This window comes from Ralstonia sp. NFACC01 (assembly GCF_900115545.1).
Lineage (GTDB): Bacteria > Pseudomonadota > Gammaproteobacteria > Burkholderiales > Burkholderiaceae > Ralstonia > Ralstonia mojiangensis.
In genome coordinates, this window is sequence record NZ_FOWV01000006.1 from 1 (window position 1) to 111,189 (window position 111,189).

General features: G+C 64.3%; 100 protein-coding genes, 1 tRNA gene and 1 pseudogene. 51 read left to right on the forward strand and 51 right to left on the reverse strand.

Annotated features, from left to right (window positions below; translation table 11 throughout):
• Together BM136_RS16065 and fghA are read left to right on the forward strand one after the other, a co-directional pair.
• Positions 1-1,020: S-(hydroxymethyl)glutathione dehydrogenase/class III alcohol dehydrogenase (locus BM136_RS16065; RefSeq protein WP_092973039.1), on the forward strand; the 1,020-nt coding region annotated here is incomplete at its 5' end.
• A 22-nt stretch (positions 1,021-1,042) separates the two neighbouring features.
• A complete protein-coding gene (gene fghA / locus BM136_RS16070) occupies positions 1,043-1,906 on the forward strand; it encodes an S-formylglutathione hydrolase (protein ID WP_092973041.1) in 864 nt (287 codons plus the stop codon).
• 23 nt (positions 1,907-1,929) lie between these two features.
• On the opposite strand, the gene BM136_RS16075 is transcribed toward fghA, so the two are convergent.
• On the reverse strand, positions 1,930-2,415 hold the full coding sequence (locus BM136_RS16075; RefSeq protein WP_092973043.1) for a hypothetical protein: 486 nt from the start codon (positions 2,413-2,415) through the stop codon (positions 1,930-1,932).
• 251 nt (positions 2,416-2,666) lie between these two features.
• Here BM136_RS16075 and BM136_RS16080 point away from each other — a divergent pair, with 251 nt between their 5' ends.
• Genes BM136_RS16080 through BM136_RS16095 form a run of 4 tightly spaced genes read left to right on the forward strand, consistent with a single transcriptional unit; the run spans position 2,667 to position 6,470 of the window.
• Positions 2,667-3,431 (forward strand): paraquat-inducible protein A, encoded by a 765-nt coding sequence (locus BM136_RS16080; RefSeq protein ID WP_254775687.1) that lies wholly within the window; start codon positions 2,667-2,669, stop codon positions 3,429-3,431.
• Complete coding sequence (locus tag BM136_RS16085) at positions 3,428-4,165, forward strand: paraquat-inducible protein A (RefSeq protein ID WP_092973045.1); 738 nt, start codon at positions 3,428-3,430, stop codon at positions 4,163-4,165. Before BM136_RS16080 ends, BM136_RS16085 begins: the two co-directional genes overlap by 4 nt.
• Complete coding sequence (locus tag BM136_RS16090) at positions 4,162-5,805, forward strand: PqiB family protein (RefSeq protein WP_092973047.1); 1,644 nt, start codon at positions 4,162-4,164, stop codon at positions 5,803-5,805. The genes BM136_RS16085 and BM136_RS16090 overlap by 4 nt, the downstream gene beginning before the upstream one ends.
• Positions 5,802-6,470, forward strand: coding sequence for a PqiC family protein (locus tag BM136_RS16095; protein WP_092973049.1), 669 nt, complete (start codon positions 5,802-5,804; stop codon positions 6,468-6,470). Before BM136_RS16090 ends, BM136_RS16095 begins: the two co-directional genes overlap by 4 nt.
• Positions 6,471-6,479: 9 nt before the next feature.
• On the opposite strand, the gene BM136_RS16100 is transcribed toward BM136_RS16095, so the two are convergent.
• Together BM136_RS16100 and BM136_RS16115 are read right to left on the reverse strand one after the other, a co-directional pair.
• A complete protein-coding gene (locus BM136_RS16100; protein ID WP_092973051.1) occupies positions 6,480-7,943 on the reverse strand; it encodes an aminotransferase-like domain-containing protein in 1,464 nt (487 codons plus the stop codon).
• A 760-nt stretch (positions 7,944-8,703) separates the two neighbouring features.
• The gene (locus tag BM136_RS16115) at positions 8,704-9,009 is read right to left on the reverse strand and encodes a hypothetical protein (protein ID WP_092973057.1); all 306 of its coding nucleotides are present in this window, start codon (positions 9,007-9,009) and stop codon (positions 8,704-8,706) included.
• 171 nt (positions 9,010-9,180) lie between these two features.
• Here BM136_RS16115 and BM136_RS16120 point away from each other — a divergent pair, with 171 nt between their 5' ends.
• Together BM136_RS16120 and BM136_RS16125 are read left to right on the forward strand one after the other, a co-directional pair.
• Complete coding sequence (locus BM136_RS16120; protein ID WP_092973059.1) at positions 9,181-9,768, forward strand: hypothetical protein; 588 nt, start codon at positions 9,181-9,183, stop codon at positions 9,766-9,768.
• A gap of 132 nt (positions 9,769-9,900) precedes the next feature.
• Positions 9,901-10,533 (forward strand): hypothetical protein, encoded by a 633-nt coding sequence (locus BM136_RS16125; RefSeq protein WP_092973062.1) that lies wholly within the window; start codon positions 9,901-9,903, stop codon positions 10,531-10,533.
• A gap of 54 nt (positions 10,534-10,587) precedes the next feature.
• Here the strand turns inward: BM136_RS16125 and BM136_RS16130 are convergent, their stop codons facing one another.
• The 3 genes from BM136_RS16130 to BM136_RS16140 all read right to left on the reverse strand — a co-directional run bounded on the left by BM136_RS16130 (position 10,588) and on the right by BM136_RS16140 (position 14,385).
• Positions 10,588-12,792 carry a TonB-dependent receptor gene (locus BM136_RS16130; protein WP_092973064.1) on the reverse strand — a complete coding sequence of 735 codons (2,205 nt, stop codon included), beginning with the start codon at positions 12,790-12,792 and terminating at the stop codon, positions 10,588-10,590.
• A gap of 85 nt (positions 12,793-12,877) precedes the next feature.
• On the reverse strand, positions 12,878-13,294 hold the full coding sequence (locus BM136_RS16135; protein WP_092973066.1) for a hypothetical protein: 417 nt from the start codon (positions 13,292-13,294) through the stop codon (positions 12,878-12,880).
• A 104-nt stretch (positions 13,295-13,398) separates the two neighbouring features.
• Positions 13,399-14,385, reverse strand: coding sequence for a DUF6685 family protein (locus BM136_RS16140; RefSeq protein WP_092973068.1), 987 nt, complete (start codon positions 14,383-14,385; stop codon positions 13,399-13,401).
• A 229-nt stretch (positions 14,386-14,614) separates the two neighbouring features.
• Between BM136_RS16140 and BM136_RS25400 the strand changes: the two genes are divergently transcribed.
• Positions 14,615-14,776: a hypothetical protein gene (locus BM136_RS25400; protein ID WP_175537153.1), complete on the forward strand. Its 162-nt coding sequence runs from the start codon at positions 14,615-14,617 to the stop codon at positions 14,774-14,776.
• A gap of 17 nt (positions 14,777-14,793) precedes the next feature.
• Here BM136_RS25400 and BM136_RS16145 read toward each other — a convergent pair whose 3' ends face one another.
• Complete coding sequence (locus BM136_RS16145; protein ID WP_092973070.1) at positions 14,794-16,008, reverse strand: cyclic di-GMP phosphodiesterase; 1,215 nt, start codon at positions 16,006-16,008, stop codon at positions 14,794-14,796.
• A gap of 343 nt (positions 16,009-16,351) precedes the next feature.
• On the opposite strand from BM136_RS16145, the gene BM136_RS16150 reads away from it, so the two are divergent.
• On the forward strand, positions 16,352-16,693 hold the full coding sequence (locus tag BM136_RS16150; protein WP_027678096.1) for a hypothetical protein: 342 nt from the start codon (positions 16,352-16,354) through the stop codon (positions 16,691-16,693).
• 73 nt (positions 16,694-16,766) lie between these two features.
• Here BM136_RS16150 and BM136_RS16155 read toward each other — a convergent pair whose 3' ends face one another.
• The 3 genes from BM136_RS16155 to BM136_RS16165 form a co-directional block, all read right to left on the reverse strand.
• Entirely contained in the window at positions 16,767-17,282 is a 516-nt protein-coding gene (locus tag BM136_RS16155) for a MarR family winged helix-turn-helix transcriptional regulator (protein WP_092973072.1), read from the reverse strand.
• A 73-nt stretch (positions 17,283-17,355) separates the two neighbouring features.
• The gene (locus tag BM136_RS16160) at positions 17,356-18,489 is read right to left on the reverse strand and encodes an ABC transporter substrate-binding protein (protein WP_092973074.1); all 1,134 of its coding nucleotides are present in this window, start codon (positions 18,487-18,489) and stop codon (positions 17,356-17,358) included.
• A gap of 8 nt (positions 18,490-18,497) precedes the next feature.
• Positions 18,498-19,796: a flavin-dependent oxidoreductase gene (locus tag BM136_RS16165; protein ID WP_092973076.1), complete on the reverse strand. Its 1,299-nt coding sequence runs from the start codon at positions 19,794-19,796 to the stop codon at positions 18,498-18,500.
• Positions 19,797-19,972: 176 nt separating this feature from the next.
• On the opposite strand from BM136_RS16165, the gene BM136_RS16170 reads away from it, so the two are divergent.
• The 4 genes from BM136_RS16170 (at position 19,973) to BM136_RS16185 (ending at position 24,296) form a co-directional block, all read left to right on the forward strand.
• Entirely contained in the window at positions 19,973-20,695 is a 723-nt protein-coding gene (locus tag BM136_RS16170) for a GntR family transcriptional regulator (protein ID WP_024976522.1), read from the forward strand.
• Between the two features lie 45 nt (positions 20,696-20,740).
• The gene (locus BM136_RS16175; RefSeq protein ID WP_092973078.1) at positions 20,741-21,418 is read left to right on the forward strand and encodes a DUF2848 domain-containing protein; all 678 of its coding nucleotides are present in this window, start codon (positions 20,741-20,743) and stop codon (positions 21,416-21,418) included.
• Between the two features lie 27 nt (positions 21,419-21,445).
• On the forward strand, positions 21,446-22,807 hold the full coding sequence (locus tag BM136_RS16180; RefSeq protein ID WP_092973080.1) for an amidase: 1,362 nt from the start codon (positions 21,446-21,448) through the stop codon (positions 22,805-22,807).
• Positions 22,808-22,973: 166 nt separating this feature from the next.
• On the forward strand, positions 22,974-24,296 hold the full coding sequence (locus BM136_RS16185) for an MFS transporter (RefSeq protein WP_092973082.1): 1,323 nt from the start codon (positions 22,974-22,976) through the stop codon (positions 24,294-24,296).
• Between the two features lie 561 nt (positions 24,297-24,857).
• Here BM136_RS16185 and BM136_RS16195 read toward each other — a convergent pair.
• Both BM136_RS16195 and BM136_RS16200 read right to left on the reverse strand, forming a co-directional pair.
• The gene (locus BM136_RS16195; RefSeq protein WP_092973084.1) at positions 24,858-26,270 is read right to left on the reverse strand and encodes a methyl-accepting chemotaxis protein; all 1,413 of its coding nucleotides are present in this window, start codon (positions 26,268-26,270) and stop codon (positions 24,858-24,860) included.
• Between the two features lie 149 nt (positions 26,271-26,419).
• Positions 26,420-29,143, reverse strand: a complete 2,724-nt coding sequence (locus tag BM136_RS16200; RefSeq protein WP_092973086.1) for a sensor domain-containing protein — start codon at positions 29,141-29,143, stop codon at positions 26,420-26,422.
• A gap of 170 nt (positions 29,144-29,313) precedes the next feature.
• Between BM136_RS16200 and BM136_RS16205 the strand changes: the two genes are divergently transcribed.
• Both BM136_RS16205 and BM136_RS16210 read left to right on the forward strand, forming a co-directional pair.
• The gene (locus BM136_RS16205) at positions 29,314-30,489 is read left to right on the forward strand and encodes an alpha-D-ribose 1-methylphosphonate 5-triphosphate diphosphatase (RefSeq protein ID WP_092973088.1); all 1,176 of its coding nucleotides are present in this window, start codon (positions 29,314-29,316) and stop codon (positions 30,487-30,489) included.
• A gap of 8 nt (positions 30,490-30,497) precedes the next feature.
• On the forward strand, positions 30,498-31,274 hold the full coding sequence (locus BM136_RS16210) for a DUF1045 domain-containing protein (RefSeq protein ID WP_092973091.1): 777 nt from the start codon (positions 30,498-30,500) through the stop codon (positions 31,272-31,274).
• Here BM136_RS16210 and BM136_RS16215 read toward each other — a convergent pair.
• From BM136_RS16215 to BM136_RS16225, 3 genes are all read right to left on the reverse strand, one after another.
• The gene (locus BM136_RS16215; RefSeq protein ID WP_092973093.1) at positions 31,264-32,079 is read right to left on the reverse strand and encodes a hypothetical protein; all 816 of its coding nucleotides are present in this window, start codon (positions 32,077-32,079) and stop codon (positions 31,264-31,266) included. The genes BM136_RS16210 and BM136_RS16215 overlap by 11 nt on opposite strands.
• Before the next feature lie 19 nt (positions 32,080-32,098).
• Positions 32,099-32,488: a hypothetical protein gene (locus BM136_RS16220; protein WP_004636096.1), complete on the reverse strand. Its 390-nt coding sequence runs from the start codon at positions 32,486-32,488 to the stop codon at positions 32,099-32,101.
• A gap of 212 nt (positions 32,489-32,700) precedes the next feature.
• Positions 32,701-33,885: an MFS transporter gene (locus tag BM136_RS16225; protein ID WP_092973095.1), complete on the reverse strand. Its 1,185-nt coding sequence runs from the start codon at positions 33,883-33,885 to the stop codon at positions 32,701-32,703.
• Positions 33,886-34,041: 156 nt separating this feature from the next.
• Here BM136_RS16225 and BM136_RS16230 point away from each other — a divergent pair, with 156 nt between their 5' ends.
• The 5 genes from BM136_RS16230 to BM136_RS16250 all read left to right on the forward strand — a co-directional run bounded on the left by BM136_RS16230 (position 34,042) and on the right by BM136_RS16250 (position 41,030).
• On the forward strand, positions 34,042-34,956 hold the full coding sequence (locus BM136_RS16230; RefSeq protein ID WP_092973097.1) for a non-homologous end joining protein Ku: 915 nt from the start codon (positions 34,042-34,044) through the stop codon (positions 34,954-34,956).
• Between the two features lie 18 nt (positions 34,957-34,974).
• Complete coding sequence (gene ligD / locus BM136_RS16235; RefSeq protein WP_092973099.1) at positions 34,975-37,578, forward strand: DNA ligase D; 2,604 nt, start codon at positions 34,975-34,977, stop codon at positions 37,576-37,578.
• A 138-nt stretch (positions 37,579-37,716) separates the two neighbouring features.
• Positions 37,717-39,255, forward strand: a complete 1,539-nt coding sequence (gene dacB, locus BM136_RS16240) for a D-alanyl-D-alanine carboxypeptidase/D-alanyl-D-alanine endopeptidase (protein WP_092973101.1) — start codon at positions 37,717-37,719, stop codon at positions 39,253-39,255.
• On the forward strand, positions 39,252-39,779 hold the full coding sequence (mobB, locus tag BM136_RS16245) for a molybdopterin-guanine dinucleotide biosynthesis protein B (RefSeq protein ID WP_092973103.1): 528 nt from the start codon (positions 39,252-39,254) through the stop codon (positions 39,777-39,779). The genes dacB and mobB overlap by 4 nt, the downstream gene beginning before the upstream one ends.
• Positions 39,780-39,857: 78 nt before the next feature.
• The gene (locus BM136_RS16250) at positions 39,858-41,030 is read left to right on the forward strand and encodes a tetratricopeptide repeat protein (protein WP_092973105.1); all 1,173 of its coding nucleotides are present in this window, start codon (positions 39,858-39,860) and stop codon (positions 41,028-41,030) included.
• A 62-nt stretch (positions 41,031-41,092) separates the two neighbouring features.
• Here BM136_RS16250 and BM136_RS16255 read toward each other — a convergent pair whose 3' ends face one another.
• The 11 genes from BM136_RS16255 to BM136_RS16305 all read right to left on the reverse strand — a co-directional run bounded on the left by BM136_RS16255 (position 41,093) and on the right by BM136_RS16305 (position 52,120).
• Positions 41,093-42,139 carry an SGNH/GDSL hydrolase family protein gene (locus BM136_RS16255; protein ID WP_092973107.1) on the reverse strand — a complete coding sequence of 349 codons (1,047 nt, stop codon included), beginning with the start codon at positions 42,137-42,139 and terminating at the stop codon, positions 41,093-41,095.
• Between the two features lie 145 nt (positions 42,140-42,284).
• Positions 42,285-43,298 carry an L-threonylcarbamoyladenylate synthase gene (locus tag BM136_RS16260; protein WP_092973109.1) on the reverse strand — a complete coding sequence of 338 codons (1,014 nt, stop codon included), beginning with the start codon at positions 43,296-43,298 and terminating at the stop codon, positions 42,285-42,287.
• Positions 43,299-43,311: 13 nt separating this feature from the next.
• Positions 43,312-44,547 carry a 5-(carboxyamino)imidazole ribonucleotide synthase gene (locus tag BM136_RS16265; RefSeq protein WP_092973111.1) on the reverse strand — a complete coding sequence of 412 codons (1,236 nt, stop codon included), beginning with the start codon at positions 44,545-44,547 and terminating at the stop codon, positions 43,312-43,314.
• 19 nt (positions 44,548-44,566) lie between these two features.
• Positions 44,567-45,076 carry a 5-(carboxyamino)imidazole ribonucleotide mutase gene (purE, locus tag BM136_RS16270; RefSeq protein ID WP_092973737.1) on the reverse strand — a complete coding sequence of 170 codons (510 nt, stop codon included), beginning with the start codon at positions 45,074-45,076 and terminating at the stop codon, positions 44,567-44,569.
• Between the two features lie 15 nt (positions 45,077-45,091).
• Positions 45,092-46,015, reverse strand: coding sequence for a phosphoribosylaminoimidazolesuccinocarboxamide synthase (locus BM136_RS16275; RefSeq protein WP_004636116.1), 924 nt, complete (start codon positions 46,013-46,015; stop codon positions 45,092-45,094).
• 137 nt (positions 46,016-46,152) lie between these two features.
• Positions 46,153-47,217, reverse strand: a complete 1,065-nt coding sequence (fba, locus tag BM136_RS16280; RefSeq protein ID WP_092973113.1) for a class II fructose-bisphosphate aldolase — start codon at positions 47,215-47,217, stop codon at positions 46,153-46,155.
• 87 nt (positions 47,218-47,304) lie between these two features.
• Positions 47,305-48,744, reverse strand: a complete 1,440-nt coding sequence (gene pyk / locus BM136_RS16285; protein WP_092973115.1) for a pyruvate kinase — start codon at positions 48,742-48,744, stop codon at positions 47,305-47,307.
• Between the two features lie 49 nt (positions 48,745-48,793).
• Positions 48,794-49,987, reverse strand: a complete 1,194-nt coding sequence (locus BM136_RS16290; RefSeq protein WP_092973117.1) for a phosphoglycerate kinase — start codon at positions 49,985-49,987, stop codon at positions 48,794-48,796.
• A gap of 119 nt (positions 49,988-50,106) precedes the next feature.
• Positions 50,107-51,003 carry an EamA family transporter RarD gene (gene rarD, locus BM136_RS16295; RefSeq protein WP_092973740.1) on the reverse strand — a complete coding sequence of 299 codons (897 nt, stop codon included), beginning with the start codon at positions 51,001-51,003 and terminating at the stop codon, positions 50,107-50,109.
• 2 nt (positions 51,004-51,005) lie between these two features.
• Positions 51,006-51,329 (reverse strand): AzlD domain-containing protein, encoded by a 324-nt coding sequence (locus BM136_RS16300; RefSeq protein WP_092973119.1) that lies wholly within the window; start codon positions 51,327-51,329, stop codon positions 51,006-51,008.
• A complete protein-coding gene (locus BM136_RS16305; protein WP_092973121.1) occupies positions 51,326-52,120 on the reverse strand; it encodes an AzlC family ABC transporter permease in 795 nt (264 codons plus the stop codon). Before BM136_RS16305 ends, BM136_RS16300 begins: the two co-directional genes overlap by 4 nt.
• A gap of 327 nt (positions 52,121-52,447) precedes the next feature.
• Here BM136_RS16305 and BM136_RS16310 point away from each other — a divergent pair, with 327 nt between their 5' ends.
• From BM136_RS16310 to BM136_RS16330, 5 genes are read left to right on the forward strand one after another with little or no spacing between them, the layout of a single operon-like run.
• A complete protein-coding gene (locus tag BM136_RS16310) occupies positions 52,448-52,645 on the forward strand; it encodes a zinc-finger domain-containing protein (protein WP_004636130.1) in 198 nt (65 codons plus the stop codon).
• A gap of 49 nt (positions 52,646-52,694) precedes the next feature.
• Positions 52,695-53,720, forward strand: coding sequence for a lipopolysaccharide heptosyltransferase II (gene waaF, locus BM136_RS16315; protein ID WP_027678124.1), 1,026 nt, complete (start codon positions 52,695-52,697; stop codon positions 53,718-53,720).
• 25 nt (positions 53,721-53,745) lie between these two features.
• On the forward strand, positions 53,746-54,186 hold the full coding sequence (locus BM136_RS16320; protein WP_024976550.1) for a YybH family protein: 441 nt from the start codon (positions 53,746-53,748) through the stop codon (positions 54,184-54,186).
• A 34-nt stretch (positions 54,187-54,220) separates the two neighbouring features.
• The gene (locus BM136_RS16325; protein WP_092973123.1) at positions 54,221-55,297 is read left to right on the forward strand and encodes a YheT family hydrolase; all 1,077 of its coding nucleotides are present in this window, start codon (positions 54,221-54,223) and stop codon (positions 55,295-55,297) included.
• The gene (locus BM136_RS16330) at positions 55,290-55,871 is read left to right on the forward strand and encodes a DUF2946 family protein (protein WP_092973125.1); all 582 of its coding nucleotides are present in this window, start codon (positions 55,290-55,292) and stop codon (positions 55,869-55,871) included. Before BM136_RS16325 ends, BM136_RS16330 begins: the two co-directional genes overlap by 8 nt.
• Positions 55,872-55,891: 20 nt before the next feature.
• Here the strand turns inward: BM136_RS16330 and BM136_RS16335 are convergent, their stop codons facing one another.
• Positions 55,892-57,595 carry a beta-barrel assembly-enhancing protease gene (locus tag BM136_RS16335; protein WP_092973128.1) on the reverse strand — a complete coding sequence of 568 codons (1,704 nt, stop codon included), beginning with the start codon at positions 57,593-57,595 and terminating at the stop codon, positions 55,892-55,894.
• Between the two features lie 105 nt (positions 57,596-57,700).
• Here BM136_RS16335 and moaC point away from each other — a divergent pair, with 105 nt between their 5' ends.
• Complete coding sequence (moaC, locus tag BM136_RS16340; RefSeq protein ID WP_092973130.1) at positions 57,701-58,177, forward strand: cyclic pyranopterin monophosphate synthase MoaC; 477 nt, start codon at positions 57,701-57,703, stop codon at positions 58,175-58,177.
• A 62-nt stretch (positions 58,178-58,239) separates the two neighbouring features.
• Here moaC and BM136_RS16345 read toward each other — a convergent pair whose 3' ends face one another.
• From BM136_RS16345 to recA, 10 genes are all read right to left on the reverse strand, one after another.
• Positions 58,240-58,791 (reverse strand): pilin, encoded by a 552-nt coding sequence (locus BM136_RS16345; protein ID WP_302848167.1) that lies wholly within the window; start codon positions 58,789-58,791, stop codon positions 58,240-58,242.
• A gap of 137 nt (positions 58,792-58,928) precedes the next feature.
• Positions 58,929-60,653 carry a PglL family O-oligosaccharyltransferase gene (locus tag BM136_RS16350; RefSeq protein ID WP_254775688.1) on the reverse strand — a complete coding sequence of 575 codons (1,725 nt, stop codon included), beginning with the start codon at positions 60,651-60,653 and terminating at the stop codon, positions 58,929-58,931.
• 264 nt (positions 60,654-60,917) lie between these two features.
• Complete coding sequence (locus tag BM136_RS16355; RefSeq protein ID WP_092973136.1) at positions 60,918-61,409, reverse strand: pilin; 492 nt, start codon at positions 61,407-61,409, stop codon at positions 60,918-60,920.
• A gap of 425 nt (positions 61,410-61,834) precedes the next feature.
• On the reverse strand, positions 61,835-62,347 hold the full coding sequence (locus BM136_RS16360; protein WP_092973138.1) for a pilin: 513 nt from the start codon (positions 62,345-62,347) through the stop codon (positions 61,835-61,837).
• Between the two features lie 185 nt (positions 62,348-62,532).
• On the reverse strand, positions 62,533-63,228 hold the full coding sequence (locus BM136_RS16365; protein ID WP_092973743.1) for a TerC family protein: 696 nt from the start codon (positions 63,226-63,228) through the stop codon (positions 62,533-62,535).
• Between the two features lie 160 nt (positions 63,229-63,388).
• On the reverse strand, positions 63,389-64,270 hold the full coding sequence (sucD, locus tag BM136_RS16370; RefSeq protein WP_009239052.1) for a succinate--CoA ligase subunit alpha: 882 nt from the start codon (positions 64,268-64,270) through the stop codon (positions 63,389-63,391).
• A gap of 94 nt (positions 64,271-64,364) precedes the next feature.
• Complete coding sequence (gene sucC / locus BM136_RS16375; RefSeq protein ID WP_092973140.1) at positions 64,365-65,531, reverse strand: ADP-forming succinate--CoA ligase subunit beta; 1,167 nt, start codon at positions 65,529-65,531, stop codon at positions 64,365-64,367.
• Between the two features lie 66 nt (positions 65,532-65,597).
• Positions 65,598-66,224, reverse strand: a complete 627-nt coding sequence (locus tag BM136_RS16380) for a DUF2889 domain-containing protein (RefSeq protein ID WP_092973746.1) — start codon at positions 66,222-66,224, stop codon at positions 65,598-65,600.
• Between the two features lie 286 nt (positions 66,225-66,510).
• Positions 66,511-66,990 (reverse strand): recombination regulator RecX, encoded by a 480-nt coding sequence (gene recX, locus BM136_RS16385; RefSeq protein ID WP_092973142.1) that lies wholly within the window; start codon positions 66,988-66,990, stop codon positions 66,511-66,513.
• 96 nt (positions 66,991-67,086) lie between these two features.
• The gene (gene recA, locus BM136_RS16390) at positions 67,087-68,145 is read right to left on the reverse strand and encodes a recombinase RecA (protein WP_092973144.1); all 1,059 of its coding nucleotides are present in this window, start codon (positions 68,143-68,145) and stop codon (positions 67,087-67,089) included.
• A 266-nt stretch (positions 68,146-68,411) separates the two neighbouring features.
• Here recA and BM136_RS16395 point away from each other — a divergent pair, with 266 nt between their 5' ends.
• Genes BM136_RS16395 through BM136_RS16405 form a run of 3 tightly spaced genes read left to right on the forward strand, consistent with a single transcriptional unit; the run spans position 68,412 to position 70,991 of the window.
• Positions 68,412-69,122 (forward strand): response regulator, encoded by a 711-nt coding sequence (locus BM136_RS16395; protein ID WP_024976564.1) that lies wholly within the window; start codon positions 68,412-68,414, stop codon positions 69,120-69,122.
• Positions 69,115-70,683 carry a sensor histidine kinase gene (locus BM136_RS16400; protein WP_092973146.1) on the forward strand — a complete coding sequence of 523 codons (1,569 nt, stop codon included), beginning with the start codon at positions 69,115-69,117 and terminating at the stop codon, positions 70,681-70,683. Before BM136_RS16395 ends, BM136_RS16400 begins: the two co-directional genes overlap by 8 nt.
• Positions 70,680-70,991 carry a DUF4212 domain-containing protein gene (locus BM136_RS16405; RefSeq protein ID WP_092973148.1) on the forward strand — a complete coding sequence of 104 codons (312 nt, stop codon included), beginning with the start codon at positions 70,680-70,682 and terminating at the stop codon, positions 70,989-70,991. The genes BM136_RS16400 and BM136_RS16405 overlap by 4 nt, the downstream gene beginning before the upstream one ends.
• Positions 70,992-71,001: 10 nt before the next feature.
• Here the strand turns inward: BM136_RS16405 and BM136_RS16410 are convergent, their stop codons facing one another.
• The 4 genes from BM136_RS16410 to BM136_RS16425 form a co-directional block, all read right to left on the reverse strand.
• Positions 71,002-71,652 carry a 3'-5' exonuclease gene (locus BM136_RS16410; RefSeq protein WP_092973150.1) on the reverse strand — a complete coding sequence of 217 codons (651 nt, stop codon included), beginning with the start codon at positions 71,650-71,652 and terminating at the stop codon, positions 71,002-71,004.
• A 16-nt stretch (positions 71,653-71,668) separates the two neighbouring features.
• Positions 71,669-73,495, reverse strand: coding sequence for a DUF294 nucleotidyltransferase-like domain-containing protein (locus tag BM136_RS16415; RefSeq protein ID WP_092973152.1), 1,827 nt, complete (start codon positions 73,493-73,495; stop codon positions 71,669-71,671).
• Positions 73,496-73,560: 65 nt separating this feature from the next.
• Positions 73,561-75,291, reverse strand: a complete 1,731-nt coding sequence (locus BM136_RS16420; protein ID WP_092973154.1) for a cation acetate symporter — start codon at positions 75,289-75,291, stop codon at positions 73,561-73,563.
• Positions 75,288-75,596 (reverse strand): DUF485 domain-containing protein, encoded by a 309-nt coding sequence (locus BM136_RS16425; RefSeq protein ID WP_092973156.1) that lies wholly within the window; start codon positions 75,594-75,596, stop codon positions 75,288-75,290. Before BM136_RS16425 ends, BM136_RS16420 begins: the two co-directional genes overlap by 4 nt.
• Positions 75,597-76,121: 525 nt before the next feature.
• On the opposite strand from BM136_RS16425, the gene BM136_RS16430 reads away from it, so the two are divergent.
• Positions 76,122-77,825, forward strand: a complete 1,704-nt coding sequence (locus BM136_RS16430; RefSeq protein ID WP_092973158.1) for an MFS transporter — start codon at positions 76,122-76,124, stop codon at positions 77,823-77,825.
• A 48-nt stretch (positions 77,826-77,873) separates the two neighbouring features.
• Positions 77,874-77,950, forward strand: a tRNA-Met gene (locus tag BM136_RS16435).
• Between the two features lie 75 nt (positions 77,951-78,025).
• On the opposite strand, the gene BM136_RS16440 is transcribed toward BM136_RS16435, so the two are convergent.
• Positions 78,026-78,982: an alpha/beta fold hydrolase gene (locus tag BM136_RS16440; RefSeq protein ID WP_092973160.1), complete on the reverse strand. Its 957-nt coding sequence runs from the start codon at positions 78,980-78,982 to the stop codon at positions 78,026-78,028.
• Positions 78,983-79,005: 23 nt separating this feature from the next.
• The gene (locus BM136_RS16445) at positions 79,006-80,544 is read right to left on the reverse strand and encodes a flavin-containing monooxygenase (RefSeq protein ID WP_175537166.1); all 1,539 of its coding nucleotides are present in this window, start codon (positions 80,542-80,544) and stop codon (positions 79,006-79,008) included.
• Between the two features lie 121 nt (positions 80,545-80,665).
• Between BM136_RS16445 and BM136_RS16450 the strand changes: the two genes are divergently transcribed.
• Positions 80,666-81,334: a TetR/AcrR family transcriptional regulator gene (locus BM136_RS16450; RefSeq protein WP_092973164.1), complete on the forward strand. Its 669-nt coding sequence runs from the start codon at positions 80,666-80,668 to the stop codon at positions 81,332-81,334.
• On the opposite strand, the gene BM136_RS16455 is transcribed toward BM136_RS16450, so the two are convergent.
• The 3 genes from BM136_RS16455 to BM136_RS16465 form a co-directional block, all read right to left on the reverse strand.
• Positions 81,331-82,317, reverse strand: coding sequence for a M14 family metallopeptidase (locus BM136_RS16455; protein WP_092973166.1), 987 nt, complete (start codon positions 82,315-82,317; stop codon positions 81,331-81,333). The genes BM136_RS16450 and BM136_RS16455 overlap by 4 nt on opposite strands.
• A gap of 38 nt (positions 82,318-82,355) precedes the next feature.
• Positions 82,356-83,684, reverse strand: a complete 1,329-nt coding sequence (locus tag BM136_RS16460) for an MFS transporter (RefSeq protein ID WP_092973168.1) — start codon at positions 83,682-83,684, stop codon at positions 82,356-82,358.
• A gap of 139 nt (positions 83,685-83,823) precedes the next feature.
• The gene (locus BM136_RS16465) at positions 83,824-84,747 is read right to left on the reverse strand and encodes a LysR family transcriptional regulator (RefSeq protein WP_092973170.1); all 924 of its coding nucleotides are present in this window, start codon (positions 84,745-84,747) and stop codon (positions 83,824-83,826) included.
• Positions 84,748-84,867: 120 nt separating this feature from the next.
• On the opposite strand from BM136_RS16465, the gene BM136_RS16470 reads away from it, so the two are divergent.
• Together BM136_RS16470 and BM136_RS16475 are read left to right on the forward strand one after the other, a co-directional pair.
• The gene (locus BM136_RS16470; protein ID WP_092973172.1) at positions 84,868-86,076 is read left to right on the forward strand and encodes an FAD-dependent oxidoreductase; all 1,209 of its coding nucleotides are present in this window, start codon (positions 84,868-84,870) and stop codon (positions 86,074-86,076) included.
• Between the two features lie 19 nt (positions 86,077-86,095).
• Complete coding sequence (locus BM136_RS16475; protein ID WP_092973173.1) at positions 86,096-86,671, forward strand: hypothetical protein; 576 nt, start codon at positions 86,096-86,098, stop codon at positions 86,669-86,671.
• Here BM136_RS16475 and BM136_RS16480 read toward each other — a convergent pair.
• The 3 genes from BM136_RS16480 to BM136_RS16490 form a co-directional block, all read right to left on the reverse strand.
• Entirely contained in the window at positions 86,655-86,987 is a 333-nt protein-coding gene (locus BM136_RS16480; protein ID WP_092973175.1) for a cupin domain-containing protein, read from the reverse strand. The two genes, BM136_RS16475 and BM136_RS16480, sit on opposite strands and share 17 nt — an antisense overlap.
• A 75-nt stretch (positions 86,988-87,062) precedes the next feature.
• Positions 87,063-87,803 (reverse strand): response regulator transcription factor, encoded by a 741-nt coding sequence (locus BM136_RS16485; RefSeq protein ID WP_092973749.1) that lies wholly within the window; start codon positions 87,801-87,803, stop codon positions 87,063-87,065.
• Between the two features lie 460 nt (positions 87,804-88,263).
• A complete protein-coding gene (locus BM136_RS16490; protein ID WP_092973177.1) occupies positions 88,264-89,181 on the reverse strand; it encodes a LysR family transcriptional regulator in 918 nt (305 codons plus the stop codon).
• Positions 89,182-89,332: 151 nt separating this feature from the next.
• On the opposite strand from BM136_RS16490, the gene BM136_RS16495 reads away from it, so the two are divergent.
• Positions 89,333-90,229 (forward strand): pirin family protein, encoded by an 897-nt coding sequence (locus BM136_RS16495; RefSeq protein WP_092973179.1) that lies wholly within the window; start codon positions 89,333-89,335, stop codon positions 90,227-90,229.
• 39 nt (positions 90,230-90,268) lie between these two features.
• On the opposite strand, the gene BM136_RS16500 is transcribed toward BM136_RS16495, so the two are convergent.
• Positions 90,269-91,303, reverse strand: coding sequence for a serine/threonine protein kinase (locus BM136_RS16500; protein ID WP_092973181.1), 1,035 nt, complete (start codon positions 91,301-91,303; stop codon positions 90,269-90,271).
• A gap of 5 nt (positions 91,304-91,308) precedes the next feature.
• Complete coding sequence (locus BM136_RS16505) at positions 91,309-92,979, reverse strand: DEAD/DEAH box helicase (protein WP_092973752.1); 1,671 nt, start codon at positions 92,977-92,979, stop codon at positions 91,309-91,311.
• Positions 92,980-93,233: 254 nt separating this feature from the next.
• Between BM136_RS16505 and BM136_RS25405 the strand changes: the two are divergent.
• The 15 genes and pseudogenes from BM136_RS25405 to BM136_RS16575 all read left to right on the forward strand — a co-directional run.
• Positions 93,234-93,425: pseudogene (locus BM136_RS25405) on the forward strand (histone deacetylase family protein); the annotation flags it as partial.
• A 258-nt stretch (positions 93,426-93,683) separates the two neighbouring features.
• Positions 93,684-94,748: a TetR/AcrR family transcriptional regulator gene (locus tag BM136_RS16510; protein WP_092973183.1), complete on the forward strand. Its 1,065-nt coding sequence runs from the start codon at positions 93,684-93,686 to the stop codon at positions 94,746-94,748.
• A gap of 117 nt (positions 94,749-94,865) precedes the next feature.
• Positions 94,866-97,376 (forward strand): acyl-CoA dehydrogenase, encoded by a 2,511-nt coding sequence (locus BM136_RS16515; RefSeq protein ID WP_092973185.1) that lies wholly within the window; start codon positions 94,866-94,868, stop codon positions 97,374-97,376.
• Positions 97,377-97,408: 32 nt separating this feature from the next.
• The gene (locus BM136_RS16520; RefSeq protein WP_092973187.1) at positions 97,409-98,821 is read left to right on the forward strand and encodes a 3-oxoacyl-ACP reductase; all 1,413 of its coding nucleotides are present in this window, start codon (positions 97,409-97,411) and stop codon (positions 98,819-98,821) included.
• A 34-nt stretch (positions 98,822-98,855) separates the two neighbouring features.
• A complete protein-coding gene (locus BM136_RS16525; RefSeq protein WP_254775690.1) occupies positions 98,856-99,749 on the forward strand; it encodes a MaoC/PaaZ C-terminal domain-containing protein in 894 nt (297 codons plus the stop codon).
• Between the two features lie 4 nt (positions 99,750-99,753).
• Positions 99,754-101,073, forward strand: coding sequence for an acetyl-CoA C-acetyltransferase (locus BM136_RS16530; protein WP_092973191.1), 1,320 nt, complete (start codon positions 99,754-99,756; stop codon positions 101,071-101,073).
• Between the two features lie 89 nt (positions 101,074-101,162).
• Positions 101,163-102,902 carry an AMP-binding protein gene (locus BM136_RS16535; RefSeq protein WP_092973193.1) on the forward strand — a complete coding sequence of 580 codons (1,740 nt, stop codon included), beginning with the start codon at positions 101,163-101,165 and terminating at the stop codon, positions 102,900-102,902.
• Positions 102,903-102,922: 20 nt separating this feature from the next.
• Positions 102,923-103,840, forward strand: coding sequence for a DUF1571 domain-containing protein (locus BM136_RS16540; protein ID WP_092973195.1), 918 nt, complete (start codon positions 102,923-102,925; stop codon positions 103,838-103,840).
• 211 nt (positions 103,841-104,051) lie between these two features.
• Positions 104,052-104,978, forward strand: coding sequence for an OmpW/AlkL family protein (locus tag BM136_RS16545; protein ID WP_092973197.1), 927 nt, complete (start codon positions 104,052-104,054; stop codon positions 104,976-104,978).
• Between the two features lie 140 nt (positions 104,979-105,118).
• Positions 105,119-106,117, forward strand: coding sequence for an NAD(P)/FAD-dependent oxidoreductase (locus BM136_RS16550; protein WP_092973199.1), 999 nt, complete (start codon positions 105,119-105,121; stop codon positions 106,115-106,117).
• Positions 106,118-106,207: 90 nt separating this feature from the next.
• Positions 106,208-106,621 carry a hypothetical protein gene (locus BM136_RS16555; protein ID WP_092973201.1) on the forward strand — a complete coding sequence of 138 codons (414 nt, stop codon included), beginning with the start codon at positions 106,208-106,210 and terminating at the stop codon, positions 106,619-106,621.
• A 51-nt stretch (positions 106,622-106,672) separates the two neighbouring features.
• A complete protein-coding gene (miaB, locus tag BM136_RS16560; protein ID WP_045203723.1) occupies positions 106,673-108,043 on the forward strand; it encodes a tRNA (N6-isopentenyl adenosine(37)-C2)-methylthiotransferase MiaB in 1,371 nt (456 codons plus the stop codon).
• A 21-nt stretch (positions 108,044-108,064) separates the two neighbouring features.
• Positions 108,065-109,057 (forward strand): PhoH family protein, encoded by a 993-nt coding sequence (locus BM136_RS16565; RefSeq protein WP_092973202.1) that lies wholly within the window; start codon positions 108,065-108,067, stop codon positions 109,055-109,057.
• A 12-nt stretch (positions 109,058-109,069) separates the two neighbouring features.
• Positions 109,070-109,882: an rRNA maturation RNase YbeY gene (ybeY, locus tag BM136_RS16570; protein ID WP_092973204.1), complete on the forward strand. Its 813-nt coding sequence runs from the start codon at positions 109,070-109,072 to the stop codon at positions 109,880-109,882.
• A gap of 372 nt (positions 109,883-110,254) precedes the next feature.
• Positions 110,255-111,189: hypothetical protein (locus BM136_RS16575; RefSeq protein WP_254775691.1), on the forward strand; the 935-nt coding region annotated here is incomplete at its 3' end.

Consider the following 111,189-nt stretch of genomic DNA (forward strand, 5'->3'; position numbering starts at 1 on the left):
GTGCTCGTCGAGATCAAGGCGACCGGCATCTGCCATACCGATTACTACACGCTCTCGGGCGCCGACCCGGAAGGCATCTTCCCGGCGATCCTCGGCCATGAAGGCGCGGGCGTCGTGCTGGAGGTGGGCGCAGGTGTCACATCGTTGAAGGCCGGCGACCACGTGATTCCGCTTTACACACCGGAATGCCGCCAGTGCAAGTTCTGCCTGTCGCGCAAGACGAACCTGTGTCAAGCCATTCGCGCCACGCAGGGCAAGGGCCTGATGCCGGATGGCACGTCGCGTTTCTCGCTCGACGGCAAGCCGCTGTTCCACTACATGGGCACGTCCACGTTTGCCAATCACATCGTGGTGCCGGAGATTGCACTGGCAAAGATCCGCCCCGATGCGCCGTTCGACAAGGTCTGCTACATCGGCTGCGGCGTTACCACGGGCGTGGGCGCGGTGGTCTACACGGCCAAAGTGGAAGCCGGCGCCAACGTGGTCGTGTTCGGCCTGGGCGGCATCGGGCTGAACGTGATCCAGGGCGCGAAGATGGTGGGTGCAGACAAGATCATCGGCGTGGATCTGAACCCCGCACGTGAAGCCATGGCACGCAAATTCGGCATGACGCACTTCATCAACCCGAATGATGTGGACAACGTGGTCGACCACATCATCCAGCTCACCGACGGCGGCGCGGATTACTCGTTCGAATGCATCGGCAACACGAAGGTCATGCGTCAGGCGCTGGAGTGCTGCCACAAGGGCTGGGGCCAATCGATCATCATCGGCGTGGCCGAGGCGGGCGCGGAGATCAGCACGCGCCCGTTCCAGCTCGTGACGGGTCGTGAGTGGAAGGGTTCCGCCTTCGGTGGCGCACGTGGCCGCACGGACGTGCCGAAGATCGTCGACTGGTACATGGAAGGCAAGCTCAACATCGACGACCTCATCACGCACACGCTGCCGCTGGAGCGCATCAACGAGGGCTTCGAGCTGATGAAGCGCGGTGAGTCGATCCGTTCGGTCGTGCTGTATTGAATCTCGAGGATGGAGCCACGCAATGACGATCCCGGTACCGGCACTTGAACTGCTTTCCGAGCATGCCTGCTTTGGTGGCGTGCAGCGTTTCTATCGGCATGCCTCGACGGCGATCGGGCTGCCGATGCGCTTCTCGGTCTACCTGCCGCCGCAGGCGTTGGAAGGCACGCGCTGCCCCGCGCTGTTCTATCTGGCGGGTCTGACGTGCACGGAAGAGACGTTTGCCATCAAGGCCGGTGCGCAACGTGTGGCAGCACGCGAAGGCCTCATCCTCATCGCGCCCGACACCAGCCCTCGCGACGCGAACATCCCCGGTGAAACCGACAGCTGGGATTTCGGCATCGCCGCCGGCTTCTACCTGGACGCCACGCAGGCGCCGTGGCGCGAGCACTACCGCATGGAAAGCTACATTGCCGACGAGCTGCACCACATCGCCCGCGTGGCTTTTCCGGTGGCGCCGGGGCGCATCGGCATCTTCGGGCATTCGATGGGCGGCCACGGCGCGTTGACGCTGGCCTTGCGTCATCGGGAACGCTTTGCTTCGGTCTCCGCGTTTGCGCCCATCGCGCATCCGTCGGTGTGCCCGTGGGGCATCAAGGCGTTCACCGGGTATCTCGGGGACGATCGCACCGCCTGGGTAGCGCACGACGCCACGGAGTTGATGCGGCAGGCGTCTTGCCCGTTCCCGGGCGGCATCCTGGTCGATCAGGGCGAGGCCGACAAATTTCTGGCAGAGCAGCTGTACCCGGATGACTTTGCCGCCGCGTGCGCTGCAGCCGGGCAGCCGGTACAACTGCGCCGCCACCCGGGCTACGACCACGGCTACTACTTCATCGAGACCTTCATCGAAGACCACCTGCTGCATCACGCAGCACAACTGCGTTAGCAGCAGGTAAATGCGGGGCCAGGCTAGCGGCTGCCGCCACCGGCACTGCCGCCCGCCGCCCCACCGGCGCCTCCGGTACCGGCACCAGCGCCCCCCGAACCCGCAGCACCACCGCCACTACCGCCGCCCGGCGCCCCCATCGACCCGCCCGTGCCTGGTGCGCCTACACCCACTCCACCCGAGCCGCCGCCGGTTGCACTGCCGGTTGAATCGTTGGCACTGCCGCCATAGCCACCGCTCGAACCCGAGCGCATATTGCCGGCCCGCCCTTGCTTGCCGGTGGCGTTGCGGTTGCGGGTGGCATCCCGACCGCCGTTGGCCGAACTGCCGTTGACAGCGGTACCCCCCGTGCCCGTTGCAGTTGTGCCGGTGTCGGTACCACCCGCCGGAGACATGCTGCTGCCAGCCGTGCTGTTGGATTGGGCTGCCCCCGTTTGGGCATACGCCGCTGCGGTACCGCCCGCCAACGCCAACGCGATGACTAGAGAAGATGCACGGAGATACGTCATGAAATGCTCCTTTGAGATTGGGAATGTGCCCTTCCACGTCAGCAAGGCCCGTTCCGCCGTCACGCCATGCAATATCGAGTGTGCCGATTGGCGGGATATTTGCTTGTGACCGTGCGTCAAAATGAGGAAGCCCGCACTCAGCTATACATTCAACGGTGTATGTATAATCGCCTGCCCCACTGTCGGTGCGCCGCCGCATGCGTCTGCAACGCTGCCGGCCCACCTTCAGCCCGACGATGGAGCTGTAAACCGTGAAACTCCCCTTCCCGCTGCCCCCGTCATGGCGTGCAGCGGGCGACACCCCCGACGCCAAGGCCGCCCCGGTCGCGCAGCCCCTTCCTGGCGATCCAGATGCCTGGATCGCATGCGAGCACTGCGACACCCTGCATCGCCACGAAGTCATTGCATTGGATGAAGAAGCGCATTGCACGCGCTGCGGCGTCAAGCTGTACCGCAACCAGAGCGAGCGGCTCTCGGTACTGCTGCCGCTGGTGCTTACGGGCCTCATCGTCTACATCGTCGCCAACATCTTCCCGATTGCCGAGATGAACGGCGGCGGCAACCGGCACGCCACCACGCTGTGGGGCGCCATCGTGGCGCTGTACGACTACGACATGCTCTTCGCTGCCGTACTGGTGGCACTCACCACGGTCTTCTTCCCGCTGATGTACATGTCAGTGCTGGCGCCGCTGCTCATTGCGCGATTGCGTGGGCGGCAGCATCCGGCCGCGGCGCTGGTGCTGCGCACCGCAGCGCTGATCCGCCCGTGGGCGATGGTCGAGATCTTCATGCTGGGCGTAGTGGTGGCGCTCATCAAAGTGGCGCGCATGGTGTCGCTTGAAGCCGATGCGGGCTTGTGGGCGTTTGCCGCGCTCACCGTGTTCCTGACTGTGGCGTTGTCGATCGACCTGCGACCGTTCTGGCGCGAGATTGGGTTGACGCTGCCACCGGGTTCGGAAGTCGACGCCCCCACCGGCATGGACGCCGCCGCCCGCCCCGGCGAGGACCGCCCATGAACAGCGTCACCACCCCTGCACCGGCCCAGCCGGCTCAAGAGGCTCGCCCGCTGCGGGCCGCCGCACAAGGCCTGGTGACATGCGAGCGCTGCGGCCTGCTGGCGCGCATGCCCCACGCGTCGGCCGCCACCCAAGCGGTGCTCACGCACGAAGACGCACCTGACGAGACCATCGCAGCGCCGGTCTGCCCGCGCTGCATGTCGCCCATGCACGTGCGCAAGCCCGACAGCCTGGCGCGCTGCTGGGCACTCCTGCTTGCGGCTGCCGCCATGTACCTGCCCGCCAACCTGCTGCCCGTGATGATTACCGACACCCTGCTCGGCACGCAGCAGGACACCATCATGAGCGGGATCGTCTATCTCTGGACGTCAGGCTCGTGGCACCTGGCCATCATCGTGTTCATCGCAAGCTTTCTGGTGCCGTTGGCCAAGCTCGGCATCCTGGCGGTGCTGTGCCTCTCGGTGCAGCAACGCTGGCGCTGGAATCCGCGACTGCGCACGCGCCTGTATGCGCTGGTCGAGATCATCGGCCGGTGGTCGATGCTCGATGTGTTTGTGGTGACGCTGCTCGCAGGGCTTGTGCATCTGTCGACGCTGGCCATCATCAAACCCGGCCCTGGTGTCGGCCCTTTTGCCGCCGTGGTGGTGCTGACCATGTTCGCCGCCCGCTGTTTTGATCCCCGCCTGATCTGGGACGTCATCGACGAGCCCGATCCCGAAGAGACCGATGTATGACCGACCCCGTCGATAACGAAAACATTCCCGCGCCGCGCCGCACGAAGCGCAAGCGCTGGCTGCCCTCACTGATCTGGCTGGTGCCGATCGTAGCGCTGATGGTGGGCGCCACGCTCATGGCGCGCGTGATCCTGGCGCGCGGCGCGCAAGTGACCGTTACATTCAGCTCGGCCGAGGGCATCGAAGCAGGCAAGACGCGCGTGAAGTTCAAGAGTGTCGATATTGGCGTGGTCAAGGCAGTGGGCCTCACCGACGACCGGTCGGGTGCCGTGGTACTGATCGAACTCACCCATGACGGCAAGGCGTTCGCCGCGTCGGATACGCGCTTCTGGGTGGTGCGCCCGCGCGTTGCAGCCGGCAGCATCTCGGGGCTCGGCACGCTGCTCTCCGGGGCGTACATCGGCGTGGATGGCGGCCGCTCGCAGGAGAAGAAATCCAGCTTCAAAGGCCTCGACACACCGCCGGCGATCTCCGCTGATGCACCCGGCAAGCAGTTCACCCTGCACGCGCCCGACCTGGGCTCGCTCGATATCGGTGCGCCGGTGTATTTCCGCCGCGTGCGCGTGGGCCAGGTCACCGCGTATGACATCGACACCGACGGCAAGGGCGTGACGTTGCACATCTTCGTCAACGCGCCGTTCGACAAGTTTGTGGCACGCGGCACGCGGTTCTGGAATGCCAGCGGCATCGACCTGAAGCTCGACGCCAGCGGGTTGAAGGTCGATACGCAATCGCTGCTGACCGTGGCGCTTGGCGGCATCGCGTTCCAGACGCCCGAAGAAGCCGATCACCAGCCGGCCGCCTCCGACGCCGAGTTCCAGCTCGTGCGCAACGAAACCGCGGCGCTGAAGGACCCGGAACACCTCTCGCAGACCGTGGTGATGTACTTCCACCGCTCGCTGCGGGGCCTCAACGTGGGCGCACCGGTGGAGTTCAAGGGCATCAACGTGGGCGAGATCAAGTCGATCGGCATCCACTACAGCAAGAAGCGCCACGAGTTCGTGCTGCCCGTGACGGCCACGCTGTACCCCACGCGCTTCGGCATGGACATCCGCGACGACAACCCGCAGCACGCCGCCGAAGACGTCCGCACGCAGTTCGACGTGCTGGTGAAGAATGGCATGCGCGCACAGTTGAAGAGCGCGAGCCTGCTGACGGGCCAGCAGTTCGTGAATCTCGACTTCATCGACGCGGCCGAACGCGACAAGACCCCGCCGCGCTTCGGCATGCGCGATCGTGACGGCGCGTATGTGTTCCCGACCGCAGACAATCCCACCGACGACATCGAGGCGCAGATCGCCGGCATCGTCAAGAAGCTCAACAAGGTACCGTTCGAGCAGATCGGACAGGATGTCCACCGCACGCTGACGACGCTCGACGCCACGCTCAAGCAGACCGAGCAACTGGCCAAGACGGTCAACAGCGACCTCGCCCCGCAGATGAAGGAAACGCTGGCCGAGGCGCGCCGCACGCTCGATTCTGCGCGCCAGGTCTTCTCCGACGATGCCCCGCTGCAACGCAACGCGCGCGACACGCTGGAACAAGTGGCCAAGGCCGCCGCGTCCGTGCGCGTGCTGACCGATTATCTGGACCGCCACCCGGAAGCGCTGATCCGCGGCAAGGCAAAGGACGCGCAATGATGCCGATGCAAACGACGATGCTGTCTTCTTCTCTTCGCCTGGCCGGCGCCGCTGCCGTGGCGCTGCTGGTTGGCGCGTGCGCTTCGCCCGAGCCGACGTTGCATACGCTGTCAGTGCGCCCCGAAACAACGGATACCGGCCGTTTCCAGCGCGCCTTCCGCCTCTCGGGTGTGCGGGTACCCGATCGCCTGGACAAGCCGCAGATCGTGCTGCGTACGTCCGACAGCGAAGTGGTGGCGCTTGAGCAGCAACGCTGGGCCGCGCCGTTCGGTTCGGAACTGCGCGATGCGCTGTCTGCGAACCTGGCGACGACGCTGTCTGCGGTTGACGTGGGAAGTGCCGCCGCGCCGGCAGGCGTGCCGCTCTTCCGCATCGGCGCCGAAATGCGCAGCTATGACGCGCGGCCCGGCCAGGGCGTGACGGCACTGGTGACGTGGCGCGTATCGCGCGATGCGGCCACCCAAGGCGCGAGCCCCGTCGCGCTCACCTGCCAGACGACGCTGGCCATGCCCGTGAATGCGCAACCTGCCGGTACGGATGCGAACGCAGGCGTCAATGCGGTGGTGTCCTCCACGCAACGCCTCGTGCAGCAGTGGTCGCAACAGATTGCGCAGAGCGTGCAGGGTCTTGAATCGCCTTCCGCTGTGCCGGCGTGGTGCCGGTAGGTCGATCGATCAGCGCTCGGCCAGTTCCTGCGTGAGCCGGCCGAGCGTGGCAAGCGCCGCTTCAAGGTTGGCCGAAGGCGGCAGCCCGAAGCAGATGCGGAAGTAATGATCGAAGCGGTTCAGGTTCGAGAACATTGTCCCCGGTGCAATCCGGATGCCCTGCGCCAGCGCCGCATCGAACAGTTCCACCGACGACACGTTGGCGGGCAGTTCCACCCACATCGCCAGCCCGCCCGAGGGCACCGACAACCGCGTGCCGGCGGGAAAGCATCCCGCAATCGATTCGGCCATGCGTTCGCGCTGCTCGCGCAACGTCTGGCGCAGCGTGCGCAGGTGCCGGTCATACGCCCCCGACGCGATAAAGCGCCCCGCCAGCACCTGCGACCACGAATCGTTAGGCCGCGACTGCGCAAACTTCAGCATCTGCACGCGGCCCTGCCAGCGGCCGGCCGCCATCCAGCCCAGGCGCAGGCCGGGTGCCAGCACCTTGCTCAATGACGCGCAATAGATGACGTTGCCTGTGCGGTCCCACGCCTTGAGGGCCTTGAGCGGCGTGGGACTGTCGCCCAGTGCGCTGTAGGTATCGTCTTCAATGAGGGCGATGCGATTAGCGTCGCAAAAAGCCGCCATCCGGCGCTTGGCCGAGTCCGGCATGATGCTGCCGAGCGGATTCTGCAGGTTGGGCACCACCACCACGGCGCGGATATTTCCATAGGCCTGCACCGCCATCTCCAGCGCTTCGAGCGACATGCCGGTGCGAGGGCTGGTAGGAATTTCCACCGCGCGCATGCCCAGGCTTTCCAGCACCTGCAGCAGCCCGTAGTAGGTGGGCGATTCCACTGCCACCGTATCGCCTGGCTGCGCCACCGCGCGCAGGGCCAGGTTCACCGCCTCGATACAGCCGTGGGTGACGATCACGTCGTCTGGGGCAACCCGCACGCCCATATCGAGCGCACGGCGCGCCACGGCCGTCTGCAATTCGGGATGGCCGTTTGGAATGACCGACTGCGTCAGCAGCAGCGGATACCGCCGCAGCACCTGCGAGGCAATCCGGTTGAGCGCCGCCGCCGGGTACAGCGCGGCCGCCCCGCTTGCCCCCGACAGATCGACGTGCACCGCGGCCTGCTGCCCACGCGCCACGATGGCCGACACGCGCGCATGCACGCCCACGTAGGCGGCAGGATCGGGCGTGGAGACTTCGGGCTCCTTGACCGGTGCGAGCAAGGCGCGGCGCGGCTGGCGCACGAAGTAGCCCGAGCGTTCGCGCGCCTCGAGCCAGCCTTCCGTCTCCAGATGCCGGCACACCTGCAGCGCAGTCGAGAGACTCACCGCGTGCGTGCGCATCAGCATGCGCACCGACGGCATGCGCTCACCCGGTGCCAGCACTCCGCTGCGGATCGCGCCAAGGTAATGATCGGCAAGCGTCCGGTATAGCGGCTGCGCGGGCGGGGAAGTCAACTCGGTGACGGACATGGCGGCGAGGGGGCGGCGACAGGCGGCAAGGAGGGTCCAGCACATCATGCCGGCAAGACCGCCACCGCAACAGATACAGACAACGTCAAACTGTACCGCAACAGATTGTCACAAGGCACGGCTGTTGCCCCGCACTTTGCCGGTTCTGTCTCTATTGAGAGTAGGGTCGTGTGCCTACGCTGGAGCCATGTTCAGGAGATCGACATGACTGCAACGACACCCGCATCCGAACCAGAAAGGCTGACGCTTCGCCCCGGACAAGCCGGCCTGCACTGGCTCCCCGCTGGAGCCACACTAGTAGCACTGGAGGGCAGCTTGCACCTGACACCTCCATCGCGCTCAATTGCAACAGCGCGGCACACCCTTGGCACCGGCCACGCGCATGTTGTGGAAACGTCCGGGTGGTGGCACCTGCATGCCGACAGGCACAACGGCGCGCATGTGCACATCGTGGCTGTGGCCGCTGGCACACGACGCCCGGCACGGCCGGCGATATGGCGTTGGCTTGCGAACGTCATTCAGCCGCGCCAGACCTTTCGCGGCTGAAATGACGATGTGACGTGTTACCGCCGCGCGTCTGGCTTGTCCCGAGGCACGTCGGGGCATTTCCCGTCGTCCGACCGGATAGACGCGTTTTCGAAATCACCCGGGTCTTCCTCGCCTACGCCGCTTTCACTTGGGATGGCCGGCGCCACGGGCCGAGCGGTGTCGCCCGCAGGCGCTCTGGCTTTGTCATCGCCACGAGGCTTCTGGGTGGCGGTCATGGCTGCTTCCGACTGTTCTGATGCTGCCCCAGACGCTGCTGGTTCTGCGGCAATTGCCCTTCCTGTGCGGCGGCGCGGCCATCCTCGGCAGGCGCCTGCATCGGACGTTTCGCCGACCGGTCCGTGCCGTGCTGCATTGATGTGCGCTCGGCACGGTCGGATTCAGCGCGGTCCTTGGCGGCACCCCGTTCTTGCCGGGCTTGGTCGCTGCGCTCACCCTTCTTGCCTTCGCTCTTTCGTTCCCCCGCTTTTTCCGCCGCGTGGGCGGCGGGCTTGTGCGGTTGCTGTGCGTGTTGCTTCATCGTCAGCCTCCTGGTTCGGTTTACGGACGAATCGCCCGTGCGAATTGCGTCGCAACCTGCGTGCCGCCGCACCAGTGCGCAGGCGAACGCCTGCGGCGCCCGGCGCAGGTATCCACCTTGCTGCACGTGCAGTGTCGCGCGTTGGCGCACAAGCACGCATGGAGAAACCACATGGCAACCAGCAACCTGTATCGCACCGGTGAAGCCCCTGCACAGACCGGCAAAGGTCACGGAACCGACGCACTCGGCCCCTCCGACAGTTCGGACTCGGGCAGCGACGTGGTCGGCGGCCCGGGCCTGGGGAGCGACGTTGAAGATCGATTTGACGAGGATCCCGCCGTGCACCCGCACGGCAATGCAGCCAACCGCACGGCCGGCGCAGACCTGGGAGATGTGAACCTCGACAGCGACACCGATTCCACCGGGACCGGCGAGCGTCGCGCGGCCGGGCACGAACCCGTCATACGCGAAGGCAGCGACCTGATGCCTGACGCCATACACGACATAAACCATCCCGAAGTCGACACACCCATCGACGACGAGGATTTTGAACACGCCACGGGCCTCGCCGGTGAAAACGACGACGCTGATGCTCCGGATGCGGTCGACCTGGACGAAGCGCCAATCGACCCGGAGCCCGGCAGCCGCGATGTACCGGTGCACTCGCCCACCGGTGGCGGCACGGATTGGTCTGACAACATGCGCCGCAGCCGCCCGACGTACAAGGGTAAGCGCGTGCCGGGCCAGCATCGCGGCTAAGCCGCATCGGATGAACGGACCGCGCCTGCACGCCAGCGCGGTCCGGTCTAGACTGGTGAACCGCCCTCGCAGCCCATGTGAGTTGCGCCGGCCGTCCGGCTCACCTTGAGCGAACTTCACGTCCCCTACCCAATGACCCGACTACGTCTCTCAGCCCGTACCGCTGCAGTTGTCACCGTCGTGACAGCGCTCTTCCCGCTGGCCGCGTCCGCGCAAAGTACCGCTGCGCCCACGCGGGTGCGCGCCACCATCAATGCCGTCCACAGCACGGCTGTCGATGTGACCGATGCCTCCGGCAACAAGGCCACTGTGACGCTGCCGGTGGACCTCAACGTCACCCAGGTCGCGCCGATTGAACCGTCGGCCATTCGCGCCGGCAGCTATATCGGCACGGCGGCAGTCAAGCAGCCGGACGGCACATTGCGTGCGCTCGAAGTCCACGTGTTTCCGGAAGCCATGCGCGGCACCGGCGACGGCCACCGCGCCTACGACATGGGCCCAAACAGCAGCATGACCAACGGCACCGTCGAACAGGCAGGCGCCGTTACCGGGGCTCAGGGCCGCACGCTGTCGGTCAAATACAAGGATGGCGAGCAGCGCATCGTGGTGCCGCCGCAAGTACCGATCGTCACCTTCGAGCCGGGTCGGCGCGATGACCTGAAGGCCGGCGCGCACGTTGTCATGTTCGTGCGCGCCGATGCGCAAGGCACGCTGGTCGCGCAGCGCGTGCTGGTCGGCAAGGACGGCATGGTCCCGCCGATGTGATGACGATGTGACGGAAGAAGAATCGGGCCAGCCTCATGCGCTGGCCCGATTTGCTTAGAACGGCTTGCTGACCGACAAGAGGAACGTGCGGCGCGGCGCAAACTGCGGTGCGCCTACGCCGATGCCCGTGCCGTCGCGCAACTGGTAGCTCCGGTCGAAGATATTCAGCACGGTCAGACGCGTCTTGAACTTGCCCAGGGTCGGCAGGTTGAAGTCGCGTGCGGCGCCCACGTTCATCTGCCAGTAGGCCGGCAGGTGCTCGGTATTGGCGAAGCCGTTGCGCAAGCCCGTACCGAACAGCACATCGCTCGTATAGGTGGTGCCGGAATACCGATACGACACGCCGGCCGACGCAGTCAGGCGCTGGTCGTGATCAAGGTTGACCCAATGGTTGTTGATGTAGGCCAGCTCGTCGGCACCAAAGTTGAACTGGCCGGTCTCGATGCCCTTGCCCTGCGCGCGCGACACGGCCAGGTTCAGGTACGCCCCGAAGTTGCCGTTGCGATAGTTCGCGCTGCCTTCCAGCCCGTAGATCCGGCCACGCTCGTAGTTGAACGCCGAATACAGCAGCGCATTGCCGAACTGCCCTTCGTCTTGCAGATGGCGCACGTCGCGGTAATACGCATCCAGACCCAGCGTCAGATGCGGCGTGAGCTGGTGCGAAACCCCCAGGTCAAAGTAGTTCGAACGCTCCGACTTGACGGCCGTGTTGGCGTCGGACGGCAGCGCATTGGTCGTACCGGCAAAGGCCTGCACCGACGTGGTATCGAACTTCTCCGTGGGCGGCGGCGTGAAGTAGCGCGCGTAGCCGGCATGCACACGGGTGCGCGACGTCAGGTCATACGTCACGCCCAGGCGCGGGCTCAGTTGCTGCTCGCTGACGATGGTGTTGACGCGGTCGTAGCGCGCGCCGTAGTTGACAGTGAGCTTGTCGGTAGGCTTCCACTCGTCCTGCAGGTAGACGCCCAGGGTCGTCCCGTTGCCGCTGTGGTTGTCGACAATGGTGAACGGCGTGGTGCTGGTCTGGGCGCCGGAGCTATCGGCGGCGAACACGTTGGCGGTGTTGTCGGCCACGTAGCGCTCGCGCTGCACGAATACGCCGGCACGCAGCGTGTGCTTGTCGGTGAGCTTGTAGCTTGCGTCGCCCTGCACCCCGTGGGCCTCGTTGCGGCGCGTGATGTCGGCAGCCACGCCGTTGTAGACCAGATCGCCAATCGGATCGGGCATGTAGTCGATACGGCTTGCACGGCGGAACACCGACACCTGGTAGTCCAGCTTGGGTGACACCTTCTGCTGATACGTCAGGATCTGGAAGTCGGTCTTCTCACGTTGATTGGCGTTAAGCGCTTCAGAGGCAGGCGGCACTGCGCCGTCGAGCGTGAATTGCGGCGTCAGGCCGGGGCGCGTCGGGATCTGGAAACGGCCGTTCGACGTGCCGAACATGAAGCTCACGCGGCTATCGTTATCAAGCAGGTACGACAGCATGCCGAACGACTTGTTCTGCGTAGTGTGATCGTGCGTGGCGTTGCGGTTGCCCGTGGGGTTTTCAATGCCGAGGTTGTTCTCGGCAAACACGCCCGAGAGGTAATAGCTGAAGCGGTCTTTCGTGCCCTGGATCTGCGCGTTGACCTCATGCGTGGCATTGCTGCCCAGCACGGTGCCGATCTCGCCGCCAAATGCCTTGGGCTCGCCATCCTCGTCGGCGGAGGCACCCTTGGTCGTGATATCGACGATGCCGGCCGTGCGGTAACCGTACTGCGCCGGCAACGCGCCGGTCAGCACATTGATCTGGTTGGCGAAGCGCGTATCGAGCATCTGCCCGAAACCGCTGATCGGCTCAGGGACGATCACGCCATTGATGCGGTACTGGAGGTTCGAGTGGTCCCCGCGCACGTGCAATTGCCCATACGAATCCTGCACCACGCCCGGCGCCTGCAGCAGCACCTGGTTGAGAGGCGTAGCATCGCCCAGCGGCAGGCGGGCGATGTCATCGGTATCGAACTTGTAGACCGAACTGCCGGTGTCCGGCGACAGCGCATTGCGTGCAGCGTCTAGCCGCTTGGCCGTGACGCGCGTTTCGCTGAGGTCGCGCACGTTGGTGGCGGCCGGCTTGGGCTGTGCAGCGGGCGCCATCGTGGTGGGCGTGGCGGGTGGGGAGGCCGGCGTCGCGGCTTCCTGAGCCAGAGCGGATACCGAGGCGATAGATGGCAAGACGGCGGCAAGCGCCGTCACCAGCTTGCGGGGCTGGAACGGAATCATGAAAGACCTTTGAATCGAGCGGATGCGTTAAGCAGCGGCTCGCGCATGCGTCAACACAACGCGCGAGCAGACGGGCAATGCAGGATCAAAGGCGGAATGGAGGATCGCGCGAGCAGACGGCCACCGGAAAGACCGGGGCGCCAGCATGAAAGCCGATTCGCGGAAAGTGCCAGCGTCGCGTATGCGCCAGGCGCAGCGCCACCAACATCGGCAAGGCAGCCGCCAGCGCGGCATAGGCAGCGCACTGCAAGCACGCGGCGTGCTCCTGCGCGGGCTGGCTGCGCTCGGCGCCGGCAGGCTTGGCCGTGGCGGCAGTGTTGAATACGGCCGCAGTCCCTTCGCTCAGTTCGCTCCAATGCGACAGCGCATGCCGCAGCGCGCCCTGCTGACCAAACAGCAGGAACACGGTCAGCAGGCAAGCCAGCCAACGCAGATGGAAGAAGGAGGAGCGGAAGGAACGCAAAGTCGGGCGCAGGTGCTGGCGCGCAATGTCACCCGACATTGCGCGCCCCAATGCAACTAAGTTGCGAATTCTGACACCAGCCGCCTGATTCAGCAATCCGTCAGGTGGAGGGCAGAACAGCCTGCGAGCGTAGCGCCCTTGTATTACAAGCGCGTGTGCGCAAAACCCGGCATGAGACCCGTCGGCACGCCCAGGCTCGGCACCTGCACGCGCTTCCAGTTCGGGCGCGTCTTGCGGGCGGCCTCGGCGCGCTGCGCGGGGGCACCCACCTCGGTGGCATCGTGCAGGCTGGCCAGCCAGGCACCGTAGTCGAACCAGCCGTCGCGCACAAGCTGTTCGCCCACACAATTGGCAAAGCGATCCGACTTGGGCAGGAAGCACAGCTCAAAGCCTTCGGCCTCGCGGCGGCCATGCATCCAGCGGTGTGGCACCTGGTGGCTGGCCAGCGCTTCCGACAAACGCGTGCCGTAGCGCTGCTGCCCTTGCCGTCGCGCGCCGATCACGTAGAAGCCGTCAAGCAACCGCCGCAGCCCCAGCGCAGAACGTGCATGACGCACTTCGGCATCGACCAGCAGCTCACGGTTCTGCGTACGCGCCTGCAACGCCAGCGCAGCAAAATGGTGCGCGCCCCACTCGTTCATGTAGAACAGCTCGCCGCCGGCAAAGTCGTAGGCGCGGAACACATTGGCCTGATCCGCGTAGCGGAATACGTGGCGCCGGTTGGCGGCAAAGTCGGCGTCCGTGCTGTGCGGAATGCGGCGGCAATGCTGATGCGCAAACACCAGCATGCTCGGAAAGGAATGCACCGAGCACGGCGACTGCGCCAGCCCCGTCACCGCGCGAATGTCGATCTTGCAATGCTCCCGGCGCACGCCCACAAGCTGACCCAGATGGTGGTGCAACTCGTCCACCCATTCAGCATGCGCCAGATGCTTGGGAAACAGTTGGTGCGCGGGTTCGGCAAGGCCACCCTCTAGCAGGAACGGCACGCTCTTGTGCCAGATATCGAGTTTCCAGTGCGACAACGCATCGCTAGGCGTGCGATGGTGTGCCACCGATTGCGTGACATTGAAAGCGCGCGACTGGACGACCCAGTTCGACGCTGCATGCAGCAGATTGGAAACGTTCATGTCACCCCCCGGAAGACTGAATCGTTTGTTTGCGGATTGCCGACGTCGCTCTGAATGTGTGGCGATTGTTCAGCAATGTAAAAACCAACGACTCAAACGTACCCCACTTTAGAGGGGTGTGCCATGAAGTTTGTTGAAGTCCGTGTTAAGAAAAATACACATGAAACGTGGGGACTTGTCGGGCGCGCGACATGCTGGAAGAGGGGCATCCGCAGATCAGGAGACCGCAATGCCCACCCAGCCAGGCCGTTCAGAAACCGATACGACACAGCCCGCCAGTCCGAAAGCCCAGCCCGAGCCTGCCAAGCGCAAGCCCGGCGACCCGCTGGTGCCACGCGATACCCGCCCGAATCCAGCCGAGCAGAATGAGCCGCCCGTCGAAAACGTGTGAGCCCGAGGGCCTGCACCTCAGACCAGGCACATGTCGGAGACTTCCTCGTCCGACAAACCCCAGGTGGTGGCGTCTTCCACGGTGACGATGGAATCGTCGGACTTGCCCAGGCTGATGCGCTCCGGGCGCACGCGTGTCTTGGTGTTGCCCGAATAGAAAACGACCACGTCCGGCTTGAGCGCAGACGCCTCGTTCTGGTGAACCACCACGCCCAATCGGTTGGTGCGCAGTTTGACCAGCGTGCCGACAGGGTAGATGCCTACGCTGCGCGTGAAGGCCTGAAACACGGTGCGATCGAACTGCGTGTCGGTGCGTGCCATCATGTATTTCAGCGCCTGCGCGGGCGACCATGCATGGTGGTACGGACTGCTCGACGTGAGCGTGTCGTACACGTCGCAGATGGCGCCCATCTTGGCCCACAGGCTAATAGCCTCGGCCTTCTGAGCGTCAGGGTAACCACTGCCGTCAATGCGCTCGTGATGGTGCAGGCAGATTTCGCGGGCAATCTCGCTGAACTGGCCGGTACCCTGCAGCAGGTGATGGCCGCCCACGGCGTGGGTCTGCAGCAGCGCCAGTTCGTCCTTGGTCAGCGCGGTGCTCTTATCGAGCAGCGTGCGCGGCATGGCCGATTTGCCGATGTCGTGCACCAGCCCGCCCAGCCCGCATTCGCGGATCTCGTCTTCAGGCAAGCCCAGCGTCTTGGCCAGCGCAACCATCAGCGCGCAAACGGCAAACGAATGCAGATAGGTGTAGTCGTCCTTGTTCTTCAGCCGCGCCAGCGCAATCAGCGCATACGAATTGCGTGCCAGCGAGTTCGACACGTCATCCACCAGCAGCAGCGCCTTTTCGGTTTCCAGCGCCCGGCCCATGCGGGCTTCGGAAAACATGTGGCCAAGCGTCGCCTTGCCGTTCTGCATCAGCTGCTGGGCGTGCTTCCACTCTTCCTTGAGCGACGTCGGCGTGATCGGCGGCCGCGCGGCCACGGTCTCCCGCGTGAGCGGCTCGGGCGCGGGCGCCGGGGCCGGTGCAGGCATCAGCGTCTCTGACATGACGTCTTCGCCGCGCTCGGGGTCGATCCAGATCTCGGTGATACCCGCCTTGCGGATGTCGTCAATCTGGCCCTGGTGCGACAACTGGAATTGCGCACGCCAGAACGGATGCTTGAGCCAGGAACCGCCCAGCTTCATCACAAACATGCCGACACGCAATTGGCTCGCATCGATTCGCTTCATACCCTGCCTACCTCGGCTCGAAGTCCGGTTTTTTGATTGAATTAGGGGAGCGGCGTGCCAGCCGACACTGGCTCGTGTTTCGCAGTCTAGGCGTTTTAAGCTGGTGGATGCTCTGGTCCTTCAGCGCGCCAAACCGCGCTTGGCTTATCGGCAAGCCTGAGCAAAACTTGAGGCGAATGTGGATTGGGCGGCGCGTGGCATACCGCAGCCTTGGCAAGCAAACGCCGCAACACCGGCTGTGGCGGCGGTCGAATCAAACAGGTGATGCGTCAAGACCCTCGCCTGTCGGGCTGGCAGGCCGACGCGGGAGGGGTACACTAGACTTCAAGGATGCGCATCCGACATGACTCAAGATCCCACCTCTCAACGCAAGCAGCAGAACGCCGATGACTTCGCGCTCAACCGCGACGCCATCCGGTGGCTCGCGTCCCTGCCCGACGAGGTGCGGCCGATCGAACTCGGCCGGAAGTTTCCGCGCATCATCAACACCATCGCCGCCAAGTGGGCGGATTTCATCGGCTGCCGCCGCTACCTGAACAGTCTGCAGATCGACGACCGTGGCGGCCGCCAGGGATTTCCGTTCGAAATCGTCCAGGAAATCTGCACGCTGCGCGAGTACTTCGACTCGCTGTATCCGCCGGACAAGGACCTCTGGCAGAAGGCCATCGACGCCAACAAGCGCTGACGCGCCGGCACCTCCACCAAAGCAAAGCGGCCCACATTCGGGCCGCTTGTCATTTGCACGGGCAGGCTGCAGATCAGGAAGCGGAATCCGGCCCCGATGCCAGCTTGTTGAGCAGCGCCAGCAGCGTGTGCCGCTCATCCTTAGAAAGATGCGCCGTCACGCGGGCGTCGTGTGCGGTAACGGCGCGGGTGATTTCGTCAAGAGTGGTCGCCCCCTTGGCGGTCAACACGAGCCGGAACGCGCGCTTGTCCTTGGGCGAGGGCTGGCGCTCAACCATGCCCATGTCTTCCAGCGTGTCGACCAGCAGCACCGCGCCGGAGCGCGCCACGCCCAGGATGTTGGCCAGCTCCGTCAGCTTGAGGTTCGGGTTATGCGCAATCACGGTCATGGCCGAGAAGCGCGGCGGCGTGATGTTCCATGCGTGCAGCGAGCGCACGAAATCTTCGTAGATGTGCAGTTGTGCGCGGCGCACGGCATAGCCAACCAGCCCGTCGAGCGCGCCATACTCCACGTCCGCCAGATGCGGGTTGAAGTGCCCCGAAGGGGCCACGGCGGGATACAGGTCGTCTGCTTTGGGGGTGCGCGGCATGGCGGTGTCGATGGGGAAAGACCCCTCGATTATCGTCGGCGATGCGCCCGCCGGCCACGCACCCGCGCGCGTTTCAGTTCAACAATTTCCATTTGCCGTGGTCGATGGTCAACAGCACGCGGCCGCGGGCGTCAAAGCCGAAATGATCCGTGGCCGTGTAGTTGAGCACGCCATGCGAAACAACAATGTCGTGCTCCGATTCCAGCGCGCTCTTCAGCGCCTGGCGGAACTCCGGCGTGCCCGGCTTGGCCTTCTTGAGCGCCACCGGCACGATGCGCTGGAGCACCTGCAGCGCATCCCACGTGTGGGCGCCGAACTGCGTGCGCGTGTCGGGCCCGTTGGCCTTTTCATAGCGCGTCACGTATTCGAGGGCGGTCTTCTTGCTCGGGTGGCTGTCGGGCAATTGCTCGGCCACGATCACGGGGCCCGCCGGCAGGATGGCCCCGTCGACCGTCTTGCCGCCGATGCGGATCAGGTCTTTCGTGGCCGCGCCGTGGGTCTGATAGATCGGCCCCGCATAACCGCGGTCGCGCAACGCGGTGTGCGGCAGCGCTGCGCCGGTGCCCGCGCCGGCCACGAGGATCGCATCGGGCTTGATGCTGACCAGCTTGGCGACCTGCCCTGTCACGCTGGTGTCTGCGCGGGCATAGCGTTCTACGTCAACGATCTTGATGCCGCGCGGCGTGGCGGCGGCAGTGAAGTCCTTGAGCCAGCTCTCGCCGTACGCATCGGCAAAGCCGATGAAGCCGACGTTCTTGATGCCGGACGCCGCCATGCGCGTGGCAATCGCCTCGGCCATCAGCGAGATGGGCTGCGCAAGCCGGTAGGTCCAATCGCCCTTGCCCGGCTTCAGCTCGACCGGCGCCAACGCCAGTTGCGGCGTGTGCGATTCGGTGGCGACTTCGGCAATCGCAATCGACGGTGCCACCGCCGACGAGCCAACGATGATGTCGACGTGCTCTTCCGTCACGAGCTTGCGCGCCAGGCGCGTGCCGGTGCTTGGGTCTGAGGCGTCATCCACGACCACGAGGCGCAGCTTTTCGCCGCCGATGGTATCCGGATAGAACGCCAGCGAATTCTTCTGCGTGATGCCGAGCGATGCCGACGGCCCTGTCGTCGACAGGCTCACGCCAACGACGATTTCGGCATGGGCAGCGGTGGCGAGCAACAGCGCAGCAGCGGCGCAGATGGTGCGGCGGATGATCATGGGTCCCCTCATTTTTTCTGGCGTTTGAACGGCTCGGTGTTTAAGGCGCGGCGCGGCATGGGCGGCTGATCGCGCAGCGATTGCGGATCGAAGCCGGCCAGCTTTTTGTAGCGCATCGCAATCCCTTCCAGCTCGGCGCGCGGGATCACGTCATCGATGCGCGCGAAGCCTTGGGGCGCGCGCTCATGCGCGAGTTGCATGACCTGCTCCGGCCCATTGAGGCGGTTGCGCAGCACGATGCCCGCCGTGCGCGGCAGGCGATCGGCCTCGTACTCGCGCAGGGCAACGCCGGTGTCGCGCGTGGCGAGCAGGCAATCGACCAACGCGCGCGCATCGAGAATCGCCTGGGCGCTGCCGTTCGAGCCGATCGGATACATCGGGTGTGCCGCGTCGCCCAGCAGCGTAGCGCGGCCGAAGGTCCAGCGTGGCAGCGGGTCTTTATCGACGAGCGGGAATTCGTACACGGCCTGCGCGCCGTCGATCAAAGCCGGGATGTCGATCCAGCTCCATTTCCAGTCGGCGAAGGCGCTGCGGAAGATCGCGCGGTCGACCTCTCGGTTCCAGTCGCTGCGCGGCGGTGCCTCGTCGGGCACGCGCAGCTCGGCAATCCAGTTGATGCGTGAGCGGCCCTGCTGGCGCAGCGGTTCGGAGATCGGATAGGCGACGAACTTCTGGTCTTGGTGGCCCGCCATGAACATGGTGCGGCCATCCAGATACGGCTCGGCTTCAGTCACTGCACGCCACAGCATGCGGCCCGCAAAACGCGGCGCATCGCCGCTCGGGTAAAAGTGCCGGCGCACGGCAGAGTGGATGCCATCTGCGCCGACCAGCACGTCGGCCGAGGATTCGACAACGGTGTCGTTGGCGCGATCACGCAGCGTGAAGCGCACGGGGCCGCCCTTCTCGCCCATCGATTGAACCGCCTCGAAGCTGTGCCCGAGGCGGATGCACCCCGCGCCGAGCCGCTCGGTCACGGCATCGGCCAGCGCCATCTGGAATTCGCCACGATGAATGGAGAACTGCGGCCAGTCGTAGCCTGCGGCTAGCCCGCGCGGCTCGTGCCAGATCGGCTGGCCGAACCGGTTGTAATAAGCCAGTGCGGAGGTACGAATCGCCAGCGCACTCAGCGTGTCTTCCAGCCCCAGTTCGCACAGCTGGCGCGCGGCGTGCGGCAGCAGGTTGATGCCAACGCCCAGGGGCCGCAGCGTCTGTACGGCCTCCCACACCTCCACCTCGAAACCTTGCCGCTCCGCCATCAACGCGAGCGTCAGGCCACCAATGCCCGCCCCGATGATGGCGATCTTCATGGCTGTCTCCCTGAAATTTGTTGCAGTCTATAACGAATCTCAACGGCCTCCTGCCAGCGACATATCAGGGCAAATACCTAGACGAACGCAGCTGAATGCGGCGCGTTGCTCGCTTGACGCTCTGTGAGATATCACAATACCATCACTCGACTTTTACGAAATTCGAGGCCGCCGCGATGTCGCGTCCGATCAAGCTGGTTTCCGGTTCTGCCAAACCCGCGTCTGCATCTGCACCGTTTGCCGTTGAACCCGACGCGCATGCGCCCAAGGGCGCCGCCATGCGTGAACTCGCCTACAACGAGATCAAGCGCCGCATCATGGCGTGCGAATTCCGCCCCGGCGAGCCGCTCAACGAAGCGCAGCTCGGCACGATTCTGGGTCTGGGCCGCACGCCGATTCACCAGGCGCTGCATCGTCTGGAGGTGGAGGGGCTGGTGCAGATCCTGCCGCGCAAGGGCGTGCTGGTGACGCCGCTGTCGCTCAACGACGTGCTCGACATGATCGAGGTGCGCGCCACCAACGAGATCCTGTGCGTAACGCTGGCCGCCGAACGCGCCCACCCCGCAGATTTCGAGGCCATGCGCGCCATCGTCGATGCATCGCCCGCGCTGATCGAGCACCGTGACATTGCCGCGCTGGCCGCGCTGGACCTCAAGTTCCACCTCGCCATTTCCGCTGCCTCGCGCAACCGCGTGCTGGCCGAACTGCTGCGCGGCCTGCACGAGAAGCAGGCGCGCTTCTGGTTCCTCTCGCTGTCTGAGCCGCAACACCTGCAGAACGTGTACGACGAGCACCTCGCCGTGCTCGATGCGCTGGAGCGCCGCGACGTGCCCGCAGCGCGTGAAGCCATTCGCGAGCACATCGACGAGTTCCGCCGCACGATCATCCGCACGCTCTGACCCCGATTTCCCCCGTTTGTTTTTTCCGCCTCTTCCGGATTCCGCATGACCACGCTGCACCTGAACCTGATTGGCCACGGCCCCATCGACGTGACCGTGGACCACCTTGTCATTGCCGGCTGGACCGGCCGCGATGCCGAAGCCGTTGAACACCACATCGCTGAGCTTGAAGCGATCGGCGTGGCGCGTCCGGCGCGCGTGCCGTGCTTCTACCGCGTGTCGGCCTCGCTGCTGACCACCGACGCCACCGTGGAGATTCCTGGCGCCGATTCGTCCGGCGAAGCGGAGTTCGTGCTGTATTCCACGCCGATGGGCCTGCTGGTCGGTATCGGTTCGGACCATACCGACCGCAAGGTCGAAGCCTATGGCGTGACCGTCTCCAAGCAGATGTGCGCCAAGCCCGTGAGCCGCGATGTGTGGCGCTTTGAGGCGCTAGCCGACCATTGGGACAGCCTGCAGATGAAGACCTGGCGCACCCGCAACGGCCACACCGCGCTGTACCAGGAAGGCGGCGTGACGCGCATGCTCGACCCGCGCGACCTCATCCGCCGCTACACCGGCAACGACACGCTGCCGGTCGGCACGGCCATGTTCTGCGGCACGCAGCCCATCATCGGCGAACTCGGTTTTGGCGAGGCATTCGACATGGCCCTGATCGACCCGGTGTCGGGCACCGAGCTGCGCCATCGCTATGCTGTTGACACGCTGCCTGTTGAAGGCTGAAGCGCACCACCCAACGGAGACCACCGCATGATGACGCCCCGCCCGAACATGATCCGCGCACTGGCCGCTGACCTGGCCGCCAGCCGCACCACCAGCGTCGCGCTGACCGAAGCCGCACTGGAGCGCGCCGAATCGCACCGCGCCGCTGGCGGTGCCGCCTATGTGAGCATCGACGTGCAAGCCGCACTGGCCATGGCGCGCGCCGCCGATGCCGCGCGTGCGGCAGGCAACGTGCCCTCGCTGCTGGCGGGGTTGCCGGTGTCGATCAAGGATCTGTTTGACGTGGCCGGCCAGGTGACGGCAGCCGGTTCGCGCGCCCTGGCTGGCCAGCCGTGCGCCACTGCCGATGCAGCCGCGGTGGCGCGCCTGCGTGCAGCCGGCGCCGTGCTGCTCGGCCGCACCAACATGAGCGAATTTGCGTTCTCGGGCCTGGGCCTGAACCCGCACTACGGCACACCGCGCACACCGGCCGATGGCGCGCGCGCGGCGGGCGGCTCCACATCGGGCGGTGCCGTCTCCGTTGCGGGTGGCATGGCTGTGGCGGCACTGGGTACGGACACCGGCGGCTCGATCCGCATTCCGTCCGCATTCTGCAGCCTGACGGGCTTCAAGCCGACCGCGCGCCGCGTGCCGATGACAGGCGCCGTGCCGCTGTCCACGTCGCTCGATTCGGGCGGCCCGCTCGCCAATTCGGTCGACTGCTGCGCCATCGTCGATGCCGTGCTGAGCGGCGAGTCGGGCAACGACGCATTCGACACCTCAGCTGTACCACTGGCTGGGTTGCGTTTTGGCATCACACAGGACTTTGTCGGCGCAGACCTCGACAACACGGTCGCCGTTGCATTCAACCGCGCTGTTGAACAGCTCGAACGTGCCGGCGCACACATCGTGCGTTTTGAATTTCCCGAGCTGCTGCAACTGCCCGAGATCAACAGCGGCGGCGGCTTCTCGGCGGCGGAGTCGTGGGCATGGCATCGCTCGCTGCTCGCTCGTGCAGAAGCCCAGTACGACCCGCGCGTCGCCACGCGTATCCGCCGTGGTGAACAGATGAGCGCGGCCGCATACATCGACGTGATCGACGCGCGCGCGCGCATGATTGCCGCCGCCCGCAAGCGCTTGGGCAACTTCGATGCATGGCTGATGCCGACGGTTGCCATCGTGCCGCCCGAAGTCGCACCGCTCGAAGACGACGACGCTGCGTTCTTCCGTGTCAACGCACTCACGCTGCGCAATCCGAGCGTGATCAATTTCCTGGATGGCTGCGCGCTGACGCTGCCGGTACACGCCGCCGGCGAACTGCCGGTCGGCCTGTCGCTCTGCGGTCTCGCCAACGACGACGCGCGCATCCTGCGCGTTGGCCGGGCGGTGGAGGCTGCCCTGCGGCGTTGATCGACTAGCCAGAACATTCCCCGCCTGCGCCCGGGCCGCGCAGGCGGTATCCCAAGCCAAGAAAAAAGGTGCGCTGCAGACGCGCCGGGCCCAACTCATGCCTGCGTTTCGTGCAACACAGCAGCACACGAAGCGCCGGCGCCCTCACACGCTATTGGAGGAAACCATGTCGCAAACCCAAGCCCTGGCGGCCACCCCAACGGACCCGGCCAGCCGCCCACTCCCCAGCACCGAGCTGGACGCCACCTACCGCCGCATTGCGTACCGCCTGGTGCCGTTCCTGGTGGTGCTGTTCATCCTCGCGTGGATCGACCGCGTCAACGTCGGCTTCGCCAAGTTGTCGATGTTGCAGGACCTGCAGTTCAGCGAAGCGGTGTACGGCCTGGGCGCCGGCATCTTCTTCATCGGCTACTTCCTGTTTGAAGTGCCGAGCAACCTGCTGCTGGAAAAGATCGGTGCACGCAAGACGTTGGCGCGCATCACCATCCTGTGGGGCCTGGCGTCGATGGCGATGATCTACGTGAAGACGCCGACCTCGTTCTACGTGATGCGCTTTCTGCTGGGCATTTTTGAAGCCGGCTTCTTCCCGGGCGTGGTGCTGTACCTGACGTACTGGTTTCCCTCCGCACACCGCGCGCGCATCAACGGCCTGTTCATGACCTCGTTTGCGATTGCGGGCGTGGTGGGCGGCCCGATTGCCGGTTTCATCATGAGCCGCATGGAAGGCGTGGGCCACCTCGCCAACTGGCAATGGCTGTTCCTGCTCGAGGGCATTCCGTCGGTGCTCGCCGGCTTTGCCGTGCTTGCGTGGCTGCCCGAAACGCCTCGTCAGGCCAAATGGCTTTCCGCTGCAGAACAAGATGCCGTGGTGCGCGCCGTTGAAGTGGAAAACCGCGACCCTGCCAAGCATGCCTCGTTTGGTGCGGCACTGGCCAATGCTCGCGTGTGGATCTGCGCAGCCATCTACTTCTGCGTGGTCAGCGGCAACGCCACCATTGCTTTCTGGACGCCGTCGATCATCAAGGAGCTGGGCGTACAGGGCAATTTCCGCATCGGCCTGATCTCGGCCATTCCGTTCATCGCAGGCACGATTGCGATGGTGTGGAACGGTGCGCATTCCGATCGCACGGGCGAACGCCGCATGCACTGCGCAATCGCAGCCGTCATCGCAGCCGCCGGTCTGGTGGCAACTGGCGCAATGCTGGGCTCGCCAGTGCTTGCGCTAATCTCGCTGACGGTCGCCGCCATCGGCATCCTCGCCGCGTTCCCGGTGTTCTGGTCGATCCCGGCCGTGTTCCTGGCCGGCACTGCAGCCGCAGGCGGCATCGCCCTCATCAACTCCATCGGCAACCTGGCCGGCTTCGTCGCGCCGTACATGATCGGCTGGTTGAAGACGAGCACAGGGCACCTCTCCGCTGGCCTCTACTTCGTAGCCGCGCTGGAGCTGGGCGCCGCCGTGCTGGTCATCCTGGGCACGCGCAAACACTAAGCACTTACGCAAACGAAGCATCGTGGCGCCAACCTCAGCGCCGCGATGGTTTGGCCGTACCCTGCCCTAGATGGCGCCTTGAATTTCTGTAAGCGGGCGGAAACAAGAAGGAGACCTGTCTGAGCGCAGCGAGTTTGCCTCCTTCTCCGCCCGGTTACAGAAATTCAAGGAGTCTTTCGCCATCTCGGGCGCGCCTTTCTTTGCTTACCTTTCTTTGGCAAGACAAAGAAAGTAAGTCGGCCCCGGCAGGGGACGAAACCAGGGATGCACCATCAACACCAAAAACCCCACAAGCAAGGTCCCAAACCCCACCCACGAAGTTCCACACGCCACCCCTAGACGTTCCGAACCCCGCCAACGCAGTCCCAAACCCCACTGATGAGGTTCCGAACCCGCCCAAAGCGGTTCCGAACCCCATTCACGGCGTTTCGAACACCAAGGGCCAAGGGCCAAACCCAACAAATGCAGTTCTGAACCCCACGGATGCGGTTCCGAACGTCAGCAATGCCGTTCCGAACCCCATCAGAGAAGTGCGGAACCCCAAACCCGGCGTTACGGACCTTAACCGGCCACCTTGTAGCCCATCCGAACACCACCCCAGTGGCGACCCTTGACGTAAATCGGCGCCGACACATCCTTCATCATCGCAAACGTCCCGTTCCCCATATCGCGACGATACGTCTGCAACAGGAACGCCTCGGTATTGCGCGCCGCCCCCAGCCCCGTACGATCAGTGAACAGCCGGCGGTTGCGGCTGTTGGCAGCGTTCCAGGCCGGATCGCTGCCCTGCGGCTGCGAGAACTTCAGGTTGTGCGTCGGCAGATAGCCATTGGTGTCGACCGCCGCACAAAACACCACGCGAGGATCCAACTGGAGCAAAGGCTCCTGCACAGCAGGCAATACACGATCAGTGAACGCCGTAAACCGCGTCATATGCTGCGGCGGATCGGTATTCGGCACCGGCGCATAAGCGCGGTCGAACAAATCGCCTTCGCTGATATCACCCCGCGCCAGGGCCGATTCAAACAACGCACTGATCTTGCCGGCCGCGCCCTGCACCGCTTCGATAAACGGCGTATCGGCGCTCTGCACGCCCGTTGAAGCCGTCAACCGGATCAACGTTTCCGACGCCCCAAGCAAGCCCGAAAGCTGCCGTTGCGCGTTGTCGATGTTGTGGCTCGATTGCTTCACACCCTCGGCCATCGCATCCACCTCCCGCGCAAGCGATGCGCATTCGCCTTCGATGGCGGCGGTGGATTCCGCAATGCTCGTCGCCTCAACGTCAAAGCGCGCGATGGCCTCGCCCGCCACGCCAATCACCGCGCCAATCGCCTGCGTGCCGGTATCCACACGCTGGGCGCGTGCCACGTTCGCGCTGCTGTCGCCGATGAGCTTGTCGGTCTGGCCGGACAAATCCGCCAAGGTGGTTTCGATCCGCTGCGTCGCTTCGGCGGTCTGCCCCGCGAGCTGCTTCACCGCACCGGCCACCACTGCAAAGCTGCGGCCCGATTCGCCCGCACGTGCAGCTTCAATCGCAGCATTGATCGCCAGCAGATTCGTTTGCCTGGCAATCTGCGAAATCTGCTCGGATGCCTGCGCCACCTGGACCAGCGCTTCACGCAGCGCAGCAATCTGCTGCTCCATGCTCGCCACGCCAACGGCAAGCTCGCGAATGTCGCGCAGCGATGCATCGACCGTTGCACGCGAGCCGCTCACCTCCTCACTGGCATGCGAGGCGACTTCGCGCGCATGCCGCGCTGCCACAGCGATGTCGTGGTTGCCGCGCATGGTGACGTCGGCAGCATTGCGCAACTGATCGAACACATCGGCCTGCCGGCGCAGCCGCACGGCCACGTCTTCCACATTGCCGGATACCTCGCAGATGCCCATGCCCACGCGGCCGGCCTCTTCCGCAATACGGGCGACAAGTTCGGGAGGGGCTTTCGGGCCGCGGCCCCAGGCAAATGGCTTCACGTGCGGTGGTCTCCAGATGTCGTTGTTGTGTGTGCGCTCGCGCTGATGGCGAAGCAACCCTCTGTGGGGAGTATCGGCGCGGGCGGTCCGCGCTTGAGCCACGCTACCCGCCCCGGCTTACGCGGGCATTACATGCGCCTTGCGCAGCACTACGCCTGGGCGGAACGGTCGCGACGCAGCCGGGCCTCGTAGGCGGCGGCCGTCATTGGGGGGCCGAACAGGAAGCCCTGCAACTTGTCGCACCCCGCGGCTTGCAGGAACTCGGCCTGCTCCAGCGTCTCGACACCCTCTGCCGTGACGGTCATGTCCAGCGACGCGGCCATCGCGACCACGGCGCGCGAGATCACCACCGAATCGCGATGGCGCGGAATGCCCGAGACGAACGAGCGATCCACTTTCAGGTTGTCGATCGGGAAGCGCTGCAGATACGACAGCGACGAATACCCCGTGCCGAAATCGTCGATCGAGATGCGAATACCCAGCGCCGTGAGTGCGTCGAGCATCGGCATCACCGCGGCGGTGTCGCGCATGAGCAGACCCTCGGTAATCTCCATCTCCAGCGCGCTCGCGGGCAAACCCGCTTCGGTCAGGCAGCGCGAGATGGTCGGCACGAGCCCCTCGCCAAACTGGCGCGGCGACAGGTTCACGGCGACAAAGAACTCCGGCATGCACGTGGCACGCCAATGCGCCGCCTGGCGGCACGCCTGCGCCAGCACCCATTCGCCGATGTCGCCGATGAGCCCGGAGTCTTCAGCCACCGGAATGAATTCGGCGGGCGACACTTCGCCCAGCTCGGTGCTGTGCCAGCGCAGCAGCACTTCAGCGCCGACGATGTCCATCGACGTGGCATCGACGATGGGCTGGAAGCGCAGCGACAGCTCGCCCGCTGACAGTGCGCGGCGCAGGTGGTATTCCAGCTGGAAGCGCCGTTGCGCGCGCTGCGACAGGCGCGCGGTGTACACGCGATGCTGGTTGCGGCCGTTCTGCTTGGCGTTGTACATGGCGGCATCCGCGCAACGCAGCAGTGTGGCGGCATCGTTGCCATGCTCTGGGTACACCGCGATGCCGATCGACGCGCCCAGGTAATACTCCGTGCCACTCGTCGAGAACGGCTGCGCGATTGAATGGACGATGCGCTTGGCCAAGCGCTCCGCCTCACCCAACGAGCGCACGTTGTCGAGCAGCACGACAAACTCGTCTCCGCCCAGGCGCGCCAGCGTATCGCTCTGGCGCACGCAGGCCGACAGGCGTTGCGCGACGATGCGCAGCAGGTGGTCACCGGCTTCGTGGCCGGCTGTGTCGTTCACCTTCTTGAAGCCATCCAGATCGAGGAACAGCACGGCGACCTGGCGTGCCTCGCTGGGCTCGCTGGCGGCCCGCTCCATCACTGCCTGCATGCGCTGAGAGAAATAGGCGCGGTTGTACAAGCCGGTGAGCGCATCACGCTGCGCGAGGAAAGTGAGCTGCTGCTGGGCCGCGCGCGCGGGCCCGATATCGTTGAACGAGATGAGCACGGCCGAGGGGGCATCGTCGCCGGGGCGCACGATGGGCAGCACGTTTTCGTGCACCCACACAATGTCGCCGTCCACCAGTTCCAGGCCGACGGTCAAGCCGAGCAGCGGCCGGCCGGTGGTCAAGACCACGCGCGTGGGACGCTCATTGAGCGGGATCTCGCTGCCGTCTTCGCGCAACGAACGGCGCATCAGCGCCAGGTGGCTGGTGCCCACCGGCGACAGGTTGCCCGCCCGGAGAATGCGCCGCGCGCTCGGGTTGCACGCGAGGATGGTGCCGTCGGCCGCCTGCACAACGATGCCTTCGGTCAGGTTGTCGACGGCCAGGCGGTAGCGTTCTTCGCTCTCCTGCAGATCGCGCGCGATATGTGCTTTCTGCACCGCCACGCCGATGATGTCGGTAATGCCATCGAGCAGCCCCATGGCGTCGCGCGTGGGCGCACGCGGGGTGTCGTAGTAGATGCCCATCGCGCCGATCATCTGCGCGTTGTCGCCGCGGATGGGCGTGGACCAGCACGCTCGCAGGCCCAGCGGCGCAACGATGTCGCGGTAGCCATCCCAAAGCGGATCGGCGTCGATGTCTTCCACCACCACGGTCTTGTTCAGGAACATGGCCGTGCCGCACGAACCGACCGAAGGACCAATCGCGATCCCGACCAGCAACTGCGAGAGCAGGAAAGGCAGCGACGGTGCTATGGCTTGTGTGATGTGCTCGCCGTCGCTGCTCAGCAACACAGAACACATCGCGCCGTCATCGAGCAGCGCCTCCACCAGCCGGCATACCTCGGCCAGCAGGTCAGGCAGCGGCACGTTGCGCGAGCTGAGTTCAAGGACGGTTTTTTCGCAGCGCAGCAATTCCTTGGCGCGCGCGGTTTCAGCGGCCAGTGCCCGGTAATTGGCTTCGGATTCGCGCAGGGCTTGTTCGGCCTGCTTGCGCTGGGTGATGTCGCGTGCCACCACCTGGATGGCGGTGCGCCAACCAAGCTGCACCGGCGCGGAAAGCACCTCGACTTCCACTGGGGTGCCATCGCAACGCAGCAAGGTCTGCTCAACAGGCGGCAAGCCGGCGCCGTGCGTGACCATCCACTCGCGGCGTTGCCGGGCAAGGTGCGTCGAATTGTCGTGGACGAACTCATCCAGTTCGCGACCGACGATGTCGCGGGCCGTTTCCGCCCCAAACAGCCGAACGCCCGCCTCGTTGACGAAAACGATAATGTCGTCCGCCACGATGTACAGCGCGTCCGGCATTTGCCGGACGAGCGCCTCGTAACGGTCATCAGCAAGCGGCAACGGCCTGGGGCTGTCCTGGTCGATCACATCCGGTTCGGGACGGTCAGGCCGCTCAGCAGAGGTGGCGTCCATATCTGGGTTGTTTTTCAAGATATCGACCAACGTGTCGGGAAAGTTAAGGCGTTTGGCTGCCTTTCCCCACTTCAGGGTGGGGCAAATGGCGGATGTGCGGTTAAGCGGCACGCCAGTTGCGGCACAATGCCCGCACGGCGTTCTTGCGCAACTGTTCGCACCTTTGCCTTATGCAATCGTTTTCGTCTTCCGTCGGCCACGTGGCCGGCCTGTTTTCGCGACGTTCCCTGCTGGCCGACGGGCTGGTGGAAGCTGCCGTGCAATTTCGCGACGGACAGATCGCCAGCTGTGATGCCAACCCGACGCGCGGCATGATCGACTGCGGCGACCTGCTCGTGCTGCCCGGGATCGTCGACCTGCACGGCGATGCCTTCGAACGCGCCGTCATGCCCCGCCCCGGCGTGGCCTTTCCCTATGAAACCGCGCTGGCCGACGTTGACGGCCAATTACTTGCCAGTGGCATCACCACCGAATTCCACGGCGTGACGTATTCCTGGGAGGGTGGCTTGCGTGGCCGCGCCTACGCCGTGCGCATGCTGGACACCCTCGACGCCATGCGCCCGCATCTGGGGGCCCAGCATTTGATGCACCTGCGCTTCGAACTGCACCACGCCGACGGCGTTGCCGACGCGCTGGCCTGGATGGAGGCCGGCCGCGTGCACTTCCTGTCGTTCAACGATCACCTGCCAGGAATGCGCGACAAGCTGGACGACGCGCGCAAGCTCGCACAATACGCCGATCGCGCCGAGTGCGACATCGACACGTTCCTCGCCCGGTTGCATGCCGCCGCCGTCAACGCCACGAGGCTCGCCGAAGTGACTGGCACGCTGGCGCGGGCAGCGCAGCAACGCGGCATCTGCATGGCTTCACACGACGAGCCCGACATTGCCACGCGCAACACGTTCCACGCGCACGGCTGCACCGTCACCGAATTTCCGTTAACCGAGGAGGTTGCGCAGGCGGCGCGCGCGCATGGCGGACATATCGTCTTCGGCGCGCCCAACGTGGTGCGCGGCGGCAGCCACAACGGCGCACCGAATGCGGCGGCCATGGTGGCCGCGGGCCTGGGCACCGTGCTGGCATCCGACTATTACTACCCCGCGCTGCTGGCCGCGCCGTTCAAACTGGCCGAGCGCGGCGTGGTACCGCTGGCGGAGGCCTGGGCGCTGGTGGCAGCCAACCCGGCAGAAGCCGCGGGGCTGGCGGATCGCGGCGTGCTGGCGACTGGCCTGCGCGCCGATGCCATCGTGGTGGATGATCGCCGCCCGGGCCTGCCGCGTGTGGTGGCGGCCGTGGTGGGTGGACGGCTGCGCCATGCTGCCGGGCAGTTGCCGCTGATCGGCTGAACCACGCCATGGAGCAAGCGCTGGCACCTTTACCGTCAGCCTGGCGGTATGCGCTCTACCTGCTGCCGCCCGAGCCCTGGTACGGACTGGGCACGCGCTGGATCGGCCGCTGCGCCCGCTCCGACACCGCCATCGCTGCTGATGAGCGCGAGGCGTTTGTCCGCGAAGCCGGCATCGACCTCGCCACGCTCGACAGCTGGACGGAAGCGCCACGCCAATACGGCCTGCATGCCACGTTCAAGCCGCCGTTCCGCCTGGCAAGCGATCGCACCGTCAATGAGCTGGACGCCGCGCTGCGCCGCTTCGCGCAGCAGCAGCAAGCCTTCGTAATCGAACCGGCCTTGCAGACGTTGCGAGGCTTTCTCGCTTGGCGGCTGCGTCATGGCGACCCTGCGCGCGACACGCTCCATCAGTTCGCCGATGCGTGCGTCGCCGAGTTCGATGCCTTTCGCGCGCCGCCTCCGCCCACTGAATTAGCGCGCCGTCGTCGTGCGGGCCTGTCCGATGCGCAAGAGCGCCATCTGCAGCGCTGGGGCTATCCGTATGTGTTTGGTACGTTCACATTCCACATCACGCTGACCGGCCGGCTCGACCATGCCGAGCAGCTTGCGTGTTATCGCGCACTGGAAGCCACGCGCGTGGTGCTGCCAGCTGCCATGCCCATCGATCACATCGCGTTGTTCTCGCAGCCCGCGCCGGAAGCGCCGTTCACGGTGGCACGTGTGTACCGGTTTGATGGGAGCACGGAAGACTTCGACGCTGCGCAGAGCGCGCTCAGCGCTTGAGTTCGACCACGTCGATCACCTCCGTCTGGCCGTGCTGCTCAACCTCCTGGCGCATCACGACGGCCGCTTCGGGGCAGTACCAATCGGTGATGTGCGCCACCGTCGGGTCGGGCTCAAGCGTTTCATTGCCCAGCCGCAGCACACCGAGGCGCGCCGTGCGCGTGTAGCGGATCGGCCGGCACTGCAACTCGCCGACCACGGTGTTCATCGGCTGCGGCGGCCCGACCTCGCGCTCCGACACCTCCACCTTGGCGCGCTCGGCCCGCATGCGCCCGACCGAAATCCCCAGCCGCGGTGACACCACATCGAAATCGAAGCTGGACTCATACGTATCGCCGGGCAGCATCTCGGCTTCGGGCGCCAGGCCAGCGCCATACAGGAACATGCCGGAAATGGCAGTGCTCACGGTGCCGATCAGATCAGCATGTTCACTCTGCGCAAACACCCGGCCGTTGATGCTGACGATGCGCGTGACCACGCCAGCCTCGTCCACCAGCAGCTGGTGCTCCTGCACCGTCTCGATAGGCCGGCCACCCAGCGCCACGAGGCCCGATTTGGCGTAGATGTGCAGACCGATTTCGCAGCCGTCCTGCATGTCGCGATTGACGTCGTGCAAGGTGAACTCGACGATCATCGGCGTCTTGCCGTTGCCGTCCAGGCGGACGCGGCTGCCGTCGTGCACCCACGGCGCCGTGCATAGCCCCGCCGCATGCGCGGGTAGCGCCAACGCAATCGCCGCCACAGTCGCGGCGGCGTGCCACAAAGAAAAACGCCGATGCATCGGGCGATGCATCAGCGTTTTCATGAACCCGATCGGCACGGGCTTACTGCTTGGGCGCGTCCTTCTTGTTGGCGCCCTCGCTGTACGGGTCAAACTTGCCGCCGGCCTTGGCGCCCTGGCTATACGGGTCGAACTTCTCACCGGCCTTGGCGCCTTGGGTGTACGTGTCGTACTTGCCCTTCTCGACATTGGCCGGCTGGGCGCCGGGGTTGAGTGCGCTGGCGGTGCTGTCGTTCTTGTTGGCGCCTTGCGAATACGGGTCGAACTTGTCGCCGGCCTTCGCACCCTGTTGGTACGGATCGAACTTGTCGCCGACTTTTGCGCCTTGGCTATAGGGGTCGAACTTCTTCTGGTCAGTCTGCGCGTGGGCCACGGTGCCGATGGCTGCTACGACAGCTACCGCTGCCACGAGGGTAAGACGTTTGTACGGCATCTGAAGCTCCTTTCCTATGGGTCGTTTGGGCTGATCAAATCAAATGGTGCAGCCTCGTTTTGAACGCATCCCGATGTCATGCGCAACTGGCACGTTGGCGCCGGCACCGGGAAACCCCCTCTCCTCGTCGTAAGCTATGGCAAGCGCACAGGAAAGTCAACGCACAGGAACTGCATATTTTTTGGGCAGTTGCGAGCTGAAGCGCAGGCCGATCAGCGGCGTTCCGGCTGGCGGATCGCACGTGGGCCCGTCACCGCAATCAACGCCATGGTGAGCGCCACCACCGACAGCCCCCAGCGCAGGTCGGAGCGATGCGCAATCAACCCGATGATGACTGGACCGATCAGCAAGCCTACGTAGGCAAAGCGCGCCACGGCGGCAATGCCTTCGGCTGCCGGCACGCCCGGCAGGCGCGACGCGGTAATGAAGAAGATCGGCACCATGTTGGCAGCGCCCACGCCCATCAACGCAAAGCCTGTCAGGACAGCAATCGGCGCGGGCCACAGCAGAGCGAGCAGAATCCCGCCCGTTGCCAGCACGCCACTGGCGCCAAGCACACGCATGTTGCCCCAGCGTCCGCGCGCGAAATCGCCGCCGAAACGCGCAAGCGCCATCCCACCTGAAAACGCTGCATACCCCGCGCTGGCAACGGCTTCGGGCGATTGCGCAATCTCGCGCATGTACACGGTCGTCCAGTCGTACATCGCGCCTTCGCCTACCAGCCCCAGGAAGGCCAGCACACCGAGCAGGAACAGCGTGCGGCCCGTGGTCGGATGTGCAGGTTCGCCTTCTGCGTGCACGTGGTCGGGCAGCATGAAGGGGCCGGCACACAAGGCAGCCGCCATGGTGACGAGCGCCATACCGCCGCAATGCACGGCCGGTGGCACGCCCAGTTCCAGCAGCACTCCACCCACCGCCGCGCCTGCCATGCCGCCCAGGCTGAACATACCGTGCAGCGACGAGATGATCGGCTTGTGGTGATTGGCCTCCACGGTGGCGGCCTGCGCATTCATGGCCACGTCGAAACCCGCGTTGGTGATGCCGAACAGCAGCAGCACGGCCAGCAGCGCGGGGTAACTCGGCATTAGCATGATGAGCGCGGTCATGGCACCAAATGCCACGCCGCCCTGCACGCTCGCGCGGCGGGTTCCGACGCGTGCCGCCCACTTGCCCGCAAACTTCATCGCAACGATGGCACCGGCGGCCACCATGAACATCGCCAGCGACAGCGACGCCTCGGACAAGCCGAACCGCGCCTTCACCGTAGGAATGTGAATGCCCCAGGTCGCAAACGTTGCACCGTTGGCGAAAAAGAGAGCCATCGTCGCCGCGCGGGCCGACAGGGGAAGCCGGCGGGGCTGCAACGCGCCGGTAGATTGGACGTATTCGGAAGACATGAAGGACTGCTGGGAAAAACGCGCGGCGCAAACGTGCTGCGCCGCAAAGGCACCATGCTACCGCGCCGGGCTGATAAGCGTATGACGCCGCCCCGCACCAGGCAGGTATGCGGCTTGCGTCACCACGCTCGAATCCACCGCATCGGGAGACCTGCCATGCCCCGCGTGATCTGGAAGGGCGCCGTGAGCTTCGGCCTCGTTCACATTCCCGTTGCGCTGTATCCGGCCACCCGCAGCGACGATCTTGATTTCGACTGGCTCGACCGTCGCACGATGGACCGCGTCGGCTACAAGCGCATCAACAAAACCACCGGCAAAGAGGTGCCGCGCGAGCAGATCGTGCGCGGCTACGCCTACGAGAAAGACCGCTACGTGATCCTGACTGACGAGGACATCCGCGCGGCCAACCCGGTTTCGACGCAAACGGTGGATCTGCTGGCCTTCGTCGATGCGGCGGAGATTCCGTTTCTTTATCTCGATACGCCCTACTTTCTCGCGCCGGACCGGCGGGGTGAAAAAGTCTATGCACTGCTGCGCGAAGCGTTGACGCGCTCGCAAAAGATCGGCGTCGCCAACGTGGTGCTGCACACCAAGCAGCATCTGGCGGCGTTGATTCCGATGGGGCCCGTGCTTGTGCTGCATACGCTGCGCTGGTCCAACGAGGTGCGCGACTGGTCCGAACTCGACGTGCCGGAGGAAGGTGCCAAGGCTGCCAAGCTCACGGCCAAGGAAATCGACATGGCCGAAAAGCTGATCGACGACATGAGCGGTAAGTGGGACCCTGCCGAGTACCACGACACCTTCCGCGACGACATTCTCGCGCTGGTCGACCGCAAGGTGCGCGAAGGCCGCACGGAGTCCGTCGAGCCGATGGAGACCGAAACCGCTGCACCGCGCTCCGGCAACGTGATCGACCTGACCGACCTGCTGCGCCAAAGCCTTGCCAAGCGCGGCAAGGGCAAAGGTGCGTCAAATGACGAAGTGGAAGACGAACCCGCCCCGCGCAAGCGTGCACCACGCAAGGCCGCCGTCAAAACGGCGCGCAAGACGGCCGCGCGCAAGCGCGCATGACACGACGGAACCGACGCCATGCCACGCCATCTCGCCGACTACCGCCGCAAGCGCGATTTCACGCAGACACAGGAACCCGCGGGCGCACGCCGCAAAGCCGACGAGCGGCATGACGATGGCGCCCTGCACTTCGTGATCCAGAAGCACGACGCCACGCGGCTGCACTACGACTTCCGGCTTGAACTCGACGGCACGCTCAAGAGTTGGGCCGTCCCGAAAGGCCCGAGCCTGGACCCGGCCGACAAACGTCTCGCCGTGCATGTTGAAGACCATCCGTTGGACTACGCAGATTTCGAAGGCCATATCCCCGAAGGCCAATACGGTGGTGGCGACGTGATCGTGTGGGATCGCGGGACATGGCGCCCGCATGGCGATCCGCGTAAGGCGTACCGCGACGGTAAGCTCAAATTCGATCTCGACGGCGAGAAGCTCCACGGTGCGTGGGCGCTGGTGCGCACGCACTTGCACGGCACGGGCAGACATCCGAAAGAACAGTGGCTGCTGATCAAGGAGCGCGACGATCAGGTCCGGCCATCCAGCGACTACGACGTGACGCAGGCCCTGCCCGCGAGTGTGATCACCGGAGAGAACGTCGGCGCGAAACCCAAGGCCAAAGGAAGGGCCAAAGCCGATGGAGGCAAGGCCGAGCGCTCCAAACCGGCGCAAGTCCAACCGCCCGCCGGCGCCGTGCCCGCCACATTGCCCAGAACGCTGGAGCCCCAACTCGCCACGCTCGTCGATGGGCCGCCCACGCAAGGCGAGTGGGACTACGAAGTGAAATTCGACGGCTACCGCATCCTCGCGCGCATCGACGGCAACACCGTGCGTCTGTTCAGCCGCAACGGCCGCGACTGGACGGCGAAGCTGCCCCGTCAGGCTCGCACGCTGCCGGCGCTGGGCCTGCGCGAGGCGTGGCTCGACGGCGAAGTCGTAGTGATGGGCGAGCGTGGCGTGCCCGACTTCCAGGCGCTGCAGAACGCCTTCGAAACGGCGCATGCCGAACACATTGCCTATTACCTCTTCGACATCCCGTTCTGCAACGGTATGGACTTGAGGGGCGTGCCGCTACGTGAGCGGCGCGCGCTGCTGCAACGCATTCTCGAGGCGGCCCCGGGCGATCTGGACCGCGATGCGGTGCTGTTCTCAGGCACGTTCAACGCGGCGCCCGAAGACTTACTGTCTTCGGCGTGCAGCATGTCGCTCGAAGGTGTGATCGGCAAGCGCGCCGATGCGCCGTACCGCGCCGGCCGAAGCCCAGCATGGATCAAGCTCAAATGTGGGCAGCGGCAGGAATTCGTGATCGGCGGTTACAGCGCCCCCAAGGGCAGCCGCAGCGGCTTTGGCGCCCTGCTGCTCGGTGTGTATGACGACGCGGGCACGCTGCGCTATGCGGGCCGCGTCGGCACCGGGTTCAACGAGACGAGTCTGCACGCTTTGCATCACGAGCTGACCGGTCTGGCCGTCGACACGCCGCCCTTCGCCGACCCGCCCACCGGCAGCGATGCGCGTGACGTGCAATGGGTGAAACCCGAGCGCGTGGCGGAAATCGCCTTTGCCGAATGGACGCGCGAAGGCATCGTGCGGCAGGCGGTGTTTCAAGGTTTGCGCGACGACAAACCAGCGCGCAACATCGTGCGTGAACAAGCCAAACCGCCCAGTGCCGCCACCCGTAAGGAGACCCGCGCCGTGAATGCCCCTGAACGCAAGGTGCGCCCCGGTGCGGAGCGCATCGCGGGTGTGGATGTCACGCATCCGGATCGCGTAATCGAGAAAGCCAGCGGCACCACCAAGGCCGACCTGGCGCGCTATTACGCAGGCGTGGCCGAATGGATGCTGCCGCATCTGCGCAACCGGCCGACGTCGCTAGTGCGCGCGCCCGACGGCATCGACGGCGAGCGCTTCTTCCAGAAGCATTCCGCGGCGCTCAAGCTGCAGGGCATCACGCAGCTGGACCCGTCGCTTGACCCGGGGCATCCGTCGCTGCTGGCGATCAGCTCAGCCGAGGCGCTGGTCGGCGCAGTGCAGATGGGCACGGTGGAGTTTCACACGTGGAATGCGCTGGCCGACCGCATCGAACAGCCCGACCGCATCGTCTTCGATATCGACCCGGACCCGGCGCTGCCTTTTGCGCGCGTGATCGAGGCCACGCAACTCATGCTGGCCATGCTCGATGAACTTGGCCTGAAAGCGTTCCTGAAAACCAGCGGCGGCCACGGCATGCACGTGGTGGTGCCGCTTACGCGCCGCGAAACCTCCGGCTGGGACACGCTCAAAGCCTTCGCGCAAGCCGTGGTGCAGCACATGGCCGCGACCTTCCCCGACCGCTTTGTCGCCAAGATGGGCCCGCAGAACCGCGTGGGGAGAATCTTCATCGACTATCTGCGCAACAACCGCGGCGCGAGCACGGTGGCCGCCTATTCGGTGCGTGCGCGGACGGGATTGCCGGTGTCGGTGCCGATCCGCCATGACGAACTCGAAGGGCTGCAGTCGTCTGCCCAGTGGACGCTGCGTACGCTGCCGGATCGGCTCGCCAAGCTCAAGGGCGACCCGTGGGCCGACTATGCCGGCACGCGCCAATCGGTGACGGCCGACATGCGCAAGCGCATCGGCGGCAATGACTGAACCGTCACACCTGCGGGATTCCCAAAGAATTGGGCGGTGAACGCCCCATTGCTTGTCGGCCGAAGTGTGGGGTCGCTGCGTTAACATGCCTGCGTCTGCACTTGGCGCACGCGTGTGCGCCCCACTCTGCCCCCCCCGATGGCCCGAATTCGTCCGACCCGTTTGCTGAATCTGTCGCGCAGTGCGCTTGCCTGCGCCGCGCTTTTGACCATTGCGGCCTCGCCGCTGGCCCACGCCAAGAAGGCCAAGGCCCACGCCGCACCGCACGCCACCGCCGCGCAAGCTCGCCAGGCCGCGCACAACCCCGCCGGATTGCCCGCCAACGTGGCGCTGGCCTTTGCGCGCGCGCATATCCCGCTGGATGCGGTGAGCGTGTTCGTGATCCGCACCGGCACCGCCACGCCCATCCTGCAATGGAATGCAGACGCCGGAATGAACCCGGCGTCGACCATGAAGCTGCTGACCACCTTCGCAGGGCTGGACATGCTCGGCCCGGACTTTCGCTGGAAGACGACAGCCTATGCCGACAGCCAGCCCGTCAACGGCACGCTCAACGGCAACCTGTACCTGCGCGGCCAGGGCGATCCGAAGCTGATTCCAGAAGAACTCGTCAAGCTGGTGACCGATGTGCGCCGCGCCGGCGTGGATGAACTGGCCGGCAACATCGTGCTCGATCGCACCTACTTCGAAGGCGGCCTGTCAGAAGCCCCGCCTCTGGACGGCGACAGCGCGCGCGCCTACAACGTCGCGCCCGACGCCCTGCTGTATTCATTCAAGACGCTTACGTTCACGCTGTCGCCGGATGCCGGTAACGGCGCGGTCAACATTGATGTATCGCCGCCGCTGGCCCAATTGCAGATCGACAACCAGTTGCGCACCACGCGCGGCGGCTGCGGCGACTGGAAGACAACCTCCGGCGCCAACATCTCCACGCAAACCGACGGCCATGTGCTTGCCAGCTTTGACGGCCGCTATGCCGCCGCGTGCGGCGAACGCGTCTTCAATATCGCCGCGCTCACGCATGCCGACTTCATCTGGGGCGGCTTTCTGGCGCTGTGGCAGCAAGCCGGCGGCACGACGCGTTTCACGCCGGGCCTGCGCGAGGGCAAGGTGCCGCGCCAGGCCATTCTGCTGGCCACGCACTACGGCCCGCCGCTGTCGGAGGTTGTGCATGACATCGACAAGTATTCGAACAATGTGATGGCACGCCAGCTCTTCCTGACCATCGGCGCGGAAATCGGCCGCAAGCCGGCATCGGTGCGCCAATCGACCGAGGTCATCAACCGCTGGCTCGCCAAACAGAACCTGACGATGCCGGAATTGGTGCTGGAGAACGGCTCGGGCCTGTCACGCATCGAGCGCATCAGCGCACGCAACATGGGACGCCTGCTGCAACAGGCCGACGCCAACCCGAACGGCGGCGTGCTGCGCGATGCGCTGCCCGTCGTCGGCGTGGACGGCACCATGCGCAACCGTCTGACACGTGCCGGGGTGGCCGGCAACGCCGAGATCAAGACCGGCACGCTCAACGATGTGCGCGCCATTGCCGGGTACGTGGAAGGCGAAGACGGCCAGCGCTTCGTGGTGGTCAGCATGATCAACCACCCGAACGCCAGCGGCGGCCAGGCCGCGCACGACGCGCTGCTGCAATGGATTTACCAGGGCGCGCCGCGATGACTTCACGCAAGGCATTACTGGGCATTACCGGCACGTCGGGCAGCGGAAAAACCACGCTCGTCGAGCAGCTCATCGCCCGTTTCGTGCGCGACGGACGGCGCGTGGCGGCCATCAAGCACACGCATCACGGCTTTGATCTCGATTCGCCGGGCAAGGATTCATACCGTATGCGCGAAGCCGGCAGCGCCGAAGTCGTGCTGGTGGGCGGTGAACGCCTCGTGCTGATGCGCGAATACGCCAACGCTTTGGAACCCGAACTTGATGACGTGCTGGCGTTGCTCTCGCCCGCCACCGACCTCGTCATCGTAGAAGGCTATAAGCGCAGCACCTTCCCGAAGATCGAAGTCTTCCGGCCGTCGCTGGGACGGCCGCCGCTTTGGCCAGAAATTGGTGGCGTGGTAGCGGTGGCCACCGACTCACCTGACGCCGTGCAAACCCCGGAAGGCCTGACTGTGCTGGATTTGAACGACGTCGATGCGGTGTACCGGTTTGCCGTGCGGCAACTGGCCAACGCATCCATATGAAGCACTCTTAACATCCGGGCGAAGCAGCTTGGCTATGATGGGGCCGTCCAGTTTTCTGCCAGCCCCCCTCCTAACAACATGCTTTCCCGTCTATCGGCCGCGCTGCTTGGCGCGGCATTTTTTTGCTCGGCCCTGCCAGCCACTGCACGTGATTGGGTCGCCCCGAACACCACCCTCGGGCGCGGTGCGCAGATTCACCAATTCGTGCTCATCGATTCTGCGACCGGGCGCCCGATGCCCAACGCGCGCTACCGCCTGTTCCTGCCCGGCCACACCATCGTCGGCAGGCCGCCGCAGGTAGGCGAAACCGACAGCGTGATCTTTGGCACCACCGACGGCGCCGGGCATACGGCCAAAATCCGGTTGCCAAAACATTATGCGGCGGCACGCTGGGTGCTCAATCCCGTCGTCGGCAATGGCGACCTCGGCGAATCGTTCCGCTTGGTCGATTCGCTCGGCGGCGCACCGATCGCGGGCCACCCCTATCTGATCGATGTGGTGGGCGAATACCTGGTCTGCGGGCACTCCAGCGCCGGCGGTTATACCGCCTACGTGCAGTCGCGCGAGTCCCGCACCGTGCACCTTGAAAATACGGTGATCCTCACGCCGGCCGACGATGCCTGGTGCGCCGGCGAAGGCCGTGCGATCGCCGATAGCAGCAACTCGCAGGGCGCACCCGATCTCTATTCGCAGTATCTCGGCACGCTCACGGCCAACGCAGCGACACTCAGCGATGACCTGCAGAGCCGCATCGCGCGCAAGTTGATGTCACTGGCAATTGCCGCACGCGATGAGGCCCGCATCGACCTCGCCCTCGATCTGCAGCCGGTGCCGGAAGACCGCCTCAACAGCTACGGCTACGAGCTTGTTGACGCGGGCCTGCGCATGGAGCGCGGCTTGTCGATGATCGATGCCTATCTGGCCAAGCACCCGGACGACCCATTCGCCCTCGACAGCAAGGGCTGGGCGCTATACCGGCTCGGCCGCAACGACGAAGCGCTGACGTGGTTCGACCGCTCCATCGCCGTCTTCACGCAACCCGACGGCGACTACGACGCAGACGACGAAGCGGTACGCGAAGCACGCGCGGAAGGCCTTGCACACAAGGGCGAAGTGCTGTGGAAGCTGGGCCGCGCCGACGAAGCGCACGATTGCTTCAAGCAGGGCCTCGCCATGTCGCCGCAGAACGATGTGCTCAAGGCTACGCTGGCCCGCCTGGCCGTGACATTGCCGACCGCCGACGCCAAGTAGGAAAACATCGCCACAAACGAAAACGCCCGCTTCACGCGGGCGTTTTGCTCAGTGGTGCTCGATCAGTGCGTCACGCCGTCAGCCAGCAGGCGTTGCAGCACGTTGCTCGAGATCAGGCGATGACCACCCGTGGTGGGGTGCACGCCGTCAGCAAACAGGTACGACGTGTCGGCACCTGCCGTCACCAACGTGTTGGCGGAGCAGAACAGCGAGCTGCCGCCCGCTCCCGGCACGAGTGCGTTGATCTTGGTTGCATCGCACGCCGGCACGCTGGTATTGCTGAAGCCGAACGTCGCGCCGTTCTGGATCACAGCCGTCAACTGCGAGTTGAAGTCGATCACGCGAGCGTTGGTACCAGCCAGACCGGCTTGCAGCGTAGCGTTGAACGCGCCCACCAGCGCATGCAGCAGCGCCTGGCCTGCCGCGCCACCCGCCACGCCCTGCGGCGTCAGGCTGCTGTCGGGCAGGTTGAACACGTAGAGCTGCGTCGCGTTCTTGCTGATCATGTCCTTGACGTAACCGACCAGATCGGTCGCCGCCTGTTGCACCTGCGCGGTGGCGATGGCAGGCGTCACACCCGAGTTGGGTGTCGCCACAGCGGCAGCCCAGTAGAAGATGTCGTTGTTGCCACCGAACACGAACACCACGTCGTTGTCGCCGTTGAACGTGTTGTTGCTGGCCGTGTAGAAGTTGGCGAGTTGCTGTTTGACCGGATACGTGAGCGCGCCAGCACCACCGTTGTGGCCGATGCCGTTCGGGTCGGTCACGCGCGAGCCGCCTTGCGCGTAGTCGAAGCAACCCGGTTTCGGGCAGTTCTGCACCGAGGTCGCGTAACCCATCACAGCTGGCGTGAGCGTCACACCGAGTTGCGCAGCCACGGTTTCCGCCCAGATCGGGCCGGGGTTGGTGGTGAACTTGCCGCCGCCCACGGCAGCGGCTGCCGGCGTGTAGGTACCGGCATCGCTCAGGCTGTCGCCGAATACCACCATGCGCTGCACCTTGGCGACGTTGGGGTTGCCGCTCTGATCGCTTTCACCGCCGCCGCAAGCGGCTAGGCTCAAGGCCAGGGTCGCCGATGCGACGACGCCCATCCATTGACGCAACTTCATGATGTCTGTCTCCCGTGTGGAATTTTTTTGGTCTGTGGTGCCGCGGTGCGTAACCTCGCCGTGCGCGTTTGAAGCACGCGGAACGACACAACGCCCAAGTGTAGCGAGGTTGCCGGGCGCACGGAGAACGCGCGCCCCGTAAGAATTAGAGGTCCGTCTCGAACGCGGCGGCCGCGCGACGCAGGCGATCGTTGACGGCCGCCCAGGCGGGCGTGTCGGCTAGGGTTTCCACCCAGATGGCGTCGTAACCGCCGCGGTCGAGTTCGCGCAATAGCGCGTAGAGCGCATTGGCATAGGCGGCGGGTGTGGCCGGAGCGACGCGCTGATCGCAGCCGTCACGCACTGCCACGGGGGCACCGAGCCACACGATGCGCTTGTCCGCAGGCAGTGCTGCCAGGCGTGCAGGCACATCGGCGGCCGATAGCAGATACAACGGCGTGCGCGGCGCGTAATGTGCTTTCAACGTGCCGGAAGCACGCGGCGCCGTGGCGTCCGGCAGGGCAGGCACTTCGCCGGTCACGCGTTCAATGTCTTCGGGCGTGATGGCGCCCGGGCGCAGCAGCACGGGGCCAATGCCCTGATCCAGCCGCGAAAGATCGATGATGGTCGATTCGATGCCCACGTCCACGCCGTCACCTTCGAGCACGAACACGGCATCGCCAAATTCATCTCGCACGTGCTGCGCGGTGGTCGGGCTGACCTGGCCGAACTTGTTGGCCGACGGCGCCGCAATACCGCCGCGCCCACGCTTGAAGCGCGACAGCAACGCCTGCGCCACCGGGTGCGAGGGGCAACGCAGCCCGATGCTGTCCTGCCCGCCTGCCACAGCGGCCGGAATGTGCGGCGCACGCTTCAGGATCAGCGTCAGCGGCCCGGGCCAGAAAGCTTCGATAAGTTGCAGTGCAATGCCGGGCACATCGTCGGACCAGTAGGAAATATCGGCGCCATCCACCACATGCACGATCACGGGGTGATTGGACGGCCGGCCCTTGGCCGCGTAGATCTTGGCGATGGCCTGCGGGTTTTCGGCATCGGCGCCCAGTCCGTACACGGTCTCGGTCGGGAAGGCGACCAGCTCGCCCGCCTCCAGCCTGCGCGCAGCCTCATCAAGGCGTTCGGCGGAAGGCATGGTGTAGGGCGTTTTGGTCCGATGCGGCATGGGCGACTCGTCTTTAGGCGGGCTGCAGGCCCAGCACGTGCGCGGCATGGCGGAACGCTTCGTCCACCACTTCCGGCGAGGTGCCGACACAATTTACGTGGCCCATCTTGCGGCCTGGGCGGGCGTCGGCCTTGCCATACAGATGCACCTTCGCACCGCTGTGGCCCATCACTTCGTGCCACGCGGGCGGGCGTTCCAAACCGTATTCGAACCACACGTCGCCCAGCACATTCAGCATGCGCCCCGGTGAATGCTGGCGCGTGCTGCCCAGCGGCAGGCGAGCCATGGCGCGCACCTGCTGCTCGAACTGGCTGGTCTCGCACACGTCCATGGTGATGTGGCCAGAATTGTGCGGACGCGGCGCCATTTCATTGGCGACCAGAGAGCCGTCCTGCAGCACGAAGAACTCGATACACAGCACGCCGACGTAGCCCATTTCTTCGGCGATCATCGCAGCGGCGGCGCGAGTGCGCGTGGCAATGTCGTCCGACACGCTGCGCGAGGGCATGGTCGTTGAAAACAGAATGCCGTCACGGTGTTCGTTCTCGGCGAGCGGCCAAGTGGCGGTCGTGCCATCAGCGCCGCGCGCGGCCAACACCGACACTTCGTACGCCAGCGGCAGCATCTTCTCCAGCACGCACGGCACGTGCTGCATGGCGCCCCAGGCGGCGCGCAGCTCTTCAACCGTCGAGACACGTGCCTGGCCCTTGCCGTCGTAGCCCATGCGGGCAATCTTCAGGATGCCGGGCAGCAGGTCGGCGGGCAGTTGTTCGATATCGGCTTCGTGCTCGATCACCCAGCTCGGTGCGGGGTGGATGCCGGTGCGTGCCGCACACAGCGCGAAGAATTTTTTCTCGGCGATGCGATTCTGCGCGATCGACACGCAGTTGGCACGCGGCGCAACGAACGCGCCGAGTTGCTCCAGGCGATCGAGCGCCACGGCCGGCACGTTCTCGAACTCGGTCGTGACGGCCGGGCACAGCGCGGCCATCTCGGCCAGTGCGGCTTCATCGGTATAGCCCGCGCACAGATGGCGCTCGGCAATGGTGCCGGCCGGGCTGTTCGGGTCCGGGTCGAGCACGCAGACCTTGTAACCCATCGCCTGCGCGGCGTGCGTGAACATGCGGCCGAGCTGGCCGCCGCCGAGCATGCCAAGCCAGGCATCGGGCAGAATCGCGTTGGGAACGTTCAGCGCGCGGGATTCCGCGGTGTGGGCTTGCGCCAGGCGCGGGTTCAGGTCGTCGGCCATGAATCGGGTCGTAGGTTACTTAAGCGCCGTGCACAGGGAGCGTCATGCCGCGCGCGACTTCTGTCTGCTGCGCGCGGAAGGCTTCGAGCTTGTCGGCAAGGGCCGAGTCGGTGGTGGCGATCGTCGCGATGGCAGCCAGCGCTGCGTTGGCCGCACCGGCCTCGCCAATGGCGAACGTCGACACCGGAATGCCCTTGGGCATCTGCACGATGGAGAGCAGCGAGTCTTCGCCGCGCAGGTATTTGGACGGCACCGGCACGCCGAACACCGGCACGATCGTCTTGGCGGCGATCATGCCCGGCAGGTGCGCTGCGCCGCCCGCGCCAGCAATGATGGCGCGCAAACCACGGCTGCGTGCGGTTTCGGCGTAGCGGAACATGTCGTCCGGCATGCGGTGCGCCGAGACAACCTGCGCCTCGAACGGAATGCCGAACTGCGTGAGCATATCGACGGCGTGGCGCATCACTTCCCAGTCGGAGCTGGAGCCCATCACCACGCCAACGAGCGGAGCGGATTGCTGTGCGGTCATCGTCATCGCTCCGGTTTAACGCAGGGACTCACCGGTCAGGCGGGTCAGCGCTTCGCGGTATTTGTCAGCGGTTTTTTCGATCACGTCGGCAGGCAGTTGCGGCGCCGGCGCTGTCTTTGGCCACGGCTTGCCGTCAATGCGCACCGCTTCGAGCCAATCGCGCACGAACTGCTTGTCGAACGACGGCGGGTTCGTGCCGACCTGGTACGAATCAGCCGGCCAGAAGCGCGACGAATCGGCGGTGAGCGCCTCGTCCATCAGCGTGAGCGTGCCGTTCTCATCCAGACCGAACTCGAACTTGGTGTCGGCGATGATGATGCCGCGCGTGGCGGCAAAGTCGGAGGCTTCCTTGTACAGGCGGATGCTCACGTCGCGGATCTGCGCGGCGAGGTCCGGACCGATGCGGCGCTCGACTTCATCGAAGGAGATGTTCTCGTCGTGCTCGCCCATCTCTGCCTTGGCGGCGGGGGTGAAGATCGGCTCGGGCAGCTTCTGCGCGTTCTGCAGGCCGGGGGCCAGATGCACGCCGCAGACGGCACCGGTGGCCTGGTAATCCTTCCAGCCGCTGCCGGCCAGGTAGCCGCGCACCACGGCTTCCACCAGGATCGGCTTCAGGCGCTTGACCACGATGGCGCGGCCGCGCACCTGGTCGACTTCGTTCGGGGCCACCACGGTTTCCGGGGCGATGCCCGTCTCGTGCGTCGGCACGATGTGGCGCAGCTTGTTGAACCAGAAATCCGACATTTGCGCGAGCACACGGCCCTTGTCCGGAATCGGCTGGCCGAGAATCACGTCAAACGCCGAGAGGCGGTCGGTGGTGACCATCAGCAGCTTGTCGTCGCCGACAGCGTAGTTCTCGCGCACCTTGCCACGGCCGAGCAACGGCAGGCTGGTGATCGACGATTCGTAAAGGGCGGAGGATGCAGGGGTGGCGGACACGGCGGAACCCGAGAGGAAATAAGAAAACGTGGAAGGCCCGCATTATACGTGGCCCATGGGGTGGCCCATAAGGTGGCCCATGCAATGCAAAACGGCTGGCGCAGTGCCAGCCGTTTGCTAGATGTGACGCGAAATGCTTATTGCACCACTTGCGCCAGATCGCCGCTTTGGTACTTCTGCGCCATCACCGACAGGCCGATCGGCTTGATCTTGCCAGCCTGACCTTCGCAGCCGAACTCGATATAGCGCGCCTTGCAGATTTGCTTGGCGGCCTCGCGGGCGGGCTTGAGCCATTCGCGGGCGTCGAACTTGTCCGGGTTTTCGGCCAGGAACTTGCGCACCGCGCCCGTCATTGCCAGACGAATGTCGGTGTCGATGTTGATCTTGCGCACGCCGTACTTGATGGCTTCCTGGATTTCCTCGACGGGCACGCCGTAGGTTTCCTTCATCTTGCCGCCGTACTGATTGATGATGGCCAGCAGCTCTTGCGGCACGCTCGACGAGCCGTGCATCACCAGGTGGGTGTTCGGGATGCGGGCGTGGATTTCCTTCACGCGGCTGATCGCCAGGATGTCGCCGGTAGGCTTGCGCGTGAACTTGTAGGCGCCGTGGCTGGTGCCGATGGCAATGGCCAGCGCGTCCAGTTGGGTCGCCTTGACGAACTGGGCCGCCTCTTCGGGGTCGGTCAGCAGGGACGAGTGGTCGAGCTTCCCTTCCGCGCCGTGGCCATCTTCCTCGCCGGCCATACCGGTCTCGAGCGAGCCCAGGCAGCCGAGTTCGCCTTCCACGGTCACACCAACCTTGTGCGCCATCTCGACCACGCGGCGCGTCACGTCGACGTTGTAATCGAAATCGGCCGGGGTCTTGCCGTCTTCGCGCAGCGAGCCGTCCATCATGACCGAGCCGAAGCCCAGGTCGATGGCGCCCTGGCAGATTGCCGGGCTTTGACCGTGATCCTGGTGCATGACCAGCGGAATCTCCGGATAAGCCTCGACCGCGGCCTGGATCAGGTGCTTGATAAACGATTCGCCGGCGTATTTTCGGGCGCCTGCGCTGGCCTGCAGGATGACCGGTGCGCCGGCTTCCTTGGCGGCTTCCATCACGGCCTGGACTTGCTCCAGGTTGTTCACGTTGAATGCCGGCAGGCCGTAGCCGTTTTCAGCGGCGTGGTCCAGCAGTTGGCGCATCGAGACGAGTGGCATGGTTTTCTCCTATGGATCGATCTGTATTCGGTCTCAGGAACGCGTGGGCGTCTGGTAGACGTAGCAAACGGCGTTCCGTCGTGGGCGTCAGTGCATGCCGACGCGAACAATCTTGAGCGTGTTGGTGCCGCCGGCCTGGCCCATCGGCTCGCCGACGGTCAGGACAATGAAGTCGCCGCGCTGCACGACGCCACGCGCGACCAGCAGTTCTTCGGCCTGCTGCAACGCTTCGTCGCGGTCGGCGCTGTTGGCCAGTGGCAGCGACTGCACGTTGCGGTACAGGGCCATCTTGCGCTGCGAGGCCACATTGGGCGTCATCGCATAAATGGGAATATTGATGCCGTGGCGGCTCATCCACAGCGCCGTGGCGCCGGAATCGGTGAGCGCGGCAATTGCCTTGACCTGCAGATGGTGTGCCGTGAACAGCGCCCCCATGGCGATCGACTGGTCGATACGGCTGAAGGTCTGGTCAAGAAAGTCTGCATCCAGATGCACGGTTTGCGACTTCTCGGCTTCCACGCAGATGGCAGCCATGGCTTCGATGGTCTCGACCGGATAGCGGCCGGCGGCGGTTTCCGCCGACAGCATCACCGCATCAGTGCCGTCGAGCACGGCGTTGGCGACGTCCGACACCTCGGCGCGGGTCGGCACCGGGTTGACGATCATCGATTCCATCATCTGCGTGGCGGTGATGGCCAGCTTATTGTTTTCGCGGGCCAGCTTGATCATGCGCTTCTGCAGCGCCGGCACGGCCGCGTTGCCCACTTCCACGGCCAGATCGCCGCGCGCAACCATGATGCCGTCGGACGCCGCCAGGATCTCTTCGAGCACGCCCGGGCGGATGGCCTCGGCGCGCTCGATCTTGGCGATCATGCGCGTCTTGTGGTTGTGCGGCGCACCGGCCACGGCGGCCAGTTGGCGCGCCATTTCCATGTCGGTCGCGTTCTTGGGGAAGCTGACCGCGACATAATCAGCGCCGAGCGCCATCGCGGTCTTGATGTCTTCCATGTCCTTGGCGGTCAGCGCCGGCGCCGACAGCCCGCCGCCCTGGCGGTTGATACCCTTGTTGTTGGACAGATCGCCGCCGATCTTGACGATGGTCTCGATCTCTTCACCCACCACGCGCTCGACTTGCAGCACGATCAAGCCGTCGTTGAGCAGCAGCAGATCGCCGGGGCCCACGTCGCGCGGCAGTTCCTTGTAGTCGAGGCCGACGCGCTCCTGGTTACCAAGTTCGCAGCGGGCGTCGAGCGTGAAGCGATCACCCGGTTCGAGCGTGATCTTGCCGTTCTCGAACTTGCCGACGCGGATCTTCGGACCCTGCAGGTCGGCCATGATGGCCACCTCGCGACCCACCGAACGCGCCACTTCGCGCACGAGCTGCGCGCGATCGATGTGATCTTGCGCCGCGCCGTGCGAAAAGTTCAGTCGCACCACGTCCACCCCCGCGGCGATCATGCGGGTCAGGACTTCCTGCGTGCTGGACGCGGGGCCGAGCGTTGCGACGATCTTGGTAGCACGGGTCATGGGCGGCGGTGTCTCGTTGTTGTGGTGGGGGTATTCGCGGCGCTTACGCTCAGGCAGCGCGTTGTTCCAGGATTTCGACGGCCGGCAGCGTCTTGCCTTCCAGGAATTCGAGGAACGCACCGCCGCCGGTGGAGATATAGCCCACCTTGTCGGCAATGTTGTACTTGGCGATAGCAGCCAGCGTGTCGCCGCCGCCCGCAATCGAGAAACCCGACGAGGCAGCAATCGCCTCGGCCAGCACCTTGGTGCCATTGCCGAACTGGTCGAACTCGAACACGCCGACCGGGCCGTTCCAGACGATGGTGCCGGCGGTTTTTAGTTGTTCGGCCAGTTGGGCGGCCGTCTTCGGGCCGATATCGAGGATCATGTCGTCGTCCGCCACATCCGCCACATCCTTGACGGTGGCGGCCGCGGTGGCGCTGAATTCCTTGGCGCACACGACATCGACGGGAATGGGCACCGACGCGCCACGTGCTGCCAGCATCTCAATGATGGCCTTTGCATCGCCCACCAAGTCAGCTTCCGCCAGCGATTTGCCGATCTTCAGGCCGGCAGCCAGCATGAACGTGTTGGCAATGCCGCCACCGACGATCAGGTTGTCCACCTTGTCGGCCAGCGACTTCAGGATGGTCAGCTTGGTCGAAACCTTCGAGCCGGCCACGATGGCGACCAGCGGGCGCGCCGGCTGACCCAGCGCCTTGCCCAGCGCATCCAGCTCGGCGGCCAGCAGCGGGCCGGCGCAGGCGACCGGTGCAAACTTGGCGATACCGTGGGTGGTGGCTTCCGCGCGGTGGGCAGTGCCGAAGGCGTCGTTGACGTAGACGTCGCACAGCTTGGCCATCTTCTGGGCCAGTTCGTCGCTGTTCTTCTTCTCGCCCTTGTTCACGCGGCAGTTTTCCAGCAACACGACCTGGCCGGGCGCGACATCCACGCCGTCAACCCAGTTCTGGACGAGCTTCACGTCACGACCGAGCAGTTCGGACAGGCGCTTGGCAACCGGCGCCAGCGAATCTTCGGGCTTGAATTCGCCCTCGGTCGGGCGGCCCAGGTGCGAAGTGACCATGACGGCGGCACCCGCGTCCAGCGCGGCCTTGACGGCGGGCACGGATGCGCGGATGCGCGTGTCTTCAGTGATGTTGCCGGCATCGTCTTGCGGCACGTTGAGGTCGGCGCGGATGAACACGCGCTTACCGGCAAGCTTTCCTTCGGAGATGAGATCGGACAGACGCAGGACGTGAGGCATGGCAGCTTCGGAAGAAATCGCGGAAAACGACGATTTTACCCGATGCGCCTGGTCAAAACGTGCGTTTCTCGGCCGAACCTTCCGGACTCGACCGTCTTGCCGAGGCCGATTGGCGGGGACTATGCCGGCAGCGGCGTGCGACGGCGCAGCCGCATCCAGCCTTCGGCCGAATACACGGCGAGACCCACCCAGATCAGCACATAGCCCGCCACTTTGGGGCCCGCAAACGGCTCGTTGTAGAGCCAAACGCCCAGCAGCAGCTGCAGCGTCGGGCTCACGTATTGCAGCAAACCCAGCAGCGAGAGCGGAATACGCCGGGCGCCGGCGCCAAACAGCAGCAGCGGCAGCGCCGTCAGCGGGCCGGCCAGCGCCAGCAGCAACTGGGTGCCCGGCGACGCGGCCAGGAAGGCATTCTGATGCTGTGAAGCCAGCCAGCCGAGATAGGCCAGCGCCAGCGGAAACAGCAGCAGCGTCTCCAGCGTCAGCCCTTCCAGCGCGCCCAGCGGCGATGTCTTGCGCAGCAAGCCGTAGAACCCAAACGAAAATGCCAGCGCCAGAGCAATCCAAGGCAGCGTGCCGGCCTGCCAGGTCAGCCACGCCACGCCTGCCGCCGCCAGGGCTACCGACACCCACTGTACTGGCCGCAGCCGCTCGCCAAGCACCAGCAGCGCCAGCATTACCACCACCAGCGGGTTGATGAAGTAGCCCAAGCTGGCGTCGATCACGTGGTCGTGGTTGACGGCCCAGATGTAGGTCAGCCAGTTGGCGGCCAACAGGCTCGTGCTGGCCGCGTAGCGCCCCACCACACGCGGCTGCGTGCGCAGCGCCCAAAGCCACACCCAGTGCCGCTTCACGAGCAGAATCACCACCATCACCGCCAACGACCAGATCACCCGGTGCGAGAGAATCTCCGCCGGCGACACCGCCTTGAGCAGCTTGAAGTACAGCGGAAACAGGCCCCACATCGTGTAGGCCAGAAACGCGAAGATCGCGCCGTTGCGATTGGAGCCCGGCATGTTCATCCCCAGAGACGCAGCACGGTAAAGACGCCCATGCCGACGAAGATCATGCCGAGCATGCGCCGCGTCGCTACATAGAACGCGGTGGCGGCAATGCCAGCCATCAGGCGCGGGTTGGTCCAGCTTGCGTCAAAGTGCCCCTGGTTCCAGAGCAGGTCGGGCAAGACGATGGCGACGAGCGCGGCAGCGGGCGCAAAGCGCAGCGCGTGCTGCACGCGGGTGGGCAGAGTCATGCGGTTGCCCACGATCAGGAACAACGAACGCGTGACGATCGTCACCACGGTCATCCCGGCAATCACCAGCCAGATTTCGAGCGCTGTCATGCATCGTCCTCGTCAGCTGCCGCCTGCGCAGCACGGCGGCGCTGCCACTGCAGACGCGCGGCAGCTTCGTCGGCGGCCAGGCCGGCAGCCATCGCGCCAGTGACGGCAATCACGAGGCTCAATCGATACGGCAGCTTGAAGGCAACCAGCGCCAGCACCGCCGCCACAGCCACCGCCATGAGCGTGGCACGGCTACGAATGGTCGACACCATGACAGGAATGAGCGCAAGCGTCCCGGCCAGCGCCAGGCCCCACGCGTCAGGAAACAGGCTCGCCGCGACGATGCCTACGATGGAAGACACCTGCCAGCCCACGAAGCTCAGCAGGACCATGCCCCAGTAATAGCCCTCCTTGCCCGCCTGCGGCGCGGCCGAGGGGTACTGCTGAGTGAACAGCACGAACGGCAGATCGCCGTTGAACACACCCAGGACCACGCGTCGCATGAACGGCAAGTGCCCGAAATGCTGCATCAGCCCGGCGCTGAAGATGATGAAGCGAACGTTGACGATGAACGCCGTCAGCAGCGCCGTCCAGATCGGCAAGCCCGCCGCCAGCAGCGGCAGCACCGCCAACTGCGACGACCCCGCATACACGAAGATCGTCATGCCGATGGCTTGCGGGATGGTCAGCACCGATTTGCTCATCGCCACGCCGGTCACCAGCCCCCAGGCGAGCACCGGCGGCATCGACGGCATATAGGCTCGCACGCCGGCAAAGAAGCCCGCCCGTTCAGCCGGATCGATGGCCTCCCAGCGGCGCTGCAACGCCGCCGCCCAGCGGACTAGCGCCATGGCGCCCCCAAAAGTGGCGAATCAGACTCTTTTTGATGAGCCGGGCAGGGGCAGCCGGCAGCGCGGGCGCGCAGGAACGTCGGGGGCGACATGGGTGGCTCGTAGGAAACACACGATTATACTTTTGATGTTAAGCATCCGCTTAACGGCAAAGCGCGCGCGTCCCACCGATCGAACGATTCATGCCGGGCGCCACGCACTGCAACAATCGGCGTTGGCGCGCCTGCGCCCACCCCTTACAATTTCGCCTTTGTCGGTTCTTGAACCTGCGGCCCATATCACGGCGTGGCTGACCTGCTCAGACCGCGCCGGCATTCCTCACTGACCATGACCACGCAAACCGCACCCACGATCGAAATCGGCGCAGACGACCTGCCGCTGCATTGCCCGACCGCCAAAACGCCGGCCTGGAACTACCACCCGCGCGTGTTCCTCGACATCGCCGACACCGGCGAAGCCAAGTGCCCATACTGCGGCACCGTCTACAAGCTGGCCCCCGGCGTTGAACTGAAGGGCCACCATTGAGCCCGATTCACCTGCAGTACACCGGTCGCCGCGCTCGCCAGGCGATTCGATGATGCGCAAGATTCTCGTCGTCGCCCCCAACTGGATCGGTGATGCGCTGATGGCGCAGCCGCTGTTCGCGCAGCTCAAGGCGCGGCACCCGCGCGCGCAGATCCACGCGATCGCCCCGAAATGGGTGGCGCCCGTGCTTGCGCGCATGCCGGAGATCGCGCGCGTGCTGCCGACCGAACTCGCCCACGGCAAGCTGCAGCTCGGTAGCCGCACGATGTTCGCCCAGCAGCTCAAAGGCGAAACCTTTGACGCAGCGTACGTGCTGCCGAATTCGTTCAAGAGCGCGCTGATCCCGTGGCTGGCCGGCATTCCGCTGCGTATCGGCTACAAGGGCGAGTCGCGCCTGGGCGTGCTGAACGTGCGCTACCCGAATCCGCCCAAGAACGCGCGTCCGCCGATGGTGCAGCACTACGCGGCGCTGGCTTTCAAACCGCACGCCAAGCTGCCCGACACGCTGCCTGATCCGAAGCTGGACGTTGATGTACAGCGCGTGGCCGCCACGTCCGCCAAGTTCGGCATTCCGGGCAACGCGCGGCTGATTGCCTTCTGTCCCGGCGCGGAATACGGCCCGGCAAAGCGCTGGCCCGCCGAGCACTTCGCAGAGCTGGCGCAGATGCTGCGCCGCTCGTTCCCGTATGCGCAGATCGTTGCGCTGGGTTCGGGCAAAGACCGCGACATGGCCAACGCCATCGTCGAGCGTGCGCCGTTCGTGCGCAACCTGTGCGGGGAGACCTCGCTGGACGAGGCCATCGAACTGCTTGCCCGCGCCGAGGCCGCCATCTGCAACGACTCCGGCCTGATGCACGTAACGGCTGCCCTGGGACGCCCGCAGGTGGCCGTATTCGGCTCCAGCGACCCCCGCCACACGCCGCCGCTGTCGCCCGCTGCGAGTATCATGTGGCTCCATCTGGAGTGCAGCCCGTGCTTTGCGCGCGAATGCCCGCTGGGCCACTTGCGCTGCCTGCGCGACATCGGCCCCGAGATGGTGTTTCATGAATTGCGCCGGCTGCTGCAGCCGCAGTAACACGCTCTCCTCAACTTTCATCGCCATGCCACGATTTGCCCGCCTGTTCGAAGCCGCCGAGGACATCCTCGAAGCCTATCGCGATGCGCTCAAGCGCCGCGACGCCGATGGCGCGCTCAAGCTGTGGCTCGATGAGGACTCGGTGAGCTTCATCCTGCCGGACGGTCAGCGCCTGAACGGCCACGAGCAACTGCGTGGCTGCCTTGATGCGCTGGTCGAGAAGAACCCGGTCTGGATCGAATGCCTCTCGCAGCAGGTGCATTCGTCGCTGGGCGTATCGATCTTCGAAGCCACGGAAGCCTTGCGCTTCTCGGCCACCGCCACCGAGGCCGACCTGTACGTGCACACGACCTACGTGCTGATGCAGAACCACGAAGGCTGGCGCATCGCCCACGTGCATTCCAGCCAGGCCGCCGAAGAACGCGTGGCCGCGTCCATCGCCAGCGTCACGCACTCTCTGCACTAAGCTGCCGCGCCGGGCGTGGCCGCCGTCTCTTTCGATGACCCATCCGTCTCGCCACGCCACCTCCCTTGAACTGAGTCTGGGCGCCCTGCTTGCAGGGCCGTTCGAGCCGCATGCGTTCCGCTCGCCGTGGTGGCTGATCGGCGGCAACGCGCAGACGATCGTGCCCGCGCGCCTGTGGCGCTTTCCGCGCATTGCGTATCGGCGCGAACGCTGGGACACGCCCGACCACGACTTCATCGACCTCGACTGGACCACGCATGAAACGGATGAGCACGCGCCGCTCGTCGTCATGTTTCATGGTCTGGAAGGCGATTCGCGCAGCCATTACGCGCGGCTGCTGATGGACGCGCTGCGCGGGCGCCGCTGGCTGGGGGTCATTCCGCACTTTCGCGGTTGCTCGGGCGAGATGAACCTCGCGCCGCGCATGTACCACTGCGGCGACGGCGCCGAGATCGCGTGGATCCTGGAACGCCTTTATCGGACGGTCTGCCAGCCGCAGGGCCGCAAGCTGCTGGTTGTCGGCATCTCGCTGGGCGGCAATGCGCTGCTGCGCTACCTGGGCGAACACGGCACCGATGCGCGCTACGTGAGCGCGGCTGCAACGGTGTCTGCACCGCTGGACATGCGGGCCGGCGGTGCAGCGTTGTCAAAGGGCTTCAACATGGTCTACACGCGCATGTTCCTGCGCACGCTCAAGGACAAGGCCAACGCCAAGCTCGATCAGCACCCAGGTCTGTACGACCGCGCCGCCATGATGGCCACGCGCACGCTGGGCCAGTTCGACAATCTCGTCACCGCGCCGCTACACGGTTTTCGCGACGTGCTCGACTACTGGACACGCGCCTCGTCCAAACCCGTGCTGCGTGACGTGCGTGTGCCGGCGCTGGTGCTGAACGCACGCAACGATCCGTTCCTGCCCGGACAGCACCTGCCCATCGCGGCCGATGTGTCACCCGACATCACGCTGGACCAGCCGCTGCACGGCGGCCATGTCGGCTTCCTGCTGCGCCATGGCAAGACGGGCCGCATCGATTGGATGCCTGCACGCGTCCTGCGCTTTTTCGATGATGTACTGGGCCGCCAAGCCAACACGGAGGATGCGCATGGATGACATCGTCCGCCAGGCCATGGCCAAGTGGCCGAACGTGCCGAATTGCTTTGGCTGGCTGGCGCTGGATCGGCGTGGCCAATGGCGCATGCGCAACGAATATGCGCAGGCCAATAATCTATCCGGTGAGCCGATCCGCCACGCGGCGCTCGTCGACTTCATCGTGCGCAACTACGCGCATGACGATGCGGGGCGCTGGTTCTTCCAGAATGGGCCGCAGCGGGTGTTTGTCGAACTCGATTGCACGCCGTGGGTCGTACAGCTCTCGGCGGACGGCGCGCCGCCAGTCTTCACCACAACCACGGGCGCCGTATTCTCGCCCAGCGGCTGTTTTGTCGATGAACACGGCAGCGTGCTGCTCTCGGGCCGCGTGGGCGGAGGCGAAGCAGAAGAGACCATTGCCCTGCTTCACGATCACGACCTGGAGCCGTTCTCATCCTTGGCCCAATGGCACGGAGACGCATGCGGAGCCGCACTGGGTACGTTAACGCTGGGGGATCGGACGTTCGACATTGAGCCAATTGCGAGCACGGAGGTTGCAAAACGCTATGGCTTCGTGACCCGGCCCGCGGAATAGCGCCCGCTGGCCCACCCGCCCTACTTCGGCAACGCCTTGTCTTCCGCCTTCTCTTCCCGGTATTGCCGTTCCATCTGGTGCAGGCGCGCATCCACTTCGGATAGCGTGTAGAAATCCGCATCCCCCGCATCGCGAGCGAGCTTCAGTTGCTCTACTGCCGATCCCCACGCCCCATCCCGCGCGTATTTCTCCGCCAGCGCGCGATGCTGCTCAACACGCTTGCCCTTGTCGGCATAGGCACGGGCGAGCATCTCCCACCAGATCGGCTGGGTGGTGTCTTCGCGGGTCTTGTCTTTCAGATACGGAATCGCATCGTCGGGCCGGCCGGCCGTCAGCAGTGTTTGCGCATAAGTGATGCCGACCGCGCGTGACAGCGGGTACCCAGTAAGCGCAGCGCGTGCCAATGTCAATGCCTCGGAACCACGGGCACGCGCGCGCGCCAGCTCGATGGCTGTCACGTCCAGCTCGACGCTGCCCGACGTCATGCCGGGAATGTTGCCGTACAGGCGTCGCGCCTCCTGCAGCGCCTGCTCGGCGTCATCCAACCGCCCTGCCATCTGGTTGGCGACGGCCACGCCGTACCAGAGCGCTGCGCGCTTCTCGACCGGCGCATCCGGCGTCGACGACAACTGCGAGCGCATCGCATTGCGCACGTCGATATAGGCACTTGTCGACGTTTCCTGCAGCACGCGCGCACGCGCCTTCGCAAAACCGAATTCTGGCCGGCGCGGCTGGCGTGGATGCGGCAAGCCGCGCGCACGGTCTTCCATGTCGGCGATGCGCTCCCCGGTCAACGGGTGGGTGCGCGCATAGCCGGGAATCACGCCGGTATCGGCAATGTTCGTCACGCGCTGCAGACGACGGAAGAAGTCCGGCATGCCGTCTGGGTTGTAGCCCGCGCCCGTGAGCAGCGTGAAACCGACGCGATCTGCCTCGCGCTCCGCGCCGCGCGAGAAGGCGAGCTGGTTCGACACTGCCGCCGCCTGCCCGCCCATCGCCAGCGCCTGCGCGGCGTCACCGCTCTTGGTAGCCGCCAGACCGGCCAGCAGAATCGACGCCAGTGCAATCCACATCGACTCGCCGGATTTATCGATGCCGCGTGCGATATGCCGCTGCAGCACGTGTCCGATTTCGTGGCCGAGCACCGAGGCCAGCTCAGATTCACTCTCGGTCGCGACCAACGTACCCGTGTTCACGCCGACGTAGCCGCCGGGCAGCGCAAACGCGTTGATGCCGGGATCACGCACCGCGAACAGCTCAAAGCTCGACGCCGACGTGCTGCCCGCCACGTGCTGACGGCGCGCCGCGTCGATCAGCTTGTAGCCGATGGTATTGAGGTAGTCGGTGATCAGCGGATCGGGGACGAAATCCGGATCGCGGCGGATCTGACGCATCACGCGGTCGCCCAGGCGGCGCTCCATCTCGGGCGACAACGAGGCCGTCGACGGATCGCCCATATCGGGCAACTCGTACGTCGGCGCATCAATGACAGTCGGCTCCTTCGGCAAGTACGGCGACTGCCGTCCGATCTGCACGCTGCGATTCAGGTTGCTCTGCACCTGATCGGCCGCCGCGGGGGAACCCAACCCCGGGTTGACCGAGGCCGCCGGCGCGGACGCCACCGCCTGCGCCAGCACGGGCAGCGGCAATGGCGCAAGCCACGTCGATAACAACACAGCGGCCGTCAGCTTGCGGACGCGCGGCCGAAAAAGGGAAAGCGTCATACGAAAAGCACGGTGAGCGGAATCAGCGCGGCCACATCGCCGCAAGCCGGGTGCTTGCTATCATAAAACGCTTCGCACCCTGCCCCGCAAAACGCGCTGTCACTCATGTCGCAACTCACCCACTTCGATTCCGCCGGACAAGCCCATATGGTCGACGTCGGCGACAAGGCTGTCACCCACCGCGTGGCTGTCGCCACCGGTACGATCCGCATGCTGCCCGAGACGTTTGCGCTGGTACGCGATGGCAACGCCAAGAAAGGCGATGTGCTGGGGATTGCGCGCGTAGCGGCGATTCAAGGCTCCAAGCGGACGTCGGATTTAATTCCGTTGTGTCATCCGTTGGCGTTGACGAAGGTGGGGGTGGAGTTCGATCTGGATGAGGCTTCATACACCGTCCGCTGTACGGTTCGTGCTGAGACGCGTGGACAGACCGGCGTCGAAATGGAAGCGCTGACTGCGGTGCAGGTGGGACTGCTTACCATCTATGACATGTGTAAGGCTGTGGATCGAGGGATGGTGATTGGGGATGTGCGGCTACTGGAAAAGCATGGGGGGAAGACGGGGGATTGGGTGGGTGGCTAATGTATTTTCGCTGCAAATAAAAGGAACGCCTCTGGGACGCTCCTTTTATTCACGATTTTGGCTCAGCGGCACTCGGCCGGCGCCCATTTGGCCGGGAGCGTCGCCGTTGTCGCGGTAGCGCCACCCTCCAATGCGGAAGCGTTAGCGGATGCACATTTCCATTGGATCGGCGCGATCGGCACTTGGTCCGGACTCAGGTTCGATGTTGTGACGCCGCTTGCGGTATACGGCGTTAGCGTCAGTTGGTTGGAACCGTCCGGTGCAACCGTCGATGCATAAGTAATGGTAATCGTCCCATTGCCAGTAGCGCCCGATGCAATGGCTAGACTGGTCACGTTTTTGGTGGCCGCGGGAGCATCGAAACCAGCCGCCAGATTGTTCTGGCCGCTCATGGCGTTCTCAGCCACGAGCACTTTGGCTGAAGCCGCCAGCGAAAGGCCTTCGGTTACACGAGAGCGGATCATATAGTCCTGATACGCTGGCACCGCAATCGCCGCCAAGATGCCAACGATGGCAACAACGATCATCAGTTCAATCAAAGTAAAACCGGCTTGGGCTCGCTTCCTCTTTTGGTAATTGCAATGCATTGATACTCCTTTATCTCGTTGAAACATGCGATTGCCGAGTGAATGCGGCAATCGGTTCAAACAAGATTAACGGAGCCTATCGCTTTCAAATTCAACCGCAACAACTTTTGTTGTTTCTAATAAGAGTTCGACCAAGAAGAGGGCGCCCTTTGGCGCCCTCCCCGCTAATCCGATGATGCGGTCGGCTTTGTCTCCCCGCGTGACGGCACCTCTACCAGCAAGCGGTCCGCCTTCAGACGCGTACAAAACGTCTTGAGTGCCTCTTGCTTCTGCGCACAAGCTTGCGTAATAAGCGTGGACTGCTCCGTATAATCTTTGCCGATCCAATAATTATTGGACATACGGCGCAGCTGCTGAACCGCCTCGTCTGTTTTCCCAACATAGGCCAATGCAAGCGCATAGCGCTGAACAGTAGAAGACCCAGGATAGAACTCCACGGCTTGTCGCTCCAGCTTGACCAGGGTCGGAGCCACCTCGGGAATGACATACCAGTGGATTGCCATCGCCAAGTTCTCGTACGGCAGGAGAAGAGTCCATCCATGCGTGCGATATCGAGCCAATTCCTTCTGCAAACCATCTGGGCCATAGTGGAGCCGCTGAACAGCTAGGTAGTCCCCCCACAGATGCGTCATCATTGCGGCTGCGCCTATGGAGACCAGCGCAGTCGATCCCCATACAGCGCTGGCGGAGGGCGCTCGCATCATGCGCTCATCAACATAGCCCAGCGCAAACGCGAACGGCAGCAGAAAGAATAGGTAATGCAACGGATACTCGAGCATGGAATGCACTCCTATCACCCCGATAATGGTGAGCAGGAATGCCAGCCCAGGCGTCATGCGGCGCTTGCGCAAGCTCCAAGCAAAACCCAACAGCGGCAGCGCAATCGCAAGCAAACCGAGTAAGCCAACCTTGGCCAACTGGTCCAACACGATATTGTGAGCATTGAACGACACCTCGACGCGACCCAGCGTGTCAGTTTGCACAAACTGATTCCACGCGTAGTCACCCCAGCCACCGCCCAGCCATGGATGCGCGAGGAACATATGCCAGGCATGCTTCCATAGCAATGGGCGCAGCCCGGCACCTTCCCGCATGCGGTCGCCCATCGACCCCGGCAGGTCCAGATGCCAAACTACATTGGCGTAGGCGGCCAGCCAGTTGAACAGCTGATACACCACGGCCAGCAGTAGGATCGGTACGCAAGCCCACATCCATCGACGGTAGCCGGTTTGGTCGACTGTCCAAGCCAAACCCGCTAGGCCACCCACCACGACAACATGCAGCCACGTAATACGTGAGAACGTCAGGGCCATACCCAGCAGCAACACTAGCGAGATCGCCACCAAAAGGATTCGGGCGCGCCGGCATTTGGATGCGAAAAACGCGCATGCCGCCAGGGAGAACGCAAGATACGAGGCGAGGTGGTTGGGTTGGTTCATGTTCCCCCACATGCGTCGCCCTGTCCCCGTCGGCTGCATTCCAAAGAGCGTGATCGGCAGATTCTGAACACGGAACAGTTGGAGCAATTCGATTGCTACGCTGACTAAGCCACCGAGAATGATGCCGAACGCAAACGCTTCCAAGATTCCAGGAAAATTACGGCAGCGCGCGCCCAACCCGCACGCAATGGTGGCAGCAAGCAGGAACACCGTAGCCGACAGCGTCAAAAACGGATTCAGCGGCGGTGCAAATTGCAGTTGCACAAACAGAACACCAATCAGGAACAGCGGTGCTAGAGCTATGCTCGGCAAACCCGTTTTATCGTTCCAGGTCAAAGCAAGTACCGCCATCGCCAGTACGATCCAGCAAATGCCGGCTGCAAACTCGGAAAAAAAAGTTGGCAGCGGAAAGGTATGCATGGCCACCAAATACGGCAGCGCGCCGCACATGGCTGTGGCCAACCAAAGCGACAAGAGCAGTAGACGAGATCGAAGCATTCGCGGAGTGAGTGAGACGACGGAGAGAGCAGCGACCCGATGCGGGGCGCCGCTGACGAAGCGAGCGAGTTTAGCCGAACGGATGGTTGGCGATTTTGGAATACGTCGCCGCACCTCAAGCTCGTACGAAACAAAAGGGCGCCCGAAGGCGCCCTTGCACTCCCGCCCTTCAACGGTTTAAGTTGCTTACCGTCTGCGGGAATATCGCTGTTGCGATTAGTTCTGGCAGTTTGCCGGCAGGTATGAGTACATCGCCGCCTGAGAAGCAGCTGCAGTCGAATTGTTTGCGGTTGCCGTACCGCACACCCATTTGACGGTGCCGTCCGGCATACCTTGGCCCCAGAGGCCCAGGTACTTACCGTCAATCGCGGCCGCACCCGTGCTGCCCAGCGTCAAGATCACGCTGACGTTCGAGCCATTGCTCTGCTGAGTATATTGTTGTGCGGTCACGTACTTCGCATTCGAACCCAGCGGCGCGATCGGCGAAGCCGTCGGGAACTGACCATTCGTCGCGTAAGCTTCTGCCAGAGCAGCACGTGCCGCATCCAGATCCGTCGTCGCTTCGGTGAGCTTCGACTTGATCATGTAGTTGTTGTAAGCAGGCAGCGCGATGGCAGCCAGGATACCGACGATCGCCACCACGATCATCAGTTCGATCAGCGTGAAACCCTTCTGGACACGCTTGTTCATACGACGCATCGACTTCATGAAATCCCCCGGAATGTTTGGTTAAAGATGATGCGGGGGGAGATAAAGCACAGACTGTGCCAGGGGGAAATTGTTGGTTTACAAGGCGAGGAGAACAGGAAATTGACACTCCATCAGCCGCTCTGTGACAATTTTCGACACTAATTGACACGGCACGTTAGCTTTGTAGCGCATGAATCACAAAATCCGATCGAACTTGCAGCGCTCGGGAAGCTTCCTTTTGCCTCCCTTGGATATCATCTAAGCTCACCATCGGACGTTCCGCCCCCAGGTAGCGCTACGCCGCGCTGGACATCCACCCGTCGACTTTCCCAAATGACAATCGCCGCATCAGGGCCAAATCTTCTTGGCCCTGATGCGGCGATCATGATTGCTGTTTCGTTTCGGTGACGACGGCTACGTACCAGCTCCAAGCGGGTTCCGACTTAGTTCTGGCAGCTAGCAGGCAAATAGGGGTACATCGACGAGACGGAAACACCCGATCCATACGTAGGGGTACTCGGGCTGTTAGCGGTCGCGCAGATCCAACTCACCGTGCCGTCGGCTTGGCCGATACCAAACATGCCGAGATAGGCATTGTCGATCTGACTGACTCCGGTATGACCCAGGGTCAGAATCACCGAAGCGTTGGACCCTGAAACGTTGTAGTGCACTGCAGTGACATAGGCTGCATTGCTCGCCACTGCCTGCACGATGATGGGCGGCGACGATTGCGGCGGAAAGACGCCTCCGTTGGATGTGTAGACCTCAGTGATCGACACCCGCGACACATCCAGCATGGTCGTCGCCTCGGTCAACTTTGACTTGACCATGTAGTTGTTGTACGCCGGCAGTGCAATCGCCGCCAGAATCCCGACAATCGCCACTACGATCATCAGTTCGATCAGCGTAAAGCCGCCCGCCCGACGCCTTGTTCCCTTGCTGTGCTTGAAAACCATGACCTCTCCCCAAAAAGCATTTTGTTGTTGGGAGGCCACCGTGCAGGGACTATGCCAAGGCACACATTGTGTATCTGGGCAAAAACTGGCGCACTTTGGTGGGAATTCAGGCGCAAATCTGACCGTTCTTGACAGAATTTCGGACAGAACCCGTCATCACCTACTTTCGTGGGGAATCGTTCGAACTAGGCTTGGCGCAACGCGCGCCGGCTGAGCCACCAGCCCACACACACCACCAGCAGCGCCCCAACACACCCAACCACCACATCCGCATACGGCACCGCGCGCTCAAACCACGCCGCACCGATCGGATCAGTGACGAGCATGTCGCCGGCAAGGTATCCAAGTAGCGCCGCCCCCAGCGTGATGATCACCGGAAAGCGGGCCATGACCCCCACCAGCAGCGTGCTGCCAAACACGATCAACGGCACTGACAAGCCAAGCCCTAGCACGAGGAGTAGAAACGTCGTGCCTGGCGGCCCTTTTTCCGCCGCGGCGGCCACGGCGACGACGTTATCGAGCGACATTACAAAGTCGGCGATCAGGATGGTCTGGATAGCAGGCCATAGGCCGGCCTGCTGATGGCGATCGGCGGCTTCATCTTCGGCTTCCGTCAGCAGCTTCACGCCGATGTACACCAGCAGCACCGCGCCAATCGTTTTCAGGTACGGCTGCGCAAGCAGCTTGACGGCCAGCACGGTCAACACCACGCGCAGCACGATGGCGCCCGCGCTGCCCCAGAAAATGGCTTGTTTCTGCTGGTGCTTGGGCAGGTTGCGCGCGGCCAGCGCGATGACCACCGCGTTGTCGCCCGACAGCACGATGTTGGTCAGGATGATGGAGCCAAGTGCGAACCAGAATGCGCTTGAGGTGAGCGCCATAGTGTTCTCGAAGATGTCCCTGGGGTTGGCTTGCAGTGAGCCGGTTTGCAGCATCTTGTCTGCTTATACACATGTCGTGCCTGGATCGCATGCTGCAACGCGACCAAACAAAAACGGGAGGCCTGGCCTCCCGTTCTCGCACAACCTCAAACCTTGCCGATTACAGCATCGCCTTCAGCAGACGCGCCATTTCCGACGGGTTCTTGGTGGTCTTGATGCCGCACTCTTCCATGATGTCCAGCTTCGCTTGCGCGGTGTCGGCACCGCCCGAGATCAGCGCGCCGGCGTGGCCCATGCGCTTGCCCGGAGGCGCGGTCACGCCAGCGATGAAGCCAACCACCGGCTTCTTCATGTTGTCCTTGATCCAGTAAGCCGCGTTGGCTTCGTCCGGACCGCCGATCTCACCGATCATGACCACGGCGTCCGTTTCCGGATCGTCGTTGAACATCTTCATCACATCGATGTGCTTCAGACCGTTGATCGGGTCGCCGCCGATACCGACAGCCGAAGATTGGCCCAGGCCCAGCGCAGTCAATTGGCCCACGGCTTCGTACGTCAGCGTGCCCGAGCGCGACACCACGCCGATGCGGCCCTTGCGGTGGATGTGGCCCGGCATGATGCCGATCTTGATCTCGTCCGGCGTGATCAGGCCCGGGCAGTTCGGGCCCAGCAGCAGCGTCTTGCTGCCGGCCTTACGCATCTTGTCCTTGACCATCATCATGTCGCGCACGGGGATGCCTTCGGTGATGCAAACCACCAGGTCCAGCTCGGCTTCGACAGCTTCCCAGATGGCGTCAGCGGCGCCTGCGGGCGGCACGTAGATCACCGACACGGTCGCCCCGGTCTGAGCCTTGGCGTCCTTGACGGTTGCGTAGATGGGAATGCCTTCGAAGTCTTCGCCGGCCTTCTTCGGGTTCACGCCGGCGACGAAGCAGTTCTTGCCGTTGGCGTAGTCGCGGCAGCCGCGGGTATGGAACTGACCGGTCTTACCGGTGATCCCCTGGGTGATGACCTTGGTGTCTTTGTTGATCAGAATCGACATGCTGTAATCCTTTTATGCAGCGAGCCGCGCCGATGTACCGTTTCGTACTTCGGAGCGCCGCCCGCGTTCGCGTATGGTTGGGTCAGCGGGCGGCTTACTTGCCGGCGGCTGCGGCCACGACCTTCTCGGCGGCCTCTGCCATCGTGTCTGCGGCGATGATGGGCAGGCCCGAGTCGGCCAGCATCTTCTTGCCGAGGTCTTCGTTGGTGCCCTTCATGCGCACGACCAGCGGCACCGACAGCGACACAGCCTTCGCCGCCGCGATCACGCCTTCGGCGATCACGTCGCAACGCATGATGCCGCCGAAGATGTTGACCAGGATGGCCTTCACGTCCGGGTTCTTCAGCATCAGCTTGAAGGCTTCGGTCACCTTCTCGGTGGTGGCACCGCCGCCCACGTCGAGGAAGTTGGCCGGCTCGCCGCCGAACAGCTTGATGGTGTCCATCGTGGCCATGGCCAGACCGGCGCCGTTCACCAGGCAGCCGATGTTGCCGTCGAGCGAGATGTAGGCCAGGTCGAACTTCGAGGCTTCGATTTCGGCCGGGTCTTCTTCATCCAGATCGCGGTACGCCACGATTTCCGGGTGACGGAACAGCGCGTTCGAGTCGAAGTTGAACTTGGCGTCCAGCGCGATGACCTTGCCGTCGCCGGTCAGGATCAGCGGGTTGATTTCAGCTTGCGAAGCGTCGGTTTCCCAGAATGCCTTGTACAGGCCCTGCAGGGCTTGGCGGGCTTGCGGCACGCTCGCGTCGGGCACGCCGATCTTGCGGGCGATGTCGTCAGCCTGGGCGTCTTGCAGGCCAGCTTGCGGATCGATCAGCAGCGTGTGGATCTTTTCCGGATGCGATTCAGCGACTTCTTCGATGTCCATGCCGCCTTCGCTCGAGGCCATCAGCGCGACCTGCTGCGAGACACGGTCCACCACCAGCGACACGTACAGTTCCTTCTTGATGTCCGCGCCTTCTTCGATCAGCAGGCGCTTGACCAGCTTGCCTTCCGGACCAGTCTGGTGCGTCACCAGCGTCATGCCCAGGATGCTGCTGGCGTATTCCTTGACCTGCTCCATGCTCTTGGCAACCTTCACGCCGCCGCCCTTGCCACGGCCACCCGCATGAATCTGTGCCTTCACGACCCACACCGGGCCGCCCAGGGTTTCTGCAGCTTTGATAGCCTCGTCGACCGAGAAGGCCGGAATGCCGCGCGGAACCGGCACATTGTATTTGCGCAGGATTTCCTTGCCTTGGTACTCATGGATATTCATGCGTGTTTCCTTTGCTAGGCAGAGTGAGTGTGATGAGTATTGAAAACGCGAACAGCGCGGTGCCCTTCAGGACGAGGGCTCAGGCGACAGTTCGGTGGGTGGCGGTTGGATCTTGGCTTCGGGCTGATATGCAAACCAGCGCGGGTAATGCTCGCGAACCACCTCGCCCTCAAGATGCAGGGCATGGCAGCCGTGGAGTTGATAAGGCGGCTTTTCGCCGGGCTCGACAGGCCGGAGGTCGTTAGAGTTATCGCGCACCGGGAAGACGTCGCCCGCGAAGGCCTGGATGGCGGCGGTCGGCAGCACACCACACAGCTCGGTCAGGTGCGTACAGCCCGCCACGCCGCCGAGTCTCTCACGGGAGGCCTTTCGAAAACCCTTCATCAGATTCAGGCCGATGAGCTTGCGGTAGGCCGGGCCGATCGTGTCGCAATGTGTGGGGTACGGCACCCAGTCGGAACACGCTTCGGCATCCACAACATTCATGCGGGTATCGATTGTCACGCGCAGCCACAGGTCATGCAGCGGCTGGCCTTCGGGGCGCACGCCGCCGCTGGCCAGGGGGATGTCACGTGGTTTGGTGTCGGTCAGGCGCGCTTCGATGTCCCACAGGCCGTCTTCCCGCAAATAGGCGTCCACCGTGATGGCACGGCGGTGGCGCATGACGCGCGGGACGGGAGCAGACAGAGGCATGGACCAGACAGACTGATAGGACCGATGGAGGCGGCGCACGCGGATCTCGCGCATCGCCCACGGGACATATGCAGCAGCGCATCAGCCGCCACACACGAACACTACCGTCCGGCAATTGAGATGAAGGACGGTACCAAAGACTTGAATTTTAACACGTCGTCACGACCAGACTGGTCGCGTGCGGCAACGCAGTGTGAAAGCGGTTGCAACAACCGGGTGAGGTGCAACGGCCGCGATCCGCACACAAGAGGATTGTCCGGCCGAATTGTTGCTAGATCGAAGGCGTTCAGTCCGACTCGTCGCCATCTTCGAGCAGTTCATCGGCCCCCGCGATGACGCGCGACACCACCGACCGGGAGAATCCACGCGCCATCATGTATCGCACCTGCTTGGCCCGTTCGGCTAGATCGGCTGGTGGGCGGCCGAAGCGCTTTTCCCACAGAGCCTTGGCGCGCGCTGCTTCCGTGCTTTGCAGTTGCGCCTTGACCTCGCCCAGCGTCTCTGCGCCAAGCTGATGTGTTTTCAACTCCTGCATCAGGCGAGCCGTACCGTAACGGCCCGCGCGGCGGTGCACCATGCTCTCGGCAAAGCGCGTATTGGAGAGCCAGTTTTCGCCTTCCAGCCAATCCAGCAGCGTATCGACCTCTTCGACGGATTCGGCGTGCGGCACCAACTTACGGCGCAATTCGACCCGGCTGTGCTCGCGTCGAGACAGATAGCCCAGCGCACGTGCCTTCAGCGATAACGGTGGGCGCGGCAACGGCATACGGTTTCAGGCTCAAAAAGAAAACGCCCACCGTTGGGGGACGGCAGGCGTATGAAGCTCGATAGAGCCGTCGATCTGCGCCGACGGCCAACCCAATTACTCTTCTCCGACTTCCTCGGCCACGGCGATGGCGCCCATCGGCGTCACGCCCAGTGCTTCGCGGACCTTGTTCTCGATGTCGCGGGCGAGGTCGGGGTTCTCGCGCAGGTATTCACGGCAGTTGTCGCGGCCTTGGCCGATGCGTTCGCCGCCATAGCTATACCAGGCGCCGGACTTTTCGACGATCTTGGCTTCCACACCGAGGTCGATGATTTCGCCTTCGCGCGACACGCCCTGGCCGTAAAGGATGTCGAAGATGGCTTCGCGGAACGGCGGCGCCACCTTGTTCTTGACGACCTTGACCTTGGTCTCGTTGCCGACCACGTCGTCGCCCTTCTTGATCGAGCCAATGCGGCGGATGTCCAGACGCACCGAAGCGTAGAACTTGAGTGCGTTACCACCCGTGGTCGTTTCCGGCGAGCCAAACATCACGCCGATCTTCATGCGGATCTGGTTGATGAAGATGACCATGCAATTGGTCTTCTTGATGGTGCCGGTCAGTTTGCGCAGTGCCTGGCTCATTAGACGGGCCTGCAGGCCGGGCAACGCGTCGCCCATTTCGCCTTCAATTTCAGCCTTTGGCACCAGGGCAGCCACAGAATCGATGACGATCAGGTCAACCGAGCCCGAGCGCACCAGCGCATCAGCAATTTCTAGAGCTTGTTCACCCGTGTCCGGCTGGGAAATCAGCAGGTCCGGCACGCTAACGCCAATCTTGTCGGCATAAGTGACGTCAAGCGCATGTTCCGCATCGATGAAGGCGCAAGTGCCGCCCAGCTTCTGCATCTCGGCAACCACCTGCAGTGTCAGGGTGGTTTTACCCGACGATTCCGGACCGTAAATTTCCACCACGCGGCCACGCGGCAAGCCGCCCACGCCCAGCGCCACGTCCAACCCCAACGAACCTGTCGACACGACTTGGACCGGCTCGACCTCGGCGTCGCCCATCTTCATGATGGAGCCTTTGCCGAACTGCTTTTCGATCTGCGCGAGCGCGGCAGCCAGCGCCTTCTGCTTTTCTGCGCTCATTGCGGCTGCCTTCTTACCGTCTTCCATGGTCGTCCTTCGTGCAAATTGGTGTATAAATGGGCCGCAAGGGCTTGCGATTCCAGCGGTTGCCTGCAATAACGGGCCGCAGCGTGATTGCCCCCGACACGACCCATTTCATGACTTTAGCGCCGCCAAGACTACAGCACCGCGAATTCGGAGTACTGTATAAAAAACCAGTGGTTTTGACAAGTCTCCAGAACACATATCGCGCGAAAACAATGTAGCGGGCGGGATGGGCAAGACATCTTGCCCGGCATCGCGGGGAGACACGCATGCGCATTCTGATTGCCGAAGACGACGCCACGCTGGCTGACGGGCTCACACGCTCGCTACGCCAAGCAGGTTATGCCGTCGACCAAGCCTCCGATGGGGCGACTGCCGACGCGGCGCTGTCCGCGCAAACGGCCCAAACCTATGACCTGCTGATTCTCGACGTGGGCCTGCCGCGCATGTCTGGGCTGGAGGTCCTAAAGCGCCTGCGCTCGCGCGGGGCCATGCTGCCGGTGTTGATCCTGACCGCCGCAGACAGTGTGGAAGAACGCGTCAAGGGCCTGGATCTTGGCGCGGACGACTACATGGCCAAACCCTTCGCGCTGTCCGAGCTGGAAGCGCGCGTGCGCGCGCTGGTGCGGCGCGGTACGGGCGGTGGCGCCACACTTGTCCGCCATGGGCCGCTGGCGTTCGATCAGGTCGGGCGCATCGCCTATATCCATGATCAGGTGGTGGAACTGTCGGCACGCGAGATCGGGCTGCTGGAGATTCTGCTGGCGCGCGTCGGCCGCCTGGTGTCGAAAGAGCAGCTGGTTGACCACCTGTGCGGCTGGGGCGAAGAAGTCAGCAACAACGCCATCGAGGTGTACATCCACCGGCTGCGCAAGAAGATCGAGGTGGAAGGCATCCGCATCGCCACCGTGCGCGGGCTGGGCTATTGCCTGGAACGCATGGCCACCCCGACGACAACCGCGACGGCTGCCCATGGGTGATCGGTTGGCCTGGCCGTGGCGTCGGCATCGCGCGTCGCTGCGCGACCGTGACGACACGACTCCCGGGACTGATGGCCGCGATGACGGCGGCGACCTCACCGACACCCTCCCCCACCTCGAAGACGACGCCACGCGGCCCGTCGCCCGATCCCTCTTTGGCGAAATTCTCGACTGGATGCTCGCGCCGCTGCTCTTGCTGTGGCCGATGAGCATTGCGGTGACGTATCTGGTGGCCAAGTCGATTGCGAACGCGCCATATGACCGCGCGCTGGAATCGAGCGCGATCGTGCTCAGCCAGCAACTGCGCGAGGTGAATGGCCGCGTGACGCTGCAGCTGCCGATCTCGGCGCGCGAGATTTTGCGTGCCGACGAAACCGACAACATTTACTACCAGGTGCTCGGGACCAACGGCGAGTTTGTCTCCGGGGACCGCGACCTCCCGCTGCCGCCCGAAGAAGACGCCAACGCCGGTGGCCTTGTACAACTACGCGACGACCACATCCACGGCGCTGAGATTCGTGTTGCGTACACGTTCGTGCAGCGGCCGGGCTCTGGCGACAAGCCCGCACTGGTGCAAGTGGCGGAGACGCTCGACAAGCGGGCGCAACTCGCGAACGAAATCATCAAGGGCGTGATCCTGCCGCAGTTCGTGATCCTGCCGTTGGCGGTAATCCTGGTGTGGTTCGGGCTGACGCGTGGGCTGGCGCCGCTCAATGCGATTCAGGAGCGCATCCGCGCGCGCAACCCCGGCGACACCAGCCCCATCGACGAAGGCGCCGCGCCGCAGGAGCTGACGCCGCTCGTGGCGTCGTTCAATGATCTGCTGGGGCGGCTGGAGCAATCAGTGCATACGCAGAAGCGCTTCATCGCAGATGCCGCGCATCAGATGAAGACGCCGCTGGCGGGTCTGCGCATGCAAGCGGAGTTGGCACAGCGCGAACAATCGCCCGACGAGCTGCGTCGCACGCTCGCGCATATCGCCGACAGCTCGGATCGCACCGCGCACCTCGTCAAGCAGTTGCTTTCTCTGGCGCGCATGGAAAACATGGGCGCCACTGACGGTCTGGTGCCGCTGGATATCTGCGCGCTGTCACGCCAGGTGGTGGCAGAGTGGCTGCCAAAGGCTTGGGCCAAGCAGATCGACCTCGGTTTTGAGGAGCCTGGGCCGCCGGTCACGATTTCGGGCAATGCGACGATGCTCGCCGAGATGCTCAACAATCTGCTGGACAACGCGATCCGCTACACGCCCGACGGCGGACATGTCACCGTGCGCGTGACCACCGCACCGTTTGAACCGTTCGTCTTCATCGACGTGGATGACACCGGTCCCGGTATCCCCGTGGCCGAGCGCGAACGCGTGATGCAGCGCTTCTACCGCATTCTTGGCACACAGGCCGAGGGCAGCGGGTTGGGCCTGGCCATCGTGCGCGAAATCGTGCAGCAGCACGGCGGCGACATCGAGGTGCTCGACAACGTGTATCAGGCATCTCCGCGGCTGGCGGGGGCGCGCTTTCGCATCACGCTGCATCGCGCCTCCCTCGGCGAGGAAGCCAACGCATGAGCATCACGCCCGGAACCCCTGCACGCCGCCGCTGGATCGCCAACATGCGTTGGATCGCGGCGCTGCTCGCGGTGTGGTTTGTGGTGACATTCGTGATCGCGTTCTTTGCGCGTGACCTGTCGACGCACTTTTTCAACTCGGACTGGACGTTCGCCTATTGGGTCGGTGCCCAGGGTGCGCCCATCGTTTATGTGCTGATTACCGTGCTCTATGCGTGGCGCACCAACCGCGCTGCGGATGCGGCCGCGCAACACGACGAAACGGCGCAGCACGATACGCCGGAGTCATCTCCTCCGCCCTCCATCTGACACTGGCACGTTACGCGGCACCCAGATGACGCAGCTTCACGAAGGCCAACGCCGCCATCACCGCGTCGTTAAGCGCGTCGTGCGCGTCCCAGGTCGGCAAGTCCAATCCCTTCATGACAGTGGCGAAGCGCAGATCCAGATCGGGGTCGCCCTGCTGCCGATACGGCGGCAGTTGTCGGAACTGGTAGTCGTAGTACAGGGCGGAGACTTCAATCTTGGGCTGCGGCAAGCCGATGCCGAGCAGGGGCACCACCACCCGATTGAGCATCGCCACGTCGAACTCAAGGTAGTAACCCACCAATGGCCTGCTGCCGATAAAGTGCAGCAGTGCATGGACGGCTTGCTCGATCGATATACCGCTGTCCAGATCACGATTGCGCAGACGATGCACGCAAATGCTTTCTGCGCGCATTTCCCCTCGCGGCCTGATGAGCAAGTCCAGGCGCTGGCTGGTCAAAATGCGATTGCCGACGATGCGGACAGCACCGATGGAGACGATCTCGTCGGTGCGCACGTTCAAGCCGGTGGTCTCGCAATCGAGCGCGACCCACTCATCTGGGGGCGGGGCCTCGAACAGGAAGCGAAACGCCGGATCGCGCAACTTGCGCAACTGGCGCCGCCTTTGCAGTGCCTGCAGCCAGTCGGAGAGCCGTCCGTTCATGACTGCTCGCTCATATTCACATCCACTCGGTCCGCCAGCGCTGCCGCAGGAGCGCCTTGAATCGTTTGACGGCGCTCAACGCATCCTTGAGCAGATCACGCTCCAACGATGACAGGCGCGCCAGATGCACGTCGCACGATACCAGCTGATGCGCATCGATCTCCGCCAGCCCGGCCTTGAGCCGCAGGGTCATCAGGAAGTGCAGGCTCTCGCTCAACTCGGCGGCCATGTGCGCGTCGAGGGCCTCGGCGCGCACCAGTGCATCCAGGCGCGGCACAGTGCCAGTCTCGTCGAGTACGCGGTGGGACAGCGCAAGGCTACGCACCCCGTGGACGATCGGGAAGATGCCCTCCTTCTTCACGTCGAGCACGGGATCGGGATCGCCAAACCCGAGGATGCGATCGCGCCAACCCGGCGCGGCACTGAAAGCCTCAATAGCAGCGGCAAAGCGGCCAAGTACGGCGTCATTGTCGATGGTCAGCTCCAGCAACGTCCGCCGCAGTTGTTTGAGTAAGGCGGCATCGCCGCACACCGCATGCGCATCAAAAAAGATTGCCAGATGCATCAAGCCCTCGGGGCTGGGCAGGATGAGCCATTCGCGGATGCGCCGCGCAAAGTCGCTCGCGGTCATGCACCACTCGGGCCGGCAGAGCATGATGCCGCCGGGGCACGGCGGGTAGCCGAACGCGGCCAATGCATCGGAGAAGCGCGTGACGATGCGCTGCAGGTCCGCAGGTGGCACGTAACCATCGCGCAGCACCAGCGCATTGTCCTGATCGGTCTTGAGCAACTGCTCGCCACGCCCCTCACTGCCCATGACAAACAGGCAACTGTTCTCCACGAGCTCGGGCGGCGCGATCATCTGCCAGGCCCGTTCAAACAGGCGTGCGTTGATTTCGCGCACGAGGCTGGCGACGTGATCAATGCGCGAACCGCCACGTGTAAGCAACGCGACCATCCGCGTGATCTGCGCGGCCACCTGCGCGAGGGCGTCCAAGTCCTGAGCCAGGGTGATCTGCACCGTCAGCAGATACGAATGGTTGGCCAGGAAGCTGAACACATCCAGTGATTCCAGCAAACCGAGAATCTCATCTCCGTGCGTGACGACCAATCGGTGCACGCGATGGCGCAACATCAGCGTCAGGGCGTCACCGATCTGCGCGGAGGCCGGCACGGTAATGAGCGAGAACTGGCTCATCTGCCCTACCGCCAGACGATCCAGCGATGTGCCCTGCAGGACGGCGCGCTGCAAGGAACTGCGTGTGAAGATGCCCACGCGCGGCGGGCTGCTGGTGCCATCACGCACGAGCACGTTCGAAGTGTTATGTGTCTGGAACAGCTTGACCACGGACACCACGTCCGTGTCGGCATCCACAAAATGGGCGGGCCGGATGAAGGCATCGCTCACGCGAGAGACGGCCAGCGACTGCATCGTCTCCATGCTCTGCCGCTGTGCAATAGCGCTGAGCTTGCTGCCGAGGTCGGAAAAAAGCAGCGCACCGAAGGTGGCGTTGGCGGCAATGAGGTCACGCACCGCCTGACGTGCCACCTGATAGACCACCACTTCTTCAGCCGCGACGAAGCGGCTGCTTGCCTTGCCGGCCACCAGCGCTCGGCCGTCAAAGCAATCGTCGGGGCCATAGGTGGCAATCAGCTCGTCGCCGTCGTACTGGGCGACGTGCCCTTTGATGATCAGGAACAGGTGCAGCGGTGCAGCACCCATATCGAGGATGGTCTGCCCTTCCGGGTAGTAGCCGATGTCGACGGCATCGCGCACCAGGCGCTGCTCGTCCTGATTGAGGCAATCGAACGGCCAGACCGCGAAGTTGAAAGCGCTGGGCATGGTTGCCTTGAAGGCGAGCGATGCAATCGCGTCACCCGCCTCCCATCAGCGTGGCGAATAGCCGATCAGTGGCCCGATGCGCCAGCCGCACCGAGGCCCGTTTCCGAACGAACCTGCTGCGCGGCAAACGACGCCTTCTCGTTTTTGGCGCGAACACTGCTGTCCAGCACCGAGAACAGCCACACGCCCACGAAGCCGATCGTCATCGAGAACAGTGCGGGCGACGTGTATGGGAACCACGCCGAGCCCTTCGGATAACCGAGCGTGGCTTCCCACACCGACGGCGAAACGATCGTCAGACCCACCGACGAGATCAGCCCCAGGAACCCGCCAATGACCGCGCCGCGCGTGGTGCAGCCCTTCCACAGCATCGAGAGGAACAACACCGGGAAGTTGGCAGACGCCGCCACCGCAAACGCCAGCGACACCATGAACGCGATGTTCTGCTTCTCGAAAGCGATGCCGAGCAACACGGCGATCACACCGAGCACCAGCGTGGTGATGCGCGACACCCGCAGCTCATCTGCGCTGTTGGCCTTGCCGTTCTTGAAGACCGTGGCGTAGAGATCATGCGACACCGCTGAGGCGCCCGACAGCGTGAGACCGGCCACCACCGCAAGGATCGTTGCGAATGCCACGGCCGAAATGAAACCGTAAAACACATCGCCGCCGACCGTCTTGGCCACCAGCACGGCTGCCATGTTGGCCGTGCCCGCGCCGCCCTTGATGACACCCTTGGCCACGTCGGACAGTTCGGGGTTCGTCAAGACCAGCGTGATCGCACCAAAGCCGATGATGAAGATCAGGATGTAGAAGTAGCCGATCCAGGTGGTTGCCCAGAAGACCGATTTGCGTGCCTCCTTGGCGTCGGGCACCGTGAAGAAACGCATCAGGATGTGCGGCAGACCAGCGGTACCGAACATCAGCGCCATGCCGAACGAGATGGCCGAGATCGGATCCTTGATGAAGCCGCCCGGCGCCATCACAGACAGACCGATCTTGGCGGCCTCATCGGGCGATTTGCCAGCATTGACCGCAATGGCCGTCTTGACTTGCACTGCCTTGGCGAACAGCGCCTCCAGGCTGAAACCGTATTGCGCCAGCACCATGATGGCCATGAACGTCACGCCGGCCAGCAGCAGGCACGCCTTGATGATCTGCACCCAGGTGGTTGCGGTCATGCCGCCAAAGAGCACGTAGACCATCATCAACGCGCCGACGATGACCACCGCGATCCAGTAATCCAGCCCGAACAGGAGCTTGATGAGCTGCCCTGCGCCGACCATCTGAGCGATCAGATAGAACGCCACCACCACCAGCGTGCCAACGGCGGCAAAGCTGCGGATGGGCCCTTGCTCAAACCGGTAGCCCGCCACGTCCGCAAAGGTGAACTTGCCGAGGTTGCGCAACCGCTCGGCCATCAGGAACGTGATGATCGGCCAGCCGACCAGAAAGCCGATGGAGTAGATCAGACCGTCGTAGCCGGAGGTCATCACGGCCGCCGAAATGCCCAGGAAGGACGCTGCCGACATGTAGTCGCCCGAGATGGCCAGGCCATTCTGGAAACCGGTGATGCCGCCGCCCGCCGTATAAAAATCTGCCGCGGAGCGCGTACGCTTGGCTGCCCACTTCGTAATCCACAGCGTGCCGGCCACAAACAGCGCAAACAGCACGATGGCCGTGGTGTTGGTTTCCTGCTTGGCGGTCTGTCCGACATCGCCGCCGGCAGCCAGAGCTGCTCCGCAGGCGCCAGCGGCCAATAGCGCCACCAGCAGGATCGAAAGCATCTTCTTCATTTGGCGACGTCCTTCAGGATGTCCTGCGTCAGTTGGTCGTATTCGCTGTTGGCCCGGCGCACGTAGATGCCGGTAATGACGACGGTGAAGATGATGACCGCCATACCGACGGGCACGCCCACGCTCATCACGCCTGTACCCACCGGCTTGGCGAGAAACGCCTTATCGAACGCGATCAGCGCGATGTAGCCGTAGTACACGGCCAGCATCAGCACTGTCAGAACGAGTCCGAGCTTGTTGCGTCGCTGTTTGAGCTGCGCATATTTCGGATGCGCCTCGATTTTTCCTACCAATCCATCCTGCATCGCCTGTCTCCTGGTTTGCTCTTGGAATGTGTGCGGCGATTCTGGATAGCGAAACTGACTGAACTCTTACTCACGCCGTCTGTGGCGGTTTACTGCGATAGTGGTTTTCCCTAGCGCTGCAGAACAACATAAGAAACACTGCAAGACATCCGGCCGCAAATGAGCCGCTGAACGGCTTCCCTCGCCCAAATTGACGCTGGCAAGCGCGGGCATATTGTGCGCATGCACATTCGCAAGAGGTGCATATACCGTCTGGCACTGCCGGCTCAAAGCAGGGGTTGGATGATGCAGCGCACGCATCGCCGCAAGGGCTCGACCGATGCACCGCCACTCGACCCGAGCGCGCCCAAGTGCTTGATTTTCTTGAAATCCCGGCCATCGATCGCATGCATTGAAAGGCACATGCTTGTCAGAACGCCGTAAGTTTCGGCTCCCACAATCGTTGACACTTCCGCGGGCGAAAAGCGTTTGCGTTGTCATGTCCATGCCCAGCGGGACGACCTACGAAAAAAAACAGGAGACAACATGGCAACCGTGCAAAGTGCACCGAACGCGCCCGTCGGGCGCGTGCAGCCCGCGCCCATGACGAAGGAGGAGAAGAAAGTCATCTTCGCCTCGTCGCTGGGAACGGTGTTCGAGTGGTACGACTTTTATCTCTACGGCTCGTTGGCGGCCATCATCGCCAAGCAGTTCTTCTCGGGCCTGGACCCCACGGCGGGCTTCATCTTTGCACTGCTGGCGTTTGCTGCCGGCTTCCTTGTGCGCCCGTTCGGCGCGCTGGTCTTCGGCCGTCTGGGCGACATGATTGGCCGCAAATACACGTTCCTGGTGACCATCGTCATCATGGGTACGTCAACGTTCATCGTCGGTCTGCTTCCGTCGTACGGCACGATTGGCGTAGCCGCGCCGATCATTCTGATCGCGCTGCGCATGCTGCAAGGTCTGGCGCTGGGCGGTGAATATGGTGGCGCCGCCACGTATGTCGCCGAGCATGCCCCGCACGGCCGCCGCGGTGCCTACACGTCGTGGATCCAGACGACGGCCACGCTGGGCCTGTTCCTCTCGCTGGTCGTCATCCTGGCCGTGCGCGAACTGACCGGCAAGGCATTCGACGACTGGGGCTGGCGCATCCCGTTCCTGGTGTCGATCCTGCTGCTGGCAACGTCGGTGTACATCCGTCTGTCGATGAGCGAATCGCCGGCATTCCAGAAGATGAAGGCTGAGGGGAAGACCTCCAAGGCCCCGCTGACGGAAGCTTTTGGCCAATGGCGCAACCTGAAGATCGTGATCCTGGCGCTGCTCGGCCTGACCGCCGGCCAGGCTGTGGTGTGGTACACGGGCCAGTTCTACGCGCTGTTCTTCCTCACGCAGGTGCTGAAGGTCGACGCCTTCACGGCCAACGTGCTGATTGCGGTGGCGCTTGCCATCGGCACGCCGTTCTTCGTGTTCTTCGGGTCGCTGTCTGACCGCATCGGTCGCAAGAAGATCATCATGGCCGGCTGCCTGCTGGCGGTGCTGACGTACTTCCCGCTGTTCAAGGCGCTCACGCACTACGCCAACCCGGCGCTGGAGCGCGCCCAGCAGACCGCGCAGATCACGATCACGGTCGACCCGAAGGAGTGCTCGTTCCAGGGCAGCCCGATCGCCCGCGAAGTGGACTTCCGCTCTTCGTGTGACATCGCCAAGCGCACGCTGGCGCAATCGTCGGCCAGCTACGAGACGGTTGACGGCCCGGCCGGCACGGTCGCGACGGTGTCGATTGCGGGCAAGCAGATCACCTCGCTCAACGCCACCCGCACGGCAGACGGCCAGAACTTCGATGCGGACAGCAAGGCCAAAATCGCCGACTTCAAGAAGCAGGTGAGCGAGTCGCTCAAGGCGGCCAACTACCCGGCCAAGGCCGATCCGGCCCAGATGAACACGATCATGGTGCTGGTGATCCTGGTGATTCTGGTGATCTACGTCACCATGGTCTACGGCCCGATCGCAGCAATGCTGGTCGAGATGTTCCCGACACGCATCCGCTACTCGTCGATGTCGCTGCCGTATCACATCGGCAACGGCTGGTTTGGGGGCCTGCTGCCGACCATCTCGTTCGCCCTGGTGGCCCAGAACGGCAATATCTATCACGGTTTGTGGTACCCGATCTGGATCGCGGCCATCACCTTCGTGATTGGTGTGCTGTTCGTACGCGAAACCAAGGATGTGGATATCTATCGCAATGATTGAGGCAGGGGGTTGACATATTCGCCGAAGACGGTAGAATCCCGCTTCTTCGGCGAATTAGCTCAGTCGGTTAGAGCGACGGAATCATAATCCGCAGGTCCGGGGTTCGAGTCCCTGATTCGCCACCAAATACCAAAAAGCCCTGCTTCGGCAGGGCTTTTTGCTTTTCTGCTGCATCCCTGGCGACCGCCAGGGCAATCACATTACGCAAGCGCCTCGGCTTGCACAGGCACCTCGGCGGCCACCGCCAACACCCAATCCGTCGTCAACGCCGATTGCGTCACGGGCAGCATATGGCCGCCGTCGATGATGCGCAGATTCACACGATCAAGCTTCTGCTTGAGCGCTTCGCCCTGGCGCTTGACGTTCAAGATGCGGTCACCGCGGCCGTACAGCACGTCGACCGGCACCGTCATCGAGGCATAGCGGCGTTCCATGTCAGGCAGATCTTCCGGCGCAGCGACCAGATCCGACGATGCCGCATAGAACACGTGCGGACGCAGCCCCAGCAGACCGCCGCCCTTGAACGGGAAATCCTTCGGCATGGTCTCGGGCGCGAACACCGCCGCGATGGCCTTCCGAGAATTGATGATCGACAGGGGAATCGCGAGCGTCCATGACACCAGCCTGCGCACCAGCGGCGACGGCAACACCAAGCCCCCGAACGCACCGGGCGGCGCGCTCTCTGCATGCGTGAGCGGCGCGATCAACGCGAGCCGGCGAATGACTTGCGGATGATTCAGCCCCACCGCCAGTGAAATCGCTCCGCCAAGCGAATGCCCCACCAGCACGGGCTTGTCGAGCCCGAGCTTCTCGATGCACTGCGCGACCATGCGCGCCTGCGCATAGATGTTGGCCGGCGAATCCGCGCCCCGCACGGACCTGCCTGCGCCCGGCCGGTCGATCACGATCACGCGATGCGAGCGCGCAAGCCGATTCATATCCAGATACGCGAAGTTGCGCAGGTTGCCGCACAGGCCATGCACGAACACGATGGCGGGACCCGTGCCGCGATCGGTGTAATGCACGCGGTCGGCCCCGACATCGAGGAACTTGCCTTCGGGCGGGAATCCTTTTGTGACGCGGCGTGCGATGAAGAAGGTGAACGCAACGGGCGCGAGGATGGCAAGCGCGATGACGCCAAGAATGGTGCTGGTCATAGTGTCCACGATACGGGAGGCAGTTAAGCGGGCTGTGCCGCGCCGATCGGCTGCGCGCGACGTTCGAACTGCATGGCGCTGTCGGCCAGTGTGCCGAACTTCAGCATCATCAGATCACGCGCGTAGTTCTGATACGACTTCCACGGCTGCTTGTCGCCCTGTTTGGGCAGGATGGCCGCCGCGCGTTGGATGTAGCCGGATGTCAGATCAACGGCGGGCTCGCGGCTCATGGCTTCGTCATCGAGACGCGGCACGCAGGTATCGAAGCCGTTGGACTGCATGTGGTTGAGTAGCCGGCAGACGTACTGCGCGATCAACTCGGCCTTCAGCGTCCACGACGCATTCGTATAGCCGAACGACGACGCGAGGTTCGGCACGCCGCTATACATCATGCCCTTGTACGACACCGTCTCGGCCAGATTCACGGCACGCCCATCGACGGTGATGGCCGCCCCGCCCAGCACCTTCAACTTGAGCCCTGTGGCTGTGACGATCACGTCGGCATCTAGACGCTCGCCGCTCTTGAGCTGCAGGCCGGTTGGCGTGAAGCGTGCAATCTCGTCGGTCGCAATCGAGGCCTTGCCCGCGCGGATCGTCTTGAACAGATCGCCGTCCGGCACGAGGCACAGGCGCTGGTCCCACGGGTTGTAGCGCGGCGTGAGGTGTTTGCGCACGTCGAACCCTGGGCCGATCTGCTTGCCCGCCATGCGGATGATGAAATCTTTGAATGCCTTGGGCTTGCGACGCGCGAGGCTGTAGAAGTACATCGTCAGCAACACGTTCTTCGTGCGCACCAGCCGGTGAGCAAGGCCCGACGGCAACCAGCGACGCAATGTGTTGGCCACGGCATCCTGCTCCGGCCGCGAGACGATGTACGTGGGCGAGCGCTGCAGCATCGTCACGTGCTGCGCGGTGCCGGCCATCGCAGGCACCAGCGTGACGGCCGTGGCGCCGCTGCCGATCACCACCACGCGCTTGCCGGCGTACGACAGATCGCTCGGCCAATGCTGCGGATGGACGATGCGCCCCCGGAACTGATCCATGTCGGGCCACGTCGGCGCGTGGCCTTCTTCGTAGTCGTAGTAGCCGCTGCACATATAGAGGAACTTGCAGGTGAAGTGCACCGGTTCCTCGCGCGCGCCATCGCTGCGCAACGCCTGCACCGTCCAGCGTGCCGTGGCGGAATCCCAGCTCGCGCCCGTCACCTTGTGACGGAAGCGGATCGACTTGTCGATGCCGAACACGCGTGCGGTGTCGCGGATGTAATCGAGGATCGTCTGGCCGTCCGAAATGGCTTTGCTGCTATGCCACGGCCGGAAGCTGTAGCCGAGCGTGAACATGTCGGAGTCGGAACGGATGCCGGGATAGCGGAACAGGTCCCACGTGCCGCCGATGGTTTCGCGCCCTTCCAGGATGGCAAAGCGCGCCGACGGGCAACGCTCGCGCAGGTGATACGCCGCGCCAATGCCCGAGAGCCCCGCGCCGACGATGAGTACGTCGAGGTCTGTATCCGGTGCGGTTGCCCGATTGCGGGGCGCACCCGGGCTGGCGCTTCGCTCCATCGTCGTATCCATGCGGTCTCCTGTTTGCAGCCTTGGGGGGTAGGCGTGGCAAATTTCGCACTAAATGTGGTGTGATTCGTCACCACTTTAATTTTTGGACGTCCTGACGTCAAATAGCGAAATGGAGAAAACATTTGAAACAGCCGACGCGCCCGCCAAGAAAGGCCGCCCGTATGGCGGCGTGGCGCCGGAGGCACGTGCAGCAGAACGCCGCGATGCGTTGATCCGCGCTGGCACGCGCGTGTTCGGCACGGTGGGCTTTCGCAAGGCCACCGTGCGCGCGATCTGCCAGGAAGCGAAGCTCAACGATCGGTACTTTTACGCCGCGTTCGATAGCACCGAAGCCCTGCTGCGCGCGACCTACCAACAACATGCGGAAGACTTGCGCGCGCAGGTTTCGAAGGCCACCGCCGCTGCGGAAGGCACGCTGGAAGCTCGTGTCGACGCGGGACTGCACGCGTTTTTCGCGTTCTTGCGAGACCCATGCGCGGCGCGCGTGCTGCTACTCGAAGTGATGGGCGTGAGCCCGGAAACGGACGCGACCTACCAGGGCAACCTACTGGAGTTCGGCAAGCAGGTCATGGCGAATGCCCAACTGCCAGGCGCCCACAATGACGACGATGCCGAGCTGCGCGCCGATCAACGCATCATCGGTCTTGCGCTCGTCGGTGCCCTGACAAACGTCGGTGCAGCGTGGCTGCTGACCGGCTATCGAGATCCCGAAGAAAAGATGGTGCGCAACTGTCGGCAGGTCGTGCTCGGCACATTGCGCACCATGCTGAGCACTTAGGCCGTGCCTTCCGGCTTGCCCAGCCGGACCACGGTCACACCCTGCGCCAGATGCCGTAACGACGGCTGCAGCAGCACGCAGTTGTCGTACGGCGTGACGATCTGCAGGTCTCCATCGGTGGCGATGATGGTGCCAGCTCGCGCGATGGTCTCCATACCGCGATAGTCGTCCACGAAGCGGAACGTGGTGGATTTAGCGACGACCGGATCGGTCACCCGAATGCAACGCACCTCCAGCGCGGGCGCAATCCCCAGCCATTCCGATACCGTCGATGCATCGACGGTGCCCAGCGCCGCCAGGAAACGCGCGCACGCATCCAGCGCCACATCGCGGCTCACGCGCTCGAAGTGCTGACCGCATTCGATGAGCAGCGCATTCTTCGGGCTCGCGGCATCGCCAAAGCCGCCGTAGTCGCGCAAGCGGCGGCCAGCAGCGTGGCCGGCATCGATCATCAGATGCGAAGGCGCGCCGACCTGCCGGCCCAGCTCGACGCCTTTCGCATGCGGACCCGTCAGCATCAACGGTTCGGCCTTTTCATGCATCGAGTGAATATCGAGCAGGTAATCGACCGTATCGATCACCGGGCGCAGCTCACGCGCGCGGCGCAGTTCCAGCGTGTTCCCCGGGCCGTCAAGCTTGTCGGCAGACCACACGCGGTTCAAGTCTTCGTCGATAAAGCGCGTGGCATCCGGGTCGTTGATGTCAAAGCGCTCGTACGCCTCGATATTTGCAAATGACAACGTGAGCCGACCATGTGTGGGGCGCACGCCGGCAGCCAGCAGCGCATCCACCGCAATCGCGCCGCACAGCTCATTGCCATGCGTGAGCGCGTTGATCATGACATGCGGCCCAGGCATGCCGCTATCGAATGTATGGACGTAATCAATGCCGTGCGTGCCCGTCTTCCAGCGGCGGATATCGGGCTTCTGCAACTCAATTGGGTACACCGGCAGCGTGGCGCGCAGCGCCTCCAGGGTCATCATGCGAAATCCTTCGGTGTTACGAGAAGTTCTGTTCAGGTTCAGTGCGCACGCGCATGTCCGCGCAGCATCCACAGCGAGGCCAGACTGATCAGCGTGGTCGCAAACACATAGAAGCTCGGCGACGTCTTGATGTGCGTCACGCCAATCAGCCACGTGACGATCAGCGGCGAGAACCCACCGAAGATCGTTACCGACAGGTTGTAGCTCAGCGCCAGACCCGTGCCGCGCGTACGCGTCGGGAAGATGTCAGCCAAGAGCGCCGGCAACGGCGCGAGGATGGCGGCCAAAAGCACGCCCACAATCGCCTGCATCACCAGCAGCGTCCAGAACGTCGGTTGCGCGACCAGTGTGGCAAACATCGGATACGTCGACAGCGCAATCACCACCATTGCAATCGACACCACGCGGATGCTGCCGAAGCGATCTGCCAGCAAGCCGAACGCGGGCGCCATCACCATCAGCATCGCGCCGGTGATCATCGTGCAGACCAGCGAGGCGCTGGTTGCGATGTGGAGTTGGTTGATGGCATAGGTCGGCATGTAGACCTTCTGCACATAGTTGAATGCGGTGACGGCCACGACCACGCCCGCCCCCAGCAGTAATCCGGGCAAACCCTGCGTGAGCGTATCGCGCAGCGGCGAGCGCGCTTGCAGCGCGGCCGGCGCTTCCGCCTGCATGGCCACAAACTCCGGCGTTTCAGGCGTGTGGCGGCGGATGTAGACACCAATGGGGCCGATCAGCAAGCCGAACAGGAACGCCACGCGCCAGCCCCATGACTCCACTTGCTCGGTGGTCAGCGCGTAAGTCAGCCATGCGCTCAAGCCCGCGGCCAACAATGTGGCAAGACCCTGCGTGGCGGCCTGCCAGCTCGCGTTGTATCCCATGCGCTTGCCGTTGGCGTGCTCGATCATGAACGCCGTGGCTGAACCGAATTCTCCGCCGGCCGAAAAGCCCTGCAACAGGCGCGCCACGATCACGATGGCCGGCGACCACAGCCCGATCGACGCATACGTCGGTGCAAACGCGATCATCGCGGTGCCCAGCATCATCAGCAGGATCGACCACGTCAGCGCAGCCTTGCGCCCGACGCGGTCTGCATAGCTGCCCAGCACCATCGAGCCCAGCGGCCGCATGATGAACGACACGCCAAACGTGCCGACAGAGAGCATCAGCGAACTCCACGCATCGCCCGTGGGGAAGAACAGCTTGCCGATGGTGATGGCGAAATAGCCGTAGATCAGCAGATCGTAGTATTCGAGCGCGTTGCCGACGCTGGCCGCCAGTACGGCACGCCAGGGCGAGGGATGTCGATGGGTGTCAGTGGCGCGTGCGGACGCGCCGCTCGCATTGAGGGTGTGGGCTGGCATGGTTGTCTCCCCGTGGTCTGTGCCGATCCGCCTGTTTTGCTGAATAACGCTGGCGGGCGAAGGTTGCGGAGGAGTCTAGGTGCCGTGCCCACGCGGCTTGTGCCGTTTCGGCACAAGGTTGGGCTTTTTGCGATGCACCTCAGGCGAGATCGGGGCGAGAGTTGCCGCTGGCGCTACCAACGGCCAGTTGCCATACCTCGTCAAGCAGTGCGCTCTGGTTGCTGCGCACCCGCATCATGCGGATATTGACGTGGATGTGCCAGGCATCATCGCCGGCCGGGCGCAGTTCGCCCGCGTTCAGGTGCGGCTTGGCCAGGCGATATGGCAACCACGCCATGCCGAATCCCCGTAGGGCCATCTCTTCTACCGCCTCGTAGAAATCCGCCTGGAACACGGGCTGCAGATGCGCCTTGCGATCGGCGGCGGCAAGGTGGCTGTCGAGCATCTGCCGCAACGTCAGGCCGCGCGCAAAGGCCAGCCACGGTAGCGGTGCGGCGGCCGAGCCCGGCAGCGTAAAGCGTGCGCGGCCGCGCTTGTCAGGCACACTCACCGGCACCAGCGTCTCGCTGCCCAGCAGGCAATGGTCGTACTTACGCGGATCGAGTAGAGCATCGGCCTGCGGGCTGGCGTAGGCGATCAGCAGATCGACGGTGCCATCGGCAAGTGCCAGGACGCCTTCCTGCGTGCCGCCCGTCGTCACGCTGAGCGGAAACACGCCGCGCCGGCGCGCCAGCGTTTCATACCAGCCCGGGACAAAGGTGCGCGCCAGCGTGCGCCCTGTGCCGATCTTGAGCGCCACCGGCAGTTGCGCCTCGCGCAGCAGCAAGCGCGCATCGTTCAGGCCGTCGACGGCATTGGCCGCGGCATCCAGAAACAAGCGCCCCGCCGCCGTGAGCGTGACGGGATGCTCGCTGCGCTCGACCAGTGCGGTGCCCACCCACTCTTCGAGCGCCTTGATCCGCCGGCCGAATGCGGGGTGCGTGACGTTGCGGTTCTCGGCGGCGCGGCTGAAGCTGCGCGTCTTGGCGAGTTCCTTGAAGTCTTCCAGCCATTTGATCTGCATGGCGCGTCCGGGTGGGATGGTGAGCGTGTGGTCTGCGCATTATCTCCGCAGCCTGCACGAACGGGCTTAACGTGCGTGCCGTATCGTTATCATCTTGAGCAAACGATCCGCCACACCTTCATGACCGCACCCCGCCCGCTGTCCATTGGCATTGCCGGCGCCGGTAACGCCGGACTTGCCGCTGCCATCGCGTTTGCCCGCCAGGGGCACAACGTGCACGTCTTCGAAAAGCACCCGCAGCTGACCGCCATGGGCGCGGGCCTGCTGATCCAGCCGCAGGGTATCCGCGCGCTGGAGGCACTCGGCGTGGGCCGCGAGCTGGAAGGCATCGGCGCGCCGATCGATCGGCTGATCGGCCTGAGCCATCGCGGCTGGCGTCTGCTCGACATCGACTACGCCGAGACGCCCGGCCGCGCCGTCACGCGGCATGCGCTGTCGTCCATGCTGTACGACGCCGCCTTGCACGCGGGCGCAGCATTCCACTTTGGTTGCGCGATCCAGCAATTGCTTGTTGATGGACCGCGCGCGCAGGTCGCGCACACGCAGGGCGAATCAATCTTCGATCTGTTTGTGATTGCCGATGGCGCGGCCTCTGCGCTGCGTGAGCCCGCAGGCCTGGCCGGCCCGTCGAGCACCTACCGATGGGGCACGCTTTGGTTCCAAGGGTGGGTGGATGGCTGGAACCCGCGCGTGCTGCAGCAGCGCTTTCGCGGCACACGCGAGATGATGGGCTTGCTGCCCACCGAAGTGGACAGCACCCGCACTCGCCTGTCGATGTTCTGGAGTCTGCCCGGTGATGCCGTGGACGCCTGGCGGCAGATCGACATCACGCAGTGGAAGGCGCATGTGCTGAGCCTGTGGCCGCAAGCCGCGCCCATGGTCGAGCAGATCGGCTCGCACGACGATATGCCTTTTGCCGTCTATCGGCACACATGGCCGCGCGCGCTGGCCAAACCACCTTACTGCGTCATCGGCGATGCCGCGCATGCCATGAGCCCGCAGCTCGGTTTGGGGACCACGCTGGCCGCGCAAGATGCCCTGGCACTTGCCGCGTGCGTGCAAGTGCATGGCCCCACCCATGGCGCGCTCGCCTACCACGCCCGTCGTCTGCGCACCGTGCAGGCCTACCAGACGCTGAGCCGTGCGCTCACGCCATGCTTCCAGGCGCAATACGGCGGTTGGATGCGAGACGTAGTGTTTGCCACCGGCTTGCGCGTACCCGGTGTCGCATGGCTGATGAAACGCAGCCTGGCAGAGCCGCCCGCGCGCGATGCCGCATTCGCTCCAGCTGCGGCTGCCACGTCTACGAGCGAAAAGCCCCAGGCATGACACCACGCCATCCATCAGCATGAGCCTGTTGCACACCTTCCTTCCCGAGCATCAGTTCAGCGAGCAGCACCACATACGCGTCAATGCCGCACCCGGGCGCGTGCTCGACGTGGTTTCGCAACTGGACGTCAGTGATTTCCCGCTGGCCAGGCTGTTCCTGCACTTGCGCGCCATCCCGGCGCGCATCGCCGCCGCGATGGGCAAGCCCAGTGCGCGACGTATCGATGCCGGATTCGGTCTGCACGATTTCACGGTACTCGGCCGCGATGGAGATCGCGAATTCGCGCTCGGCCTCGTCGGCCGCTTCTGGGAATCCGACGGCGGGCTCGTCCACGTTGAAGCCAGCGCGTTTCGCACGTTCTCCGAACCCGATATCGCCAAGCTGGTCATGACGTTCGTTGCCGAATCCGACGGCACCGGTACGCTGCTGACTACTCGCACGTGCGTGCATTGCTCGGGCACAGCGGCGCGCCGCCACTTCACGCCTTACTGGGTGCTGATCCGCATACCAAGCGGGCTGATCCGGCGGATGATGCTGCACCGGATCAAGCAAGCGGCGGAGGCACACGACGCCCAGCTTACACGTCCAGAATAACCAACGTGCCCGTGCTGCCGGCATCCACGCTGTGCGGCACGCCGGCGGGCACGACATACAACTCGCCGCGCGACACCGTGACCGCCTCGCCGTCGATGCGCAGGCGCAACTCGCCATCGATCACCAGCAGGCCTTCGGCATAGTCGTGCACTTCGTCGGGATACGGCGTGCGGTCCATGCGCAGCACCTTGAAGTTGCCGCCACCAAAGCGCTCCAGCACGCGAGACGACCATGCGCGCGGCAACGCATCGGCCTCTGCATTGAGATTGAAAAACGGCACGCCGACCTCGCCCAAGGAAAAGGAAGCGCCGAGCATACCAGCCGATGGATAACAAGAAAGGGCGCCCGCATTGCTGCTGGGCGCCCTTACTACGTGGCAGTCGGCGCGCGCTTAAGCGTCGTAGGATGCGAGGTCCATCTCGGACAGCGCATTCATGTCATCCGCAGGCCTCAGGTGGTCCACGCGGTAACCGTGTTTGTACACCGCCACCAAGCGCACTTCGTTCACCGGTTCGATGTTCAGCTTCATGCGGATGCGCGACACGTGGCTATCGATTGTGCGCGTGTACTCCGATGAGTTGCGGCCCCACACCTGTCCGAAAATATGGTCGCGCGACAGCGTGCGGCCCACGTTCGAGAACAGCAGCAGCGCCAGCTGAAATTCGATGCCCGTCAGCGTAACGGGCTCGCCGTGCAGTGTGATCTGCTGGCGTTGTGGGTTGAAGTGGTACGGACCTACCGAGAACGGCAGGCGGCCATACGGGATCGGGTACGCACGGCGCAGCAACGCATCGACGCGGGCGCGAAGCTCGGCAATGCGGAACGGCTTCGCGATGTAGTCATCGGCGCCTTGGGTCAGTGCGCGCACGATGCTCTTTTCACCTTCTTCGGCTGTGACGAACAGGATGGGAAGCACGTCCCTGTGACGGCTGCGCACCACGCTCAGCACATCGATACCGAGCATGCCCGGCGTGTGCCAGTCGAGGATCAGCATGTCGTACGACGAGCGGCCCAGCATGCGCAGCAACGTCGCTCCATCGCTGTAGGGCGTCACGTCGTGGCCAGACTGGGACAGGATCTGGACGATGACTTCGCTTTGGAAGGGATCGTCTTCAAGCAAGGCGATACGCATGTTCGACTCCATGAAAATTGCGCACATGCGTGCCGGATGGAGCGAGCGTTGATCGCGCCCGAACCGTCGCGTTCAGCGCGATCCGTTGCATGTGTTACGTGTTTGCAATTTTCGTGGCGAGGTTTGCTACGAACCATGAGAAGAGTCCTAATTTGTGAAGCGCCTTGAATCATCCGGTGCCGCATCCATTCCACGAAATCTGGACAAAAAAAAGCCCGGACAACGAGGTCCGGGCGGCGGTATTTCCCACAATGTGACGGGATCGGAAACACCCAAGGGTCGCATGTGCCAGACTGCGTCGCTGTGCACCGGGGGGACACACTGCAACGCTTACGGGGGATAACGTCAAGAAGGGTCAGACGTACTGGTCGGCACACGCGAAGCGCATGATGCCGTGCGATACGCGCTGTCGGAGCAGTCGTGACAACATTTGACGCGCCCGCTTCTGGGCCGCCACGCCTCAGGTGGGATCCGCGTTTTCCAGCTCTTGCCGAATCGACTCGGTCAGCATGTCGATCAGCAATCGAACGCGTTTGGGAACGAACCGGGCGGATGGCGTGACGAGGTTGATCGGCTCTCCGCTGGTCGCATAATCGGGCAGCACGCGCACGAGGCGAGGCAACGGAGCGTTGGCGCGCGCTACGGCACTCGCGTACAGCGGCAGCGGGCCGATGCCAGCGCCCGACGCGATCAACGTTTCCAGATAGATAAGGCTGTCGGAGTTCAGGCGGGCGCGCACGGCCACCGTTTTCAGGCCATCGGGGCCAACGAGGCGCCATTGCGTTTCGCCGCGGCCGGTGCCGCGAAAATCGAGGCAGCAATGGTCGGCCAGCCCTTGCACGGTGTCTGGAGCACCGCGGCGCTGAAGGTAATCGGGTGAGGCGAACAAGCCGATGCGCAACACGCCAAGCGATCGCGCCACGAGAGAACTGTCGGCCAAGCGTCCGACGCGGACAGCAAGGTCAAATCCTTCCTGCACCAGATCGACATTGCGCGGCGTCAGCACCACGTCCAGGTCGATCTCCGGATACTGCTGCATGAAGCGTGCGGCCACCGGTGCCACCAGCAGGCGCCCGACGTCTTCGGAAGATGTGATCCGCACCTTGCCGCGTGGCAGGTCCTGCAGCTCGCCGGCGCACGTCGTGGCGCGCTCGATGTCTTCCAGTGCATGCGACGCCACCTGATAGAGACTCTGGCCCGCGTCGGTCAGATGCAGCGTGCGTGTGGTGCGCTGTAACAGTCGTACGTTCAAATCCTGTTCAAGCGCCGCAATGCCCCGGCTGACTGACGATTTGGGCAGATCGAGCCGCGTTGCCGCTGCCGTGAAGCTCCCCGCCTCGACCACGCGCACGAACAGCGCCAATTGGTTCAGATCCATGGTTTTCCTCCTTTTATCGTGATGCGTGCCGGCCTGGGATTGTGATTGTCTCGCCGGTAGCAACATTTTTTCCCACAATAACCGACTAGTGCAAACCGGGCAACCACCCTACATTTGGCATATGACAAACGCCCGATTTCAGGAGAACAACATGGAAACCCTCGTGCAACCGCAAGTGCAGCGTGGCCGCCGCGTGGAGCGCATCATCACGGGCCGCCCCACTTCGGACGGCGCGGGCGTGAAGCTCACGCGCGTCCTGACAAACAACCTGCAACGTCGGCTGGACCCGTTCCTGATGCTGGACGCCTTTCGTAGTGACGACCCGAACGACTATCTGGCCGGCTTTCCCGACCACCCGCACCGCGGCTTTGAAACGGTGACGTACATGATCGCTGGCCGCATGCGCCACCGCGACAGCGCCGGCCACGAAGGCCTGCTGCAACACGGCGGCGTGCAGTGGATGACAGCCGGCAGCGGCGTGGTGCACTCTGAAATGCCGGAACAGGAAGACGGCGTGATGGAAGGCTTCCAGCTGTGGCTGAACCTGCCCGCCAGGGACAAGATGACGACGCCGTGGTACCGCGACATCCCGTCGAACGAGATTCCCGAGTTCACGACGGAAGACGGCGTGGCCGTGCGCGTGATCGCCGGAGAATCGCAAGGCGTGCAAGGTGCGATGACGCGTGAAGCGACGCAGCCGTTGTATCTGGACATCACGCTGCCGGCGGGTGCGTCGTTTGCGCAGCCGCTGCCGGCGGGGCACAACGCGTTCGTCTACGTGTTCCGTGGCAACGCGCTGGTGGGCGACGCCGACGCATCTGGCAACGCTGGGCTGCAGCGCGTGGAAGACAAGCAGATGGCCATCCTCGCCAACACGGAAGGCAGCGACGGTGTGGTCATCCGTGCAGGCAACGCTGAGGCACGCGTGCTGCTGGTGGCGGGCAAGCCGCTGAACGAGTCGATCGCGCAATACGGCCCGTTCGTGATGAACACGCAGGAAGAAATCTTTCAGGCCGTGCGTGACTTCCAAGCCGGCAAGTTCGCGTAAAGCGTCTGAGCAGTCGCAAAGAAAAACCGCCGCTCGATTTCACCAGAGCGGCGGTTCGTCCAACAGCGCGATCTGCTCGCGCAATTCCAACACCCGGTCCTGCCAGTAGCGTTGCGTGTTGAACCACGGAAACGCTGCAGGAAACGCCGGATCGTTCCAGCGACGCGCCAACCATGCGCTGTAATGCAGCAAGCGCAGCGTGCGTAACGCTTCCACCAGATACAGCTCGCGCGTGTCGAACTCGCAAAAGTCTTCATAGCCGGCGAGCAGGCTGGCGAGCTGCGATTGCATCGATGCGCGATCGCCCGAGAGCAGCATCCACAAATCCTGCACGGCGGGGCCGGTGCGGCTGTCGTCGAAGTCGACGAAATGTGGGCCGGCGCTGCGCAGCGGATCGTCTTGCTTGGCGTCGGCCTCTTCGATCCAGAGCACGTTCGAGGCGTGGCAATCGCCGTGCAGGCGCAGCAGCGAGACGTCGCCCGCGCGGTCGTAGCAGCGGCGCACGCCGTCGAGTGCGGCATCGGCCACGCTGCGCCACGCCGGCAACAAATCGGTCGGGATGAAATCGTGTTCAAGCAGCCAATCGCGCGATTGCACGCCGAAGGTGTCGATGTCGAGCGCCGGACGGGCCATGAACGGTCGCTGCGCCCCGACAGCGTGGATGCGGCCAAGGAAGCGGCCCATCCATTCGAGCGTGTCGTCCTGGTCGATGGCTGGCACGCGGCCGGCGCAACGCGGGAAGACCGCGAAGTGCCAGCGTTCGAACGCGTGCAGCGTACGGCCATCGATTTCCAGCGGCGCGATCACGGGGATTTCCGCCGCTGCCAGTTCGGCCGTAAAGCTGTGCTCTTCGACGATCTGCGTGTCGGACCAGCGGCCCGGGCGGTAGAACTTGACCACCACTGGCGCGCTGTCTTCCACGCCGGCCTGGTAGACGCGGTTTTCGTAACTGTTGAGCGCGAACATGCGGCCGTCCGGCATCAGCCCGACCTGCGCCAGCGCATCGAGGATGCTGTCGGGCGTCAGGCCGTCGTAGGGCGCTTCAGCTGATGCGGGCTGACCGTCGTCGTGCATGAACGTCAGGCTTTACGGCCGCCGAGCAGCGCTGCAGCCTTGGCGAACAGGCCGTTGAACGGCTGCTTGGCCGGCTGCCCCTTGTGGGCTGGCTGCGCGGCCTGCGTGTTGGATGCGCGACGTTGTTGGCCACCCTGCGCGCCTTGCCCATTGCCCTGACCCTGACTTTGGCCATTGCCTTGGCGTTGGCCGCGTGCTTGCGATTGGCCATTGCGCGGTTTCGGCGCAGCTTGGCCGTCACGTTGACCCTGCTGACCTTGCGCCTGACGTTGGCGGCTGCCGGCGCCATTGCGACCCTGGCCTTGGCCCTGATTCTGACCCTGACCTTGACTATTACCGTTAGCGCTCGACTCACGGCGCGGTTCGCGAGGTTCACGCGGCGCCCGCGGCTCGCGTGGCGCAGCGTTGGCGCTGGCCTGACGAGGCTGCTGGCTGCGGCCACCGCCAGGGCGGCCGCCGCGCGCGTTGCCGCCACGGCCTGCCGAGTTGCGCCCGTTCGGAATCGGCTCTGCCACGATGGTCGGGTCCGGCTCGAAACCTTCCAGCACGGTACGCGGCAGTTCGCGCTTGATGAGGCGCTCAATGTCACGCAGCAAACCGTGCTCGTCCACGCAGACCAGCGAGATCGCCTCGCCTTGCGCACCCGCACGGCCCGTGCGGCCGATACGGTGCACGTAGTCCTCCGGCACGTTCGGCAGATCGAAGTTGACCACGTGCGGCAGTTGGTCGATGTCGATACCGCGCGCGGCGATATCGGTGGCAACCAGCACACGCAGCGTCCCGGCCTTGAATTCCGTCAGCGCGCGCGTGCGTGCCGATTGGCTCTTGTTGCCGTGAATGGCCAGCGCGGGAATGCCGTCGCGCGTGAGCTGCTCGGCCAGGCGGTTCGCGCCGTGCTTGGTGCGCGTGAACACCAGCACTTGGTGCCAGTCGTTGTCGCGCACGAGCTTGGCCAGCAGTTCGCGCTTGCGCTCGCGATCGACCGGATAGATGCGTTGCTCGACCGTCTCGGCCGTCGTGTTGCGGCGCGCGACTTCGATCAGCGCCGGCTTGTCGAGCAGACGGTCGGCCAGTTCGCGAATGTCGTCAGAGAACGTTGCCGAGAACAGCAGGTTCTGACGCTTCGGCGGCAGGATGTTGAGGATCTTGCGGATATCGTGGATGAAGCCCATGTCGAGCATGCGATCGGCTTCGTCCAGCACCAGCAGTTCAATGTGCGACAGGTCGATGGTGCGCTGGCCCACATGGTCCAGCAGGCGGCCCGGCGTGGCCACGACGATATCGACACCGCGCTTGAGTGCATCGATCTGCGGGTTGATGCCGACGCCGCCGAACATCACCATCGACTTCAGCGGCAGGTATTTGCCATAGGCGCGCACGCTTTCTTCCACCTGCGCGGCAAGCTCACGCGTGGGCGTCAGCACCAGCGCACGGATCGGGAAGCGCATGCCCTGCGGCGTTTGCACCTTGTTGGGCTGCGAAGCAGACAGGCGGTGCAGCAGCGGCAGCGTGAAACCGGCGGTCTTGCCGGTGCCGGTCTGTGCACCGGCGAGCAGGTCACCGCCCTTGAGGATGGCGGGGATGGCCTGGCGTTGAATCGGAGTGGGTTCTGCGTAGCCGAGTTCGGCCACGGCGCGTACCAGCTTGTCTGACAAGCCGAGTTCGGAAAACGACATGGAAAAGCGATTGGACCGGCGTGTCCCGCGCATTCGTTCGTGCGCCAATCGTGGACAAAGCCTGGGTAGGTGACGGGGCGACTGGACCCCGGGGACTGCAAGAAGGGCGCTAGTTTAACAGGTGACGGTGTTTACCCCACCGGCGCCCGCAAAGCCGCCAACGGCACATTCACCACATCCCCAACCGCTCCGCCAACGAATACCGCCGGAAATGCGCGAGGAATGCGCCTTCGGCTGCTGACAGACGCCGCTCCGTCTATGGCGAAGACCCGCAATCGCAGGTGGGTGTCTCGACGCAGGGTTTCGACCGGCTTGGCCAGGCCGGCGGCGTGATCGGGTTGCCGACGCTGGTCGTCCAGGAAGGCGGCTATCACCTCCCCGCCCTTGCACAAAACGCTGCCGCATTCTTGGGCGGCCTGACCTCGCTCCATCAGCCGGCCGGCTGACCCGCCAATCGGGGCGCTGACCTCCCTTTAGCTTTTTTGACGTTTGCGCCCACTTACTTTCCAAGCCATGTGTTTCATACGTTGGCTTGGCAACCTTCCCTCCTCTAGAGTGCCCGCTCGAATTGGACGCTTGGCGTTTTCAAACGTCTGTTCCTAACATGCCCGGGCAACCCCATACACATGTTTGAATCGTACGTTCGAGCGCTGCACTGCAGCAATCGAGCCCGATATCAGGCCTAAAAAAACGAGGTAGGAGACATGGGACGTCCTGGAGCAGGAGACACCAAGGGCCGCATTCTGGAAGCCACCGAACTGCTGTTCATCGAGTTCGGTTACGAGGCGATGTCGTTGCGGCAGATCACGGCGCGCGCCAAGGTCAATCTGGCCGCGGTCAACTATCACTTCGGCAGCAAGGAAGCGTTGATGCAGTCGGTGCTTGGGCGCCGGCTCGACCCGCTCAACACGCGCCGGCTGGCGCTGCTGGATGCGTGCGAAGAACGCTGGACGAAGGAGCAGTTGACCTGCGACCACGTGCTGGGCGCGCTGTTTGTGCCGGCGCTCCAGATGGCGCGCAACCCCGACACCGGCGGCCCTGCGTTCCTGCGGCTGATGGGACGCGTGTATTCCGATACCTCGCCGTTCGTGCAGAACTATCTGCTCGGCCACTACGCGCTGGTGTTCGATCGCTTCTTTGAAGCCTTTTCGCGTGCGCTGCCGCACCTGCCGCGCGCAGAACTGGGCTGGCGCCTGCACTTTGCGCTCAAGGCACTCGCCGGCGTGCTGGCCGGCGACGACCTTAACAACCTGCTCCCGCTCTTCACGCAGGGCAAGACGATGAACGACGCCTCGCTGCTGGCACGCCTCACGGCGCTGGTGGTGGCTACGCTCAACGCCCCGTTGCCAGGTGAGGCCGGCGCGCTCGATCAGGTGGTCGAACTGGCCGAAGCACAGGTGCCCACGCCCGTCGCGCAAGCAGACGATGCCCCCAACGGCAACGACAGCGGCAATAGCGGCTCCGGTCGACACGCAGGGCACGGCAATGGCCGCAGCAGCGAACGCAGCTCGACACCCACCGCCGCCTCGCCCTTCGCCGGCGACCTGTTCGGCCGCACACCCGCCGCACGCGCCCGCGCTGACGATGCCGCAGACGATCACGATGATCTCGGCGCCGATGAGCACGATGATCATCACGGTGACAACAACGATGGCGACGGCCCCACGCCCTCTGCGCGCACCCGGGCATTGGCCATTCGCCGCAGCAATGCAGCTCGCGCGATCTTCCCGGCCAACCCGATGCGCCCTTGGCGCAGCCCTAACGCCTGACAACCCAGGCCCGGCGCCGATCTCCCGTGTGCTGGCACGGGAGTCGCTCGGGCATTCGACAGGTGCCGCCGCCTGTTCGAGACATCCGGCACATAGACGCATCGAATGGAGACCCTCATGACGACGATCTGGATCGTCCTGCTTTGCATCGGCGTGCTCGGGCTCGCCAGCATGGAAGCCTCGGCATTCGCCTGGCTGGTCGCGACCGCCGTGTGGCTGGTGGCCGGCGTCTGGCTGGGCCTGGTGGGCCCGGTACTGACCACGGTACTCGCCATCGTCTTTGTGCTGCCGGCGCTGGTGCTCGCGCTCAAGCCGCTGCGCCGGGCACTCATCACGCGCCCTGTGTTGGCGATGTTCCGCAAGATCATGCCGGAGATGTCGCAAACGGAGCGCGACGCCATTGAAGCGGGCACCGTCTGGTGGGATGCGGAACTGTTCTCCGGCCGACCCAACTGGTCGCGACTGCTCTCCTCGCCGCCGCCGCGCCTGTCGGCGGAAGAGCAATCTTTCCTCGATGTGGAAACCGAAAAGCTCTGCGACCTGGCCAACGATTGGGAAAGCACACAGATCTGGCAGGACCTGTCGCCCGAGGCGTGGGCCTATGCGAAGCGCGCCGGCTTCCTGGGCATGATCATCCCGAAGGAATACGGCGGCAAAGGGTTCTCGGCATACGCGCATTCGCAGGTCATCATGAAACTGTCGACGCGCTGCTCCGCCGCAGCCGTGTCGGTCATGGTGCCGAACTCGCTGGGGCCCGCCGAGCTGCTTTTGCACTACGGCACCGAAGCGCAAAAGAACCACTACCTGCCGCGCCTCGCACGCGGCGAAGAAATCCCGTGCTTCGCGCTGACCAACGCGTATGCCGGCTCTGACGCAGCAGCCATTCCCGACGTGGGCGTGGTCTGCCACGGCATGCATGAAGGCCGTGAGACGCTGGGCTTTCGCGTGACGTGGAGCAAGCGCTACATCACCCTCGGCCCCATCGCAACGGTGCTGGGGCTGGCGTTTCGCGCGGTCGATCCGGATGGCTTGCTCGGTAGCGACAAGGAGCCCGGCATCACCTGCGCGCTCATCCCGACGAAGCATCCAGGTGTGAACATCGGGCGCCGCCATTGGCCGCTCAACGCAGTGTTCCAGAACGGCCCCAACTGGGGCAAAGACGTATTCATTCCCATCGACTGGGTCATCGGCGGCCAGGCGCAGGTCGGCCGCGGCTGGCGCATGCTGATGGAGTGCCTGGCAGCGGGCCGTGCGATCTCGCTGCCGTCGTCCAACGTGGGCATGGCCAAGCTGGCCGTGCGCAGCACCGGCGCGTATGCCGCCGTGCGCCGCCAGTTCCGTACACCCATCGGCAAGTTCGAGGGCATTCAGGAAGCGCTCGGCCGCATGGGCGGCAATCTGTACATGATGGATGCGGCGCGGCGTTTGTCTGCGCTGGCCGTGGACCTGGGCGAGAAACCTTCGGTCATCTCCGCCATTGCCAAATACCACGTCACCGAACGTGCGCGCGATGTGGTGACCGATGCGATGGACATCGTCGGCGGCAAGGGCATCTGCATGGGGCCGAACAACTTCCTGGCGCGTGCATATCAGCAAGTGCCGATTGCCATCACGGTGGAAGGCGCGAACATCATGACGCGCTGCCTGATCATCTTCGGACAGGGCGTGATCCGCTGCCATCCGTATGTGCTGCGTGAGATGACGGCCGCGCAAGGTGCCGATTCACCCGAGACGCTGCAGGCGTTCGATACGGCGCTGTTCGGCCACGGCGCGTTCATCGCAGGCAACCTGGTGCGTGCGTTCCTGCACGCGCTCTCCGGCGGCCGCGTGGCGCCGGCACCGGGCGATGCCGCACCGGAAATGCAGCGCTACTACCAAGCCGTGAACCGCTTCTCGACCGCGCTGGCGCTGCTGTCCGATGTGTCGATGTTCACGCTGGGCGGCACACTCAAGCGCCGCGAAAGCATCACCGGGCGGCTGGGCGACATCCTCTCGCAGATGTATCTGATCTCTTCCACGCTCAAGCGCTTTGAAGATGAGGGCCGCCCTGCAGAAGACGCGCCGCTCGTGCATTGGTCCGTGCAGGACGCGCTGGTGAAGGCACACGATGCGCTCGACGGCGTGCTGGCCAACTTCCCGAACGCGGGCATCGCGGCGCTGCTGCGTGCGCTGATCTTCCCGTTCGGCACGCCGTATCGCAAGCCGTCGGATGCGCTGGCTGCGCAGGTTGCCGAGCTGATGCAAACGCCGGGCGCCGTGCGCGATCGCCTGCTGGCCGACTCGTACTGCCCGTCGCCCGAGGTCGACCCGATTGCCTACGGCGAAGCGGCCTTCCGCCTCCAACCGGCCGTGGACGCAATCGAGCAACGCTTGAAACCGGCCATCCGCGCAGGCAAGCTGCCGCCCGTGCCGCAGAGCCTGCCCGACTTCGAAGCCTGGACCGCACAAGCCGTGGCACAAAACCTCATCGACGAGAGCGAACGCAAGCAGCTGTGCGACTACGCGCGCTACGGTGAGCACGCAGTCGCCGTGGACGACTTCCCGCCCGACTTCAACCTGATGGCCGACCTGCAGCGCCGCAAGGATGCGCTCGATGCCCTGCAGGCCGCTGAGCGCCGCGCAGCCTGAGGGTCCCGGCCTCACCAACGACAACAACAACGATGCAAGACAAGTACCTCGATTTCGTCGGTTCCGGTTTCGGCAAGTGGCTGTCGGCCAACCTCGGCCTGCCGCAGCCGGTGCCGTTGCGCCGTTATGTGCCCGGCGAACCGGAATTTGTCGGGCCGTTCCTGGTGGGCGCGGCGCCGGGCGGCTCCATGCGCGAGACGCTCGCCGCGCTGTTTGCGGAGGCCGGCGTACCCACGCGCTTTCATGAAAGCGATCCGGAATGGCTTGGCGCCGCCAACCGGCACGGGCAGATCACGGGCCGCTTTGTCGCGCCCACGGGCAAAGAAGGCGAAGCATTTGATCGCATTGGCGGCATCGTCTTCGACGCCACGGGCATTGCGACGGTCGAAGGCCTCGATGCGCTGTATCACGTGTTCCACGATGGCGTCCGGGCCATCGGCCGTTGTGGGCGCGTAGTGGTGATCGGGCGTCCACCGGAGGGCTGCAAGACGCCCGAGGCGGCGATCGCGCAGCGCGCGCTGGAAGGACTGACGCGATCGCTCGGCAAGGAAGTCCGGCGCGGCTGCACGGCGCAGCTCGTCTACGTGGCCGAGGGGGCGGAAAACGTAGCCGCATCGACGCTGCGCTTTCTGCTGTCGGCGCGCTCGGCGTATGTATCGGGGCAGGTGGTGCGCGTGCATCGGGCGCCAGCGGTCTCGGTGGACTGGCAGAAGCCGCTGGCCGGGCGCACCGCGCTGGTGACCGGCGCGTCGCGCGGCATCGGTGCGGCCATTGCGCACGTGCTGGCGCGTGACGGTGCGCGCGTACTTTGTCTGGATGTGCCCCCCGCGCAGGAAGCGCTGAACGCGGTCGCGCAGGAAATCGGCGGTGAAGCCATGGCGTACGACATTGCTGCGCCCGAAACGCCCGCCCTGCTCGCGCAGCAACTTGCCGCATTGGGCGGCATCGACATCCTGGTGCACAACGCGGGCATCACGCGCGACAAGACCATCGCCCGCATGACCGAACCCGCGTGGCGCAGCGTGCTGGATATCAACCTCACCGCGCAGTTGCGCATCAACGACGCGCTGCTCGCGGCCAATGCGCTGCATGCGGGCGGGGCCATCGTATGCGTGTCGTCCATCAGCGGCATTGCGGGCAACCTGGGGCAGACCAACTATGCAACGTCCAAGGCTGGCGTAATTGGCCTCGTGCAGGCCGGCGCACCGTTGCTGGCCGAACGCGGCATCACCATCAACGCCGTTGCGCCAGGCTTTATCGAAACGCAGATGACAGCGGCCGTGCCGTTTGCCATCCGCGAAGCCGGCCGCCGCATGAACGCGATGAGCCAGGGCGGCCAGCCGGTCGACGTGGCCGAGACGATTGCGTGGTTCGCCAACCCCGCGTCGAACGGTGTGACAGGCAACATCGTGCGCGTGTGCGGACAAAGTCTGCTGGGAGCCTGACGCAACCATGCGCTCGCTAGCCCTGCACTCCCCGATGATCGCGACCCAGACGCTGGTGACCGAGCCGCCGTCGCCGGGTGCATTGGCCTGGCGCGCGCTGCTTTCGCAACGCAAGGGCAAGCGCGGCGGGCCGTTGCCGCGCCACACGCTGGTACGCCAGGAAGTGCCGCTTGCGGCCGAACACATCGCGCAGTACGCAGCGGTGTGCGGCTTCTCCTCCGCGCATGGCGTGCCGATGACGTATCCGCATCTTCTGGGCTTTCCGCTGCAGCTCATGCTGATGACGGAATCGGCGTTTCCCTATCCGGTGATCGGCCTGGTGCACCTGTGCAACACGATCCGCCAGCACCAGCCTCTGCAGGCAGGTGAGCGGGTGCGCGTGGAAGTACGCCCGCGCCGGTTGTTCCACCATGCACGCGGGCAGGCGTTCGGCATCGAAACCGCCATCATCAAGGCCGGCGCAGTGGTGTGGGAATCGCTGTCGACCTACCTGCGCGTGGGTGTGCCATCGCCGCAGGGCGCGCCATTGATTGCACTGCCAAATGCGCAGGAGTTGTCGCCCATCGGCCACTGGGATGTGCCTGCCGATACCGGCCGACGCTACGCTGATGTGTCGGGCGACTGGAACCCCATCCACGTATCCAACATCGGCGCGAAGCTGTTCGGCTTTGCGCACCCCATCGCCCACGGCATGTGGACGAAGGCCCGCGCGCTGGCCGCGCTGCTGCCGGCGGCACCGCTCACCCAGGGCGAGGTGGTGGCCGAGTTCAAAACGCCGCTATCGCTGCCCGGGGCAGCGACGCTGTGGCAAGCCAACGAAGCCACTCCCGGCCGCGCGTTTGAAGTGCGCAACGCCACGGGCGACAAACCTTATCTGCGCGGCATGCTGACGCTGCCGCAAGCACCACAAGAAAACACGGGAGACTGAATTCATGCTCGTCAACGCGCAGGTACGCCGCGTCGCCATCCTCGGGGGTAACCGCATTCCGTTCGCGCGCTCCAATACGGCCTACGCCACGGCATCGAATCAGCAGATGCTGACCGCCGCCCTGCAGGGTCTGATCGACCGCTTCAACCTGCACGGCCAGCGCCTGGATGAAGTCGTGGCTGGCGCCGTCATCAAGCACGCGCGCGATTTCAACCTCACGCGCGAAACGGTGCTCTCAACCACGCTTGCCAAGCAGACACCCGCGTACGACATCCAGCAGGCATGCGGCACGGGTCTGGAAGCCGCCATCCTCGTCGCCAACAAGATCGCGCTGGGGCAGATCGATGTGGGCATTGCCGGCGGCACGGATACCACGTCCGATGCGCCCGTTGGGCTCAACGAGAAGATGCGCAAGATCCTGCTGGAGGCCAACCGCGCCAAATCCACCAGCGCGCGCGTCAAGGCGCTGGCCGGGCTGCGGCCGTCGATGTTTGTGCGCCCCTTGCTGCCGCGCAACAGCGAACCGCGCACCGGCCTGTCAATGGGCGAACACTGCGAGTTGATGGCCAAGCGCTGGGGTATCCGCCGCGAAGATCAGGACGCGCTGGCCCTGCGCAGCCACCACAACCTCACGGCCGCTTACGAGCGCGGTTTCTGCACCGACCTGATGACCGCCCACCTGGGGCTCGATCGCGACAACAACCTGCGCAGCAACCTGACCATCGAGCAACTGGCGAAGCTGCAGCCGGTATTCGACCGCAGCGCGGCCGGCACCATGACCGCCGGCAACTCCACGCCGCTCACCGACGGCGCATCGTGCGTGCTGCTCGCGAGCGAGGACTGGGCCCGCGCGCACAACCTGCCCGTGCTCGCCTACATGACCTGCGCGGATACGGCCGCCGTCGATTTCTTCAGCGGCACGCCCGAGCAAAACGAGGGGCTGCTGATGGCGCCGGCCTACGCCGTGTCGCGCATGCTGCAACGCGCGGGGCTCACGCTGCAGGATTTCGACTACTACGAGATCCACGAAGCCTTTGCCGCACAAGTGCTGTGCACACTGGCGGCATGGGAGTCGCCGGAATACTGCCGCGAGAAGCTCGGCCGCAGCGGCCCCATGGGCAGCATCGACCGCAGCAAGCTCAACGTGAACGGCAGCTCGCTGGGCACGGGTCATCCGTTTGCCGCCACGGGCGGCCGCATTGTCGCCACGCTGGCCAAGATGCTGGCACAGCGCGGCAGCGGGCGCGGGCTGGTGTCGATCTGTGCCGCTGGCGGACAAGGTGTCGTCGCCATTCTGGAGCGCCCCGAAACGATGTCGCATTGAACCTTCGGGCCAATACGGGAACGGCCCGACCCGAGAACCCGCGCGGCACATAACAAAACCACGCCGCGTTTTTCATGGACGGAGACACCATGAACACCGTTGCCGACCGCAACAGCCTTACCGACCGCATCTGGCTGAAGTCGTACCCCGAGGGCGTACCCGCCGAAATCAATCCCGATCGCTATCACTCGCTGGTCGAGGTGTTTCGCGAATCGGTGGAGAAGTACCGCACCCGCGTCGCCTACGTGAGCGTCGGCACCGAGATGACCTACGACGAATGCGAACGCCAGGCCAAGCAGTTTGCGGCGTGGCTGCAATCGCGCGGCGTGAAGAAGGGCGACCGCGTAGCGATCATGTTGCCCAACAGCCTGCAGTACCCCGTGTGCCTGTTCGGCACGCTGCTGGCCGGCGCCATCGTCGTCAACGTCAACCCGCTGTACACGGTGCCGGAACTGACGCACCAGCTGCGCGATTCCGGCGCGCAGACGATCGTCGTGCTGGAGAACTTCGCACGCACGCTGGAGCAGGCGCTGCCCGGCAGCGAGATCCGCAACATCGTCATTACCGGCATTGGCGACCTGATGGGCGGTGCACTCAACCTCAAGGGCCGCGCGCTGAACTTCGTGATGCGCCACGTGCAGAAGCAAGTGCCGCCCTACAAACTGCCTTCGCCGGTCTGGCTGCGCGATGCGTTGGCCGGGGGCAGCTCACGCGCAATGCAACCAGTACAACTGGCGCCGGAAGACATCGCCTTCCTGCAATACACCGGCGGCACTACGGGTGTGGCCAAGGGCGCGATGCTTACTCACCGCAACATCATCGCCAACCTGCTGCAGGCCGAAGAGTGGTCCAAGAGCATGCTCAACGGCGGCGTGGAAACCAATGTCACGCTGTTGCCGCTGTATCACATCTTCTCGCTCACGGTGAACCTGCTGATGTTCATGACGCTGGGTGGGCGCAATATCCTGATCGCCAATCCGCGTGACACCAAGCGCGTGATTTTCATCCTGCGCAACGAGCGCTTCTCGGGCATTGCGGGCGTGAACACGTTGTTCAATGCACTGCTGGAAGATCCCGACTTTGCCAAGCGCGATTTCTCGGCCATGAAGATCACCATCGGTGGTGGCATGGCGGTGCAGCGGGCGATCGCGCAGCGCTGGAAAGAGGTGACGGGCCATACCATCGTTGAAGGCTACGGGCTGACGGAATGCTCGCCAGTCGTGTCGATGAACCCGCCGCACGTAACCGAATTCAGCGGCACGATCGGGCTGCCCGCGCCGTCCACCGAAGTACGCTTCAAGCGCGACGACGGCACGATCGCACCGCTGGGCGAACCGGGCGAACTGCAGGTGCGTGGGCCGCAAGTCATGCGCGGCTACTGGCAGCGCCCCGATGAAACTGCCAAATCCATCGATGCCGAGGGCTGGTTCTCCACCGGCGACATTGGTGTGATGGACGCCAACGGCTACATCCGCCTGATCGACCGCAAGAAGGACATGATCCTGGTCTCGGGTTTCAACGTGTACCCGAACGAGATCGAAGACGTGGTGGCACTGCATCCTGAGGTGCTGGAGGTGGCGGCCATTGGCGTGCCCGACCCGGTAGCTGGCGAGCGCGTGAAGATCATCGTGGTGCCGCGCACGGGCGCCCTGACCGAGCCCGCGCTGCTCGAACACTGCCGCGCCCATTTGACCGGCTACAAGATGCCGCGCATCGTTGAGTTCCGCCATGAGGAATTGCCCAAGTCGACTGTGGGCAAGATCCTGCGCCGCGAGTTGCGCGATGCCGATCCGGACATCAAGCGCGCCCGTGCGCAGGTGCAGCAATAACGCCAACATCGGAGACCTGTATGCAGTTGCGTACCCTCGCCCTGGCCACGGTGCTGGCCGGCGCCGCACACGCCTGGGCCCAGCCTGCAGCGCCGGAAGCTCCTGCGCCTGCCGCGGCCGCACAGACCACCGCACCGACCGCCGCACCGCAATCGGCGGCCATCGGCAGCTTTGCCGCCATGGACATCGCCAGGCAGACGGCGTGGCTCACCAGCCAGGTCAACGCCAACGCGTTTGCGGCCTGGTCCGACGAAGACGTACTGGCCATGGCGCAGGCCATGAAGCCCGAAACGCTGGTGCGTTGGCTCAAGGCCGAAGTGGCCAAGCTGCCGGAATATGAATACCGCATGCGCCGCCAGGAACGCGTCAAAGACCAGTGGCAAAGCCAACCGGCGCTCATGCTGATCCGCTATCGCAATGCGCCGCGCCAGGTCTACGCGCGTTGGCTCAAAGGCGGTTCGCACGCCGGTCAGGAAATCATCTACGACGAAACCGTGCGCAAGGATGAGATGTACGGCCACCTTGGCGGGCTCGTCGGTTTCGTGGCGATCTGGAGTGCGCTGGATGGCTCGCTGGCCAGATCGCAGTCGAACCACACGGCGCGCGAGCTGGGGCTGCAGTTCATCGTCGATACGCTCGAACGCGACGGACGTGCCCACTTGGCAGCCGGCGGCAGCGGCAAGTTCAGTGAAGCCAAGATGGTGACCGAAGACGGTGAACGCATGCTGCGGCTGACGTGGGATGCGCCAAGTGGACCACCCACGTTCTACGCCAAGCGCGTACGCCTGTATTTCGACCTCAAAAACCCGTGGGTGCGCATTGAAGAAGCGTGGGACGAATCAGGAAATCAGCTCGAGAAAATCGTTATTGAGAGCGTGACGCGCAAGACCTGGAACGACCAGACTTTCAACCCTAAAAATCCGGAATACAAATTTTAGACAGCCGCCCGGAGACCGTTGTGGGCCAAGGCTCCGCCGACCGGTGGAGAGTATGAAACGAGACTAGGGGAAACCCCTTGTTGCGTGCGTACACGCTAGAGGAAAACTTCGATCATCGCGGCGCAACCGAACAAAAGCGCTGCGTTATGCTGCGGAAACACAAATCGCCACACCAAGGCGTGATAACAATCCAATCCAGAGAGACAACCACATGAACCGCACCGCCCGCCGCCTTGCTGCAGCCCTTGCCTGCGCTGCCGCCAGCACACTTGCTGCCCCCCTGGCTCACGCCCAATCCACCGCAGAGGCCAATGTGGCCGCAAGCGCCAGCAGCGGTAGCGGCAGTGGCACTAGCAGCGGTGGCGGCTTCAGCGGTTTCATGGACAACTACGTCTGGGGCCGTAACGTCATGGCACTGGGCTGGTTCTACATTCGCCCGATGGATTCGGCCACGCCGCTGACCACCACCACCAGCGCGCTGGGCCTGGGCACCTACCAGTCGCCAGGAACTGACGTGAAAGTCAGTAACGCGAATACGCTGTCGCTCACGTTCACGCACTTCTTTACCGACAACATCGCCGGTACGTTCGTGGGTGGCGTGCCTCCCAAGTTCAACCTGTATGGCAGCGGCAATGTGATCGCGCCGGTGCCGGTTGTCGGACCGCTGACGCTGATCAACCTGGGCCTGCCGCAAAACAACCCGGTCGCCACCGTGCGTGAATGGAGCCCGGCGATCGTCGCGCAGTACTACTTCGGCACCAAGGAAAGCAAGCTGCGCCCGTTTGTCGGCGCAGGCGTCAGCTACAACTTCTTTACCAACCTGAAGCTGAATCAAAACTTCGTCAACGGCCTGCAAAATCTGGGGCAGGTGCTGCAGCTCGGCATGGGCCAGGTTCCGACGGGCCCGGCCAAGGTGACGGCGGAAACGTCCAGCTCGTGGACGCCCGTCGCCAACGTGGGCGTGTCGTATGAGTTCGCCAAGAACTGGACCGCCATCGGCACGGTGTCGTATCTGCCGCTGAAGACGACTTCCACCATCACGATCCGCAGCCAGCAAGGCCAGGTGCTGGCGGTCAATAAGACCGACATCAAGGTCGACCCGGTCGTGTTCGGGCTGGCCGTGGGTTACAAGTTCTAAGCCGCAGAATTGCGCCATGGCAAACGCCACCTCCGGGTGGCGTTTTTCATTGGGGCGCGACCCGATATCATGGCGGACTATTACGCGCTGATTGACGCGCCGATTTCCGGATTCCCCCGCCCCACACCCATCTCTCATCCATGAGCCAGCCTTCCATCGCCATCGTCGGAGCCGGCATTGCCGGTGTTGCCTGTGCCAACGCGCTTGCCGCAGAAGGCATTGCCACCACGGTCTATGAGCGCGCGGGCGGTGTGGGGGGCCGGTTAGCCACCACGGTGCTGCCCGAAGCCGCACCGGCGTATGCGTTCGACCACGGCGCGCAGTCATTCAACGTGCGCAGCGAGGCCTTCCGCCGCGCGGTGGATGCCGCCGGCCGTCAGGGCTCGGTGCTGCCGTGGCCTGCGCGCTGGGGCCATCGCACGGCCGATGGGCTGGAAGCCGATTCACGCGACGAAGCCCGCTACGTCGGCCTGCCCGGCATGGGCGCGCTGGTGCGCAGCCTGGCGACGCCACTGGATGTGCGTTTCGGCCACGCCGTTACACGTGTGGCGCACGATGGCCGGCGCTGGACGATCGAGCGCGACGGCACAGAGACCGCGCACGCCGACATCATCGCACTGGCCCTGCCTGCGCCCGAACTACCGGCGTTGTTTCATGGCGCCACGCCGGCGTCGCTGCAGGAAGCCATCGCCCCGGTGCACTACGCCCCGTGCTGGGCGCTGATGATGGGTTTTGTGCAACCGCTGGACCTGCCGTATGACGGCATCCGGATCGACGACGACATGCTCGCCTGGGCCGCCCGTGACAACACCAAGCCGGGCCGCGTCATGGTCGATGAATCCTGGGTGGTGCATGCATCGCCGGGCTGGTCGGCCGCACATGCTCAGGACACGCCCGAACAGGCGCTCCACGCCATGCACGCCCGCTTTGCCGAAGCCTTCCCGGGCATGCCCCAGCCTGATGTGATGGCCGCGCACCTGTGGCCGCACGCACTGGTGGAGCAGTCCGCCGGCATGCCCTGCCACTGGGACGCCGCCGCCCGCCTGGGTGCCTGCGGTGATTGGTGCGAAGGCCCGCGCGTGGAAGCCGCGTTCCTGAGCGGCGTGGCCTTGGCCGCCAAGATTGCCGAAGCGCTATAAGACTTCGCCCCGGAACGCTACAATATCGGGTTGTCTCGTGTTTCGTGTGCCGGGTCGCTCACCCGGCGGTGGCTTTCTCCTGACGACGCCATGCGCACCCGACGCCAAGTCCTCGCCCTCGCCTTTGCTGCCGTTGCTGCGGCATCAGCGCCGCTGCTGTCCCATGCGCAAGTGCTGCGTAACATTCCGGCGGCGGCTCCGGCAGCCCAGTTGACCATCAATTCGGCCAACTCCGGCACGCTGAGTACCGGCAGCACCGGGATCGTCCGCATCCTGCTGTTGGGCTTTGGGAGCACCAGCGCCGATATCCGCTTCGCCCCGGGCGTGCGGATCCTGTCGCTGGATGGGCGGCTGCTTCCACCGGGTTCGGTGGTCGGCCAGACGTTCAAGGTGCGCTATCAGCTCGATCTGTATCAGCAGTTGCTGACAGCCTGGGTTGTCAGCGATGACGATTACAAGGCTGCGGTGGCCGCACAGAGTCAGGCGCAAGCGCAGTCTCAGTAGTCAGAGCCCCCACGAAGCACGTGCCCCCAGGTCAACCACTGTGAACGGCACATGAAAAAAGTCTTCATCAAAACCTACGGCTGCCAGATGAACGAGTACGACTCGGACAAGATGTCCGACGTGCTCAACGCGGCTGAAGGCCTCGTCCCCACCGACACGCCCGAAGATGCGGACGTGATCCTCTTCAACACATGCTCCGTGCGCGAGAAGGCGCAGGAAAAGGTGTTTTCCGAGCTCGGCCGCGTCAAGGCACTCAAGGCGCTCAAGCCGGATCTCGTGGTCGGCGTAGGTGGCTGCGTGGCCAGTCAGGAAGGCGCGTCCATCGTGGCGCGCGCACCTTACGTGGACGTGGTGTTCGGCCCGCAGACGCTGCACCGCCTGCCGGAGCTGATCGCAGCGCGCCGCCGTACGGGCCGCTCGCAGGTCGACGTGTCGTTCCCCGAAATCGAAAAGTTCGACCACCTTCCCCCCGCGCGCGTGGATGGCGCCACCGCCTTCGTGTCGATCATGGAAGGCTGCTCGAAATACTGCAGCTACTGCGTGGTGCCGTACACGCGCGGCGAAGAAGTCTCGCGCCCGTTCGACGACGTGCTGGCCGAAGTGGCTGGCTTGGCCGAGCAGGGTGTGCGTGAAGTCACGCTGCTGGGCCAGAACGTCAACGCCTACATCGGCAAGATGGGCGATACCAGCGAGCGTGCGGACTTCGCGCTGCTGCTGGAATACGTCGCCGAGATCCCGGGCATCGAGCGCATCCGCTACACGACCAGCCACCCGAAGGAATTCAGCTCGCGCCTGATCGAGGCCTATGCCACCAACCCGAAGCTCGTCGACCACCTGCACCTGCCCGTGCAGCATGGCTCCGACCGCATCCTGATGGCGATGAAGCGTGGCTACACGGTGCTCGAATACAAGAGCAGCATCCGCAAGCTGCGCGCGATCCGGCCGAATATCTCGATCGCCACCGACTTCATCGTCGGTTTCCCGGGCGAGACCGATGCGGATTTCGCCAAGACGATGGACCTGATCCACGAGATCGGCTACGACACGTCGTTCAGCTTCATCTACAGCCCGCGCCCTGGCACGCCGGCCGCCAACCTGCACGACGACACGCCGCAGGCCGTCAAGCTCGAACGCCTGAAACATTTGCAGGCGACCATCGAAGAGAACGTGGCGCGCATCAGCCAGGGCATGGTCGGCAGCGTGCAGCGCATTCTGGTGGAAGGCCCGTCGCGCAAGGATCCGACGGAACTGCACGGCCGCACCGAGAACAACCGCGTCGTCAACTTCGCGCTGCCCGATCTGCCGCAGGCGCGCCGCGAACAGCTGATCGGCCAGATGCTCGACGTGCGCATCGTGCACGCCTTCCCGCATTCGCTGCGCGGCGAAGTGGCGGAACAGCGTACGGCCAGCGCGACTCACTGATCGTCAACACGACCTGACTTGATGAAACCCACCACCGCAGAATTCACAGCGCCGAAGAACGACAACACGCGCCTGCAGAACCTGTGCGGGCCGCTGGACGAGAACCTGCGCCAGATCGAGCAAGCGCTGGACGTGACCATCAACCGGCGCGGCAGCAAGTTCACCGTGCGTGGCGCCAATGCACAAGGCGCGGCCAACGCGCTAGAGACGTTCTACAACGCCGCGCGTGAGCCGCTGTCGGTGGACGACATCCAGCTCGGCCTGGTGGAAACCCGCCAGGTGGCCGCACACGGGGCGTACCTGCCGGAATCGAGCGCCGACGTGCCGGATGGCAATGATCTGTCGCCGGTGCTGCATACGCGGCGCACCGATCTGCATGGCCGCACACCGATGCAGCGCGAGTACCTGCGTAGCATCCTCTCGCACGACCTGTCATTCGGCATCGGCCCCGCGGGTACGGGCAAGACGTATCTGGCGGTGGCCTGTGCGGTGGATGCGCTGGAGCGCGACGCCATCAAGCGCATCGTGCTGACACGCCCCGCCGTGGAAGCCGGCGAACGCCTGGGCTTCCTGCCCGGCGATCTTGCACAAAAGGTGGACCCGTACCTGCGCCCGCTGTACGACGCGCTGTACGATCTGCTCGGCTTCGACAAGACGCAGAAGATGTTCGAGCGCCAGATGATCGAGATCGCGCCGCTGGCGTACATGCGCGGGCGCACGCTCAATCACGCCTTCATCATCCTGGACGAAGCCCAGAACACCACGCCTGAACAGATGAAGATGTTCCTCACGCGGATCGGCTTCGGCTCCAAGGCGGTGATCACCGGCGATACAACGCAGATCGATCTGCCGCGCGGCCAGAAGAGCGGCCTGATCGAAGCGCAGCATGTGCTGCGTGACGTGCGCGGCGTAGCGATGACGCGCTTTACCAGCGTTGACGTGGTGCGGCACCCGCTGGTGGCCCGCATCGTCGAGGCCTATGACGAATTCCATGCCCAGCATAAAGATGCATAAGGACACCTGAACGTGGCTAAAGCAAAGACCGATACCAAAGCAAAACCCAAGAAGACCCAACCCACGGCGGCCGAGTCATTCGGCCCACGCGTCGACGTATTCGACGCCCAAGGCAAACCCAAGACGGTCGACGCCAGCGCGCTGCGCATCGCATTTGCCGATGGTCGCAGCCTGATCCTCGGTCTGCCGAATACCGTGGACGGGCCAATCACCCTGGTTGCCGAGCACGCCGACGCCGACATGCACGCCATGCTCTCGCTGCGCCCCGAGCACCACGACAGCATCACGTTGCGCATCGAAACCCAGGCCGCTGAGTTGGCCGACTCCAAGGAAGAAGCCTTCGATGACGACACTGCCGGCGCCGAGATGCTCACGCTCGACCTGACGGTGCAGTACGGCGACGAACTCAAGGCCGCCGCACGCAAGGCGCTGCCCAAGGAGCAAGACATCGAAGCGTGGATCGCCCCCGCACTGTTTGCCGATGCGCAACTCAACGTGCGCTTTGTCGGCGAAGAAGAAGGTCGCACGCTCAACCGCACCTACCGCGGCAAGGACTACGCGACCAACGTGCTGACCTTCTCGTACGCAGAGAGCGAGGAAGACCCGGTCTACGCCGACATCGTGCTCTGCTGCGCGGTGGTCGAAAAGGAAGCGAAGGAACAGAAGAAGCCGCTGCTCGCGCACTACGCGCATCTGATCGTGCACGGCGCGCTGCACGCCCAGGGCTACGACCACGAAGACGCGGCCGATGCAAAGGAAATGGAAGGCATCGAAACGGAGATCCTTCGCGACCTCGGTTTTGCCGATCCGTACGCAGCTCGTTAAAGCGCAACGCGCTTGATGTTCAAACGCCGGCCTCGCGCCGGCGTTTTGCTTTTGCATGTTCCATTCTTGTAGCGTGCTGTTTCAACACTGAATCAACCCGCATTGACGCAAACCCAGTTCCGACAACGGTTTACGGGTTTTCCTCCGCCATTCGGCGCATGCTCGCGCCGTTCGAATCGCGCATACACGTCGCACAGGCCGTCGGCCATCCGGAACCCTCGCCGCTCTCCGTATGGCGCATGGGTTTTGCCGTAGCGATTTCTATCCTCCACGCATAAGCCGCCGCTCGAGCGCGCTTCACGAATTCGGCGCAAACGAGCGCCATCGGCCAGCCCGGGCACAGACGGGCGAGGCCACCGCGGGGAGGTCATCATGCGTCAACGCTTCATGGACAGCATTCCGTGGGCCACGCTGTTGGTTGGCGTGGGTGTCGGCACGGCGCTGGCGGTCACGCCGCGCATCGCACACGCTGATCACAAGCAATCGTGCTATGCGGGCATCGTGGTCGTGTTCGACGGCGCGTGGCATCCAGGCGCGGTGGTCGGTTGCCGCACGGTCAACATCTCCGACAGCAACAACGTGGTCGGCGCCGAGGTGAACCTGATGGTCGCGCAAGGCACCATCCGGCCGCGTGTGCAGGCGGTGGTGGGCAGCACGAGCGTGCAGGCGCTCATTGGCGGCGGCTACGACTTCGCGAGCAGCAAGGCACTGGTGGGCGTCGGCGCCACGGGCGACCATTGGCTCGCGGGCGTTGACATGGAAATCGCCGGCCGTTGGACCGCCTACGGCGGCGCGAGCACGCTGGGCCGGTATCACAGCAATTCGCATCCTGCAGACCCGGCATCGGCGGCTACCACGCCGACCAGCAACAACGACGCGCCGCCACCCAGCGGCAACAACACGCCGCCGTCCAAGCCCAGTCCCACACCGGCCCCGGCACCGGGCGCGTCGCCCAGCCCCGGCCCCACGCCGGCCCCAACACCGAGCCCCGGGCCAAGCCCGTCGCCGACGCCGAGTCCGACTCCCAGCCCAACACCGACACCGACACCAGCTCCGACGCCGACGCCGAGCCCATCGCCGGTCCCATCGCCGTGCGGAAGCTGCCACGGAGGCGGCCACCATCACGGGCACCACCATGATCACGACCACGATCATGACCACGGCGGACATCACGGTGGCGATCACGACCACGGCGGCGATGGCAACCACGGCGGTGACCACGATCATGGCGGCGGCGGCGATCACGACCATGGCGGCGACGGCAATCACGGCGGCGGCCACGACCGTGGCGGGAATGGCAACCACGG

What these genes read in the sequence shown, in the direction of transcription:
- BM136_RS16120 (WP_092973059.1), top strand. Translation starts at nt 9,181, where the DNA reads ATGGCAACCAGCAACCTGTATCGCACCGGTGAAGCCCCTGCACAGACC.
- BM136_RS16220 (WP_004636096.1), bottom strand. Translation starts at nt 32,488, where the DNA reads ATGCCGTACAAACGTCTTACCCTCGTGGCAGCGGTAGCTGTCGTAGCA.
- BM136_RS16090 (WP_092973047.1), top strand. Translation starts at nt 4,162, where the DNA reads ATGACCGACCCCGTCGATAACGAAAACATTCCCGCGCCGCGCCGCACG.
- BM136_RS16365 (WP_092973743.1), bottom strand. Translation starts at nt 63,228, where the DNA reads ATGGCGCTCACCTCAAGCGCATTCTGGTTCGCACTTGGCTCCATCATC.
- BM136_RS16380 (WP_092973746.1), bottom strand. Translation starts at nt 66,224, where the DNA reads ATGCCTCTGTCTGCTCCCGTCCCGCGCGTCATGCGCCACCGCCGTGCC.
- BM136_RS16250 (WP_092973105.1), top strand. Translation starts at nt 39,858, where the DNA reads ATGCTTTCCCGTCTATCGGCCGCGCTGCTTGGCGCGGCATTTTTTTGC.
- BM136_RS16310 (WP_004636130.1), top strand. Translation starts at nt 52,448, where the DNA reads ATGACCACGCAAACCGCACCCACGATCGAAATCGGCGCAGACGACCTG.
- BM136_RS16420 (WP_092973154.1), bottom strand. Translation starts at nt 75,291, where the DNA reads ATGAAGAAGATGCTTTCGATCCTGCTGGTGGCGCTATTGGCCGCTGGC.
- BM136_RS16265 (WP_092973111.1), bottom strand. Translation starts at nt 44,547, where the DNA reads ATGGCCGACGACCTGAACCCGCGCCTGGCGCAAGCCCACACCGCGGAA.
- BM136_RS16545 (WP_092973197.1), top strand. Translation starts at nt 104,052, where the DNA reads ATGAACCGCACCGCCCGCCGCCTTGCTGCAGCCCTTGCCTGCGCTGCC.
- BM136_RS16525 (WP_254775690.1), top strand. Translation starts at nt 98,856, where the DNA reads ATGATCGCGACCCAGACGCTGGTGACCGAGCCGCCGTCGCCGGGTGCA.
- BM136_RS16300 (WP_092973119.1), bottom strand. Translation starts at nt 51,329, where the DNA reads ATGACAGCGCTCGAAATCTGGCTGGTGATTGCCGGGATGACCGTGGTG.
- ligD (WP_092973099.1), top strand. Translation starts at nt 34,975, where the DNA reads ATGCCACGCCATCTCGCCGACTACCGCCGCAAGCGCGATTTCACGCAG.
- BM136_RS16355 (WP_092973136.1), bottom strand. Translation starts at nt 61,409, where the DNA reads ATGAAGTCGATGCGTCGTATGAACAAGCGTGTCCAGAAGGGTTTCACG.
- dacB (WP_092973101.1), top strand. Translation starts at nt 37,717, where the DNA reads ATGGCCCGAATTCGTCCGACCCGTTTGCTGAATCTGTCGCGCAGTGCG.
- miaB (WP_045203723.1), top strand. Translation starts at nt 106,673, where the DNA reads ATGAAAAAAGTCTTCATCAAAACCTACGGCTGCCAGATGAACGAGTAC.
- BM136_RS16210 (WP_092973091.1), top strand. Translation starts at nt 30,498, where the DNA reads ATGGAGCAAGCGCTGGCACCTTTACCGTCAGCCTGGCGGTATGCGCTC.
- pyk (WP_092973115.1), bottom strand. Translation starts at nt 48,744, where the DNA reads ATGACCCGTGCTACCAAGATCGTCGCAACGCTCGGCCCCGCGTCCAGC.
- BM136_RS16335 (WP_092973128.1), bottom strand. Translation starts at nt 57,595, where the DNA reads ATGACGCTTTCCCTTTTTCGGCCGCGCGTCCGCAAGCTGACGGCCGCT.
- BM136_RS16260 (WP_092973109.1), bottom strand. Translation starts at nt 43,298, where the DNA reads ATGCCGCATCGGACCAAAACGCCCTACACCATGCCTTCCGCCGAACGC.
- sucC (WP_092973140.1), bottom strand. Translation starts at nt 65,531, where the DNA reads ATGAATATCCATGAGTACCAAGGCAAGGAAATCCTGCGCAAATACAAT.
- BM136_RS16440 (WP_092973160.1), bottom strand. Translation starts at nt 78,982, where the DNA reads ATGACCAGCACCATTCTTGGCGTCATCGCGCTTGCCATCCTCGCGCCC.
- rarD (WP_092973740.1), bottom strand. Translation starts at nt 51,003, where the DNA reads ATGCCGGGCTCCAATCGCAACGGCGCGATCTTCGCGTTTCTGGCCTAC.
- BM136_RS16290 (WP_092973117.1), bottom strand. Translation starts at nt 49,987, where the DNA reads ATGCCTCACGTCCTGCGTCTGTCCGATCTCATCTCCGAAGGAAAGCTT.
- BM136_RS16095 (WP_092973049.1), top strand. Translation starts at nt 5,802, where the DNA reads ATGATGCCGATGCAAACGACGATGCTGTCTTCTTCTCTTCGCCTGGCC.
- BM136_RS16350 (WP_254775688.1), bottom strand. Translation starts at nt 60,653, where the DNA reads ATGTGCGGCGCGCTGCCGTATTTGGTGGCCATGCATACCTTTCCGCTG.
- BM136_RS16155 (WP_092973072.1), bottom strand. Translation starts at nt 17,282, where the DNA reads ATGCCGCGCACCCCCAAAGCAGACGACCTGTATCCCGCCGTGGCCCCT.
- BM136_RS16510 (WP_092973183.1), top strand. Translation starts at nt 93,684, where the DNA reads ATGGGACGTCCTGGAGCAGGAGACACCAAGGGCCGCATTCTGGAAGCC.
- waaF (WP_027678124.1), top strand. Translation starts at nt 52,695, where the DNA reads ATGATGCGCAAGATTCTCGTCGTCGCCCCCAACTGGATCGGTGATGCG.
- BM136_RS16145 (WP_092973070.1), bottom strand. Translation starts at nt 16,008, where the DNA reads ATGAAGCGAATCGATGCGAGCCAATTGCGTGTCGGCATGTTTGTGATG.
- BM136_RS16395 (WP_024976564.1), top strand. Translation starts at nt 68,412, where the DNA reads ATGCGCATTCTGATTGCCGAAGACGACGCCACGCTGGCTGACGGGCTC.
- purE (WP_092973737.1), bottom strand. Translation starts at nt 45,076, where the DNA reads ATGACCGCACAGCAATCCGCTCCGCTCGTTGGCGTGGTGATGGGCTCC.
- BM136_RS16170 (WP_024976522.1), top strand. Translation starts at nt 19,973, where the DNA reads ATGTCGCGTCCGATCAAGCTGGTTTCCGGTTCTGCCAAACCCGCGTCT.
- BM136_RS16185 (WP_092973082.1), top strand. Translation starts at nt 22,974, where the DNA reads ATGTCGCAAACCCAAGCCCTGGCGGCCACCCCAACGGACCCGGCCAGC.
- recA (WP_092973144.1), bottom strand. Translation starts at nt 68,145, where the DNA reads ATGGAAGACGGTAAGAAGGCAGCCGCAATGAGCGCAGAAAAGCAGAAG.
- BM136_RS16165 (WP_092973076.1), bottom strand. Translation starts at nt 19,796, where the DNA reads ATGAAGATCGCCATCATCGGGGCGGGCATTGGTGGCCTGACGCTCGCG.
- BM136_RS16205 (WP_092973088.1), top strand. Translation starts at nt 29,314, where the DNA reads ATGCAATCGTTTTCGTCTTCCGTCGGCCACGTGGCCGGCCTGTTTTCG.
- BM136_RS16475 (WP_092973173.1), top strand. Translation starts at nt 86,096, where the DNA reads ATGAGCCTGTTGCACACCTTCCTTCCCGAGCATCAGTTCAGCGAGCAG.
- BM136_RS16135 (WP_092973066.1), bottom strand. Translation starts at nt 13,294, where the DNA reads ATGTCGGGTGACATTGCGCGCCAGCACCTGCGCCCGACTTTGCGTTCC.
- BM136_RS16505 (WP_092973752.1), bottom strand. Translation starts at nt 92,979, where the DNA reads ATGTCGTTTTCCGAACTCGGCTTGTCAGACAAGCTGGTACGCGCCGTG.
- BM136_RS16405 (WP_092973148.1), top strand. Translation starts at nt 70,680, where the DNA reads ATGAGCATCACGCCCGGAACCCCTGCACGCCGCCGCTGGATCGCCAAC.
- BM136_RS16345 (WP_302848167.1), bottom strand. Translation starts at nt 58,791, where the DNA reads ATGTTTCAACGAGATAAAGGAGTATCAATGCATTGCAATTACCAAAAG.
- BM136_RS16325 (WP_092973123.1), top strand. Translation starts at nt 54,221, where the DNA reads ATGACCCATCCGTCTCGCCACGCCACCTCCCTTGAACTGAGTCTGGGC.
- BM136_RS16320 (WP_024976550.1), top strand. Translation starts at nt 53,746, where the DNA reads ATGCCACGATTTGCCCGCCTGTTCGAAGCCGCCGAGGACATCCTCGAA.
- BM136_RS16500 (WP_092973181.1), bottom strand. Translation starts at nt 91,303, where the DNA reads ATGCACGACGACGGTCAGCCCGCATCAGCTGAAGCGCCCTACGACGGC.
- BM136_RS16485 (WP_092973749.1), bottom strand. Translation starts at nt 87,803, where the DNA reads ATGCGTATCGCCTTGCTTGAAGACGATCCCTTCCAAAGCGAAGTCATC.
- fba (WP_092973113.1), bottom strand. Translation starts at nt 47,217, where the DNA reads ATGCCACTCGTCTCGATGCGCCAACTGCTGGACCACGCCGCTGAAAAC.
- BM136_RS16075 (WP_092973043.1), bottom strand. Translation starts at nt 2,415, where the DNA reads ATGACGTATCTCCGTGCATCTTCTCTAGTCATCGCGTTGGCGTTGGCG.
- BM136_RS16085 (WP_092973045.1), top strand. Translation starts at nt 3,428, where the DNA reads ATGAACAGCGTCACCACCCCTGCACCGGCCCAGCCGGCTCAAGAGGCT.
- BM136_RS16540 (WP_092973195.1), top strand. Translation starts at nt 102,923, where the DNA reads ATGCAGTTGCGTACCCTCGCCCTGGCCACGGTGCTGGCCGGCGCCGCA.
- BM136_RS16565 (WP_092973202.1), top strand. Translation starts at nt 108,065, where the DNA reads ATGAAACCCACCACCGCAGAATTCACAGCGCCGAAGAACGACAACACG.
- BM136_RS16330 (WP_092973125.1), top strand. Translation starts at nt 55,290, where the DNA reads ATGGATGACATCGTCCGCCAGGCCATGGCCAAGTGGCCGAACGTGCCG.
- recX (WP_092973142.1), bottom strand. Translation starts at nt 66,990, where the DNA reads ATGCCGTTGCCGCGCCCACCGTTATCGCTGAAGGCACGTGCGCTGGGC.
- BM136_RS16450 (WP_092973164.1), top strand. Translation starts at nt 80,666, where the DNA reads ATGGAGAAAACATTTGAAACAGCCGACGCGCCCGCCAAGAAAGGCCGC.
- sucD (WP_009239052.1), bottom strand. Translation starts at nt 64,270, where the DNA reads ATGTCGATTCTGATCAACAAAGACACCAAGGTCATCACCCAGGGGATC.
- BM136_RS16535 (WP_092973193.1), top strand. Translation starts at nt 101,163, where the DNA reads ATGAACACCGTTGCCGACCGCAACAGCCTTACCGACCGCATCTGGCTG.
- BM136_RS16180 (WP_092973080.1), top strand. Translation starts at nt 21,446, where the DNA reads ATGATGACGCCCCGCCCGAACATGATCCGCGCACTGGCCGCTGACCTG.
- BM136_RS16100 (WP_092973051.1), bottom strand. Translation starts at nt 7,943, where the DNA reads ATGTCCGTCACCGAGTTGACTTCCCCGCCCGCGCAGCCGCTATACCGG.
- BM136_RS16150 (WP_027678096.1), top strand. Translation starts at nt 16,352, where the DNA reads ATGACTCAAGATCCCACCTCTCAACGCAAGCAGCAGAACGCCGATGAC.
- BM136_RS16430 (WP_092973158.1), top strand. Translation starts at nt 76,122, where the DNA reads ATGGCAACCGTGCAAAGTGCACCGAACGCGCCCGTCGGGCGCGTGCAG.
- BM136_RS16480 (WP_092973175.1), bottom strand. Translation starts at nt 86,987, where the DNA reads ATGCTCGGCGCTTCCTTTTCCTTGGGCGAGGTCGGCGTGCCGTTTTTC.
- mobB (WP_092973103.1), top strand. Translation starts at nt 39,252, where the DNA reads ATGACTTCACGCAAGGCATTACTGGGCATTACCGGCACGTCGGGCAGC.
- BM136_RS16140 (WP_092973068.1), bottom strand. Translation starts at nt 14,385, where the DNA reads ATGAACGTTTCCAATCTGCTGCATGCAGCGTCGAACTGGGTCGTCCAG.
- BM136_RS16115 (WP_092973057.1), bottom strand. Translation starts at nt 9,009, where the DNA reads ATGAAGCAACACGCACAGCAACCGCACAAGCCCGCCGCCCACGCGGCG.
- moaC (WP_092973130.1), top strand. Translation starts at nt 57,701, where the DNA reads ATGTCGCAACTCACCCACTTCGATTCCGCCGGACAAGCCCATATGGTC.
- fghA (WP_092973041.1), top strand. Translation starts at nt 1,043, where the DNA reads ATGACGATCCCGGTACCGGCACTTGAACTGCTTTCCGAGCATGCCTGC.
- BM136_RS16550 (WP_092973199.1), top strand. Translation starts at nt 105,119, where the DNA reads ATGAGCCAGCCTTCCATCGCCATCGTCGGAGCCGGCATTGCCGGTGTT.
- BM136_RS16415 (WP_092973152.1), bottom strand. Translation starts at nt 73,495, where the DNA reads ATGCCCAGCGCTTTCAACTTCGCGGTCTGGCCGTTCGATTGCCTCAAT.
- BM136_RS16495 (WP_092973179.1), top strand. Translation starts at nt 89,333, where the DNA reads ATGGAAACCCTCGTGCAACCGCAAGTGCAGCGTGGCCGCCGCGTGGAG.
- BM136_RS16175 (WP_092973078.1), top strand. Translation starts at nt 20,741, where the DNA reads ATGACCACGCTGCACCTGAACCTGATTGGCCACGGCCCCATCGACGTG.
- BM136_RS16515 (WP_092973185.1), top strand. Translation starts at nt 94,866, where the DNA reads ATGACGACGATCTGGATCGTCCTGCTTTGCATCGGCGTGCTCGGGCTC.
- BM136_RS16200 (WP_092973086.1), bottom strand. Translation starts at nt 29,143, where the DNA reads ATGGACGCCACCTCTGCTGAGCGGCCTGACCGTCCCGAACCGGATGTG.
- BM136_RS25400 (WP_175537153.1), top strand. Translation starts at nt 14,615, where the DNA reads ATGCCCACCCAGCCAGGCCGTTCAGAAACCGATACGACACAGCCCGCC.
- BM136_RS16465 (WP_092973170.1), bottom strand. Translation starts at nt 84,747, where the DNA reads ATGCAGATCAAATGGCTGGAAGACTTCAAGGAACTCGCCAAGACGCGC.
- BM136_RS16125 (WP_092973062.1), top strand. Translation starts at nt 9,901, where the DNA reads ATGACCCGACTACGTCTCTCAGCCCGTACCGCTGCAGTTGTCACCGTC.
- BM136_RS16305 (WP_092973121.1), bottom strand. Translation starts at nt 52,120, where the DNA reads ATGGCGCTAGTCCGCTGGGCGGCGGCGTTGCAGCGCCGCTGGGAGGCC.
- BM136_RS16160 (WP_092973074.1), bottom strand. Translation starts at nt 18,489, where the DNA reads ATGATCATCCGCCGCACCATCTGCGCCGCTGCTGCGCTGTTGCTCGCC.
- BM136_RS16555 (WP_092973201.1), top strand. Translation starts at nt 106,208, where the DNA reads ATGCGCACCCGACGCCAAGTCCTCGCCCTCGCCTTTGCTGCCGTTGCT.
- BM136_RS16445 (WP_175537166.1), bottom strand. Translation starts at nt 80,544, where the DNA reads ATGGAGCGAAGCGCCAGCCCGGGTGCGCCCCGCAATCGGGCAACCGCA.
- BM136_RS16215 (WP_092973093.1), bottom strand. Translation starts at nt 32,079, where the DNA reads ATGAAAACGCTGATGCATCGCCCGATGCATCGGCGTTTTTCTTTGTGG.
- BM136_RS16255 (WP_092973107.1), bottom strand. Translation starts at nt 42,139, where the DNA reads ATGAAGTTGCGTCAATGGATGGGCGTCGTCGCATCGGCGACCCTGGCC.
- BM136_RS16530 (WP_092973191.1), top strand. Translation starts at nt 99,754, where the DNA reads ATGCTCGTCAACGCGCAGGTACGCCGCGTCGCCATCCTCGGGGGTAAC.
- BM136_RS16225 (WP_092973095.1), bottom strand. Translation starts at nt 33,885, where the DNA reads ATGTCTTCCGAATACGTCCAATCTACCGGCGCGTTGCAGCCCCGCCGG.
- BM136_RS16520 (WP_092973187.1), top strand. Translation starts at nt 97,409, where the DNA reads ATGCAAGACAAGTACCTCGATTTCGTCGGTTCCGGTTTCGGCAAGTGG.
- BM136_RS16230 (WP_092973097.1), top strand. Translation starts at nt 34,042, where the DNA reads ATGCCCCGCGTGATCTGGAAGGGCGCCGTGAGCTTCGGCCTCGTTCAC.
- BM136_RS16130 (WP_092973064.1), bottom strand. Translation starts at nt 12,792, where the DNA reads ATGATTCCGTTCCAGCCCCGCAAGCTGGTGACGGCGCTTGCCGCCGTC.
- BM136_RS16360 (WP_092973138.1), bottom strand. Translation starts at nt 62,347, where the DNA reads ATGGTTTTCAAGCACAGCAAGGGAACAAGGCGTCGGGCGGGCGGCTTT.
- BM136_RS16425 (WP_092973156.1), bottom strand. Translation starts at nt 75,596, where the DNA reads ATGCAGGATGGATTGGTAGGAAAAATCGAGGCGCATCCGAAATATGCG.
- BM136_RS16400 (WP_092973146.1), top strand. Translation starts at nt 69,115, where the DNA reads ATGGGTGATCGGTTGGCCTGGCCGTGGCGTCGGCATCGCGCGTCGCTG.
- BM136_RS16490 (WP_092973177.1), bottom strand. Translation starts at nt 89,181, where the DNA reads ATGGATCTGAACCAATTGGCGCTGTTCGTGCGCGTGGTCGAGGCGGGG.
- BM136_RS16455 (WP_092973166.1), bottom strand. Translation starts at nt 82,317, where the DNA reads ATGATGACCCTGGAGGCGCTGCGCGCCACGCTGCCGGTGTACCCAATT.
- BM136_RS16460 (WP_092973168.1), bottom strand. Translation starts at nt 83,684, where the DNA reads ATGCCAGCCCACACCCTCAATGCGAGCGGCGCGTCCGCACGCGCCACT.
- BM136_RS16470 (WP_092973172.1), top strand. Translation starts at nt 84,868, where the DNA reads ATGACCGCACCCCGCCCGCTGTCCATTGGCATTGCCGGCGCCGGTAAC.
- BM136_RS16410 (WP_092973150.1), bottom strand. Translation starts at nt 71,652, where the DNA reads ATGAACGGACGGCTCTCCGACTGGCTGCAGGCACTGCAAAGGCGGCGC.